The organism is Spectribacter hydrogenoxidans (assembly GCF_031846275.1).
Classification (GTDB): domain Bacteria; phylum Pseudomonadota; class Gammaproteobacteria; order Nevskiales; family Salinisphaeraceae; genus Spectribacter; species Spectribacter hydrogenoxidans.
This window is the reverse complement of sequence record NZ_JAVRIB010000008.1, coordinates 1-110,152: the sequence shown is the minus strand read 5'-3', so window position 1 is coordinate 110,152 and position 110,152 is coordinate 1. Positions and strand designations below refer to the sequence as shown.

The window sequence follows — 110,152 nt, the reverse complement described above, 5'->3', positions numbered from 1 at the left end:
AATTACCGGCACGCGCCGTGGGTTCGGGCATGCCCCGGCCCGCCAGTGCAGGCCGGCGGACGCGCCAGCGGTTGGATATCGGTCGCAGCGGGATCACCCGCTTGCGCGCAGTCACCAGATATGCCGGCGCCAGTGCCGAAACCAGCCAGTAGGCCGCCGTCGGCGGCAGCGCTATCCCCGAGCGCGGAAGATAGGGAAAGCCGGGTCCGAATCGCCGCATCTCGGTGATCTCGAAATCGAGCAGTTGCAACCAGTCGCGGACCCGTCCGAGAGCGACCAGCCGCCCGATGGCGGGATAGCCGCTGCCACGCCGCCGCAACCGCTGCCCCAGCGCCCAGGGGCCGAAGGGGTTGAAACCCAGCAGCACCACCTGGCCCCGATCGGACAGCACCCGGTTGACCTCGCGCAACAGTCGATGCGGATCGGGCGTGAGTTCCAGGCTGTGGGGCATCACCACGGCATCGAGACTGCCGCTGGCCAGCGGCAGGGTATGGCCGTCAAAACGAATGTCCGCGGGGGTATCGGGCTGGCTGTCGGCGACCCAGCGGCACAGCATCGGACAACTCTCCAGGACATCACCGGGCACGCCCCAGCGTCCGATCTGCAGAATGCGATAACCCGGTACGCGACGCAGGCAGGCCTGCAGCCGCTCGGCCTCAAGGGCAATCAGGTTCTGGAAGCGGCCGGCATCCAGCCAGGATCGGATGCTCGCCAGCGTCGTGTGTCGCAATTGATTTTACCTCGGCCGGTTGGCAACATCCCGAGTCATGCTAAACGTGTTCGCAATCCCGGCCCTGGCCGACAATTATATATGGGCCATCGCTGATGGCGACAGCCGCCAGGCGGTAATCGTGGATCCCGGCGAAGCCAACCCGGCGCGCGCCTGGCTGGCCGAACAGGGTCTCACCATGGCCGCCATCCTGATCACGCATCATCACCCCGATCATACCGCGGGGGTGGCCGCGCTGATCGACGAGGCTGAAGTACCCGTCTACGGCCCGGAAGAAGCCACCCGCGCCTGCACGATTACCCGACAGGTGAGTGATGGCGATCGCGTCAGCATCGACGAACTGGGCATCACGCTTGATGTGCTGGCAGTTCCGGGCCATACACTCGGCCATATCGTCTATACCGGCCATGGTTGGCTGTTCAGCGGCGATGCCCTTTTCCGCGGCGGCTGCGGTCGTCTGTTCGAGGGGGATGCGGGCATGATGCGTCCCGGGCTGGCACGCCTGCGGGAGCTGCCCGGCGACACCCAGGTATTCGGCGGTCACGAATACACGGTGAAGAATCTCACCTTCGCGGCGATGGTAGAACCGGACAACACCACCGCGCTCGGTGCTCTGGAGCAGGCTCGTGCCGACCGCGAACAGGATCGTCCGACGCTTCCTTCCACCCTGGCCGATGAACGGGCGATCAACCCCTTCATGCGCTGGGATCAACCCGATGTGATCGCCGCGGCGCAGGCGCGCGATCCCTCGGCCACCGGGCCTGACGCGGTATTCGCCGCGATTCGCGCCTGGAAAGACAGCGCCTGACGGTGCCGTCTTCCCGAACTCATTGATGACAACCCACGGCTGCACCCCGGTGCGACTCGCGGCACTCGGGCTGATGCTGCTGTCGCTTGTGCTCTCCGGATGCGCCTCCCGCCCGGCGCCCCCGGTCGTCAGCGTCACCCCCGAACCCATGGGACCGCCCGCCCCGGCGATCCGGCCAGTCGTCTACGACGATATCTGGGCGCGTATCCGTGAAGGCATGTCCCTGGGCGGGTATGAGCAGCGCCCCGAGGTCCGCGCATGGACCCAGTTCTACGCCGCCCGTACCCGGCACATCGAGGAGGCGGCGCAACGTGCCACCCCCTTCATCTGGCACATTGCCGAGGCGGTCGAGAGGCACGACATGCCCCTGGAAATCGCCCTGTTGCCGATCGTTGAAAGCGGCTTCGACCCACGTGCCAATTCGTATTCGAGCGCCGCCGGCCTGTGGCAGTTCATGCCCCTGACCGCCAGCCGCTTCGGATTGGAACGCAACTGGTGGTACGACGGCCGCCGGGATGTACTGTCAGCCACCAGCGCCGCCCTCGATTACCTGGGATTCCTGCACCGTCGGTTCGATGACTGGCTGCTGGCGCTGGCCGCGTATAACGCCGGTGAGGGCCGGGTGGGCCGGGCCGTGGCAAGGGCGGAGGCCGCCGGGCAGCCGGGGGATTTCTGGCACCTGGAACTGCCAGCCGAGACCGACGATTACGTACCCAAGCTGCTTGCGCTGCGGCGCCTGCTGCAGACACCGGGCGCGTTTGATCTGGCCCTGCCGGCGATTCCGGACCGCCCTCTGACCGAGGCGGTTCAGCTCGATGCGCAAATCGACTTCTCGGTCGCGGCCGAGATGATCGACATCCCCACGCAGACACTGGCGGACATCAACCCGGGGTTTCGCCGCTGGGCGACGCATCCGGAGGGCCCCCACCGATTGCTGGTGCCCAGCGAGCGATCCTGGCAGTTTCGCACCGCGCTGGCCCGCACCGATCCGGCACAACTGGTGACCTGGCATCGGCACCAGGTGCAGGCGGGGGAAGTCCTGGGTGGTATCGCAGCCCGTTATGGCACGACCGTCGCTATGATCCGCGAAGCCAACAATATGCGGGATTCGGTGATCCGGCCCGGCGAAGATCTGCGCGTTCCCGCGAAACCGGCGCAACGTTTGCAGACAGCGACAGAATCAGGTGGCTATCAGGTTAGCGGCGGAGACAGCCTCTGGCGCATCGCCCGTGACCGGGGCATGAGCGTGGACCATCTCCGGCACCTAAACGGCCTGTCGGCCAAGGCCGTGCTGCAACCCGGCCAGACACTGCGGCTGCACGACCCGAACGTCACACCGAGACCCGACTGGTCGCTGGTCGGCGCTCATGAGGTGGCGGCCAGCACTCCGCCGACAGAACAGGCCGGGGGCGCGGGTGAAACCCCGACGACCAGGTCCAACGCGGCGATGATCTACTATGATGTGCAACAGGGCGATTCGCTATGGTCGATCGCGCGCAGTTTCGAGGTCACCATCGCGGCGCTGCGGCGCTGGAATCGTCTGGAAGACAACCGGCTGCAGCCGGGCCAGCGCCTGCGCATACGCCTGGCCTCCACCATCTAGATCACGACCGGCCGCGGCGTCGGCTCATGCAGGAACGAATTTATGGGATTTCTCGACGGCAAGAAGGCATTCATCACCGGAGTGGCCAGCAACCGCTCCATCGCCTGGGGCATTGCGCGCGCCATGCATCGTGAAGGCGCGACCCTCGGGTTCTCCTATCAGGGCGAGAAACTCGGCCCCCGCGTGGAGAAACTGGCTGCCGAGCTGGACAGCAATTTCGTGGTGCCGCTGGATGTGTCCAGCGACGACGATATCGACAGCGCCGTGGCGTCCATCGAACAACGCTGGGGCCAGCTCGACATCCTGGTGCATGCCATCGGCTTCGCCCCGCGCGAGGCCCTGTCCGGCAGCTATCTCGACAGCGTTACCCGCGAAGCCTCATCGATTGCCCACGACATCAGCGCCTACAGTTTCGCGGCCCTGGCCCGGGCTGCCCGCCCGCTGCTCAGCGACCAGGCCGCGCTGCTGACCCTGACCTATCTGGGCGCCGAACGTGCTGTACCCGGGTACAACGTGATGGGCCCGGCCAAGGCCAGCCTCGAGGCCAACATGCGCTTCATCGCCGCCGACCTGGGCCATCGCGGCATCCGCGCCAACGCCATTTCCGCCGGCCCGATCAAGACGCTGGCGGCCGCCGGCATCAGCGGTTTCCGCACCATGCTGGGCCACGCGGCCGGCAATAGTCCGCTGGGGCGCAACGTCACCACCGAGGAAGTCGGCAACACCGCGGCGTTTCTGTGTTCCGACCTGGCGTCGGGGATAACCGGGGAAGTAGTCTACGTCGACGCTGGTTATCACATCATGGGCATGAATCCGGCGCACGAAGGCGCTGAATGATGCCGCCACTCCGACCGAGTTCCTAGAAAAACAGCGCGTACACCCAGGGCAGCAACAGGGCCGTCGCCAGCCCGTTGAGGCCGATCGCCAGACCGGCGAAGGCCGCTGCTGCCGCCGATTCCTGTACCGCCCTTGCGGTACCGATGCCGTGAGCGGCCGCCCCCAGGGCCAGACCCCGGGCGTGGGGGTCGCGCACGCGGATCAGATCCAGCAGCGGCGGCCCGACCATCGCCCCGAGAATGCCGGTCACGATCACCAGCACGGCGGTCAGCGATACCAGGCCGCCGCCGTACTCGGCCAGACTCATGGCAATCGGCGTGGTCACGGACTTGGGGGCCAGCGAGGCCAGCACTGCCGGCGTCGCGCCCGCGGCCCAGCCCACCAGCAGCGCACTGGTAATGGCGGTGGCCGACCCGCAGGTCAGCGCCATGGCAATGGCCCCGATCGACTGTCGCACCGCCCGCCACTGACGATAGATGGGCACCGCCAGCGCGACGGTTGCCGGCCCCAGCAGGAAATGCACGAACTGGGCGCCCTCGAAATAGGTCCGGTAATCGGTACCGCTGAGCTTGAGCAGGCCACCGAGCAGCAGCACGGCAATCAGCACCGGATTGCACCAGGTCCGGCGGCCACTGCGCTCGTAAAGCCACAGCCCCGCCTGATAGGCCAGCAGCGTGAACAGCAGCGCGCTGAGCGGACGCGCGGCAAGGTAGACCCAGAGCGATTGCAGATCCATGGCGTCAGTCCCGCTTGCGCATCAGGCGCTGCATGACCCAGCCGGTGACCAGCACGGTGGCCACGGTGCTCACCAGCAATGCGGCGGCAATGGGCTGCCACTGCGCCTGCAGCAACGCGAGGTGGGCCACGACTCCGACGCCGGCCGGCACGAACAGCAGCGCCAGGTGATTCAGCAACCCGTCGGCAACCCGGGCCAGATCCGGGGGCTCCTCGCCCCGCCACAGCAGGAACGCCAGCAGCAGGATCATGCCAATCACCGGTCCCGGGACCGGCAGTCCGGACGCTGTGGCAGCCAGCTCGCCCAGCCACTGACAGAGCAGTAGCATCGTGATCCAGTAAAGCATCGTGCGGGTCAGTCCGCGTCGCGCCGCCCGAAGTATCCGATGCCCAGCACCAGGCTGGCCGCCAGCAGGACCACCATGACCGCGAACAGCGGCCAGGGCCCGAAATGGTAGATCACAGGCAGGGCCAGCCCGGTGATCAGACCACCGCCGAAGAAGGGTTCGAATACCAGTTGCTTGTAACCGAAGGCCTCGTAGGCCGGCGAGCGTCCATCCGGATCGGCAATCTTCATCAGAATCAGCCCGGTGGCGGTCACGCCCATGGACTGCCCTAGATCCCCGATTCCCCGCTCGAACCAGTACTGCGGAATCATCCGCGGGGCGACCCAGATGAACATGCCGATATTCCAGGCCAGCCCCACACTGGCCAGCAACAGGAACGGTCCCAGGTTGGCGGCGATGACACTCAGCGACAGACTGGCAATTGCCGCGGCTATCAGCACATCCAGCGCCAGTCCCTGCAGCCGCAGCATGGTGGCGCGATCCAGCAGGTCACCATAACCGGCGCGATTGAGCCCGATCTGGACCAGTACGCCCCCGATCATCGCCAGCGGGAACAGCGGCACCGCGCCAAGCAGTGCCACGCCGTCCGGTCCGCCCCAGGTGATGGCCTCGATCCAGCGCAGAAGTGACAGCAGCCCGTAGCCGATCAGGATAGCTAGGCCGGCCAGACCGGCGTGCAGGGTCAAGGGTTCGATGGATTCCGGGCGCACTGTCATTTCGCCGGCGTACCGCGGCCGCTCGTGCGCGTCGACCAGCCCGCGGCGTTGCGCCAGCGGCATGGCCGCGACCGAGGCATCGTGTACCTCGGTGTGACCGCGCCGGATGCCCCAGTTCACCAGGATAATGCCCAGCGCCATGCCGCCGACCACGCCCACCGTGGCCATGCCGACCGCGAGATCCGCGCCGTCGCTGAATCCCAGTTCCGCAAACACCGGCTGCAGGCCGGCCGCGGTGCCATGACCGCCTTCGAAGCCGATCTCGATCAGGGCGCCCGCCATCACCGGCAGACCGAATACCGGCACCAGCACGGCGACCGCCAGCAGAATCCCCAGTACGTACTGCCCGGAGGCCAGACTCAGCCCGAAGGCCAGCTGCGGGCCGGCCAGATGCCACACCCGCCGCCAGCGCGGCAGCGGCACGCCGAGCAGGAGCGTGGCAAACACCACATTGATCATCAGTCCCGGGAGGCTCGACCAGACTCCCAGCACGTCGGCCGGAATCAGGCCGTCGGCAAGGGTGTGATCACCACCGAAAATCACGCCCGCGATCCCGCCGAGAATATCCGGGCCGAGCGCCAGGCCGATCGCGCCGCCGAGGATGGAGGCCGGCAGAAACAGGTTCTGACCGGCCCGCCAGTGCAGGCGCACCAGCTTGCCGGCCAGCAGCAGCAGTGCCAGGCCGATCAGTGCGGTACCGACCTGCCCGGGGGTCATCAGTTCAGGCGGTTTTCGTAGATTTCCACATCATAGTCCGCCCGGATCGCTCGGCGCATCACGGCATACTCGAGACCGGCCAGGCGCCCTTCGATGCGGCTGACCAGCGTTCCGCGGGTGGACTCGTCCAGGTTTTCGGGCACTCGCACGCCACTGACCGACACTACCGCTTGACCACCGTTGGCGAGTGAAACCAGCCGGCGAGAGACCTCACCGTCAGCCGGCTGCGGCAAGCTGAAGGCCGCTTCCCGGATGGCGCCGCTGACGGAACTCCCGCCATCGCGCGCGATCCAGCCGGGCGTCACCAGATCGCCGGGCAACTGTTCGGCCAGATCCGCCAGACTTCTGTCACCGCTTTCCAGTTGATCCAGCGCCTCCTGCGCGCGTTCCGCCGCCAGCCTGGCCGCGGCCTCGTCACGGATTCGTTCGCGAATCTGGTCACGGACCTCGGCCAGCGGCAGCCGTGCCGCCGGCTCGTTCTCGGCAACCCGCACCACCACCAGGCGGTCACCCGACAGCGAAATGGGGGTGCTGTTCAGTCCGTCCTTGAGGACCGCATCGGAAAAGGCAGCCTCGACCACCGCCTCGTTGCCGGCCAGCCCGGTTCCGCCGTCCGGCGTCACCCAGCCAGTCGTCTGGATCTCCAGATCCAGTTCTTTGGCAATGGTATCCAGCGACTGCGGGGCCTCGAACGCCAAGGCGTCCAGCTCCTCGCTCAACTGCTTGAAACGTTCCTGGCGCTCCTGCGAACGGTAGAGCGACAACAGTTCGTCCTGAACCTCGGCGTCGTCGAACGGCTTGACCTCGGCCGGATCCACCTCTTCCAGCTTGATCAGGTGCCAGCCGAACTCGGTCTTAACCGGATTGGAGATCGATCCGGGTTCGAGATCGAACAGTGCCTTCTCGAACGGGGCGACCATCGAGCCGCGGGTCACCCAGTCCAGGCTGCCCCCGTCCTCGGCCGTGCCCTGGTCATCCGAATGCTCGCTGGCGAGGTCCGCGAAATCGACGTCGCCCTGTTCCAGCTGGTCGGCCAGTGCCTGGATCTCGGCACGCGCGGCTTCGGCATCGGTGTCGCCATCCTCGCGAATCAGGATGTGCCGTGCCTTGCGACGCTCCGGCGATTTGAAGCGGGCTTCCTTCTCCTGCTCATAGAGCGTGCGCAGGAACTCGTCGTCCGGGGCCTCGGCCACCTCGAGTTCACTGCGATCCAGCGACACGTAGGCCAGTTTCACCCGCTGATCGCGCATGAAGGCATCCGGGTGATCACGGTAGTAGGCCTCGACCTCACCCTCCCCGATGCTGACCTCGTCGCGAAACGCGTCCGGTGAGAACGACAGATAGGACAGCTCGCGTTCCTGATTGCTCAGCCGGTGGGCCTGCTGCACCAGCGGATCGGTCACGAAACCGGTGGCCAGTACCGCCTCGCGCAACTGGCTGGACTGCAGATCGTGACGCAGCCCGGCCTCGAACGCGGCCGCGCTGATGCCGGCCTGCGACAGCAGCGCGCGATAGCGGTCCGGGGAAAAATTGCCATCCACCTGAAAGCGCTCATCCCCGCGCAGCGCCTGTAGCAGACCCTGATCGGTGACACGGAGCCGGTTGTCCTGGGCGTACTGCACCAGCAATTCCTGCTGGATCAGATTCTCCAGGACCGTACGCCGGAAGCGCTTGGGCTCGATCACGTTGTGATCGAAATTCTCGCCCATCAGCTGCTGCAGGCGCTGGTAGCGCTGATCGTAGGCCCGTTGCAGCTCGTACTTGGTGATGTCGGTGCCGCCGACCGTTGCCACCGCGGGATTGGCCGACTGGGTGAAGTAGGACCCCACCCCCCAGACACTGAATACCAGCGCAATCAGGCCGACGATGGCATAGGCGACCGGGCCGCTGGATTTATCACGAATACGTTGCAGCATAACGGTTCACATTCCTGGGAACGCCCCCTGCTGGGGTGGCGTCAAACGAAAAAGGGCGCCCCGTGGTGAAGCGCCCTTTCGGATCGGGCGCACCCTGGCAGAGGCGCCCGTCAACTGATGTCAGGATGGCGGAGCGGACGGGACTCGAACCCGCGACCCCCGGCGTGACAGGCCGGTATTCTAACCAACTGAACTACCGCTCCGCGAAATGGTGGGTGCTGACGGGTTCGAACCGCCGACATTCGCCTTGTAAGGGCGACGCTCTACCAGCTGAGCTAAGCACCCGTGGGTACCGCTCATATGGCGTTGAGCACCCGCGAGGTGCGCTAGTTTACGGCATCCTTGAGCGCCTTGCCAGCCTTGAAACCGGGCGTCTTGCCGGCCGGGATGTTGATGCTCTGCCCGGTCTTGGGATTGCGGCCCTGACGGGCGGCACGGGTGCGTACGGAGAACACGCCAAACCCGACCAGGGAAACCTTGTCTCCCTTCTTGAGCGCGTCGGTAATCGCATCGATGGTGGCGTCGACGGCCTTGGCGGCGTCTGCCTTGGAAAGGTCCGCGTCGGCGGCGACGGCATCGGTGAGTTCTGATTTATTCATGCTTGTCATCCCCTGTCGGTCGGAAGTCGGAAAACGAGAATGTCCACCCCCCGGAAATCTTGAAATGCCGATTCGGCAAATCCGCACACCCGGCGAGACCATAAAAACGGCTCCGCTGGCCTCACCGCTTCGGAGCAGGTGTTAACGCCAGCGACACCGTTTTATACCAAGGCCGTCTCAAGCCGGTCAACCGCCCGTCTGGTGGGCATTTTCGGCGGATGGTCCCGCTTGACAAGCCGGTCACGAAGCTCTAGTGCGCGCGGATCCCCCCGGCCTCGCCCGCAGACTTGCCATCTGCGGCCAAATCCGGTTCCGGCAGGGACTCGGGCATGCGGGTGAGCGCGATCTCCAGCACTTCGTCGATCCGGCGCACCGCACGAATATCCAGCTTGTTCTTGATATTCGCCGGTATCTCCGCGAGATCCTTGACGTTTTCCTCCGGGATCACGACCACCTGAATGCCGCCACGGTGGGCCGCCAGCAGCTTTTCCTTGAGGCCACCGATCGGCAACACGTCGCCACGCAGGGTGATTTCGCCGGTCATGGCGACTTCGGCACGGACCGGAATATCGGTCAGCGCGGACACCAGTGAGGTGCACATTCCGACGCCAGCAGAGGGCCCGTCCTTGGGCGTTGCGCCTTCGGGGACGTGCACATGCAGGTCCGACTTGGTCATGAAATCCTGCTCGATACCGAGCCTTGCCGCGCGGCGGCGCACAACGGTGAGGGCAGCCTGGATGGATTCCTGCATCACGTCGCCCAGGCTTCCGGTCAGCAGGGGCTTGCCCTTGCCGGGCACCACCGCCGCCTCGATAGTCAACAGTTCGCCGCCGACCTCGGTCCAGGCCAGGCCGGTGACCTGGCCCACCCGGTCGGTTTCCTCGGCCCGCCCGTAGCGGTACTTGGGCACGCCCAGATAGCGATCCAGATTGCGCTGGGTGACGCGTACCTGCGCACGCTTGGGCTCGCTGATCAGTTCCTTGACCACCTTGCGGCAGATCTTGGCGATGTCGCGTTCGAGATTGCGCACGCCAGCCTCGCGCGTGTAGCGCCGGACGATTTCCCGCAGCGCGTTGTCGGAGACGCGCAGTTCTCCGTCCCTGAGACCGGATTCCTCGATCTTCTTGGGCACCAGATACTTGGTGGCGATGTTGACCTTCTCGTCCTCGGTGTAACCCGACAGACGGATGACCTCCATCCGGTCGAGCAGGGCCGGCGGAATATTGAGGGTGTTCGCGGTGCAGATGAACATTACCTCGGACAGGTCATACTCGACCTCAAGGTAATGGTCGTTGAAGGTATTGTTCTGTTCCGGGTCCAGCACCTCGAGCAGCGCGGAGGCCGGATCACCGCGGAAATCCATCGCCATCTTGTCGATCTCGTCGAGCAGGAACAGCGGGTTCTTGACCCCCACCTTGGCCATGTTCTGCACGATCTTGCCCGGCAGCGAGCCAATGTAGGTACGCCGGTGACCGCGGATTTCGGCCTCGTCCCGGACCCCGCCCAGGCTCATACGCACGAACTTGCGATTGACCGCGCGGGCAATCGACCGGCCCAGCGAGGTCTTGCCCACGCCCGGGGGGCCCACGAAACAGAGAATCGGACCCTTGATCTTGCGCACCCGGCTTTGCACCGCCAGGTTCTCGACGATGCGTTCCTTGACGCGCTCCAGCCCGTAGTGATCCTCGTCAAGGATGTCCTGGGCATCGTCCAGTTTGATCTGGGTCTTGGTGCGCTTCTTCCAGGGTACGTCGACGATCCAGTCCAGGTAGTTGCGCACCACCGTGGCCTCGGCCGACATGGGCGACATGCTCTTGAGCTTGTTGAACTCGGTGGTCGCCTTCTTCTTGACCTCCTTGGGCATGCCCGCCTTCTCGATCTTCTCCTCGAGTTCGTCGAGATCATTGGGGGCATCGTCCAGGTCACCCAGTTCCTTCTGGATGGCCTTCATCTGTTCGTTGAGGTAGTACTCGCGCTGGCTCTTCTCCATCTGCTGCTTGACGCGGCCGCGTATGCGCTTTTCGATTTGCAGCACCTCGATCTCGGCCTCGACCTTGGCCAGCACGTGCTCGAGGCGTGCACCGGCGTCGTCGATTTCCAGCACGTCCTGCTTTTCGTCCAGCTTCAGATTGAGATGCGCGGCAATGGTGTCGGCCAGACGCCCGGCCGAGTCCATGCTCGACAGCGACGGCAGCAGTTCGGCCGGCACCTTCTTGTTGAGTTTGACGTAGCCCTCGAAGGTGGAGAGCGTCGAACGCATCAGCGCGTCGAGCTGGGCATCGTCCTCACGGTCGTCGGCGTCGCTCATGGCTGCGAAGTCGGCCACCATGTAGCCGTCCTCTTCGCCCAGATCCTCGACGCGGGCGCGTTCGCCGCCCTCGACCAGCACCTTGACGGTGCCGTCCGGCAGCTTCAGCAGCTGCAGGATGCTGGCCAGCGTGCCCACCCGGTAGATGTCGTCCGCGCCCGGGTCGTCCACGTCCGCGGCCTTCTGGGCCACCAGCAGGATGCGCTTGTCATCGGCCATCGCCGCTTCCAGCGCGCTGATGGACTTTTCGCGCCCCACGAACAAAGGAATCGCCATGTGGGGGAAAACCACCACATCGCGCAGGGGCAGAACCGGGGTGCGGGAAGAAGAATCGGCCATGATGCAGCCTCGAGAACGGGGGCGACTACCGACTGGTATCGGCAGCCGCCGTCAAAAACCTTGCCTTGAAGCTGCGGCCGGGCGGCCGCCTTTTCAAGCGCTCGGGCGGGTCGTATCGGCTGCGGCGCGGGCGGGGGCGGCGTTCTCGTAGACGATGTAGGGCTGAGCATCGCCCTTCACCACGGCCTCGTCCACCACGATCTTGGCCACGTTCTCCATCGAGGGCAGGTCGTACATGACATCCAGGAGAATGCCCTCCAGGATCGTGCGCAGACCGCGTGCGCCGGTCTTGCGTTCCATCGCCTTGGTGGCGATCGCCCGCAGCGCATCCTCGCGAATTTCCAGCTCGCAGTCCTCCATGTCGAACAGCTTGCCGTACTGCTTGACCAGGGCATTCTTGGGATCGCGCAGGATCGATACCAACGCCGCCTCGTCGAGCTCGTCGAGCGTGGCCACCACCGGCAGACGGCCGACGAATTCCGGGATCAGGCCGTACTTCACCAGATCCTCGGGTTCGACTCCGCGCAGCACCTTGCCAATCTCCTCGACCTGATCAACGCTCTTGACCGCCGCGGAGAACCCGATGCCGGAGCGACCGGCGCGGTTGGCGATCACCTTCTCCAGGCCGGCGAACGCACCGCCACAGATGAACAGCATGCCGCCGGTGTCCACCTGCAGGAACTCCTGCTGTGGATGCTTGCGCCCGCCCTGGGGCGGCACCGACGCGGTGGTGCCCTCGATCAGCTTGAGCAGTGCCTGCTGCACGCCCTCGCCCGACACGTCGCGGGTGATGGAGGGGTTTTCCGACTTGCGCGAGATCTTGTCGATCTCGTCGATGTAGACGATGCCGCGCTGCGCCTTGTCGACATCGTAGTCACACTTCTGCAGCAACTTCTGGATGATGTTTTCCACATCCTCGCCGACGTAGCCCGCTTCGGTGAGCGTGGTGGCATCGGCAATGGTGAACGGCACATCCAGCAGCCGGGCAAGGGTTTCGGCCAACAGGGTCTTGCCGCAGCCGGTGGGCCCGATCAGCAGAATATTGGATTTCTGCAGCTCGACGCCATCCTCGGCGGCGGCCGCATTGAGACGCTTGTAGTGATTGTAGACCGCCACCGCCAGCACCTTCTTGGCCGGCTCCTGGCCGATCACGTACTCGTCGAGAACGGCGTTGATTTCCTGCGGGGTGGGAAGGCCCTTGCGCGCCGGCTTGGCGGCGAGCTCCTCGCGCATGATGTCGTTGCAGAGCTCGACGCACTCATCACAGATGAATACCGAGGGACCGGCGATGAGCTTGCGGACTTCGTGCTCGCTCTTGCCACAGAACGAGCAGTAGAGGGTGCGCCCCTGGTTGTCATTGCCGCGTGCGTCGTCAGTCATGATGCGCCTCTCGAAAACGTTACCCCGATACTACAACACAGATACGGCCGTTAGTGGTCCGCCCGATGCCGGTCAGGCGTAACGGCGTGGATCGGGAGTCATTTATCGTCTCCGCCGGCCATCGCGGCACGCGAGGACATCACCCGGTCGACCAGCCCGTATTCGCGGGATTCCTCCCCGCTCATGAATCGGTCCCGCTCGGTGTCACTGGCGATCTTGTCCATCGGCTGGCCGGTGTGGTGTGCCAGGATCCGATTGAGCGACTCGCGGGCCCTCAGGATTTCCTTGGCGTGAATCTCGATATCCGTTGCCTGGCCCTGGAAACCACCCAGCGGCTGGTGGATCATCACTCGCGAATGCGGCAGGCAGTAGCGCTTACCTTCGGCCCCGGCAGCCAGCAGCACCGCGCCCATGCTGGCGGCCTGCCCCAGGCACATGGTGGACACATCCGGCTGGATGAACTGCATGGTGTCGTAGATCGACATCCCGGCGGTGACAACGCCGCCCGGCGAGTTGATGTAGAGCTGGATGTCCTTGTCCGGGTTGTCCGATTCCAGGAACAGTAGCTGCGCCACGATCAGGTTGGCCATGTGGTCGTCGATGCCGCCGACCACGAACACCACCCGCTCCTTGAGCAGGCGCGAGTAGATGTCGAAGGCACGTTCGCCGCGGGCGGTCTGTTCGACCACCATCGGCACCAGGCCGATGTCGCGGGTGCGCATATCGTCGCCGTCGTGACTCATGCATTAACTCCAGCGTTGCGTTAGGCGCCGGCGCCGCCGGCGCTTTCGGGGTTCATCAGCGCATCGAGGCTGCTCGCCTCCTCGGAGACCGTGGCCTGCCGGATCAGGTCGTCAACCACCTGCTCCTCCATGACCATGGCCTGAATACCCTGCATCATCTGCGGCTGCGAACGATAGTACTGCTTGACCTGCTCGGCTTCACCGTACTGCGCCGCAATCTCCTCGAGCTTGGCGTCGACCCGTTCGTTGTCGAGCTCGAGTTCCTTGGCCTTAATCACTTCCGCCAGCAGCAGCCCCAGGGACACCCGGCGCTTGGCGTCATCGCGCAGCATGTCGTCCGGAATCAGTTCCCGCAACTGCTCCGGATTCTCCTGCATCTGCGGCGGCATCCGGGAGACCGCCTCCTGACGCATCCGTTCCATTTCCTCGCCCACCATCGAGGCCGGCACCTCGATCGGATTGGCCTCGAGCAGACTGTTCATGACCTGGGTCTTGACACTCTTGGTGATCGCATCATCGGCCTGCTGGCGCAGCGACTCGCGCACCTTCTCGCGCAGGGCCGCTTCGCCGCCCTCCTCGATCCCCAGCTTGGCCAGGAACTCGTGATCCAGTTCGGGCCGGCGCGGTTCGGTGACCTGTTTGAGTTCCACCGAGAACTCGGCGGTCTTGCCGGCCAGGTCCTCGGCGCCGTAATCCTCCGGGAAGCTGACCGGCACCTCGAATTTCTCGCCGGCCTTGCGTCCCACCAGGGCCCGCTCCAGATCCGGCAGGAAGCGGCCTTCGCCGAGCGTGACCTCGATGTCCTCACCGGAACCGCCCTCGAAGGTCTCGCCATCGATGCGGCCCACGTAATCCACGGTCACCTGATCTCCGTCCAGGGACTCTCGTTCGACCGGCTCGAAGGTCTTGTGCTGGTCGCGTACCTGCTCGATGGTCTTGTCGATGTCGGCGTCGGTCACCTCCACGGTCGGACGCTTGACCGACAGCGTATCCAGCCCTTTGAGCTCGATCTCCGGATAGACGTCGAATTCGGCGGTGAAGACCAGACCCTCGGTCTGATCGCCCAGTTCCACCCGCGGCTGGCCGGCCGGCTTGAGGTCGACCTGGGCCAGCGCCTCCGGATAGGCTGACTGGATGATCTCGCTGGTCACCTCTTGGCGGGCGCTTTCGCCGTAGCGCTGATGGAGTACTTTGAGCGGGATCTTGCCCGGGCGGAATCCCGGCACCTTGGCGTGCTGTCCCACGCGCCGGACCTTCTCGTCCACCGCCTGCTCGACCCGATCCGAGGGAATCTGCACCCGGATGCGACGCTGCAATCCCTCGGCACTCTCAACACTGACTTCCATGAATGACCTCGTTGCGCTTGAACCCTGCCGAATTCGTCACCGAACCCGTCTGCCGCGGGCCACGGCCGCGCGAGCCGCACGGCCGAAGCGTGACAAAAATGGCTTTCCGGAATGCCCCAGCCGGGGCGGCCGACCGACGCGGGCGGGGACGTAAAATGGTGGGCCGTGAAGGACTCGAACCTTCAACCAATAGATTAAGAGTCTACTGCTCTACCAATTGAGCTAACGGCCCGGCTGTTTTTCAGCGCGGTATTGTATCTCGACCGGCGCCGGGAAGCACGTCCGTGCTTGCTTGGACCAGTTCTGCCGCATTCCTGTCGGCTGGGAGTGGCTTCAGCAGCGCCACCGGCCAGCCTGCCTCCCGTAGCGGATTGCCCGCCATGCAGATTCCCCCTCTCGGTCTCTCCCGGTGGGAGAGAAGCAAGGGGAACGGGCCGCTGCGGCAGCCCATGCTTTGATATGGGGTGGACGATGGGACTCGAACCCACGACGACCGGAATCACAATCCGGGGCTCTACCAACTGAGCTACGCCCACCATTGACTACACGCTTCCCTCGATGGCGCCCCGGGAGGGAATCGAACCCCCGACCCAGAGCTTAGAAGGCTCTTGCTCTATCCACTGAGCTACCGGGGCCTGAAGCCGAACCCGTGCCGGGAACACCGCCAAACACCGCGCCATCACGCACCCGGGTGGCCTGGAACCGTAACCGGCTCGATCCGATGGTCGGGGTAACAGGATTCGAACCTGTGACCTTCTGCTCCCAAAGCAGACGCGCTACCAGGCTGCGCTATACCCCGGACGCCGGGCATACTCTAAACCGGCCTATCAGCTTTCCTCCACAACCCGGCTTCTGGTCGACCGCCTTGCGGCCGCGAATCATAATCCCGCGGCCGGAGGCGGTCAATTTCGGCGCAACGCGTCAAGACGGAAACCCATCAGCCGGTCCGCCGCCAGGTCGTGCCTTGCGGACCATCTTCCAGCGTCACCCCCGCCGCCGCAAGCTCGTCCCGGATACGATCCGCCTCGGCGAAATCACGCTGCTCACGCGCTTCGCGCCGACGGGCGATGGCCTGCTCGATGTCCTCGGCATCGGGCCCGTCGGCCGCATCCTGCTGGAAGAATGCGGCGGAATCGGTCTGCAACAACCCGAGCGTGTCGCCCAGCTGCACCATCAGGGCAGCCAGAGACGCCGCCTGCCCGGCCTCGACGTCACGCAATCGATTGATCTCGCGGGCCAGATCGAAGAGCACCGCGATGGCGCCCGGGGTGTTGAAATCATCGGCCATGGCCGCGTGGAAGCGCGTCTCGAACTCGGTATCGGTGGCCGGTGTCGCTGGTGCATGACCGCGCAATGCCTGGTACAGGCGGGACAGGGCGGATGCCGCCGCGTCGAGCTGCGGCCCCGAGTAGGCCAGCGGGCTGCGATAGTGGCTGTTGAGGATGAAATAGCGCACCGTTTCCGCACGATGCACGGCCAGCACATCGCGAATGGTCAGGAAGTTGCCCAGCGACTTGGCCATCTTCTCGTCGTCGATGGTGACGAACCCGTTGTGCATCCAGTAGCGCACGAAGGGATGCCCGGTGGCCGCCTCACTCTGCGCGATTTCGTTCTCGTGATGCGGGAATTTCAGATCCATGCCGCCACCGTGGATATCAAAGGTGTCACCCAGGCAGTGAGTGGACATCGCCGAACACTCGATGTGCCAGCCGGGGCGGCCGCGGCCCCAGGGGGAGTCCCAGGCAGGTTCGCCCGGCTTGGCCGCTTTCCAGAGCACGAAATCCAGCGGATCATCCTTGGCCTCGTCCACCGCCACCCGTTCCCCGGCGCGCAGATCCGCCAGCCGTTTGCCCGACAATCGGCCGTAGGCCTCGAACCGGCTGACGTCGAAATACACGTCGCCATTGTCCGGCGCATAGCCGTAACCACCGGCCACCAGTCGCTCGATCATCGCGATGATCTCGCCGATATGGGCCGTTGCACGGGGTTCGGCATCGGGCGGGGCCAGCCCCAGTGCCTCGGTGTCCTCATGCATGGCTGTCGTATAGGTCCGGGCGATGCTGTCGGGATCGGTGCCGGTTTCGGCGGCCCGCTTGATGATCTTGTCATCGATATCGGTGACGTTTCGCACCATCGTCACCCGCCATCCCGTGGCGCGCAGATAGCGGGCCACCATGTCGAACACCACCATTGCCCGGGCATGCCCGAGGTGGCAGAAGTCGTAGACCGTCATGCCGCAGACGTACATGCGGACGTGACCTAGCTCCAGCGTTTCCAGCGGTTCCTTGCGGCCACTCAGGCTGTTGTGAATTCGCATCATCGTGCGCGGCTTCGGCAGGTTCGAGGGCGCGTAGTGTATACGCCCGCCCCGGTCCGGCTCATCCGTGGCTGGGGCCCGGCCTGTTTATGCCGATATAATGGCCAGTCATGGCAAAGCGACGATCACACCGCCGACCGCTGTTCCTGCTGATCTGCCTGGTGATCAGCGGCCTCAGCGCGCTGGCAGCCGCGCCGCGGGTGGATACCCTCTGCCTGCTGCAGCAGGGTCTGCACGCCGGCGATCCGGCTTTCAAGGGGTGGAGCTGCCTGCATCACGCCGCCGCCCGCGGGGCTACCGACGTGATCGACGAGATGCTGGCGTATGGCAGCGATATCGATGAGCGCACCGCCCAGGGCCTGACGCCTCTGGCGCTGGCGGCCCGGCAGGGCCAAATCGAGGCCGTGGAACGGCTGATTACGCACGATGCGGCGCTGGATTCAACCGACCGTGTCCGTGGTTTCACCCCGCTGCACGAGGCCGCCGAACACCAGCACGCGGCCGTGTTGCGGCGACTGCTGCAGGCAGGCGCCGATCCCGATACCCGGAATCAGTGGCAGCAGACGCCGCTGTGGCAGGCCGCCTGGCAGAACTGGCACGACAACACCCAGATTGCCCGGTTGCTGGTGGCGTTCGGCGCCGACATTGATCTGCCCGACGACAAGGGCCACACCCCCCTGCACATGGCCGCGCGCAGCGGTCATACGCCGCTGGTGGCCTACCTGCTGGAACAGGGCGCGGCGGTCGACTATCAAAGCGACCGCGGGCGCACACCCCTGTATCAGGCGGTGGTCGGCAATGCCCGCCCTGCCGCGCGGCTGTTGCTGCAGCACGGGGCCGACCCGGACGTGAGCATCGAGGGCTGGACACCGCTGCGGCTGGCCCTGCATGAACAGCGCTATCGGCTGGCCGACATCCTGGTCCAAGGCGGTGCCACCGGCTACGAACGCTACGCGGCGGCGGCCCGCATCGAACAGGGCCGGCAACTACTGGAGCAGACCCGCTTCGAGCAGGCCATCGTGGCATTCGACAAGGCCATCGCCATGGCGCCCGACCAGTCCGAGGGCTACTACGGCCGCGGCGTGGCCCTGGCCCGCAGCGGCCGCATGCAGGAGGCCGCTGACGAACTCCAGCGATCCCTGGGCATCAACCCGGATCACCCGGGCGCGCTGGAATGGCTGGGCGTCGCCCGGGCGGACCAGGGCGAACACGAACAGGCAATTACCCCGCTGCAGGCCCTCACACGCGCCCGGCCGGACTACGGCCGAGGGTGGCACCTGCTGGGCCGCAGCCTCGCTGCCCTGGGCGAAGCCGAACGGGCCGGTACGGCCGAAGCCACCGCCTGCCGGCTAGGCTATCAGCCGGCCTGTGACAACGGATAATCCCCGCGTTCGGTGACCAGCACCCACTGGGCCAAGTGCAACAGCACCAGGCGCAGTTGCCGGCTCTGTTCCCCAGTATCAAGCCCGTGGGCAATGTTCGCCCGCCGCAGCAGGTTGCGGGCCGCCTGCAGGCTGTCGCTCACGCCAACCCCGGGCAACAGCACCGCGCGCCGGCACAGGCGCGACCATTTCGCCTGCGTCCGGCCGTCCCGACCCATCATCAACCAGCGGCGGTCGAACCCGCGATACATGCCGGCATAACGGGCCAGACTATCCGCTGCGGTCCGGATTTCGAGCCCGGCGGCCGGCGCCGTGGCCCGTTCCACCCGGTGGCAGCCGAATTCGCGTACCAGCAACCGCCAGGCAAGCGACCGATGCAGGGGTTCCAGGGCTGCCCGCACCGTCGCGGGGGCGAGCCGGACACCCTCGGAGGCCAGCGCAAAGCGCGCGGCCAGGCGATCGTAGAACGGATTCGGCGCGCCATCCGGCCCGCCGGCGAAATAGACCTCGATTGCCGGGCCGTTGCGCGCGAGGATACGGGGGTCGATACCCGCCAGCTCCGGGGCGTCGGGCAACACCCGCGGGCTGGGCATGCCCGCCTGCAGCCAGGCGGCTACCCGCCCGCCGAACCAGCGCCGGGCGTGCATCAGGCGGCGGGCGTAGGCGGCCCGATGGGCGGGGTTGTGGCGTGTCTGCAGCCAGTCCAGATCGGCCAGCGCCGCCATCACGGCAGCGGTATCGAAGCTGGGGCAGGCGGTCACATGATGCCCGGAAGCGGGCCCCACCACGACGAAACCACCCAGCCGCGCCGGGCATGGCCGGCCGGTCTTCTCGGTCGCGTGTTCCCGTCCGGTGTGGCGCATCGCGAACCTCTCGCTGCCCAACCTGCGTTACCAACCCCGTCAGCTAGAAGACTAGCAGGCTCACGCCTACCGCGATGGTCACGACCTCGTACGCTCGCTTGACCAGCCGGTTGCCGCGGTCGATCGCCAGATGCGCACCGAGATACCCACCCAGCAGACTGCCGGCCAGCAACGCGGGCAGCCAGTGCCACTGCACTTCGGTCATCCAGCCCAGCGCCAGAGCCCCTACCGCGTTCCAGAACAGCCCGACCATCACCAGCGTGTAGGCAACCGCCCGTTGGTAATCGAAGCCGAACCAGCGCACCAGCAGCAGCGTCACGAACAGCCCGGTGCCCGAAGCCAGTCCGCCGTTGACCACCCCGATCAGGAACAGGCCGAGTCCGCCGACCAGCATGCCGGCCCGACCACGGTGCCGAGGCTGGAATTGCTGACCGAGGCCCGGCGAAATCAGCGAGTAGAAACCCAGCCCCAGCGTCAGCAGGCCCAGACCGATCTCGCCCGCCCGCTGGGGCATGACCACCGCCAGCCGCGAGCCCAGGAGCACCCCGGGTACCCCGAAGACCAGCATGAAGGCGGCAAAGCCCAGAGTCAGCCGGTTGTCCCGCCCGTGACGCAGCGTGGCGCCCAGCCCGAGGGCCACCGAGGCAATCTTGTGGGTAGCCAGCGCTACCGGAAACGGCAGGCCGAGGAAGATCAGCGCCGGAAACTGGATCAGGCCGGCCCCGCCCCCGGCCAGCGCCGAAAAGGTGTTGGCCAGCAGCGCAATGGCAAACAGCGCCAGCTGAAACAGCATGGCACGGCCTCAGCCGCCGGTCGGGAAATGGTCGTAGCCCGCGCCCTGCCAGGTGATGGCCGCGCCGTCCGACCCGACCAGGCGTAGGCCGGGTTCGGCCTCGACGCGGCCGATCAGCGCAAGCCCGTCCGGGCAGTCTGCCACCGCCGCGTTGGCAATGGCCTCCGGCAGGCACACGCAGAGTTCGTAATCGTCGCCGCCGCCCAGCTGAGCCGGCTCGCGGTCGGCGCCAGCCAGCCGATGGCGCAGGGCCGCGGATGCCGGCAGGGCCGCCGGATCGATCCACCCGCCCACGCCGCTGGCGCTAAGCAGGTGCGTGAGATCGGCCGCGAGCCCGTCGGACACATCCACGGCCGCGCTGGCGCGATCGCGCAGCCATCGGCCCGCTGCCAGCCGGGGTGCGGGCCGGGTCAGCCGTTCCCGCACATACCGGTCGTGTTCATCAACCGGAATACGAGCAGCCAGCCAGTCGGCCAGCCCCAGGGCAGCATCACCCGGGGTGCCGGTCACCGCGATCCGGTCGCCGGGCCGGGCGCCGTCACGGCGGAGGGCACGCCCGGCCGGCACCAGCCCGGCCGCCTGAATGCTGACGGTCAGCGGACCGCGGGTCAGATCCCCGCCCACCAGCGCCGCACCGCTGGCCTCGAGCAGCGGCGCGAAACCCGCCATGAAGCCGGTCAGCCAGTCCGGATCACGATCCGGCAGCACCAGGGCGACGGTGATCCAGGCCGGTTCGGCTCCCATCGCGGCCAGGTCACTCAGGTTGACGGCCAGTGACTTCCAGCCGATGTCGGCCGGCGGGGTATCAGCGGGAAAATGCCGGCCGCTGACCAGGGCATCGGTGGTCAGCACCAACTCATGACCGGGCGGCACCCGCATAACCGCTGCGTCGTCACCGGGACCAATCACGACATCATCGCGCCGGGTTCTGGCGCCCGCGGTCAGGCGCCGGATCAGGTCGAATTCGCTCATGCGGGTGCCGACCGCGCGGTGTGCTTCAACCGCGGGCGGCGGCCTCCGCCGGACGCAGCTCGCGCGCGCAGCGGTCCAGCACGCCGTTGACGTACCGGTGACCCGCCTCGGCCCCGAACTGCTTGGCCAGCTCCAGTGCTTCGTTGATCACCACGCGGTAGGGCACTTCCAGCCGCTGGCGCAGTTCGAACACGGCCAGCAGCAGCAGGCTGCGCTCGACCGGATCGAGATGCTCGGGCTGACGGTCAAGATAAGGCGCGATCAGCGCTTCAAGACCGTCCGGATCGGCCATGACGCCACTTACCAGTGTCCGGAAGTAGTCGCCGTCGGCGCCCTTGAGATGCCCCGCAGACTGGAATTGCCGGAACAGGTCACCACTGTCGGTGGGGACGACCAGCCACTGGTAGACCGCCTGCAGCGCCGCGCGGCGGGCCACGCGCCGGCTGCCGCGACGCGGTGCCGCCGGTTCGTCGGACGTGGCCGGCGCGGAATCACTCATCGATCTGGCGCAGGATACCGACCATTTCGACCGCGGCGCTGGCGGCCTCGATACCCTTGTTGTTGTCCTCGCCCGGTCGTGAACGTTCCTCGGCCTGCTCCATGGTATCCGCCGTGATCACGCCGAAGGTTACCGGGATGCTGTTTTCCACCGCCACCGCCGCCAGGCCTCGGGCGCATTCCCCGGCGACGAAATCGAAATGCGGGGTTTCACCACGGATGACCGCACCCAGCGCAATGACGGCGTCGTAATCACCGGAATCCGCCAGCCGGTCGCAGACCAGCGGGAGTTCGAAGGCACCGGGCACGCGGACCAGCGTGATGTCGGCGTCATCGACGCCGGCATCGCGCAGCACTTCGAGCGCACCTTCCACCAGCAGATCCACGATGGCGTCGTTCCAGCGGGTGGCCACGACGGCAAAGCGTGCGCCGCTGGCATCGAATTCAGCGTCGATGGTTTGCATGACTGTGTCCGGACGGATAGGTGACAGGCGCGATTATGTCACGCCGCGATGGTCAATCGTGGACGTACTCCACGACCTCCAGCCCGAAGCCGGAAATCGCATGCATGCGCATGGGCGCCGACAGCACCCGCATCCGCCGCACCCCGAGATCGGTGAGAATCTGCGCGCCGATACCGTAGGTGCGCAGCACCCGGCTGTCCTCGCCGTCACCGTTATCCAGGCTGTCGTCGATCTGTTCGGTCTGCCCCTCGAGCACGCGGATGCGCGAGATCAGTTCACGCGGCGTCTCGGGCTTGCGCAGCACCACTACCACGCCGCTGCCGGCGTCGGCGATCCGCGCCAGCGCATCGCGCAGCGGCCAGCCGAACTCGGGATGACGAACGCCCAGGACATCGGCCAGCGTGTTGCGCACATGCACCCGCACCAGCGTGGGCGCGTCCGGGTCGATATCCCCCTTGACCAGCGCCAGGTGCACAACCTTGTCGACTTCGTCCTCGTAGGAGAACAGCCGGAAGGGGCCGAACTCGGTATCGACCTCGGTTTCGGTAACGCGGGCCACGGTGCGCTCGTTGGCGATGCGGTAGCGGATCAGGTCGGCGATGGTGCCCAGCTTGATGTCGTGGGTGGCCGCGAACTGCTCGAGGTCCGGCAGGCGCGCCATGCTGCCGTCCTCGTTGAGGATTTCCACGATCACCGACGCCGGTTCCATGCCCGCCAGACGCGCCAGGTCACAACCCGCCTCGGTGTGGCCGGCCCGCGCGAGCACGCCGCCCGGCTGGGCCATCAGCGGGAAGATATGGCCCGGCTGCACCAGGTCGGCCGGCCGCGCATCGGCCTTGACCGCGGCGCGCACGGTCTGCGCCCGGTCGTGGGCGGAAATGCCGGTGGTTACGCCCTCGGTGGCTTCGATGGACAGCGTGAAGTTGGTGCGCCCGGGTTCGTCCCCGGTCGCCACCATCAGCGGCAGATTGAGCTGCTGGCAGCGCTGGCGGGTGAGCGTCAGGCAGATCAGCCCGCGTCCGTAGCGAGCCATGAAGTTGATGTCCTCGGGGCGCACGCATTCGGCGGCCAGAATCAGGTCCCCTTCGTTCTCACGATCCTCGTCGTCGAGCAGGATGACCATGCGGCCGGCCTGCATGTCCTTGATGATGTCTTCGATCGGCGAAAGCGCCATGTGCGGTCTCCTATCCCCTGACCTCGAGCAAGCGTTCCAGATAGCGCGCCACCTGGTCGATTTCCAGATTCACCCGGTCGCCCGGCGCGCGGTCGCCCAGATTCGTGCAATCCACCGTGTGGGGCACCAGATTCACGTCGAATACGTCACCGTCGATGCCATTCACGGTCAGGCTCACCCCGTCGACGGTGATCGAGCCCTTGCGCGCCAGATAGCGCGTCAGATCTGTCGGCGCCCGATACCACACACGCCAGGAGCGGGCATCGGCCTGCCGATCCAGCAGCGTCCCCATGCCATCGACATGGCCCGACACCAGATGTCCGCCCAGCGGGTCGCCGGCCCGCAGCGCGGGTTCCAGGTTGACCCGCGCGCCGACCGCTCGATCCCCGAGCGTGGTCAGGGCCAGGGTTTCACGCGACACGTCCGCCGAGAATCCGGTCGCCGAGAATCCGGTCGCGGTAAGACAGACACCGTCCACGGCAATACTGTCGCCCAGTCCAATCGTACCCAGGTCCACGCCGCGGGTATCGATGTGCAGGCGAACGTCACCGTCACGTATCTCCTGTTCCGCGATGCGTCCCACGCCGCGGATGATGCCGGTAAACATTTGTCTTCAGCCTCTCCCTGGGTCCGCGGTGTCGGCCGGTCGGGCTGTCACCCGCCAGTCGTCGCCAACGGCGCGCATGTCGACGATCGACAGCGCTCGCCGGTCGGCGAACCGGGTCAGCCCCGGCATTGCCAGCAGGGGCCGGCCGCCATCCCCGATAATAGACGGCGCAAGATACACCACCAGTTCGTCCACCAGGCCGGCATCCAGGAAGGCGCCGGCCAGCGTTGGCCCGGCCTCCACCAGCACATCGTTGATCTGCGCCTCGGCAAGCCCCGCCATCACGGCAGCCAGATCCAGCCCGCCGGTGCCGGCAGGTACCCGTTCCAGCGCGGCGCCCGCCACCGCCAGCGCATCCCACGCGGGGCCGGCGGGTGCCGCGGTGAATACCAGCGTGCGGCCCGGCAGCCCCAGCATGCGCGCCGTCACCGGCAGGCGCAGGCGAGTATCCAGCACCACCCGCAGCGGCTGACGCCAGTCCCCCGGCAGACGCACGTTGAGCGATGGGTCGTCGGCCAGCACGCTGTCGATGCCGGTCAGGACCACCCCGCTTTCGGCACGCAGGTGGTGCACATCGTCCCGGGCCGCCGGCCCGGTAATCCACTGACTCTGCCCGTCCGCCCCGGCGGTGCGGCCATCCAGGCTCGCCGCCAGCTTGAGCCGGACGCGCGGGCGTCGATACCGCATGCGGCAGACAAACCCCGGATTGAGCGCGGCACAGTCGTTCTCCAGGACCCCGCTCTCGGTGTCGATGCCCGCCGCCTGGAGCATGGCGAGCCCGTTGCCGGCCACCTGCGGATTGGGATCGATCATGCCGGCCACGACCCGCCGAACGCCCGCCTCGATCAGCACACCGGTGCAGGGAGCGGTCCGACCGTAGTGACTGCAGGGCTCGAGCGTGACGTAGGCGGTTGCACCGGCGGCCCCGCCAGCGCGGGCCCGGGCGTCTTCCAGCGCGTTGACTTCGGCATGGGCCTTGCCGGCCGCGGCATGCCAGCCTTCGCCGATGATCTCGCAGTCCCGCACCAGCACGCAGCCAACCCGGGGATTGGGCGGCGTGCCATGCCACCCGCGGCGGGCCAGCCCGATGGCCCGGGCCATGTACCGGGCGTCGTCCGCCGCCGTCACTTGCCGGAATCGGAGCCGATCAGCGACAGCTGCGCACGGGCGGCTTCCGGGCCCGGCGTCGCCTCCAGCCGCTCGATTTCCTCGCGAAAGGCGTTGACATCCTCGAACCGGCGGTAAACCGAGGCAAAACGCACGAATGCCACCTGATCAAGCTCCCGCAGCTCTTCCATCACCCAGTTACCCAGGCGCCGCGAGGGCACATCACGCTCGCCATCGGTCCTCAGCCGCTGGCGAATCCGGCTGACCGCGGCATCCACCGCCTCGGCGCTGACCGGCCGCTTGTAGAGGGCGCGATCAATACCCCGTCGCAGCTTGGCTTCGTCGAAGGGTTCCGGCGTGCCATCGTTCTTGGCGATGCGCGGCAATACCAGTTCCGCGTTCTCGAACGTAGTGAAGCGCGAGCCGCAATCCGGGCACTCCCGCCGACGGCGCACCTGGCTGCCCTCGGCCGCGAGGCGCGAGTCGACCACCCGGGTGGCTTCGGCGTTACAGAAGGGGCAGAGCACGAGGTGGGGCCGGGCAATCAGCCGGCGGCGGCCCGGTCCAAATGCGCCGGCTGCCGGTAGACCGGGAAGCGTGCGCAGAGTTCTTCGACCTTGCCGCGAACGCTGTCGATGGTGGCATCCACCCCGCCCTCGGTGGCCAGGGCGTCGACCACGTCGCAGATCCAGCCCGCCACGCTGCGCATTTCCGCCTCGCGAAAACCGCGGGTGGTCGAGGCCGGCGTGCCGATGCGCAGACCGCTGGTGACAAACGGCGAGCGCGGATCATCGGGTACCGCGTTCTTGTTCACCGTGATGTGCGCCCGGCCAAGTGCCTCTTCCGCATCCTTGCCGGTGATGTCGCGGCTGATCAGCGACAGCAAGGCCAGATGGTTGTCGGTGCCACCGGACACCACGTCAAGCCCGCGCTCGAGAAACACGTCGACCATGGCCCGGGCGTTGGCCACGGTCTGGGCCTGATCGGCACGGAAGGCATCACTCAGCGCTTCCTTGAACGCCACCGCCTTGCCGGCAATGACGTGCATCAGCGGACCACCCTGGGTGCCCGGAAATACCGCGGAATTCAGCCGCTTGTAGAGCTTCTCGTCGCCCTCGGCCGAGAGGATGATGCCGCCACGCGGCCCGCGCAGGGTCTTGTGGGTGGTAGAGGTCACCACGTGGGCATGAGGCACAGGACTGGGATATTCCCCGGCCGCAACCAGACCGGCCACATGGGCCATGTCGACCAGCAGATACGCGCCGACGCTGTCGGCGATGGCACGCATGCGCTGCCAGTCGATCTGCCGCGAATAAGCCGAGAACCCGGCGATCAGCATGGCCGGGCGGTGTTCGTCGGCCAGCGCCTGGACCTCGTCGTAATCGATCTGGCCGGAGACCGGATCGATACCGTACTGGACCGCGTTGTAGTGCTTGCCCGAGAAATTGGGGGCGGCGCCATGGGTTAGATGCCCGCCGTGGGCCAGGCTCATGCCCAGCACCGTATCGCCGGGCTTGACCAGCGCCATGAAGGCCGCGCCATTGGCCTGGGCCCCGGAGTGCGGCTGCACGTTGGCGTAATCGCAACCGAACAGTTCGCAGGCGCGCTGGATGGCCAGCGTCTCGGCCACGTCGACATGCTCACAACCGCCGTAGTAACGCTTGCCGGGGTAACCCTCGGCGTACTTGTTCGTCAACACCGATCCCTGAGCCTCCAAGACCCGCGGGCTGGTGTAGTTCTCGGAGGCGATCAGTTCGATATGCGATTCCTGACGCGACTGCTCGGCGGCAATGGCCGCGGCAAGCTCGTCATCGAAGCCGGCGATGGTCTGAGACGGATCGAACATGGAAAGGTGGGCTCCCCGTTCAAGTGAAGAAACCCGATATTGTACCGCAACATGCGGCCGGACCCCAGATATGGGGCTCGCGAGGGCCGGCGCTAGGCGGTGATTTCCAGCATCAGATCCAACGCCGCCTTGGCCTCGCGGGCCTCGTCGGCGGGTACCCGAATGCGGTTGACCACGTTGTCGTCCACCAGGTTCTCCATCACCCAGGCCAGATGCTGGGGGTCGGTACGGAACATGGTGGAACACATGCAGACCACCGGCGACATGAACTGCACCTTCACCCCTCTCGGGGCCATCTCGTTGTGCAGGCGATTGACCAGATTCAGTTCGGTGCCCACCAGCCAGTGGGTGCCGGGTTCACTGGCCCGCACGGTCTTCAGGATGGTTTCGGTGGAGCCGACCACGTCGGAGGCCTGACACACCTCGAAGGCGTTTTCCGGATGCGAGATGACCCGGCCCTCGGGGTGCTGCTCGCGGAACTTGGCGACATGATTGGGATGGAACATCTGGTGAACCGAACAAAAGCCCTTCCACAGAATGATCTTTGCCGCACGGATTTCGGCTTCCGTGAGGCCGCCCATGGGCTTGTCAAAATCCCAGGTCACCATGTCGTCCAGGCTCACGCCCATGGCATGAGCGGTGTTGCGGCCCAGATGCTGATCGGGGAAGAACAACACCTTCTCGCGCCGCGACCAGGACCAGTCCAGCACTCCGCGGGCGTTGCTGGAGGTGCACACGATGCCGCCGTGGCGACCGCAGAACGCCTTGAGGTCGGCCGCAGAATTGATGTAGGTGACCGGCGTGACCTGCTCGTCCGGGTCCAGCACTTCGCCCAGTTCGCGCCAGGCCCGTTCGACGTTGCGCAGGTTGGCCATGTCGGCCATCGAGCAGCCGGCCGCCATGTCCGGCAGGATCACCTGCTGTTCGGGGCGCGAGAGGATGTCAGCAACCTCGGCCATGAAGTGGACGCCGCAGAACACGATGTACTCGGCATCACACTCGGCCGCCTGCTTGGACAACTTGAGCGAATCGCCGGCGATATCCGCGTGCGCAAACACCTCGTCGCGCTGATAATGATGGCCCAGCACCACGCAGCGCGAGCCCAGCGCGGATTTGGCCGTCCGGATGCGCGCATCACAGGCCTGATCGTCCAGCTGGGCGAAATCCTGCAGGGCCAGAGCGTTAGCGGTCATCGTGGTCGTTCCTTCATGCGGTCAACCACCGAAAATATCACAGTCGCTGCCCCATCCGGTCCGGATGCGGCGACACCAGGAGCAAATGGGATACCATTCCCAGTGTGAGCGAGTCACCCCGAACCTGGATTGCCCACGCCTGCCACCGGCTGCTGCGCCCACTGGTGAGGGTACTGCTGCGCCACGGGGTCGCCTATGACGATTTCGCCGAAGTCACCAAGAGCGTCTACGTCGAGGTGGCACGGGAGAGTTTCACCCCGCCCGGCAAGCGGCCGACCGACGCCCGCACGGCGATCGTCACTGGGCTGACGCGCAAGGAGGTCAAGCGCCTGCGCGAGCAGACAGACCCCGTATACGCGGCCCGCGACTGGGGGGGCGCCAACCGGGCGACGCGGGTGCTGTCCGGCTGGCATCGCGACCCGGCGTTCACCGACGCCGCCGGCGAGCCGCGGCCACTGCCCCTGTCGGATACCGAAACCGGTTTTCCGGCCCTGGTGCGGCAATACAGCGGCGACATCCCGGTCAGCGCGATTCTTGCCGAGCTCGAACGGGTAGGCGCGGTTGCCCATCGAAACGGCAATCTGATCGCCCGGCGCCGCGCCTTCGTGCCGGAAGCCGGAGACCCGGAAAGTACGCGCATGCTGGGCACAGCCGTGCACGATCTGCTGAGCACCATCGAACACAACCTCGACCCGGACGGCAGCCAGCGGCCCCGTTTCCAGCGCAGCGTGTTCAACCCCCGGGTCGACATACGCGCCCTGCCCGTTTTCCATCGCCTGGTCAGCGAGCATGGTCAGCAACTGCTGGAAATCCTAGACGACTGGCTGGACCGCCACGAAATGCCGGACGACCACCGGCCGGCCACCCGCGTAGGTGTGGGCATCTACTACTTCCAGGACCCCGACGACTCCGAAGGTGACACATGACTGGGCATGGGCGAACAACAGCACGGCGCGCGAGCGGATTACTCCTGGCGCTGCTGATCACGGCCTGCGGGGGCGCGGGTGATGTGCTGCTGGCGGGGATCGAGGGCACCGGCGTCGTCACCGGCTTCGGCAGCGTGTTCGTGGACGGGGTCGAATTCACCACCGATGACGTCAGCGTCGAGATCAATGGCGAGCCCGGCAGTGAGAAGGGCCTGCGGGTGGGCGATGTGGTGACGGTTGTCGGCCGCCGCCCGGCCGATGGCACCGCCATCGCCGACCGCATCGTGTTTGATCGGGCCATCAGCGGGCCGGTGGAAGCGGCCGCGATCGCCAACGACAACGGGGCTATCCGGATTCTGGAACAGACCGTGCTGGTGGACGCGAACACCCGCTTCATCGGCACCGATGCCGACGCCCTGGCGCCTGGCAATCTGGTGGCCGTAAGCGGCCTGCGACTGGGCGACACGACCCTGCGGGCAACCTCGGTCGAGCAACTCGCCGACAACGGCATTCCTCGCAGCTTCGTGCCGGACACCACCGTGGTCGATGTGGAAGGCCGCGTCAGCAACCTGACCGGTTCGAGCTTCCAGCTCGGTGACCTGACAGTCATGCAGGATGGGGCCACTACTCTGGAAGCCGAAGCCCCACTGGAAAACGGCGCGCTGGTGGAAGTCACCGGCACCCGCGGCACCACCGACGACGGCCCTCTGATGGCTACCCGCGTGGAAGTGCGCAGCGAATCCACCGCGGATCGCAGCGGATCGGTCTTCGTCGAGGGCGTCATCACGGCGTTCAACAGCGCGGATGATTTCCGGGTCGACAACATCCCGGCCGCCGCCGGATCCGCCTCGCGGCGGGATAATGCAAGCGCCAGTCTCGAGGCGGGCCTGCGGGTATCACTGCGGGGCGAGTTCGTGGACGGGCGCCTGGTAGCCGATTCGGTGCAGGTGGAGCCGGTGCCCGACCGCCGCGTCACCGCCCGCGTTGCCAGCATCAACCGCGAATCGAACCGGCTGGCACTGCTGGGCATCGAGGCCGCTGTGCTGCCGGATACACTGTATGTCGACGAGCGCACGGGCGCTGATCGGGCGCTTCGCGTCGACAACCTCGCTTCCGGCGACAGCGTGCGTCTGGCCGGCTATGCGGACCGTGACGACGATTTTGTGGTCACGCGCCTGAGCCGGATCAGCGATCCGACGTCCGCCAGCATCCGCGGGCCGGTGGAAAGCCGAGACAGCAGCAGCGGCGAGTTGAGGGTAGGCGGCATCCGCGTTGCTACCGACACGGGCACCGAGTTCCTCGATGGTTCGGGTCGCGGAATCTCTCGGGATTCGTTCTTCGAACAGGCCCGACCCGGCGTAACGGTGACCGCCTCCGGGCCGGACAATGCGGGCGGCATCAATAACGCCTCCTCGGTGCAACTGCAGCCAGCTCAGGGTGAAGACGTCAGGCCGCAGTAGAAAAGGGCCGGATCGGGCAGTACCCGATCCGGCCCCCGGCCGTCGATAAACGCTCTACCACGGCATCAGTTGTCGTCGAAGTTAATCCCCGGACCACGCACCGGCAGGCCGTCTCCGATGAGGAAATCATCGGTTGAGACCGAAGCCGGTGCATCAAGGGTCACCGCAACAAAGCGCAGATCCGCAGGCTCTTCATCGTCACTCGGCGGATTGAATAAACCGCCGCCATTGCCGCCACCGCAGGCCGCCAGGCCCACCGTTGCAACACCGATGGCCAGCACCCAGCGCAGACGGCGGCTGAGGCCACCCACGCTGAACAGGCCGAGCAGCGCCAGCAACGTGCCGCCGGCGAACACCGGCATCTGCCAGCCGGCGTCCGCCATGCCGGACCCACTACCGGGCAGCGCGACCGTCACCACGTAGTTGGTGCCCTCGCCGGCCGCGAACGCCTGCCCCCCGGTGCCGAAGCTGACCCGGAAGGTGCCGTTGGCATTCACGTCCACGCTACCGACCGGCTCGTTACCGTCGTCGGCCAGCCCGTTGCCGTTGTCATCGACATACAGCTCGGCATCGACATTGGCAAAGTCCAGCGGCTGGGCCGGAATCCGGTCGACTTCCAGAATGCCGGACAGGCTGCCCGCGGTAATCGACTCGTCGCCGTTGTTGGTGACGCCGAAGGCCAGCACCGAGAACACCACCTGATCACCGGAATTCACGATGATCGGGCCAGTGTTGTTGTTGGACAAGCTCAGTACCGGATTGCCAGCCGCCTCGAACGCGCCCACATCGCAGTTGTCCCCGCTCGGGCGGGCTGCCCCGCGCTGGTCACCGGTCAACGGCGCGCAGGTGGCCGGCCCGCCATCAATGGCGGCACTGTCCATCTGCAGGGGATGAACACCGGTGGCCGTGATCGTCGGGCCACTGTCACCAATGCCGTCCAGCGGCCCGTCGAAACGCCCGCCGAACAACTGCAGGTCATCGATACCTGCCATGTCGGCAACCAGCGCATTCTCGGTCACGGCACCGGGGCCATCGACGTTGGCGCCCATGCCCTCGGCGCTGTTCTCGGCAATCAGGGTGCCGTCGTCAGCGTCGATCATCTGACCTTCACCCGGAGCCGACACGCCACCGCCATTGCCGGCGGTCATGTTGCGCGACACGGTAGTGAATTGCAGCGAAGTCATTCCGCTGCCCTCGCCGGGCTGCTGGAACACGCCACCACCGCCGCCCGCTTCCGGGTTCAGGGCCTGATTGTTAGACACCGTAGTGTTGGTCACGGTCATGGCGCCGGTGTTGAAATTCCACAGGCCGCCGCCCTCGCTGGCCACGTTGTAGCCCACCGAAGAATCGGCCACCGTCGTGGTGCCCGCGCCGGTGACGTGCAGACCGCCGCCATTGCCGGGGTTGGCGCCGGCATCGTTGCCCTGGGCCGCACTCAGTCCACCAAGAACCACACGGCTCAGGTTCACGATGGCATCCTTGCTCTCGATACCGCCGCCGGCGCGGTTGGCGATGTTGGACTCGATACGGGTGTCGAAAACGTTCACCGTACCGCCGGTATTGGCGAAGATGCCGCCGCCGGAGCCGGCGTCGCCGCTGGCTACATTATCGGCAATACGGGACAGGCGGATGTTGACGGTGCCGTTGCCCGAGCCGTCGCCATTATTGTTGAACACCGCACCGCCGCCGTTGGTGGCTTCATTACCCAGGGCGGAATTGCCCACCAGCGACGAGCCGCTGATGTTCATCACGCCGGTGTTGTTCCAAAGGCCGCCGCCCTCCGATGCGGCCTGGTTGCCACCGACAAAGGAATTGACCACGTCCACGTTGCCGTCGCCGGAGACGTGCAGACCGCCGCCGTTTCCGGGCATCGGGCCAGTAGTATTGCCGGACAGGTCCACCACGGTCAGCGTCACCTGCGTGCTGCCCACGGTTTCGATCCCGCCACCGGCGCGCTGGGCGCTATTACCGCTGATGCGGCTATTCTCGACGGTCAACGTGCCGCCGAAGTTATTGAGGATGCCGCCACCGGAACCGGAGCCTTCGGGAACCCTATTGCCGGTGATCACGGAGCTGGTCACGACAACCGACCCGCTACCGGCATCATCGCCGCCGGCATTGTTGAAGATGCCGCCACCGCCATCCTGGGCACCAGTACCGTTGGCCGTGTTGTTGCTCACGGTGGACCCATCGACGGTCATCGTGCCGGTGTTGTTCCAGAGGCCGCCGCCTTCCGTTGCCGCGGTGTTGTTGACGATTTCGGACATAATGATCTCGACATTGCCATTGCCGGTCACATGCAGGCCGCCGCCGTTGCCGCCACCGCCGCCGGCGGTGGTATTGGCGGTATTGCCGTCCAGCGATACTTGGTCGAGCGTGGTGGAGGTATTGGCACGCGTCTCGATCGCCCCGCCGGCACGATTGGCCATGTTGCCGATGAACGAGGACATTGAAACCGACAGCGTCGTGCCTTCGTTGGCGAAGATCGCGCCACCGGAGCTTACGTCGCCCATGGCCATGTTGTCGGCGAAGCTACTGTTCATGACGGTCAGCGACCCGGCGCCATTTTCGGCGAAGATCGCACCGCCACCCTGGCCGGTCGCATCTCCCGCATCAGCGGTACCGCCGGACGCGGTATTGCCGGTAAAAGTGGCGCCATCAACCGTCATCGAGCCCTGGTTGTTCCAGAGGGCACCACCCTCAACAGCCATATTGCCGTCGAATGCGCCTCCGTTGACCACAACACCCCCGACGCCGGTGACATGCAGCACACCGCCATTGCCCGGATTGCTGCCGGCATCGTTGCCGCTGAAGTCGACGTCGTTGAGCGTGACGGCAGTGGTAGCGCCGGACTCATCCTCGATCGCACCACCAGCCCGGTCCGCGGTGTTGTTGTTCATCGCACCGTTATTCACGGTCAGCACACCACCCGCGACGTTGAGAATCGCCCCGCCGGAACGGTCGCTGGCCGGCGCATTACCAGTAGCAGTCATGCCATTGACAAGCGTGAGGCTGTCGAGCGTCGTCATACCGGCGTTGGTAAAAATGCGGCTCTGGTTAACAGCGTCGATGGTGATCGGCCCGGTAATAGTCAGCGGGCTGGTCGCCACGTCGCCAAGATTGGGCAGCTGCGTGCCGTTGAGGGTGATCGTACCGCCGGCGATGCCCTCGGTGAACACGATGTTGTCGCCATTGAGAGTCTCCCCGGCGGCGCAACCGCTGGTCGGATCAAGCACGTTGGTATTGGCGCTGATGATCGCCTCGCGCAAGGTGCAAGAGGAGTCGTCCTGCACGGTGTCATCGAGACTATCGACCACGATTTCCGCGGCCAGTCCCGAGGTGGTAAACAGAAGCAGTCCGCCAGCCGCAGCGCCGCGCGCCCACCCCTTTCTGAGCCATTGATATCTTCTCAGATCACGCATTTCCCGACACTCCTTGTTCGATGACGCGTTGGGCGCGCCGCCCCGCCTACTGGGACTTTCATCCCAATGATTAGGGCTCGTTGTCCCAATGTTTGGAGGCAAAGTCAACTCTGATCCGGGCGGTGGCTAAAAAAAAGCGCCGTTCCGGGGAACGGCGCTCCGATACGCGCGACGATTCGCGTGCTGCGTCAGCTGTCTTGCGACGTCTGGCGCAACCGAATCCCGAGTTCCCGCAGCTGCCGGCTGTCGGCATCCCCGGGCGCGCCGGTGAGCAGGTCGGTGGCGGTCTGGGTCTTGGGGAAGGCGATCACTTCGCGGATGGAGTCCGCGCCGACCATGAGCATGACAAGACGGTCCAGGCCGAAGGCAATGCCGCCGTGCGGGGGCGCGCCATACTTCAGCGCTTCGAGCAGGAAGCCGAACTTCTCCTCGGCCTCCTCGGCACCGATGCCCAGCACCTCGAACACCCGGCTCTGCACCTGGGGGTTGTGGATACGGATGGAGCCGCCGCCGATCTCGGTGCCGTTGAGCACCAGATCATAGGCCCGCGACATCGCCTCGCCGGGCGCCTCGGCCATGGTGGCGGCATCGTCACCAACCGGCGCGGTGAAGGGGTGATGCAACGCCGCCCAGCGCTTTTCGCGGTCGTCCCACTCGAACATCGGCCAGTCGACCACCCACAGCGGCTTCCAGCCGGCCGCCACACGATCCAGGTCATGCCCCAGGCGCACCCGCAGCGCCCCCAGCGCGTCGTTGACCACGCCGGCCTTGTCGGCCCCGAAGAACAGCAGGTCCCCGTCGGCGGCGCCAGTGCGGCTCATGATGCCAGCCACGGCCTCGTCGGACAGGAATTTCAGAATCGGGGAGGCCAGGCCGTCACGGCCGCCGGCCGCGTCGTTGACCTTGACGTAGGCCAGGCCCCTGGCGCCGTAGCGGCCGACGAAATCGGTGTAATCGTCGATCTGCTTGCGGGTCAGCGCACCCCCGCCCGGTACCCGCAGCACTGCCACGCGGCCGCCGGCGTCGTTTGCCGGGCCGGAGAACACCTTGAATTCGGCATCGGCCACCAGATCGGCGATATCCACCAGTTCCAGGTCGATGCGAAGATCCGGCTTGTCGGACCCGAAACGGCGGATGGCCTCGGCGTAGGCCATGCGCGGGAACGGCTCGGGCAGTTCCTCGTCCAGCACCGCCCTGAAAAGCTCGCGGATCATGCCCTCATTGAGCTCGATGATGTCGGCCTCGTCCACGAAGGACATCTCGATATCTACCTGGGTGAATTCCGGCTGGCGGTCGGCGCGCAGGTCCTCATCGCGGAAGCAGCGGGCGATCTGGTAGTAGCGGTCCATGCCGCCCATCATCAGCAGCTGCTTGAACAGCTGCGGCGACTGCGGCAGGGCGAAGAACTGCCCCGGATGCGTACGGCTGGGAACAAGATAGTCACGCGCCCCCTCCGGGGTGGCCTTGGTCAGGATCGGCGTCTCCATATCCAGGAAGCCCCGCTCGTCCAGGTAGCGGCGCAGCACCCGCGTGGTCTGCGCCCGCATCTGCATGTGCCGCTGCATGCGGGGCTTGCGCAACTCGATGTAGCGATAGCGCAGGCGCGCCTCGTCGCCGACGCCGTCGGCATCATCCAGCTGGATCGGCGGCGTTTCCGACGCGTTGAGCACGGTCAGGTCGGTGCCCAGCACCTCGATCTGACCGGTGGCCAGCTTGGCGTTGAGCGTGCCCTCCGGACGACGGCGCACCCGGCCGGTGGCGCGAATGCAGTATTCCGGGCGCAGGCGCTCGGCCTCGGCGAACAGGTCGGCCCGGTCCGGATCGAACACCAGCTGCAGCAGGCCTTCACGATCGCGCAGATCGATGAAGATCACGCCGCCATGGTCCCGCCGGCGATGCACCCAGCCGCACACGGTGACCTCGCTGTCGATCAGGTTTTCGTCGACTTCGCCGCAGTAATGGGAACGCATGGGGTTTCGGGCTCCGCGCCAGTATCAAAGGCGCGCAATACTAAATGAAGCGGGCGTGGATGCCCACCGCCGGGCCCGTGGCTACCCGGGCGCCCGGTCGTCGGATGTCCGGAGGTCCGGAGCGGATTCCGGCGTCACCACACCCAGCGAAATCACCATCCTCAGGCCGTCCTCCACCGACATCTCCAGCTCGATGATGTCCTCCCGAGGCACCAGCACCACATAGCCCGAGGTGGGATTGGGCGCGGTGGGAATGAAGACAGTCAGCACTTCCTGCGAGGTTTTCGCCTGCACTTCGCCGATGGGGCTGCCGGTCTGGAACGCCAGCGTCCACATGCCGCGCCGCGGATACTCCACCATCAGCACCTGCCGGAACGACGACCCCTGATCGCCCAGTACCGTTTCCGCCAGCCGCTTGACTCCGGAATAAACCGTGCGCACGAACGGCACCCGGCCCAGCAGCGATTCCGCCCAGGCCACCAGGCGACGGCCGAAGAGGTTGGCCGCCAGCGCCCCGGTACCCAGTACCAGTAACAGGCTGAGCAGAATGCCCAGCCCCGGTATCGCGAAGCCGAGCAGCGCCTCGGGCCGCCAGGTGGGTGGCACCAGCAGGAGCGACCGGTCGAGAAATCCGACCAGCAGCTGCAGAACCAGGAGAGTGGCAACCAGCGGCAGCCAGACCAGCAAGCCGGCGATCAGCCACCGGCGCAGCATCAACCCGTGCCGGTGGACGCGCTGGTCTTGTCTTTCTTGTCGCTCTTGCCGGAAGACTCGGACTTGCTGGTTGACGAGGATTTGCTATCGCCCCCGCCGTCGGCCTTGCTGCTGTCGGACTTGCCGGAATCAGCCTTGTTCTCGGCGCCGGCGAGATTGCGCTTGCCGTCCTTCTTGAAGTCGGTCTCGTACCAGCCGCTGCCCGCAAGCCGGAAACCGGCGGCCGAGATCTTGCGCTTGAGCGACGGCTTCTCGCAGTCCGGACAATCCTTCAGCGCATCTTCCGCCATCCGCTGCAGACGCTCGATCTCGGCGCCGCAGGACTCACACACGTATTCGTAAATCGGCATGTTGCTTTCACCCAGGGGCGGGGATTCCCGCATCACCCGCTCAAACTAAGGCCAGTGACGGGAAAAGCAAGCCCTCGAATCAGACTGGTGACGGATTTCCCGCTGCGCGGCCGATGCCGTAGTAGGTAAAGCCCTCGCGCCGCAGGTACTCGGGCTCGTAGATATTGCGCCCGTCGACGATTACCGGCCGGGCCATCAGGGTCTTGAGCTCGTCGAAATCCGGACTACGGAAGATATGCCATTCGGTCACCACCACCAGGGCGTCCACGCCCTCGGCGGCGGCCAGGGCGTTGTCGCACAGGACCAGATCCGTGCGATCCCCGTAGAGCCGGCGCGCTTCACCCATGGCTTCCGGGTCGAACGCCCGCACCGAGGCACCGGCCGCCCACAGCGCTTCCATCAACGTCCGGCTGGGGGCCTCCCGCATGTCATCGGTATTGGGCTTGAATGCCAGGCCCCAGATACCGATGGTCCGCCCGGCGAGATCACCGAAATGCGCCTGCAACCGTTCGAACAGCACCCGTTTCTGACGCGTATTGACACCCTCGATGGCGTCCAGCAGCGCCGGCTGGTAGCCATGTTGTCTGGACGTGCTGCCCAGTGCCCGCACATCCTTGGGAAAGCAGGAACCGCCGAAGCCGCAGCCCGGGTAGATGAAGTGATACCCAATCCGGTGATCGGCGCCGATGGCGGTCCGCACCCGTTCGATATCCGCGCCCAGTCGGTCGGATATCTGGGCCAGTTCGTTCATCATGCTGACCTTGGCCGCCAGCATGATATTGGCGGCGTACTTGGTCAGTTCCGCCGAGCGGATGTCCATGACCATGCAGCGGTCGCGGCTGCGATTGTACGGTGCGTACAGCGCCCGTAAGTGGTCCGCCGCGCGCTCGTTGTCCACCCCGATCACCACCCGATCAGGCTTCATGAAGTCCTCGATCGCGGCCCCCTCCTTCAGGAACTCGGGGTTCGAGGCCACATCGAACTCCGGTGACACCGCTCGCGCCTCGAGTGCGGCGCGGATCGTTGCACGTACCTCGTCGGCCGTGCCTACCGGGACGGTGGATTTGGTGATGACCAGCCGGTATTCGGTCATGTGGCGCCCGATCGTGTCCGCCACCTGGCGCACGTACTGCAGGTCGGCGGCGCCGCTCTCATCCGAGGGCGTGCCCACCGCGATGAACTGGAGCTTGCCGTGTGCCACGCCCGCTGCCGCATCGGTGGTAAAGGACAGACGGCCAGCGTTCACGTTGCCTGCTACCAGCGCGTCCAGACCGGGTTCATAGATGGGAACTTCGCCATGCGACAGACGCGCGACCCGATCGGCGTCGACGTCCACACAGACGACATGGTTACCGGTTTCCGCCAAACAGGCGCCGGTCACCAGACCGACATATCCGGTTCCGAAGATCGTAATACGCAAGGGTAGTGTCCTTCAGGCTGGCGTGACGATTACAGACCTAACCGCCGGTGTCATCAGCATGAAAGACTAGCAGAGGGTTTATTGCGCCAGCATTACAGCTGGTGCCGACGCAAACAGGGGCAAGCCGCTCACCGAGGAATGTGGCGGGGCAGAAACCCGGTGCTTGCCGATGGCGTCCCCAAGGGTACGCGCAGGTTGCCTTGCGCTGCTGCGCTACAGCCAGCCCGTGACGCTCAAGGCGGGATAGTGCAGGCACTCGCCCCACCACCCCCGAATATGCTACCCCTACGCCGCGAACAACAACGCCAATCAGGGGAACCCATGCGTCACGCCATCACCGGGCTGCTACTCGCGGCCATCGCCTCGCCTGCCGTCGCGCAGTCCACGTTCCTGATGCCGGAGGTGCCGCGGTACTTCTACCTGCAGGGCGATTACGTCGAGGATGCCGAGCTGGAGGGGAATGTCGGGTCGACCGACGGGGACGGCTTCGGGGGCAGCCTGTGGGTGCCGACCAGCCAGATGTCGTTCGTGACGGTGGACTACCGCACGGTGGACAACGACCAGGGCGATCTGGACGAACTGGCGTTCGGCATCGGCCTGCATGGCGCGCTGACGCCGGCGCTCGATCTGTACGGCACCATCAACTATGACCGCCTCGAGCTGGACCTCGGCAGCCAGGACTTCGACGCCAACGGCTTCGGCGCCCGGGCCGGCCTGCGCGCGTTCCTCGCGGATGATCGGGTGGAGCTATTCGGCGAGGGCCAGTACAGCGACTACGGCGATGCCGACGTGGGCGGCGGTGCCGAGGTGGATGTGCAGGGCCAGTTCCTGACCGGCGGCATCGTCGTCAACATCACGCCGGCGGTGGCGCTGCATGCCGAGTACCGCACCGGCACCTACGAACTGGACTTTCAGGGCGCCACGGACGTGGACCGGGATGACGTGACGCTGGGGGTGCGGGTGTATCTCGATTAACCTAGACGACCCACTGCTGGAACCCGCTCGGGATATCGTACCCCGGCTTCTCGCGGATCACCCAAGCGGTATCGTTATCCAGCCGACAGGCCAGCATTGCATCGGGCCATGCCGAAATATCTATACCGCCAGTCCCCGCCGCCGGATCTCCGTCCCAACCCCCGTTCCCGCCCACATAGGCACGCCCTGAATCCATGTCGACAGCAATCCGGAGTGTGTCGCCTTGACCCAAACTACCGATATCGGCGACCTGGACATCTAAAGTCTTAACTACGCCATTGTAGTAGACGCCTATCGACTCGGCATCGCCGCCGGTAGTCGGGTCGCCCAGCCTCGGAGCGCCCGTGATATCCAGATTGCTGCTAGCCAGCCCGGCCAGATAAACAGAACCTGCCGCATTGGATTCTGCATGAATCTCCGCATACCATTTACCCGCCGATTTTGCCGCTTCCGAGCGTGCCGCCGCCGGCGTGTTCTGCGCGACAATGCGGAAACCGCCATTGGTCAGTTCGCCGTTACTCGTCTTATCGGTGGCACTCCAGATAACCGCACCATCAACGCCGCCTGATAAACTTCTGCCGTCGAGCACCCACTCATTAGTCGATCGCTTATATAGACACGCGCTGGTCCATTGGCCATCGATCTTGGAACCATCGGGTGCCCGCACCGTGACGCCGGCGGCAGCGGCTACCTCCACCAGCGCCACGTCGGTCTGGACCAAGATCACCTCGTATCCGACCGGCAGGGCGACCGATGCATTATCCGGGACCGTACAGGCCATCACACCGCCGCTACCGCACTCCAGGCGTCGCCCCATGTCACTTATACCTAAGGTGAAGTCCCCGCTCTTCATCGCGCGACTGCGCCCAGCGCCGCTCATCAAGCCCGCATCATCGATGATGACCGGCGATGCCTGAATCGTGGCGCCACCTGTTCCGTCGAAACGAGGCACCGAATTATCGGTCGACGATTCCGGACCCGTGACATTTCCGGAGGCCCCACTCTCTGCCCCCACCCCCTTGCTGATCACGCGCCAACTGGTGCCATCGGATGCCAGCCACATGAATTGATCCGCCGTGCCCAGCGTGAACAGTGTCGTGCCGCCGGCATTCTTCAGGATCAGACTGTTACCCTCCGCGTTACCCAGGTAAAACCCGAACTCGAGATGTTTCGCGCTGGCTGCAGATGGCAGCGTTGCTGATACATCACCCCCACTAGCGTCGACGACGTTCAGGACTCCGGCGTCACCGCCGGTCACGGTCCACGACGATGATTTCGCCAAATGCGGTACGCGCCGTCGCGAGAACGGCACGGCATCAACGTAGGCAGAGCCATTGAAGGCGATGGTCGTATCCTCATCATTCACCCACAGCCGCAGACCCTCGATGGGTGTGTACGCCTTCCAGCTGCCGCCGTAGTAGTGGGCGATGTCGTGCTCGCTGAAACCGTCCCAGTCCGCGCCGGTGGCGCTGCCGGTGATGATGTAGGTATCACCGGCCGACGGGCTGCCGGGCTGGGCGTCCGTGGTGCGCGACAGCACGCGGATGGTGCGGCCCTCGATCTGGCGCAGCGCCTCGTTGACGGTCGCGTAGGGGTCAACCTGGCCGTCGACCAGCTCTTTCAGGTCCAGTAGATCAGTGCTCATAGCGTTGCCTCGGCCACGTACCCGCGGCCCACGGTTGCGGAAATCTGATACAGGCGAACCAGCACCGACGACTGCGCGCTGCCGAAGTCGGTGGTCTGCTGGCTATCGGTGTACAGGTACTCGGTGGACTCGAAATCGGTGAGGAACGGCACGGTGTAGGTGTTCACCACCGCTTTCGTCGCGCTGTCCAGCACATCGATCTCAAACCTCACGAACTGCTCGTACAGCGGCGTGGTCTGCCAGCCACCGCCCAGGCGGGTGCGCCGGGTCCAGGTGATCAGCAGGTTGCCACCGTCGTCCCGCTGCCCGACCAGATGCGCCGGTGCCCAGGGCTTGAGTGCTACGCCCTGCGGCGTGTTCGGCTCGTTGTCGGCATTGGCGGCGTCGGTGCCGAACGTCACCCCGCGCAGCAGCTGCGACACGCCCACGGCATTGGTCACACCGGACACGCGGGAAAGCGCCGTATTGAGCAGCACGAAGCGATCGCCCAGTTGCGTGTCGCCGATGGCGTGTTCCGTGCCCAGACGCCCCTGCAGCAGATAGGTCAGCCGGTAGCGGGTGCGCTCGCCGCCCACGTCCAGGTCTTCCACGTCGCGGAAGCTCACGATATTCCACCGGCCGGGCGCGCCGATCGCGGCCACGTTGGCCGTGCCGTTGAGAAACGCCAGCTCGTTCGTGTCCGCCAGGTCCCCGGCAATCATCTCCACGTCGATGAAACCGCCCTCATCGATGATCGTGGATAGCGCGGCCGCCGGAGGCGCCACGATCTCGCCGACCGTGGCGCGGTCCGTAATCGTCACCAGGTTGGCAAACGTCTCGCCGCCATCGCTGGACCGCTGCACGACACACCCGCCCCAGCCGTCGGTATAGCCCCAGGCGGCGATGTAGTACCCGGCGCTGTCGTGGGCGTCATCCAGCGCCGGCAGGTCCAGCACCTGGATTTCAGTGGGGCCGGCAAGCGGGCCGAGCGTGCCGCCGCCCAGCACCGTGCCGGCCAGCGCCTCGCTGGTGTACTCGGCCGCTTCGTCGTCCACCACGCGCAGCTGCACCGCGCCCTGATAGGTCTTTTCCTCCACCCGCAGGCGGTAGATGACGCCATCCAGCGTCAGGGTGAACACGTCCGCCGGCTCCAGGCGATCGTACTGGCGCGGCAGACTCAGCTCGCGGCCCATGCGGGCGCGCCACTGCTCGTTGGCGACGATGTTCGCCGCCTGCGCGGCATGGGCGTCGGTGTCCGCCACGCTCATGTCCACGTCGACGACCTGGCGGGATTCCGTCACGAGCCGCTCGCTGGTCTGCTGTCCCGGCTGGTACGCGGCATTGAGCGAGGGGTAACGGATGCGCACCCGCTCCGGCAGCTCCAGGTCTTCCGTGCGTTCCTGCTGCAGCCGGGGCACCGGCTCGCTGGTCGACGCGCCCAGGTCATCGGCGTCCACGGTCATCACCGGGTCACTGCCACGGGGCACGCCTTTCAGCTTGCCGTCGCTTTCGATCCAGTCGAACCAACCCCAGGTGCGTAGGGCCTCGATGTATGACCGGGCAGTGCCACCCTGGATGGTGATGCCCCACAGCGCCTTGTCGCCGAACGCCGTGGTGTCGATCTGGCTGCTGGTGATCCCCGCCCGCTTGTGAATCAGCCGCAGGGCCTCGGCCAGGGTGATCGGGTTGGCGATGACGGCCTCGAGGTCGAACGAGCCTACCGCAGCGGATTGGACGCCGACCGGGTAACTCGACCCATAATCGTCGACAGCCGACACAAACCTGGCAGAAGCATTAGTCGCCGCAGTACGCCAAAAGGCCTCATTGTTCCTTGGGTCGTCCGCTCGAATGGTCGGATCTAAGGGATATTTTGTTACCGCGCCACCACTCGAGCTCTCAAACTGGTAATTTTGCAGCGTATAAAACGTCGCTTGAGTTGGCCCATTCTCGACTACATACGCTACATTAGGAAACACTTTCCCCGTTATTACGTCAATGCACCATTCTGGGGCCTCAGGTAATGGTTTCGTGTTCGGTCCGTCGCAGTTGCTGGCGGGATATTGAGGAACGCGATTGCACCGTACGTAATTGTTTAAACAGACAAAACTTGCCACATATGTGCTATCCGTAAATTCCGGGTGACCGGGCTCCACGCTGAATAACTCCCAATCAAGACCCCCGGGGAGCGCCTCCCTGGCGACGTCGCCCGAGCTGCCTGCCGGGTAGGACACCATTACCATGAAGCCTGGCCGTGGTGAGGTGGACGATGTGGTGTAGTTCGAGAACGCGATCGTGCCAAGAGCGATGCCGTACAAGGCATCTCGAGCATAACCATCACCTAGATCTACATCAGCAGCCGATACCGGCACATTCATATGCAGCCAGAGGCGATAGAGCTCTCCGGGGTGGCCGGTTTGCATCGCCCCATTCGGCGGCGGGTCACTTGACCAGCCGATGACATCAGGCTTCAGCGAGGCCTCATTCCCCACAGTGTCCGAAAGCGAATTTGATTCGCTTCCGGCATCGTATGGCTGAGACAGTAAATACTCATGCAAATTTCGTCCATTACGCGGGTCCGGACCGACCCCCCAAGGAAATAGCTGGCGACCCCGGACTTGCTCGTTCCAGAGCAAATCATCTCCACCCTCCAGCACCACCTCGAACTCATAGCTGCCGATCTGGTTGCCGGTGTCGGCCAGCGGCATGTCCTTGGCTACCATGTACGCCATGCCCCGGTAGGCCGGGACGTTGCCCGCGCCGTGCAGGGCTTCCAGGGTGGGGTCGGGTTCCTGGTCCGTGGCGCCGTCATAGAACGTCACGTAGTTCTCGAACACGTCGGACTTCGCCTGCGACACATAGTCCACGGCGCTGCCGATGTCCGCGAATCCGTCGACCTGATCTTCCGGCGTTTCTTCCTCGCCGGGCTCGACGCTGCGGTCATACACCAGCTTCTTGTTGCGCCAGACCCTCCGGACCTTGTACGCAAGCCCCTTTTCCGGCACCTCGGCGATGAACATCATGAAGGTGCCGAAATACTCGTACGTCGTGACACTCGGGCCGCCGCCACCCTTGCCGCCGCCTTCCTCCTTTTTGACCTCGCGGATGTCGTCGGCGTCCCACAGCTGGCCGGCCACGCGTTTGGTGCCCAGCACCATCGCCATCGGTTGGCCGTGGGCGGAGCTGGTGACGGTGGTTTCGGCGCGGGGGCCCTCGATGGACTGCGATTCGGGCGGGAACAGCAGGTTGCCCAGCACCCCGCCGGCCACGCCGCCGATGGGCCCGAACAGCGCCGCCCCGCCCAGGCTAAGCCCGATCCGTGCGACCTCAGCCATAGGTCACCCCCGGGTAGCGGTACACGGCGCTGACGTAGGTGCTCCAGGGCTTGAGCAGGCCGTGCCGCACGCAGCGCTTGAACGGCGCCGAGGCATGCACCACATGCCGCCCGGTCCATATCGCCAGATGCGAATCCAGAATGGCGGAGCCGTTGCCGCGCATCACCAGCACTTCGCCGGGCAGCAGTTCATCGCGCCGGCAGTCCTCGCTGTGGCCCAGCGTGCGCACGGGCAACATGCCGCTGCTGAGCATCACCATGCGCAGCCGGCCGGATGGGTCGCGGGGGTAGTTGCGCACATCGAAGTCCGGCGCGAACGCGCCCACCTCGCGGCCCACCAGGATGATCAGGCCCGCGCAGTCGATGGCGCGGCGCGTGCGGCCGAGGTGGCGGTACGGGGTGCCCTCCCACGCCAGTGCCGCGGTCACGATGGCGTCAGCTGATGGGCGGGTCGGGGTAGTCATAAAGCGTATCCGTACCGGGCAGGTAGGGCGCCCCGCGGAAATTGATGACGTTGTCGAAGGTGTCGCGGCAATCCTCGATCAGACGCTTGAAACAGTCCGGCCGGGCCTGGTACTGGTCGCCCGCGGCGAAGGGGAACGGGAACGGGGCCAGCAGCTCGAACCGCTCGCCGTCGAACGTGCGCACCTGGCGCTGATAGCCGGCGTTGTTGCCCGTGGTGAACTCCACCAGCCCGCCGGCGAAGTAGCCGGCCGATTGCGTCTGCGTGGTGTCGCTGAACGCGGTGCGGCCGTGCACCGTCTCCACCGCGCCGGCTTCCTGCAGGCCGTCCAGATCCACGCCGCACCACTCATCGCCCAGGCGGTTCACGCAGGTCGGCTGCGTCTTGTTGCCGATCACCTGCTGGAGCTTCTGCGCCAGCGATCGCACTTCGTAGATCACCTCGCCCTCGCTGGTCCAGCGGGGGTTGCCGAGGAAGCCGGTCAGCTTGATGTTGCGGCCCTTGAGGATGCGGAACGTGTCGCCCGCCTGCACCGACTCGGCCAACGCGCCGGCCAGCGTCACGGTCCCGCTACCGGCCGACGACACCTCCGACGTGGCCCCGGCATTGGCGCCGGTCAGCCACCGCACCTGCCAGCCGGTCACGCCGTCGATATCGGCATCGGTGGTAAAGCTGCTGTCGCCGCCGCCGGTTGCCACGCCATCGATCTCGACGGCGGTGTAATCCACCTCGAAGTTCTCGACCATCGCCCCGTCATACAGCCCGGCCTCGATGTCCGGCGCGGTGATGCCCGCCCCTTCCAGCCACGACTTCAGCTCCATGGTGTCCACCGCCAGCTCTGCGCTGCTGTTCGCTTCGCTGGGCGTGAACGAGGTGCTGGCCTGGTAGGTGACGCCGTCCACGGTCAGGTCACGCTCATGCGACGTGAAGGCCAGCACCGTGCCGTCCTGCCGGGTGACCTTCCAGCAGTCGGCCAGGGTGGTCACCCGCTGGGCGTAGTGGTCAGCCAGTGCCGGGGTCCAGCCCTTCATAGCCGGTCCACCACGCATTCCAGGCTGAACAAGTAGAAGATCGCCTCGCGCGGCGTGCTGCGGTAGGCGTCGAAGCGGTACTCGAATTCGTCCTGCGCGAAGCGCACCACCTGATCGAACTCGCCGGACCAGGCGAACACCGCCCCCGGCACGCTGGGCTCATCCTCGATCGTGCGCTCCGGGTTCGCCACCTCTTCCAGGGTGGTGGTTTCGTCCACCGTCAGCGTGTTGGCCGCGGCGCTATCGACGGTGAAGGTGTCGTTGTTCTCCCCCTGGAAGAACCCGGCGGTGGTCACCTCGGCCCCGGGCTGGAACACCGACAGATCCTCGCCGCTGGATGTGAACGCCCCGGCGCTGCTGACCTCGATGTCGGTGTTGCTAACCTGCACCTGGGCGCGGTTGATCGTGACGCTGGCGCCCGCGGATTCGTCCGTCAGCGCTTCATCGACGGTGATTTCCTGCGCGCTCACCACCGTGGCCACGGTGAAGGTGCCGTCGTTATCCGTGCTGCCGCTGATGGTGAACGTCTCGCCCGCCACCAGGTCGCCGAAGTTGCCGCTGCTGCGGGTGATGGTTTTCGTGCTGGCGGTGAAAGCGAAGTCGCTGCCGGTGTCGTCGAACTCGGCGCGCGTGATGGTGCGGGTGCTGGTGGCCCCTTCGTCCACCAGGGTGACGGCGTTGTCGTCTTCGTCCGTCACCGTGATCTTGTTCGCGCTGGTCGTGGCCACCTTGAACGCGCCGTTATTGGCGTCGTTGTAGAAGCCGGACACCTGCACGAAGTCGCCTACCTCGAAGGCGGACAGATCCGAGCCGATGCTGTTGAAGCTGCTGTCGGACGCGACGGCGGACAGATCCGTGATCTCGGCGTAGGACGTGCCCACGTCCAGCGACACGGTGCCGCCGATCGGGTCCAGCGTGTAGCCGTTGAACGCCACCGCACTGCCGCCGGGCAGCGTGCGCGTCATGCTGAACTCGGACGCAATCGGCAGGAAGATGTCGCGCGTGTAACTGCCGCCGTCGTCGCTGTAGGTCTTCGTCAGCTGGAAGGTCCGCTTGCTGCCGTCACCCGTGGCGAACGCTTCGTCGCTGGCGCGGTAGTCGCCCCACTCTTTCAGGCGGAACGAGTAAGCCCGGCCACGGCGCGCCTTGTGGAAGGCGATCAGGTAATCCAGCACCGCCTGCGTCACCTCCCGCTCGCCGGTCTGCCAGCTGCCCTTTTCCTGCGCCCAGGCGATGTTCCGGTATTCCTTGCCGCTCTTGACCGTGGTGATGTCGGTGGAAAACGCATGCCCGCCGCGCGCGCCGTAGTCGTAGCCCCGCTCCAGGCGCACGTCGTGGAAGTCGGGGTAATCCTCCGCGCTCATGCCTTACCCGTTCGCATGCGAACGCTCACAAGCTGCGCCGCCCGCGCTGCAGGCTCTGATGCGCCCGCCGGCCGCGCACGGCCCGGGATTCCACGGTGGTGTCCGGGTCGCGCGTGCGGATGATGTTTTCCACCGTGATCGGCTCACCGGCGCTGAACTGACCATTGGGCACCACCTGCCCGGTCATCTGCGGGATGAACAGCTCGGGCCCCCGCTCGCCCACGATGTGCGGCAGGCCGGCGCGGGCCGTGCCGCCATTGGCCAGGCCGGGAATCCCGGCGAACGCTGTCGACGTCGGCAGCAGGCTGGATACGCCCGACGCCTGCGCCCCGACGCCGCTGAAGTTGAAGCCGCCACCACCGCCGCCGAACAGGCCGCCCAGGAAGCCGGCGCCCTGCGACAGCAGCCCGCCGATGTCGCCCGTCTGGCCGAACTCGCTACCGAACACCGCGTCCGTGATCTGCGCCGCGGCGGCCTCCGCCGCCATGCGCTGCAGGGTGTCGGCAAAGCTGGCCAGCAGCCCGTCCAGCCCTTCCTCGAAGGGGCGGATCAGGAAGTCCGCCAGGCTGCTCTGGATCTCGCGCGCGGCCTCGGCAAAGAACTCGCTCATGCCCTCGGCGGTGTCCTCGCTCTGCTCCTTCAGGTCGAACAGCCGCCCGGCCAGTTCGCGCACCGCCTCGCGCTGTTCGTCCGTGGCGTCGCGGTTCAGCCGGCGCACCGCGATTTCCTGCGCGCGCTCCCGATTGCCCAGCTGGCTCAGCTCGATCTCTTCCTCGAGCGATTCCACCATGCCCTGATTGCTGCGCCGGGATTTCTCCATCGCCTGGATGCGATCGCGCAGCGCTTCCTCGGATTCGCGCCGGGCCTCGGCGGCTTCTTCGGCCGCCTCGGCGGCGGCGTCGTCACCATCATCACCGCCGCCGACGGGCGGCAGGCTCGGGATGCTCGGCGTTCTCGGGCTCTCCGGTTCCTCCGGCGCGTCGCCCTCCGCATCGATGCGCGCCTGGGCGGCGGCGGACGCTTCACTGGCCAGCCGCTGGCGCAGCTCCAGCAGGCGCCGCAGTTCATCCTCCAGCGCCTCGCGCTCGGCGCCGGCGGCGTCGCCCTGCCGGACCGCGCCCGGGCCGAAGCGGCCGGCGGCCAGGCCGGAACCACTGAAGTCGCCCTCAAGCCGCCGTTGCACTTCGGCGATGCGGTCATCCACCCGGTCGGCCGCGTTATCCGCGCCCACGTCAGCGCGGGCAAATGCCTCGCCGATGCCCTGCCCCGCTTCCGACAGCAGCGACGTCACCTGGAGCAACCAGCCGGACATCCGTGCCAGCCCGCCGATGATCACCTCCAGCCCCTGGATCACGTCATCGCTGCTCAGGATTTCGGCCAGGTCCTGGAATTCGTCCGCGTTGCCTGCCACCGCCTGGGTGAACTGCGCACTGAATATCTCCCGCAGCTTGCGGAATTCGCGGCTCGCGGCGGCGGCGCCATCCACCGCTGCCTCGCTAAGCACGGCATTAGCGTCTCGGGCTTCCTGCCGCAGCTTGTCGAACCCGTCTGCGCCATCCACCAGGAACGGCAGCAGCCGGCGGCCCAGGTCATCGCCGAAGATGCGCACGGCCGCGGCATTGCGCCGGGTGACATCCTCGATCTGGCTGATGCGGTCCACGAACAGCTCGAACAGCTGCACCGGATCCTTGCCGCGCAGGTCATCCACCGTGATGCCGATCAGAGCGAAGTCATCGATGAACGAGGCCATGCCACCCTGCGCATCCAGCGCTCGATCAGCCAGTGTGTTCAGCGCGTCCGATACGTCATTCGTATCCAGGCCGAATTGCCGGAACACGAAGTTAAGCTCTTGAACTTCCTCGACGCTCTCGCCAAGCGACAAAGCCGTGCGCTGCACTTCCTCCAGGTTCTGCACCACCTGCCCGGCGCCCCGGGCCAGCGCCCCGAATGCCGCCGCCCCGGCCAGCGCGCCCAGCACTCGGCGCACGCGATCGCCGCTGTCGCTGAATCGTTTCAGCCCGCGCTCGCTGCGGTCCACCTGCTGGTTCATGCCGCGCAGGCCCGTCTCGGCCTTGTCGCCGGCGGTGCCGAATTCGATCAGATCCCGCTCGGCGGAACGCAATTCCTCCCGAGCCCGCTGCAGGTCCGCACGGATCCGCAGCGCCAGGTCCAGGTTGTCCGCGCGGCCAGGCATGGGTCAGTCGTCCAGCAGCTCGCGCATCGCGCGCTGCGCCTGTTCCCCGCCGGCCATGCCCAGGTTGATGGCGTGCATCAGCTCGGCGCGTGCGTGCCGGCGGCGCCGGCGGTGGCACTCGGCGAACCGCCGGAGCTGGGGGAGGGTGTATCGCTCGGCGAGGTCGTGGAACGGTCCGTATCCGGCTTCGACAAGCTCGCAGAGGATGTCGACGGGGCTTGCCGCAGTGTCCGGCTGAGGCCCCGCGTCATCAGCCGCAACCGGAAAAAACTCTGGTTCACCTGCCAGACTGTCAACGCCAGGTTGTGGCCGTCGGCATCATGCAGATCGGCCAGCCAGTCCACATCCCGCCCGGTGCTGCGCGCCATCAGCCGCAGCCAGTCATCCGGGTGGCTGGCAATGAGGTCCAGGATGGACTGCAGCGTGGCATCCGCCGGCATCTCCGCCAGGGCGGTCAGCAGGCCTTCTGCCTCTTTCTGCGCTTTCAGGCTTTCCCCATAACGGAACCGGCGGACGGTAACCGTCTCGCCGGCCAGGGTGATGTCGGTGTCGGGCTGCAGGATGGCGGCGTCGCCATCCGTATCACGCGGATTCTCTTCGGCCATGGGCGCGGCCTCCGGGTTGTCGGGCCAACCGCGCGCCGGGCGATGGCACCCGGCGCGCGGGCGTCAGTTGAATCAGGCGGGCCGCCCGTTGATGTACACCTGCGACAGATTGCCCTTGGTATTGATGCCGCAGGCCAGGCTCATCGAGGCGATGGTGTCGCGGCTCTTCCAGGCCATGGCTCCGTTCGGGCGCACCGTCACGCTGGGCAGGTAAGCGTCGCGGTTGTCGCCTTCTGTGTTCGCAGCCACAAACCGGATGGCGCCCTCTTTCGCGCCCAGGTTGTCCGTGGCCACCTGGCTGAACTCCACGTCGCCCGGGGTGTAATCGACGCCGATTTCGTCGTCGTCGCTGATGGCCCCGCCGGGCACGATGTACAGCCGGCCGGTTTCCGCCTCCACGGTGTAGTCGTCATCCACCGTGGCCGAGGTGGCAGCGCCGTCCGGGTCGATGGTCACCGACACCGACGACACATCGCGCACACCCACCGGGTCGGTATCCGTCTGGCCCAGCTGATACCACTGGCCGGTCTTCGCCGTGATGCGCTCATCGGTGACGGCCGTATTGCCCTGGTCAATGCTGGTGGCTTCGCCGATCAGGAACAGCGCCAGGTTGTCGCTGCTGATGTTGCGGCAGGTGATGTTGGCCGTGCGGTTCACCTGGGTGGCGATGTCGCGGATTTTCTCCGCAATCGGCGCGTCACTTCCGAACACCTCCACCTGCGTGGACTGCACGTCGATCTCGAAGCCGGGCGTATCGCCCAGGTAGCGCTCGCCCGTGCGGTTGCCATCCGAATCGAACTTGTCGAGATACAGATAGCCCGCGCCGAGCACGATGTTATTGCTGGCCGGTTTCATTCGTCGTTACCTCCGCTGCTGTCCTGCTGTTCGGTGTCGCCGGCGCTGGGGCTACGGCGGCTGCTGGCGCCGCTGCGCGGCTTGATCTTCCCTTCCGCTTCCAGCGTCTCGCGCTGGTGCGGGAATACCTTGATGCTGGCGCCCTCGGGGTGATCCACGCCGCCGTGCCGGTGCGGTGCGATCAGCGTTACGGTTTCGCGCGGGCCGCGCCGGGGGCGTTCGGGTGTCGTCGGTTTCATCGCTGCTGCCTCACGTGGCTGTCGGGTCGCCCCAGGTCTCGAAATGGGCAACCGTCAGGAATAGATGCGCCTCGCAATGTCGCTGGCCGTCTTCGCGCTGGAACACCTGGCGGCCGGTGTAGGTCATGGAGGTGGGCACGTCGCCCAACTTCTCGAACTCGGGGCCGTTGGGCGCCAGGAACAACGCGCGCTTCATATCCGCCAGCAGCTGGTGGCCGGCTTTCAGCGGGTTGTCATCGTCCGCCGCCACGACGCCCTGCACGCGATACGTGCCGGTCTCCTTGTAGCGCGTGCCGTTGTCTTCCACCTCGAACGGGTCGTCGTCCTCGAGCACGCTGATGCCGGGGATGTCGTTCGGGTTCAGGAACAGGCGCCCCAGGTACACGCGCTCGCCCACGTTGAACGTGAAGTCGCCGCTGCCGTCGATCGCCTTGAGCCGATCGCGGATGGCTTCCAGCACCTGGAGGGCTACCGGGTCCATATCTTTTCTGTCCGATACTTGATCTCACGCTGGAGATCACGCGACATGAATTTCCGCGCCTCCCGTCTCGCCTTCCGGCGCACCACTGGATAGGCTTGATCGATAGACGGGCCAACCGGGAACTGCAATCCTTTTTTGCCCCCCTTTCGGCCCGATCCACGCTTGGAGGCCGGGGCATTCGATACGCGCGCTACGCCGGCGGTTGATTTGAATTTCCGAATCGCAATGATTTGACCGCCACCCTTGGGGCTCATGAAAAAAGCCCCTTCCAACTTCTTTCGGCCCGCCGGGGTCCCAGTTGCGAACGACACTCCGCCTTTGCCGCCACGTAGCGGTCGCGCGTTGAAGCGGTGCAGCGGCAACCCATTGCCTTTCGGACTTGGTTTTTTGGCTACGAGCTTCGCTTCTAGGCGCTGCTTGCTCGCCCTGTCGGCCACCAAGTCTTTCTTGATAATCGCGGAAGGCAACCCTAGCTGCGTCCGAAGGTCTTTGGCGGCGACGGTCCGGGCTCGCTTGAGAGTTCGGTTAAGGACACGAAGGACAGCCGGATAAAGCTGCCGCTCCATTTGCTCCAGCTTTCGCGTGACCTTGCGGGTATTGATCACTTCAACCTGCATCACGCACCACCACCGTCACCTTGTAGCCGTTGCGGATCGCCGGGCCGTCCACCAGCCAGGTGCTGGTGCCGTCCGTGATTTCCGTATCCCGCGTCGGCAGGCCCACATCCGCCACCGGCAGCGACACCACCGGGGCGATGTCCGCCGTGTACGCGCCCTCGCGCTGGATCTCGCCTTCCGCCCGGTAGTAGCCGCGGGTCGTAACCGCAGCGCCACCGGGCGGCGTCACCGTCATGGCCACGCCCATCAGTTCGACGGCCTGGTCCACCATGTCGGCGCGGGCTTCGTTCCAGCTCACGGGTCAGGCGCTTTAGTTGACGACCGCCGCCACCCGGCCCAGCTTGATGCTGGCCGTGGTATCGCCCGAGGCCGCGTCTGCCCAGCAGACCGCGCAGTCGCTCAGGTCGCCCGTGGCTTCCGTGATGCCGGTCGACACGGCGCCTTCCGAGGCGTCGTAGTCGATCGGGTCGCCCTGGTTGATGGCTGTGCCCGTGACCTTGGCCACCTCGAACACGCCTTCCGTGCCCAGCTCGCCGGTCTCGCCGTCGGGAATGTCTACCAGCGCCACCGCCAGCACACCGCCGACGGCCACCAGATCATTCACCGCCACGTCACTGCCGGTGCCGTTGGTCCAGGTAATGGTTTCCCCGTACCGCTTGAACTTCGTCGTCATGGCTTGCTCCTATCTGCATCGCTCACCGTTGCGATAGGGGCAGATTGCGGCCGGGGGCTGTCTCACTTACAGGCAAAAGTGAGACTTTCTACCGGCGGCATGAATGCCGCCCTACTGCCCGCCCGGTGTAGGGCCGGATTCATCCGGCCGGCCGGGTGCCGCCCACAAAAAAGGGCCCGCCGAAGCGGGCCCCTGATTGCCGCGTAACGGCGCCGGGCGGTCAGCCGCCGGCGTTGGTGTACCCGCCGCGGTAGTCGATGGCGCCGGCCTGGTGGGGCAGCTCCACTTTCCACGCCATGCCGCTGGTGCGGAAGTTTTCCTCTTCGGTGATGCGCGGTTCGCGCTGGCCGTTGAGGAACACCACTTCGATCACCGGGGCGATCAGCGGGTCCGCGAACATGTACCAGCGGGTGCCGGTGATGCGCGGGCTGCCGACCACGTCTTCGACCAGGTTGCGGGCCTTGTTGGCGCGCTGCAGCTTGTTGCTGGCGTCCGGGTCGAAGTTGGAGTTGACCACCACGCCGATGTCCCGGGCCACGCCGGTGCCGGCCACGGACACCCGGGGCTGGATGTCCAGCGGCTCGGCATCCTCGCCCGGGGCGGTCTGCGCGGCCATGGCGTCGGCGCCGGCCACCAGGGTTTCGACGCTGGGCGCCCCGCCGCTGCTGGCCTTGTTGCCCCGGCCAGTGGTGAACAGGTTGTTGCCGTCGGCCAGCTTGGGGCCGTCACCACCATTCATCGCCAGGAGCGCATACACCGTGCGATCGATGGTGCGCTGCCCGGTCATCCCCATGCCCATCGCCATGTCCTGGATGTAACCCAGGTCGTCGTTGACGATGGTTTCGATGCTGATGTTGATGATGTTGCCGCGGCGCTCAACGGCGATGGACTCGCGATCGGCGTCGGGCAGGTTCTTGTTCTGGTACTCGCCGGCCTCGTTCACCGTGCCGAGGTTACCCATCAGGCCAGGCACCAGCCGCCGCCATTCGCGGAAGTCGGATACGTCGCCGATCTTCGTGAACGCCGGGTAGCTCGGGGTGATGGACTGGAACCCCAGCAACACCAGCTTGTGCATGGTGTTCTCGAGGATGATCGGGAAGTCGCTACGGGTCTGCCCGGCGCCCAGCGGGCGGGTGGACAGCGCCTTGCCCACGAACTCTTCCGGGTTCTGCCCGCGCACGTTCACGCCGGCACGCTCCAGGCAGGCCCGGGCCACTTCGTGCAGACGCAGGCCGCGCCACGGGTTGCTGCCGTCATGGGCGAAGGGCGTGCCGTCGTCGTTCTTCGCGCCGGTGCGGGCGAGCAGCGCTTCGGACATGCCGCGGATCTGCTTGGCCTCCGAGCTTTCGCCCATCAGCAGGCTGCCGGCGTTGCCGTGCTGCGCACCGCCCAGCGGCTCGCTGCCCTCGCCGATCTTGCGCAGCAGCTTGTTCTGCGCCTCGGACACGGGCAGTTCAGTGTCGGCCATGCAGGTGCGCTCCAGCTCGGCCACGCCTTCGACGTGGGCAAACGGCTGGAAGATGGCGCTGATTTCCTCGCGCCGCTCCCGCTCGTCGGCCAGGGCCTGCTGGCGGGCCTCGGCGCGGATGGCGTCGGGGTCGCTCGGCTGGCCGCCGGCGCTGGGCTGGGCCGGGGTCGGCGCCGGGTCGGTGCCGGTGGCCTTGGGCTGGTCAGCCGGCGGCGTGTTGCCGGCGGCGTTCGGGTCGGTCTTGTTGGGCCGGTTGGCAGTGCGGCCCTTGGTGCTGGTCGTCATGGGTGCCTCCTTGGGCGTGAGGGCGGCCGCTGCCGCCGGTACTTGGAATCGGTCGTAAAGGGCCTGGAGGTCCAGGCCGGCATGCGCCGCCAGCGGCAGCGCGTCGGTCACGCGGGTGACGAAGCTCATTTCCTCGGCTTCCTCGGCGGTGTACCAGTGGTCTTCGCCGTCATAGAGCAGATCGCGGATTTCGTCTTCGCGGTCATTGCCCACCACGCGGGTGTAAGCGCTGACCATGGCGTCCGCGAACTTGTCCAGCAGGTCGGCGGTCTTGCGCATCTTCTTGGCGTTGCCGACGCTCAGGCCCCAGGGGGCGTGCATCATGAACAGCGCGTTTTCCGCCATGTCGATGGTGTCGCCGGCCATGGCGATCAGGCTGGCGATGGACACCGCCACGCCGTCGATCGACACGGTGATGTCCGCCGGGTGCCGCCGCAGCGCGTTATAGATGGCCGTGCCATCCGCCACGCTGCCGCCGTAGCTGTTGATGCGGACCAGGATTTCGTCCGCCTCGATGTCCTGCAGCTGCTGCACCAGCTCGCGGGCGGCCACCGTCTTGCCGAAGATCGACTCGCCGATATCGCCGTAGATCAGGATCTCGGCCGTGCCGTCTTCCAGCGCGGCGCGAACCTCGAACGGGTTAGGCGCGCTGGCGTCGGTTGTTGCTTTCTTCGTCATCGTCCTGCTCCGTGGTTGGGTCGTCGGCCGCAGCGTCCGGTTCGAGGCTCAGGCCCTCGCTTCCGGCGTCCCGGTTTTCCTCGCCCCACTGGCTGATCACGTCATCCCAGCTGCCGCCGCGCTCGCGGATAACCTGCTGCCGGCTCTTGAACTTGTTATCCACCAGAATCTTCAGCGCCTTGGCTTCCTTGACCGGATCAATCCAGGGCATGGGCGGCACCCGGAAGTCGGCATCGGCCAGGTGCTGCACGTCGATGTCGCGCGTCACGCGGATCTGGCCGGCCGCGGCGGCGGCGAACACGAACCGCTCCCAGATCGGCCGCACGAACTGCGCCACGAACTGGTCGGCCAGCACCGCGTAGGCGGCCCACTGCTCCACCAGTTCCTGCCGCTGGGCCGAATAGGTGCCGTCGTAATTGCGGGACACGCTGGAATAGCCCACGTCCGCGCCCGAGGCAGCGGCGCGCAGCATGGCGTTGCGGAAGTCGCTCACCTGGTCGCTGGGGCGCTTGGTATCGATCGTCCCGATTTCCTCGCCCGGCAGCAGGTCGTCGAAGATCATGCCGGGCGAGAACTTCATCTGGGGGCGGTTCTTTTCGGCATCCGTGGCCGGGCCTTCGTACAAGTCCGGCGTGCCCTTGCAGATATAGCCCGCCATGCTGGCGGCCACCTTCGCGGCGACCCGCTCGGATTCTTCGTAATCCTTCACGTCCATCAGCCGGGTGATGATCGAGGCGAAGATGCTCACGCCCCGCACCTGGCTGATGCGGTCGGCCATGTAGGGGTGCACGATGCGATCGGCCCCCACGCGTTTCAGCGCCGGGAACAGGCTGCCGAACACCAGCCCACCGTCGCCCGGGTGGCCCTTGTACACGTGGTACGCGACCTTCCGGCCCCAGGCGTTCAGCTCCACGCCCTGCCGGATTCGCTCGGACGGGTATTCGTAATCCAGCGGCACCAGATCGGCCTCGAGCATTTCCACCGAAAACGGCACCGCCGTGCCGTGATCCAGCCCCGGCACCCCGCCGGACAGCAACTGCCCGAACATCTCGCCATCGCGCAGCCAGGCGCGGCAGGCCAGCCGCTGCATGGAGGCGAAGCCGTGGCACCAGGTCACCTCGGGGCGCTTGCACCATTCGTGATGCAGGCCGCGCAGGTCGCGGGCCAGGTCGGTGTTGATGCTGCCGTCACGCATGCGGGGCGCGGGCTCGATACCGATGCCCTGCGCGCCCACGATGTTGCGGGTCATCACGCTGAGTACACCGCGCGCCAGATCGTGATTCCGTTCCAGATCCCGCGCGGACGATCGCAACTGCGCGGCGTCGCGCTGCACGTGCACGTCGCCGCTGGCGTGGTCGCGGATCAGCTTGCGGTTGCGGCTGGGCCGGGCGGCCTCATAGCGCCCCAGCGCCGCCCGCGCTTCCATGCGGCGCTTGCCGTACACCGGGGCAACGCTGGCGATGGCGCGATCCAGCCAGTTCAAGTCAGCACCCGCTGAAATCCGCCAGGGTGACGTTCAGACGGCTGCCGCCGGCGGCCTTGCGCTTTTCCGCCGACACCTGACTCTGCAGGCGCGTGATCGCCTTGCGCACCGTATCCAGGTCCGCCAGGGTCAGCTGGTCGCCATCGAACTGCACCGACTGGCCCTTGAGGATGCGGGCCTCGGCGTCGATGTAGGCATCCAGCCGCTGCTGCGTGGTCTGACTCATGCGGCGAGGTTCCCCCGCCGCCCTGTCTCATTTACAGGCAAAAGTGAGACTTTCTAGCCGGCGGCATGAATGCCGCCCTACCCCCTGCCCCTGTAGGGCCGGATTCATCCGGCCGACCAAAACAGAAAAGGCCCGCCGAAGCGGGCCAGGGTGCGCGAGTAGCCAACGGCCACTCGGAGGAGTCGGAGTCAGTCGCAGAAAAGTTTCTGCCGCAGCAGATAACCCTCTAGCGCCCATATTTTCCGCTTGGCGTCTTCGCGGGCGATCTTCTGACCAATCTCTTCGTCGAAATTTTGCGGACTTGCACACGCGGATTCGCCAAGCACAGTGAATCCATTCACCAGCGTTAGGCAGCAGACCGTCAATGTCGTGCCAGGGAATACGTGATAGGCCTCGCCTGTGATCACATCCTCGACCTGCTCCGGCGTCACCCGCGGCGCGTTGAGGCCCTTGTTCTTGATAGCGTCTTCTATTTCACTCATTTCACTTTCTCCTTCGTGGGTTTAGTCGACGCCTGCGTGTAGCGCGCAAGCGCATGTCATAGGTGGTCAGCACCCAGAATGACCCGCTCCAGTAGCGGAAAATCATCGGGTTTCGCCGACCTCGGCATTGGCCGCCCAGGCCCGCCAGGCGCGTTCCCGGGCCAGCAGTTCCAGAATCATGCGCCGCAGCGCGGTTTCGCCATCGGGATCCAGCGCGCTGCTGGCATCCGGGTCGCCGGGGACGATGAACGCGGGCAGCGGCAGGTCCGGCGGCGCGGTCAGCTCCGGCGGCGCGTCGGCCTTCACGGGCACCGGCACGTCCACGGTGACCGTGCGGGTCACAGTGCGAACGTCCGGCGTGCCGCAGCAGCCGGCCAGTGCGACCGCGCCCAGGAATGCGAGCGCCCGTATCGTGGGCGAGCCGGTCGACTCATGCGCGGGAGAATCGTTAGGACCACGCACGCCGGCTGCCGGTGTTACCAGGTACACCGCCGGCTGGTACCCCTGCCGCGAATCAGGAAACGGCAGGCATGTCGTTCGGGTTGTCACGGGGCCACCGCGTCCCGCAGCCAGCGGTTCATCACCCGGGGGCCGTGGCCCTCGGGCAGGTCGCGCTCGCGGGTGGCCGTTAGCATGCGAACAGACTCCACCGCGGCCAACGCGCTGGCCCGGTCGCGTTCGCGCTTGATGGATTCGATGCGCTGATTCTGTTCGCCGATGCGGTGCTGCAGCTCGGCGGCGCCCTGCTCGCAGGCGGCGATGGCGGCGCGGGCATCGGCGTATTGCGCCTGGGCGGCAGCGAGGTCGGCCTTGCTCTGCTGTAGCTGCCATGCCTGCCAGCCGATGGTGGCCAGCAGCCCCAGCACCAGCGCGCCGGCGCCGCCCAGCAGGTAGGGGCCGGCGGCGCTGCTGATCTTGCTGGCCAGCCAGGCGATCATGGCGCTACCGCTTGGCCGCCACGTCCGACCACGTCGCGGCCCCCACGTAGGCGCAGATCACTGCGCCCCACAGGCCGTAGGTCCAGGCGACGGTCGCGCCCAGCGGCGCCAGGGCTGCCGGCGCGCGTTGCGCCAGCCACAGCAGTGCGGCCGTTTCCACCAACGCCGCGGCAAAGGAATACAGCGCCAATCGCCGACGCCAGCGCCACCAGCGCTCGGGGTCCGGCGGCTGCGGCGCGGCGCTCATGCCAGCCCGACATAGGCCCGATAATGCTCGCGGGCCTGCGCCACGGTGCCCGCGCCTGCAAAGGTGTTGTAGTGGGCTTTCCAGTAGCCGGCCAGGCCGTCCAAGTCATCCGCGGCCGGCAGCGGCTTCGGCACGCGCAGGTAGTGGATGCGCGCCATGGCCGTCGCGTAGTACAGATTGCCGGTCATCTCCGTGGGGCGTGGATCCCCGTCATTCCAGGGCGCGCCGACCAGCCGCCACGTGTTCACCGCGTCATCCAGGTCGTGCCGATATTCCAGGTAGTTGCGCCAGATGTCGTCGTGCGTCGCGGGCTCCATCTGGTAGATGCCCAGCGCCGGGCCGCCGCCGACCTGATGCAGGTAATGACCGCCGGCGCTTTCGTGGGCGGCGGTCAGAATCAAAAGCTCCACCGCTTCGGGGCTGTACAGATGGAGGTAGGACAACACCGGCTCGATAACGTACTCGCGCAGCTGGTCCGCGTTGATGCCTGGGTTCATCAGAATGCCCCCACGCCGTAACCGCTGACGCCCGCCGCCAGAATCAGGGCCAGCCAGATCAGGTCGCGCATCCAGCCGCGGTCGACGGTCGCGCCCTGCAGCTCGCTGCCGATGATTTCCACCCGCTCCCGCATCTGGCGGTGCTGGGTCCACAGGTCGCCCACGTCTTTCTCCAGGCGCTGGTGCTCGGCCTTGCTCGCGGTGTTCTGCATGAACTGGTCGATGCGGCCGTGCAGCTTGGCCGTCTCGGCCGAGAAACTTTCGCGGAGCTGCCCGACCTCTCCCACCAGGTGCTCCACCTTGGCAATCAGCATTCCGTATTCACGCTGGTCCACGTCAGGATCCGTCGCCGTCATAGCCCATCCCAAAAAACCTCTGCGTCCACGGGCGGTGCCCTCGTACGGACTCAGCCTGCCGGGGGCGCTGTCTCACTTACAGGCAAAAGTGAGACTTTCCGCGTACGCTTGGGCCGCACCCGTGACCGGAGGCAGACCATGACCCGACGCACCACCGCGGCCCTGGCCGCTGCCCTCACCCTGATGGCCGGCGCCGCCGCGGCGCAGTCCGCCGAGCGCATCTTCCAGGGGGTGATTACCAGCGAGGGCAACGCCTGCCCGTCCGTCACGCGGATGCAGGCCATCGGCACAATCGAAGGCGGCGATGCCATGGTGGCCGTGGCCTGCTCCAACGGTGATAGCCACGTGGTGCGCATCGCCAATGACAACCAGGTCAGCTACATCGGAAGCTGCGGCACCCTGTCCGCCATGACCGACGCCGAGTGCTTCGCCCGCTAGGCCGGCGAGGTGTCACGCTGCCGCGCCTCGAACAGCGCCCGCGCCCGGGCCTCCACCTTGTCCGCCACCGCCTGCCCGTGATGCCCGCGGATGCGGTGCAGGCACTCGTTGCGATCCCGCCGAGAACGCATCCGCACAATGAGCCCCGCCAGGTTCTCCACGTAATCCGGCGGCGTCATGTCCACGCCCTGCATCGCCGGCCAGTCCAGTGCCACATTCGCCATGGCCTGGAGGATGGCCGCGGCGGTTGTCTCAGGGACAGGCGAAAGTGAGACTTTCCGCAGCGGCTAAGGGATGACGGTCACCGCGCCGTCATGCAGCAGGCTCACGGCGTGGCTCATGTACTTGCGGTTTTCGGGCGTATCGGGCTCCACGCCCAGCCGCAGAGACCAGGTGCCGATGCGGTCATCGAAGTAAACTTCGTAGACGTCATCCTCGCCGAACGTCCAGCCGTTCGGCAGCGTACCCATGCTGTCATCGGTGGTGATGTTGCCCGCCAGCGAGACCTTGTCGCCGACCTGAACCTCGACGCCTTCCCGGTCTCTGATTCCTGTTTCTTTCATCGCCAGGGCCTGTTTCTGCTCTTGCGACATCGCGATAAAAACCCGCTCCGCAGCCATTGTCGCCGCAATCGGATCAAGGCCCTCCCGCTCGAGGATTATGGATCCTGCTATAAGCATTTTCCGCCATGGCCTGTCATCTCGATCATACGCTTTCATGCCACACCCCCACTGAAAATGGCTCACGGCCGGCGTCCCTTCCGATAGCCGCCGACCGATGCCAGACCGGATCCGTCCCGGTCCCGGCCGCGGCGACATATAGAATCTGCCCGCTACCCTCATCCACCGGACACAGATGGCCCCAATCCTTCGCCCGCGGCCCGTGAATGAACAGCGTCCAGGTGCCCGGCTTCACCATCGAGATGCGGTGGAAGTCGCCAGCGCGGATGACGTTCGGCCGCCCGGGGAACATGCGGCGCTTGCGAATACAGGGCCCCAGGTACGGGTCCAGATACGCCACGCGCTCTTCCATGTAGCCGCCGCACAGCGGAATCGCCAGCGACCAGCCGAAGGGGTGATCGTGGTGGCCCTGCCCGTCCGGCGCGTGGAAGCGGTGCAGGTAGACGCGCCACTGGCCGAGGGCCAGCACGTGGTAGCGCTCCAGGTAGGGCTTGCCGCCGGGCTTGATCAGCCGGCAAGGCAGGAAGCCGGTCAGCCAGAATAGAAGGCGGTTGATCATGATTGGTCTCCCCGGTTGTGGGCGGGGCCGTTGCGCCTGTTCAGGATGCGATACAGGGTGGCCCGGCTGATGTCGTGCTTCTCGATGACGGCCTGGTGGTTGGTGCCGTCGAAGTCCCGCCGGACGGCGGCGTCGCGTTCTTCAATGGATCGGGTGAAATACAGGCGCTGGCCCTGCATGTCTTCCAGCAGGTGCGTATAGACCTGGTCCGCGATGGCGATGGCCAGCATTTCATCGAAGGCCGTGCGATCGCGAATGGTTCGGGCCATGTCGCGCTTGATGCGGGCGGCGTTGTCGGCACTGACGCTCATAGCTGCCATTCCTCTGATCCGAATCCGGTGGGGGCCTGGGGCTTGCGGGCGGCCGGTGGTTGCCGGCGGGCTGGCGCGCTGGGCGCACGGCTGGCGGCGGGTCTAACCGGCTGGTCCAGCAGGTCGCCTTGCCGCACGACCGATTCCAGCCGGGCCCATTGCTGGTCGGTGTAGGTGTGCACGCGCAGCCGCCGGGCGGCGTGCAGGGCGTAAACCTCACAGTCCAGCGCCTCGTTGCGGCGGCCGGGCATCAGCGTCCACTGCTCGCGGCCGCGCTGCGGGTGCTTGACCTCGCTGGTGATCTGCTCGAGGTAGTCACCCCGCACGGAGGCGTACCAATGCAGCCGGCCGGGGCCGTTGCCTTCCAGGCGCAGACGGGCGGCCAGCGTATCCTTGGCGCGCTCGACGCCGACGATGTAGGGCTTGACGCCCCAGCGCGCGGCCTTGCCGGCGGCGGTGGTGTCGATGCTGCGGCTGGGCTGGCTGAATATCTCCTTACCGCGCTGGCTGCTGCCCTTGATGGCCATGAACTTGCAGGCGCTCAGGCGGCGCTCGCGCACGTAGCGGTACACGGCCTCGGCGGTGATGCCGTCGCCGCTATCGATAGACACGGCGCTGACGTTGAGGCTGCCGCCGCCGGCGTTGCGAATCGGCCGGGCCAGCAGGTCGTCCAGCTTGTCCCACACGGGCGAGCGCCGGCCGTCGTCGGTCTGCGAAAACTCCAGCGGGTTGCCCTCGATTTCGTCCCAGTAGGCCAGCCAGGATTCCTCGCCCCGCCCCCAAACGCGGATCACCACGGCCAGACGGTTGTGCTGCACGTCCACGCCGGCGGTGGCGACCAGGCCGCCGGCGGGCACGGTCAGCTCCGCGTAGTCGTGGGCGCGCTCGGCCAGTTCTTCCAGCTCCGGCTGCTCGGAGCCCATGGCCCAGGGCTCGCCGAGGGTGTTATTCGTGAACGCGGTCAGCAGGCCGAACTCGCCGCGCTTGGCGGCGGCGTTGGCTTCCAGCCACTTGCGGGCCAGCAGCTCGAGCGTGGAGCCGGGGAACGGGCTGTAAAGCTCGTTCAGGTAGAAACCGGCGATGCCGTTGAAGGGCCGCGTGGCGGACCAGCCGCCGCCCTTGGATTCGGCCTCGGCCACCGCGCGGTTCTTTTCGGCATCCGACCAGGTGGCGCCGCATTCCTCGCACACATAGCAGGCAGTTTCCGGCCGGTAGGTGCCGTAAACCGGGTGCGACTCGAGCGCGTCATCCAGCCATTGCACCTGCTCCCATCGCAGGTACTGCAGGTGATCGCAGTGCGGGCACGGCACGTAGAACCGCCGGCCATCCGACTTGCCCATCTCGGCAGCAACGTGCGACAGCCCCTCGACCGTGGGCGTGCCGCCGATGATGACCTTGCGCCCGTGGAACGACTTGCTGCGCTCTTTCGCCAGGGCGATCGCCTCGCCCTGCCCGCGCACGTCGCGGCTGGCGTCGTCCGGTTCCTCCACCGCCACCACCCGCGCCGGCGTGGACTTCACGTTGCCCGGGCTGTTCGACCCGGCCAGCTGGATGAAGCCGCCGTCGAAGCCCTTGTAGTCCAGCGTGTTGTCGTGGTTCTTCGCCTTGAGGTTGATCTTGTCGGACAGCGCCGGCGTGGCCTTGATGGCCGGTTCCAGCTTCGTGCGCATGAACTTCTTGCCGTCGCCATCCTTGGCGAACAGGACCATGATCGGGCACGGGTCTTGGTCGATGTGATAACCCAGAAGATTTATCAGAAAGCCATCAGTCCAGCCGACCTGGGCCGACTTTTGGCACACGATCTCTTGCACGCCCGGGTCGCGGTAGGCGGCCAGAATGCCGCGCATGTATGGCGTCACCGATAGCCGGAAACGACCCGACAAATCCCCGCCGCTAGTTGCCATCATGCGATAGCGTTCCGCCCAGTCGCCCACGCCCAGCTTTACCGGCGGCAGGAACGCCGACATGGCCTGGCGGTAAACTGCCTGAGTCCGCGCCGAGAGTGGCAGGGCCTGCGGCACCGCTATGCCTCCGCCCCCAGGCGCTCGGCGGCTACCTCGGAAAACGTCCTCCCGTCACCTTCCAGCTTTGCCGTTTCGCCGGTGAACTCTTGCCACCGCGTAATCGCCATGTCGACGTATTCCGGCGAAAGCTCCACCGCATAGCAAATGCGGGCGGTCTGTTCGCACGCGATAATGGTGGTGCCAGATCCGCTGAACGGCTCATAAACCGCCTGACCCGGGCTGCTGTTGTTTTCAACAGGCCGGCGCATACATTCCACCGGCTTTTGTGTGCTGTGGCCCGTCTCCGATTTGTTGTGGCCGATCTGCCACAATGTTGACTGGTCGCGTGCCCCCCCCCCAGTGCCCGGTACGCCCCTTACGCACGGCGTACCAGCAGGGCTCATGCTGCCAATGGTAGTGGCCGCGGGAGATCGCAAAGCGAGACTTAGCCCAAATCACCTGGCATCGGATTTCAAAATCGCAAGCGTTAAGGCTGTCCTGAACCTCTCCCGCATAGCGTCCGGCATGCCAGACGTAGGCAACATCCCCGGGGAATAGCGCCCAGGCCTCTCGCCAGTCGCATCGGTCATCATTCTCGACTTTGCCAACAGCGCCAGCCCCGAGGGCTCTGTTACCCATGCCGTCCGATTTTCGGGCGGCCTGATTGCGCCAATCAGCGTCGTACGAGACCCCATACGGTGGGTCTGTAACCATCAAATGCGGGCACACTTCGCCGAGTAGACGGGTGACAACCTCCGCGCTGGTGCTGTCACCACAGATGATTCGATGCCGCCCGAGGCGCCAAAGATCTCCGCTAACCGTTACTGGGTCCACCGGACGCTCGGGAACCTGGTCTGCGGCTTCGTCGTCTTCACCGCCGGTTGGCTCTGGCGCCAACAGCTCCTCCAGCCGGTCTTCCTCAAACCCGAGCAGGCTTAGGTCATATTCCATATCCGCCAGATCGCCAACCTCCAGCTTCAGCAAATCCTCGTCCCACCCTGCGTTGAGGGCCAGCTGGTTGTCGGCCAGCACGTATGCGCGCTTCTGGGTCTCGGACAAGTGGCCGAGGCGAATGCACGGCACTTGCTTGACCCCGAGCTTCTGCGCCGCCAAAACACGGCCATGCCCCGCGATGATCCCGTCCTCAGCGTCGATAAGAACCGGGTTCGTGAACCCGTACTCCCGCATGCTGGCGGCAATCTGCGACACCTGGTCGGCGGAATGTGTGCGCGCGTTACGGGCGTATGGCACCAGCGCGTCGATCGGGATGTGCTCAAGTTGCTCAGGCTGCTTCATTGTTTTTCTCCATAGCGCCAGCTTCGGCCAGGGTCGTCAGTACCTGGTAAACCTCTCGCTCAATGACCGCGCGCCTTTCCTCGAAAGTCTCGCAGTCATCCAGCACCCGGGCTGTTTTCGACGGCAGGGCAAGCAAGCTGCTGCGTACCGACAAAACCAGCTGCCGCATCGCCGACTCCAGCTCTTCCGCCGGAATCAGCCGCTGTTCCATTTCGTCCGCTCGCAGCTTCGCCAGCCGCGCCTCGTGGAAGGCTTTGTGGTTCCGCGGATCACGCATGAGCGCCGGGTTGATGCCGCCCCCCTGCTGGCCCTGCCCTGCCGGCTGTTGCCGCTGCGCAGGTGCGCTGGAATCCGGCGGCGGGGTGTAACCCTTCACCTTTTCCTTGCCGTCGCGAGCCCGTAGCCAGGAGGCAACCTGCTCGACGTCATAGCGGTGGGCCTGGCCGCGCCCCCCAGCTTTAGCAATGGGGCACGGAGGCTCTTCCCGAACCCATTGCCGCACTGCGTCCGCCGACCATTCCCCGAGGCCCCGGGAGGCCAACGCCTCGACCAGCTTCCGCGCCGTTACCAAACCATCAGCCACGGCAACCACCTCCCGCCTTTAATGCCGAAACAGCACCCGGCGCCCTTAACCTGTGAACCCATCCCAGCCCCCGCATATCTGCAAAAAAACTGCGCCTCTGCGCACCCGCGTGGGAGGTGCCAGGGAGGACCCGCGGCATCTGCCGGCGGTTATCTGGTGTCACCCCTGGGGGTGACGGGGGTGACAGCAGGGGGTGACGGCGAATCCATTGGGGCGCGGGCGATTGCGGAACTGTCACCCCTGTCCCCCCCTTTTTTCTCGCGCATGAGGGGAAAACAGAGAAAGGGCGATAGTGGAATCGGTCTGCCCTCACACGCGTGCGCGCGCCCCTGCGCGCGAGGCAGGGGGTGACGCCGGTGACACGCCCGCCACGCAATGGATTGCACCCGGTGACAGCAGGGGGTGACAGGGGGTGACGGGGGTGACATCTAGCCGCGCGCATAATCGCCCTCCGGCCGCTGGTAGACGTACTGCCGTCGCCCATCCCGACGCCGCTGCACCCGCTCCCAGCCAGCACGCTTGAGGATCGCCCCGACCCGCTGCTGTTCCTGCGGCCCATGCCGGGCGCGATCGAGGCCCAGCCCCCAGGTCAGCAGGTCGTCCATGGTCGCCTGCTGCACCCCGTCCGCCGGCCTGGTATCGGGATAGCGCTCGTAATCCGCCTCGCCATCCAGCCACGCCAACAGCGGCTCGGCCCACGAATCGTGCCGGTAACGATCCTCGCGCTCTTCCTCGGCTGACGCCGGCAAATCCCACCAGGTCTCGCCCTGATCGAACCGATGCACGGCTTCCGCCCACAACTGTTCCCGCTGCAGCCTGAGCGCTTCCAGGTCCACCGAATGCACGCGCACCGGCATGAACCGCCGGGCGCCGGTCGGATCGCGCAGGTATTCATCCTCATTGGTCGACCCGACGAACACGCACTGCCGCGGATACTCCCGAGGCAACCGCCCATAGCTCGCGCGGTAGACGTCGACTGGCGTTGAAATCGCCTGCTTCACCCGGCTGACCTGCGCCTTGGAGAACGACTGCAGCTCCGCAATCTCCACGATCCAGCGCCCCTGCAGGATCTGGTAAAAGTCTTTCGCCTCCGGCGGCTCGCTCTGCACCACGAACCACTCCGGCCCGGCCAGCAGCTCGATCGCCGTGGACTTCCCCGCCCCCTGCGCGCCCTCCAGGATCAGCATCAGATCGGCCTTGCAGCCCGGCCGCATCACCCGCGCCACGGCCGAGATAAAGAAGTTGCGCGCCACCTTCCGCGTGTACTCGTTATCCTTCGCGTTGAAGATGTCCGGGAACATCGCATCGATGCGCGGCTCCCCGTCCCACGCCATCGCCTGCAGCCACGATCGAACCGGGTGCACCTTATTCCGGGCCGCCACCATGCTCACCGTCTCGTGCATCTGGTTAACGCCCACGTTCATCGCGTAGGTCTCCGGCGCGCCGAACCAGGCCGCCAGCTCCACCACCTCGGCATCGCTCACCTCGCGCGGGTTGCCACCGAAGGGCGGCTCCCGCGTCAGCTCCGCCTTGTTGGCGAACTCATCCAGCCGCAGCAGCCCCGCCATGCGGTCGTCGTGTTCCAGGATCAACTGCAGGTTGTGCAGCGTTGCCGTCGGCTTGCCGTCGCGGTTCGTATTCAACCGCCGCCGCCAGCCCACGTGATCCACCGCCTGGCGGATCGCCCGCTGCAGATACGCCCGCAGCGCCTTCAGCCCGCGTTCCGCCTGCATGTCGTTGAAGTCGCTACGGCCCGCCGGATTTTCGAACGCCGGCGCAATCGCCGCCCCACTCACTGCCTCGGCCGCGGCGCGAGCCTTCGTCGCGCCCGGGTTTCCGGCCGTTTCGTGGTCATCGTCACCGGCGATCACCAGCGTTCGCATGCGAACATCCGGCCGCTTGCGCAGCGCCTCGGCCACCGGCAGCAGGTTGCCCGCATCAAAGGCCACCGCCACCGGCAGCCCCGTCGCCTGATGAAGGCTGGCGCCCGTGGCGTAGCCCTCGCACACCAGCATCGCGCCGTTCTTGTCCGCCCGGCCGATGAAATGGCAGGCGCCCTGTTTCGGCGTGCCCGTCAGAAAGCGCTTCGCGCCATCCGGATCAATCCACTGCAACCCCACCAGCGCGTCATCGCTGGCCCGGCGCACCGGCACCACAATGCAGCCGCGGGCATAACGCACGCCGTGGCCCGCCACGCCCTTCGCGTCCAGATACTGGCTGGCGCCCTGCATCGGCAGCCCCGCCCATACCCTGGTTGCCCGCTGCGCCGCGGATTCGGCTTTCTCCCGCCGTTCCGCCTCTGCCGCTTTCTCCGCCTCCCGGCGCTTCGCCGCCAGGGCCTTGCGTTCGTCGTCATCCAGCCCCTTGCCATCGGGCTCGATCTTGATCTGCGCCCCGCTCTTCCAGTTGCCCGCCGCGCCATACAGCAGCGTGCGGCCATCCCGCGTGCGGTACTCCTGCACCAGATACCAGCCGCTGCGCTTGCGCCCCTTGTCAGGCTTCGGGTCCACCACCGGCACCCGGTGGAACGGCCCGCCAGGCGCCGGCCCAATCTCCAGCGCCTCCACCTGCAGGCCAATCGCCCGCAGCTGATCCAGCACCTTGTCCTGCATCAGCGGGCCACCTTTACCGCCGGCCGCGCCTCGCGCTCGGCAGCCGCCGCCACTGCCCGCGCCCTCACGCTGGCAATCGCCGCCGCCGCATCATCAATGCGCGTCATCAGGTCACTATCCGGCCCGAAATCCTCCGGGCCGATGTGCCCATCCGCCAGCGCCCGGGATAGCCCCTCGGTCAGCTCCCCCACTTCCTGCAGGATCCGCCCCACCGCCTCGCCATCCGCGCACGCCTCGGCCTCCGGCGCCCTCGCCGCCATGAACCCGTAGCGGCGCACCAGCACCCGCCGGCATTCCTCCGCAAAGGCCGGCGGCAGCGCCGCCGCCCACGCTTCTTCCAGGCAGGCCGGGAAATACCGCTCCCCGCTCACATAGCGTTGCACCCGCTTGCGCAACCGGCCCACCGCCTTCGCGTAATCCTGGTACGTCTCCGTCGTATCCGGCAGCTCCAGGTCGATCGCCTGTGCATGCGCCGGCACCCGCTGGTGATACTCAAACGCCAACGACACCGCGAAATCGTCCAGGGAAAGCCCCGACTCCGCCTGCGCCCGCTGCAGAAAGAACACCAGCACATCCGGCCGGCTCGGGTGAGTCAGTCCGAAACCGGACCTTTCGTAGTCCATAGCCATTAGGCAATCTCCAACGTGGGGCCAACAACAAACGGGGAATGACCATGGCCAACACCAACGGCCGGCCGGAAAACCCGGCCACCTTCACCGCCACCAGCCACGCGCTTTGCGCCTTCGCCGCGGCCACCGCCGCGCAACTGGACGGCGCGGAACTCGCCCGCCAGCTGAACGCCAGCGCCAGCGACCTCAGCCGCGACCACCCCTACGCCGCCCTGCTCTTGCAGCGGATGGCGAATGCGGCGGATCAAGCGGACATCCCCCATGGCTCTCGCGGGTAGAACTCCGGGCAAAACTCATGGCGCGTCAGGCCACGCCGCCGGGCGGCTTCAAGGCCAATGCGCGCCACCACGGCCTGCTCAAGCTGAATGGCCCGTATGGGCGGCAATCCGCGCAGCGTCCATTGATGCACCGCGCCCTGCGTTACGCCGCCCAGCCTCTTGCCAAGCGGCACATCGGCCAGGGCCCGGCCAGTGGCCGTCTGGCCCTCAAGCACATCAATCGCCTGCTTCAGGGCGGAAATCGGGTCGGGCGCTTCCATGGCCCGACAATAATAGCTCTGCTAGTAAGTTGCAATAGATGAGCTGTTTGGTTGCCAATAGACAGCCTATTAACCTTCGCGGCATGGCGCGCAAATACGAACTCAGCGAGGCAGACCGGGAAGCCCACAAACGCCTGCGCGCCCACTTTCAGCAGTGGAAGCACCGCCGCGAGCAGGCCGGCATGCCGGCATCGCAGGAAATCGCGGCGGAACTGATGGGGAGAACACAGGGGGCAATCAGCCACTACCTCAGGCCGTCCAACCCGGCGCCCATTGGCGCGGAAATCACCCTAGAATTCGCCAGGCTGTTCCAGGTTCACCCGGGAGAAATCCGGCCCGACCTACCCTATCCCGAGATCCGCGAAGAATCCGCGAGCTACGCTGCCGACATTGATGACCCGCGCATTAAAGCCCTGATCCAGTACTTCAAGGGCCTCACCACGGAACAGCAGGACGAAGTCATCCGTGATATTCAAGAAACGAAACAACGCAACGAATCGTTGTTGAAGCAGCTATTGAGCATCAGTAAAGACACCGGCTGACCCAGCCGCCATAAGACAGGGGGACCCTTATGGCTCTGACCAAATGCCGCGAATGCAGCGCGCAGATATCCCGCAGCACGTCCAAGTGCCCACAATGCGGCGCTCGCCGCACGACAGACCGCACGCTTTTCTGGACCGCACTCATTGGCATCGGCGTTTTCGCCTGGATGTTTCAGGCAGCCACAGAGCGCCCGACGCCAGCTCGCACCAGCACTAGCACGGCATCCAGCGAACCAGCACCCGATAACAAGCCGCCACCGAGCAAGCCTGGCGACCAATGGGTCGTCAACAGCAAGCAATCGCCCAAGGATGGCAGCACTAACGTCTTCGTTCGCACCGTGTCAGGCAAGCCCATCAAAGGCGTTCTCGGCAGCCCGAAATATCCGATGCTCTACATCGTCTGCCGGGAGAACACCACCAACGCCTACATCGACTGGGATCGTTTCATCACCACACGCGACACCAGGGTGAGCTGGCGCCTCGATGACAAACCGCTGCAGCGCGCCCGCTGGAACATGTCCACTAGCAACGAGGCCACGGGGCTCTGGTCAGGCGGGGCTTCCATCCCATTCGTGAAAACCCTTTTTACCGCCGACAGACTGCGCGCCTGGGTCACGCCTCATGGCGAGAACGAGATCATGGCCGACTTTGACCTGACCGCCCTGCGCGACAAGATCGAACCCCTCCGAAACGCCTGCCACTGGTAACCAGCTAGCAGCGCACCAGGTTGCCGGCGTGCATATGGCCGCCGATAAATAATAGTCAAGCTATTGACATTCTGAATACCTAAGCTATTCTCGGGCCAAACGGTCGGAGAACAGCATGGTTACAGCAGCCGACAATCCGGAACCCCGCTACACCCTCCAGGAAGCCGCCGACGCCCTCGGCTGGGGCGAGCGCGACCTGTTCCGCGAACTGCGCCGCCGCCGCATCCTGGACCAGCGCAACGTCCCCACGTGGCGCTACAAGGATGCCGGCCTGTTCCTCGAACACCGCGGCACCTTCCGCCACCCCACCGTCGGCACCCGCTTCTACTCGCGCCCGCTCATCACCCCGCGCGGCCTGCGCTGGCTCGAGCGCGTGCTGGCCGACGAAAAGGCGTCCGCATGAGCGCCCCCTACCACTGCCAATGCGGCCAGGCCATCGACGCCAGCACCAGCTGGCAGGGCCAGAGCTACAGCATCCACTGGTGGCACCCCGAAACCGGCGCGGAAATCGCCCGCTGCCCCCGGTGCCGCACCCACCTTTACACCGCGCTGCGCAAGGGCCATCTCCGCGATGCCCAGCCAGCGCCCACCACCACCCGCTGACAGGGAGAATCGCCATGACACTGGTATCCCGCACCCCGGACATCGCGTCCGACTACCTGCCCGACACCGAGGCCCAGCGCCGCCTGGAACAGCACCTGCGCAACGGCCACAACTTGCGCCGCTGGCGCGAACGCCTGGCCGAACAGGCCCGCGAAAACGAACGCCAGCGGCGTGCCCGCCTCCAGCGCATGCGCAAACGCTTCGTCGCCAAGCGCCGCGCCGCTGTTCGCATGCGAACGGTGATGTCATGAGCGGCCTCAAGCGAAACGACATCCAGCCATGCGCCCTCTGCCACAAGGGCCTGATGGCCGGCAACCAGATCGCGGGCTACCGCGTGAAGATCGACCACATGCTTTTCGACCCCGGCGCCATTCAACGCGCCCACGGGCTGGAAATGATGATGGGCGGCCACGTCGCGCTGGCCACGGCGCTAGGCCCGGATGAAGCACTGGCGCAGGAAGTCAGCTCATCCACAGCCCTGATCTGCCAGGCATGCGCCCTCGAAACGAGGGTTTCGCTTGCGGAGGTCTTCGAGCGCATGGGCACGGCGTCTGAATCGGGAGAAAGAAGCGATGACAACTGAAACCCCTGGCACCCGAATCCAGGCCAAACGCGAAGCCGCCGGCCTCACCCGCGCCCAACTCGGCGAGCACTGCCAATGGCACGACCAGGGCGGCCGCCGCGTCCGCCGCTACGAAACCGGCGAACGCACGCCCGACTGGCAGGACGCCCGCGCCCTGGCCGACGCCCTGGGCACCACCGTCGGCCACCTGATGTACGGCGAGGAAGAAACCACCCGCGTGGAACAACTCCCCGTCATCAGCATCAGCGGCCACCTGCGCAACCCCCGCAAACACTTTGACGACGACCAGCTCGCGCAGCTGGCCGACAGCATCCGCGAGCACGGCATCCTGCAACCCATCACCGTCGCCACCAGCGGCCCCAACTACGTCGTCATCTGCGGCGAACGCCGCCTGCGCGCCGCCCGCATGGCCGGCCTGGACGAAATCCCCGCCATCGTGCGCGACGACATCGGCCCCGAGCAGCATCACGCCCTGCAGATCGTCGAAAACCTGCAGCGCGTCAACCTCAGCCTGGGCGAAATCGTGGCCGGCGTGGACGCCCTCTGCCGCGACCACAGCCACGACGACGTCGCCCGCATGCTCGGCCGCAGCCGTTCATGGGTCAGCCGCCGCCACGGCATCGGCAACCTGAATGACAAGGTCCGCAAGGCCGTGCGCGACGGTGACATCAGCGACGTGGACGCCGCCCACCTGCTGGACCAGCTGCTAACGCTGGACTTCGGCTGGGCCATCAAGCTGCTGAACCGCTTTGATGCCAGCGTTGAAACCCTCGACGGCAAGCCAACGCGCGCCGAAATCCAGGAAGCCGTCGACACCGTCAAGGGCTGGCGCAACCAGGCCGGCAAAGACCGCAGCCCCGGCCCGGACACCGGCCGCAACCAGCACGAATCCGACGACGCCGCCCACCAGGGCGACACCAGCGGCGGCGACGGCCTACCCCCCGCCGTCACCGGCAACGAAGGCACCACCGGCCACCAGCGCCCGGAAACGCCCGCGGCCGACAAAGCCCAAGCCCGCCAGCAGGCCATCGACCAGCTGCACACCCTCGCCAACCAGAAACAGCGCGACATGCGCGCCCTGCCCGGCTGGGATGACCACATCGAAGTCACCCCCGATCTGGACATCAACCCCGACGCCGACGACCCCGACGGCTACGCCGTCACCGTCCGCTTACGCAATCAAATCGAACTCGACAACCTCTGCAACTTGCTCACGCATGAGTGGGTACCGCGGTATGGAACGACCCGCAAATGAGCGCCCCCGTCATCCTCGACCCCTGCTGCGGCAGCCGAATGATGTGGTTCGACAAAAAGCACCCGGCCGCCGTGTTCGGAGATTTGCGCAGCGAGACTCTGACTGTGACCGATCGCAGTCATGGAAAGCCGAACGGCAAGCGCACGCTTTTTATTACCCCGGATGTTCGCCTGGATTTCCGCGCGCTGCCCTATGTGGACGATTGGTTTTATCTGGTGGCATTCGATCCGCCTCACCTGGTTCGCGCAGGCCGAAGATCATGGCTCGCAGCGAAATATGGAACGCTCAGCCGGGATTGGCGCGCTGACATACGCGCCGGGTTTGCCGAGTGCTTCCGGGTTCTCCGTCCTAACGGGACTCTCGTTTTCAAGTGGAATGAAACACAGATCAAGGTGCGGGAGGTTCTAGAGCTATCCCCCTACCAACCGTTATTCGGCAACACAGCCGGTAAACGCAACGGAACTCACTGGCTGGTGTTCATGAAGCCTGCGGGGGCCGCAGGATGACCTACCCCTACCGCTGCAGCCGCGACACCTGCCGCCAACGCACCACGCTCGCGCGGCGCATCGAACACTACCTGCGGGACAAACCCTGCCCTGCCTGTGGCCACGCCACCCTGCACCTGGGCCGCTGGAAACAACGCGACCACCGCGCCAGCCGCTGCCACTGCCCCGGCTGGTGGTTCCCCCACCGTCGCGGCTCGCACGGCTGCCACCAATACACCTGCCGCCGCGACGCCGACTGGGAACACCTCAACGCCCAACTGGGCGCCATGCCCATCGCCGCCGATCCCGGCGCGCGCTGCCCTTTCTGACCGGAGCGAGGCCATGCCTGACGCCCACACCAGCCCCATCAACCTCGCCGTCGCCATCCTCACGCGCCGACGCCGCGCCATGACGCGCACCGAAATCTACCAGGCCGACGACGGCTGGGCCGACGAAAAGCAGGTGAGTAACGCCCTTTACAGGGCCCGCCAGACTGGCAAACTAGACCGCGACGACACTGGCCGCTGGCACCTGCCCGAACGCAAGCGCCCACCGGCCGACCAGACCTTGTCAGCTGGCGACAAATCGGCGGGAACTGTACCCCCGGTCTCCCCTGCCGAGCGTAGACCTCCCGCGGCCGCGGCGGGTGCCAGCACAGCGGCAGAATCCCCCACGTCAGCCGGCGACGACGGCAGCACCACCCCCAGCGCTGCCGAACCCCCAACGCCCGACGCCCCGGCGGGTGACGCCGGCACCGGGGCACCCGAACCCACCGATGACGGCCTGCCAGACGGCATCCGCCGCCTCATCGCCAGCCTGCCCGGCGAAGCGCTCGACGCCCCGCTGCGCCTGACCAGCGCCGACGCCACCGCCGCCCTCTGGTCCGACGGCCACCTCACCATCCGCGCCCCCGACGCCGGCGTGGAACTCACCCTGGCCCCGGACATCACCCGCACGCTTTGCCGGTATCTGGATCGGCTGGAGGGCAAGGCATGAAAGCCCTAACGATCTGTCAGCCATATGCGCACCTGATCGCTATAGACGAAAAGCGCGTTGAGAACAGAAGCTGGCCCACGCGCTACCGCGGCCCGCTGGCGATCCACGCCGGGAAAAGCCGGAAGATGCTGGCGCCGGATATCCACGCTCGGTATCCGGATATGGTGTTCGGCGCGGTAGTCGCGATTGCTGAACTAATCGACTGCCTGCCAGCCGATGAGATCGAAGACCGGCTACACGATCAGCGTTACCCGTTCCTCAAATGGCAGGCGCAACATATCGGCGGCCCGTGGTGTTGGGTGCTGTCGGATACCCAGCCGTTGGCCGAGCCCGATCCGTGTGGTGGATCGCTGGGGCTGTGGAACTGGACGCCAAGGCCGCAGTCATGACCGGCAACCGCCCCCAACTCCCGCTAAACCTCGGCCACGAACTGGTCATCGACCTGTTCGCCGGCGGCGGTGGCACAAGCATCGGCCTCGAGCAGGCCCTGGGCCGCCCGGTCGACATCGCCGTCAATCATGACCCCCAGGCGGTATCCATGCACCGGGCCAACCACCCGGACACCGAGCATTTCTGCGAGTCCGTGTTCAAGGTGAACCCGGTCCGCGTGACCCGCGGCCTGCCGGTCGGCCTGCTGTGGGCGAGCCCGGACTGCACGCACCACAGCAAGGCCAAGGGCGGCAAACCCGCCAGCAAGAAAATCCGCGGCCTCGCCTGGGTGGTGGTTAAGTGGGCCCGCCGCTGCCGGCCGCGCGTGATCATGCTGGAGAACGTCGAGGAATTTCAGGACTGGGGCCCGCTCGGCGAGGATGGCCGGCCCTGCAAGCGCCGCAAGGGCCAGCAGTTCGATGAATGGGTGCACCAGCTCGAACGCCTGGGCTACCGCGTCGAGTACAAGCTGCTACGCGCCTGCGACTACGGCGCGCCCACCATCCGGCGCCGCCTGTTCGTCGTGGCCCGCCGCGACGGCCGGCCCATCGCCTGGCCGCAGCCGACGCATGCCCCGGCCGACGACGCCCGAGTAAAGCGCAACCGGCTGCAGCCCTACCGCACGGCCGCCGAGTGCATCGACTGGAGCATCCCCGCGCCATCGATATTCACCCGCAAGCGGCCGCTGGCCGACAACACCCTGCGGCGGATCGCCAAGGGCGTGCAGCGGTTCGTGCTCGATGCGGCGGCGCCCTACATCGTGCGGATCGGCCAGACCGGCTGGCGAGGCGATGGCCAGCAATACCCGATCGACGATCCGCTGACCACGATCACGACGAAAGCCGAACACCTGATCTGCACGCCGTTCATTGCCAAGCACCGGGAGCACAGCACCGGAAGCGCCGCGGACGCGCCACTGCACACGATCACCGCCGGCGGGCACCAGGCCAAGCGGCCGGGCACCGGCAATGCCATGAGCCTGGCGGTGCCGTATTTCATCCCCCGCCACGGCGAGGCCGAAGGCCAGGCGCCGCGAACCCGCGACGTGAACCAGCCGATGCCCACCGTCACGGCCACGGCCAACGGCGCATCACTGGTCGCGGCGTTCATGGAACAGGCCAACACCGGCGTCGTCGGCCACGCGGCCACGAAGCCGGTCAGCACGATCGTCGGCAAAGGCAGCACCCAGCGGCTGGTGGCGGCGCATATCAGCCGGCAGTTCGGCGCCAGCATCGGGAGCGATGCGCAGACCCCTGTCGGAACGGTGACGGCTGGGGGCGGCGGCAAATCGGCACTGGTCGCCGCCCTGATGGCCCCGTACTACGGCAGCGGCAGCGGCGAAACCGGCCGGGACCTGCGCCAGCCCGCGCCCACGGCCACCACGAAAGACCGACTCCAGCTGGTGACCGTCGACATCGACGGCGAAACCTGGGTGCTGACCGACATCGGCATGCGTATGCTCCAGCCCCGCGAGCTGTACCGCGCCCAGGGCTTCCCCGAGAGCTACATCATCGACCGCGGCGCCGACGGCGAGGCTCTGCCCAAGCACGCCCAGGTGCGCATGTGCGGCAACAGCGTCTGCCCGCCGGTGGCGGCGGCGCTGGCGCAGGCCAACTTCGTGCATGAACTGGAGGCGGCGGCATGAACCGCCAAGCCCGCCGCCAATGGTCCGCCGAACTCAGCCGCGAGAACAAACGCTGGCCGCATGACCTGGTGGAAGTCCCACAGGACCAGTGGCCACCGTCCGCCAGCGCCGTCCGCATCCAGCCGCAACGCACCCTGCGCAGCCGTCACTTCCTGGTCCAGATATTCCCCGCGGAACCGGGCGCCACCCGGATCACCGTCAACCGCACCGAGATAGACCGGCGCGGCGGCTGGGCCGACGGCATCACCTGGGAGCAGCTGCAGGACATCAAGCGCCAGTGCGGGTACGCGGAGGCGCAGGCCGTGGAAATCTACCCGCCCGACTCCGCGGTGGTGCACGACGCGAACATGCGGCACCTCTGGATCCTCGATACACCCGTCGGCGTGACGCTGTAGCCATGGTGACCCTAACGCCGCCCCCGCGCCGAAACCACCGCCGCCAACTGCCGCCGGATGTAGCCCATCTCGCTCACCAGCGAATCCTGCATCCGGTCCAGCGTGGCCAGATCATCCCCGTGGTTCAGCAACCGATCGGCCTCCATGCCGAACGCCTGCACCATGCGCTCCAGGTTACGCCGGCGCGTGTTCACCCACGTCATGCGCTCGCGCTGACCGCCCTCGATCAGCTGCACCGCCGTGAAATCCCGCAGCCAGTTGCTGGCGTCATCGCCCATCGTCGTCACACCCTCGGGAACTGTTCGGGCATACAGTACCATCACGCGCGGGCGTGGATCTGACCATGCCCCGCCGGGACGACAACCCCGTCACCATGCTGCCCAGCCGGGGCGCACCCGACCCCAGGCTCGCGCGCGTTGTGTTACACGTGCTCAGCAACCACCAGCCCGGAGAATCGGATGGCGACAACCAAACGGGCGGCGCTGTACCTGCGGAGCACCAAAGACCGCAGCGACGCGTCCATCGCATCACAGAGGCGCGAACTCAACGAGTACGCCCGGCGCGAGAATCTGGAGGTCGTTGAAGAATTCGCCGACGCCGTCGAATCGGCCAAGGACGAAAACCGCCCCGCCTTCCAGCGCCTGCTGCAGCGCATCCGCGACAAGGATCGCGGCTGGTCCGTCCTGCTGGCCACCGACACCGCCCGCATCAGCCGCCGCACCGAATTCGCCCACGCCTTTCGCCATGAAGTGAAGCGCCGCGGCGTCGACATGCGCTATCTCACGCTGCCCGACACCGACCGCATCACCCAGATCATCGTCTACAGCACGCTGACGGCCATGGACGAAGTCCACAGCCTCATGAGCAAGATGAAGGGCCTGGCCGGCATGGCCGAAAACGTCAGCGCCGGCTGGCGCGCCGGCGGCCGCGCCCCCGTGGGCTACCAGCTCGAACACGTCGGCACCGGCACCATGCGCGAAGGCCGCGAAGTCACCAAGACCCGCCTGCGCCCCACCGCCGACCTGGAAAGCGTCGGCCTCTACCTGCGCAAACGCGCCCAGGGTGCCAGCCGGCGCGAAGCCATCGACGCCTCCGGCTTCAAGCGCGCCACCAGCACCCTGGTCGGCATCGAATGGAACGCCCTTACCTACGCCGGCGCCACCACCTGGAACGTCATGAGCGAACGCCTCGCGGATGGCGGCTACGAAGGCGGCCACCGCCGCAAGCCCCGCGACCAGTGGCGCATCCAGCACAACACCCACCCCGCCATCATCGAACGGGACGAAGCCGAAGCCCTGGTGTCATCCCTGGAAAACAGCGACATCGGCAAAGCCGTCTCCGCCGGCAAAACCGGCGGCAGCAAATACCTGCTCAGCGGCCTGCTGGTCGCCCCGGACGGCGCGCACTGGCAGGTCAACGCCACTTATTACAATCTCAAGCCTACCCGCCAGCGCCGCGGTCGCTACGTCAAACGCGAACACGTCGACAGCGCCGTCCTACAGCGCGCCGCCCACGACATGAGCAGCCCCGACTTCGTGCGCGCCCTCACCCGCGAAGCCCAGGCACAGGCCGGCACCGACGACCCCGCCAGCGATCTCCGCCAGGAAGTCGTCCGCATCAACGACCAGATCAGCCGCACCATGGATCTGGCCGCCAGCCTCAGCGACCCCGGCCCAGCGCTGCGCAAGGTGGACGAACTCGAAGTCCGCCGGCGCGACGCCGCTACACAGATCGACCGCATAGAGCGCGAACACAGCGCCCGCATGGCCCTGCGCAGCGTCACGGAAGAATCCATGCGCGCCACCCTGGACGGCCTATGGCAAGGCGCAGAGGAAAAGCCCACACACGCGCTCAAGGAGATGCTGCGCGCATTCGTGGAATCAGTGGAACTGGACCCGGAAACCCTCAACGCGCGCATGCAATACCGCATCGCGGTGGACGCCGCCGACCCCGAGGCTGGGGCCGGCGACTCCAAGGCATCTTTGGCGTCCCCAAGGGGATTCGAACCCCTGTTACCGCCGTGAAAGGGCGGTGTCCTAGGCCTCTAGACGATGGGGACGTATCGAGTCGTTATCGCTGCCGGAGACTGGTGGAGCCAGGGGGATTCGAACCCCCGACCTCAACACTGCCAGTGTTGCGCTCTCCCAACTGAGCTATGGCCCCGGGTCTCGTCAGCGGCCGCGAATTATAGGGGGCATGGCGCTCGGCCACAACCACTAATTGACGAATCCCTAGGTCAGCGCGGCTTTCAGGGCCGCCACGACTTCATCCTGCTCCGCTTCGGTCAGATAGGGATGCATGGGCAGGCTCATCACCCGCTCGGCCGCGGCATCGGCCACCGGCACGGGATCATCCGTGTACAGCGCCGGCTGCTGGTTGAGGGGGACCGGATAATGCACGGCAGTGGGCACACCTGCGTCCTTCAAGCGCGCCTGCACCGCGTCACGCTGATCGACCTGGACCGTGTACTGGGCGTAGACGCTGGTGTTGCCCGCGGCAAGATGCGGCGTCTGCACCAGATCGGCCAGTGCCGCCGAATAGCGGGCCCCGAGCTGCCCCCGAACCTGCACTTCATCCTCGAAGATTTCCATCTTCGCCAGCAGCACCGCCGCCTGCAGCGTGTCCAGCCGGCCGTTGATGCCCAGACGCGGGTGGTGATAGCGGCGGTCCTGCCCGTGATTGCGCAACTCCCGCATGCGCCGGTCGAGGTCGGGATCGGTGGTGAATGCCGCCCCGCCGTCGCCATAGCAGCCCAGGGGCTTGGCCGGGAAGAACGACGTGGCCGACAGGCTGGACAAGCCGCAGGAACGCCGGCCGTGGCGGGTGGCGCCGAAACTCTGGGCGCCGTCCTCGATTACCGGCAGCCCGTGTTTCTCGCCAATGCGGGTGAAAGCCTCCATGTCGGCGCACTGGCCGTAGAGACTCACCGGCACGACCGCCCGGGTTCGCGGCGTGATCGCGGCTTCAACCAGCGCGGGATCGAGATTGTAGGTAAGCGGGTCGATATCCACGAATACCGGCTTTGCACCGAGCAGCGCAATCATCTCCCCAGTGGCAATGAACGTGAACGGCGTGGTGATCACTTCATCGCCCGGCCCGATATCCAGCGCCATCATGGCTACCAGCAGCGCGTCAGTGCCGCTGGACATCGCCACGCAGTGCGGCACGCCGACGTAGTCGGCCAGGCGTTGTTCCAGGGCCTCGATCTCCGGCCCCATCACGTACTGACCGTGCTCGAGCACGGCGCGCATGCGCGCATCCACGTCCGCCTGAATCCGGCGGTACTGGGCCTGGAGATCAATGAATTGCATGAAATCGCTCGCTTGAACCAGTCATGCCGGCGGGTGGCCGGCCGGCGCGTAGTCTATCATCGCGCACCCGCGGATCGGCCTTGCGCCGAGCCGTTCAGTCCGCGCCGACCAGCGAGTTGCCATGCCCGTGCCTGCCGCCTTTGCCATCGTCGTGCTGGTGTGGTCCACCACGCCGCTGGCGGTGAAATGGAGCAGTGGCGGCGGCGTGACCTTTCTCGAGGGCGTGGCGCTGCGCATGGTGGCCGGCGCCCTGCTGGCCTCGCTCCTGATCCGTGCCTTTGGCCTGACCCGCGACTACTCCGCCGCCGCCTGCCGCATGTATGCCTCGGGCGCGCTAGGCTTTTTCGGCGCCATGGGGCTGCTCTACTGGGCGGCGCAGTTCCTGCCCTCGGGGCTGATCGCGGTGGTCTTCGGCGTGGCGCCACTGTTTGCGGGTCTGTTCGGTGCCCTGATGCTGGGTGAGCGCACGCTGACCCCGTTGCGGGTCGGCGCGCTGCTTGCCGCGATGGCCGGCCTCGCTATCCTCTACCGCGGTGAGATGGCGATCAACGCTGACGCTGCACCGGCCATTGCGGCGCTCGTGGTCGCCACCACGTTCTACGCGCTGAGCAGCGTGCTGGTGAAACGCCACAGCGTGGTGATGCATCCGCTTTCCCAGGTGGGCGGCGCGCTCTGGCTGACCGCCATCGGCTTTACCCTGGCCTGGGGAATTACCGATGGCCGGCTGCCAAGCGAGGCGGCCCCGCGCACGCTGGGCGCCATCGCCTATCTGAGCGTGTTCGGCTCGGTGCTGGGCTTCATGCTGTATTTCCACCTGCTGGCACGGCTGCCGGTTGCAACCGTGGCGCTGATCCCGCTGATGACCCCGCCCACCGCGCTGACTATCGGCTGGCTGATAGCCGACGAACCGCTCACCCGGCACGCCCTGCTCGGGGCAGCGCTGATCGTGACCGCCCTGGCCCTGTATCAATGGGGCGACGGGCTCTGGCGGCGGGCGTTCGCCCGTTAGAGGTTGTCCTCGCGCCCGTCGGCCACCGCCTCCAGCATGTCGTATAGCGGCACCCGAGCCTCGATGCCGCGCAGCAGCCAGTACATGCCGCTGAGCGTGCGCATCACGAACACCAGCTCCGGCGCCGGCCGGAACCGCCGCCAGTGGCGCAGGTCGGCGCGGACCTCCGTGCGCAGCCGCGTGATCACGCTACCTTCGGTAAAGTCGTAGAGTGGCCCGGCTTTCACCGCGTCGATTGCCGCATGATGGTGCCGGCGGTAGATGTCGGTGAACACATCGGGCTCATCGGCAAACGCCGCGGGATTGACGATACCCAGATCCGCCAGCCCGGCATGCACGCCGGCCCAGTCGTACGCCAGGCTCGCCGCCAGCACCCGCCGCATGCCGTCCGCCTCCACCTGCGCCACCCGTTTGATGCAGCCGAAGTCGTACACCGCCACCCGGCCATCCGCCGTCAGCCCGTAGTTGCCGGGATGCGGATCGGCATGCAACAGCCCGTGGGTAAAGACCTGCCGCGCCAGATTGGCCACCAGCGCCTCGCCCACCCGATCCCGCGCGGCCTGATCGGCGTCGCGCAGACCGTCCAGCCGCTCCGCCACGATCTCCTCCATGACCAGTACCGACTCGCCGCTGAGCGTATCCACCGGCGTGGGCAGCAGGAAGCCCGGCAGATCGAGAGCCCGCATCGCCATCAGGTTGGCGCGTTCAACGCGGTAGTCGGTTTCCTCCGCCAACCGGTCGCGAACCTCGGCCAGCACTTCGTCCAGACGCGAGGCGTCGATCGGCAGCAGCCGCGACCAGCGCAGCAGACGACCCAGATTGGCGACGTCCGCATCCACCGACCCGGCCACTTCCGGATAACGGATCTTGATGACCACCGCGCGGCCGCCCACCAGCCGGGCGCGATGCACCTGTCCGATGGAAGCCGCCGCCATTGCGGTCTGTTCGATCGAGGCCACCTGTGCCCATGCCTCCGGCCCCCAGGCCATCTCTAGCACCGTGCGCATCTGCGCGAACGGGCGCGGCTGCGCATCACGCTGCAGGCGGGCCAGTTGCTCGGTCAGCTCCGGCGGCAGCAGATCCTGATACTGGGCGGCTACCTGCCCCAATTTCATGGCCGCGCCCTTGAGATTGCCCAGGGTGTCGAACCAGTCGAGGCCGCTCTGGGTCCAGTACTGCGCTCGATCGTAGCCCGGCAGCACCCGCCGGGCGCCCCGCCCCAACGTGCGCAGGCCGGCGCCGAACAGCTTGCGCCGGCGGCTGCGCTGATCGCGCTTGTCATCGCTCATGCTGCCGCTCGCTGTAGCCAGGCCAGCAGTTGATCGCGTTGTGGCTGCGTCACGGCGGTACCGGGCAGAATTGTCCTGGGGCGAGGCTGACGGTCGAACCAGAACTCGCCGGAGCGCCCTGCCACCAGCGGACTGCTGGCAAGCCAGACCATGGTGTCCGCCCCCATTCGAGCATCCCGCAGACGCCCCTGTAGCCGACGGTTGAAGGCAGGCAGCGATTTCGCCACCCCCGGTGTTGCCGCCCAGCCGGGATGCATGACGTGGACATCCACCCCGGCAAACTCAGCGGACTGCGCCCAGTGCTCGGTCAGCGCCACCAGGCCCCGTTTGGCGCGGGCATACGCCTTCGCCCCGTCGAATTCGCCCTGCTCGAAATTCATGTCCTCCAGCGCCAGCGCCTGGGTGTACATCCCGCCGCTGGCCACATTCACTACCCGTGCCCCCGCCTGCCCGAGCACCGGCGCCAGCGCTTCGGTCAGCACGAAAGGTGACACCAGATTGATCGCCATGCTGCGCTCGATATCGTCCTCGGTGAGCACCCGCTCGGCGAACAGCGCCCCGGCGTTGTTGACCAGCACATCGATTGACGGCAGATCGCGCCGCAGGCGCCCGGCCAGGTCGCGCACCTGGGTCAGCGACAGCATGTCCGCCTGATACGTCCGGATCGTTTCCGGCTCGATGCCGGCAAAGTCCGCAATCGCCCGGCGGGCCGCCGCCAGCCGTTCGGCATCCCGGCCGGTGATGGTCACGCTGGCACCCAGCCGGGCCAGCGCCTGCGCCGCCGCCAGCCCGAGACCGCCGGTCGCACCCGTCACAACCACCATCCGCCCGTCCATGAAATCGCTCAACCCCTTGTCCGGCATCGCCCGATAGCCGCGCCGCGTGAACTGCACCATGGCGGGAAGCAGCGTCCGGTGCGCGAGCGCGCCCACCGGATGATCGGACGGTTCGGGCCCCGGCGACAGGGCAGTTCCGAGGCCCGCCACAGCCCGGCGGCCCATGCGATTGAACCAGGGACGCAACCAGCGCGCGATGTGGCGACCGGGGCCGAGAAAGCGAATCGCCGAGCGGTAATCGATAACGGTCTCGCCGCCATGAGCCGCCAATTCGATCGTGTCGGTGACGCAAAAACCCTCGCCCCGTCCGCTCAACACCAGCCGGCAGTCGGTCACGATCTCGGACAATTCATATGTCATCGGCACCGACCGCCCGGCACACGCCAGCGTCAGATTGAAGCGCGTGCCCACCCCGGGCGCCCCGGGTGTCACCTTGCGTGCACGCTCGACCCCAGGATCCCACTGCTCGCAGGTGGAAAAATCCACCAGGTACCGAAAGCAGTCGGCGACCGACCTCGGTACGGTCACGCGTTCTTGCAAGAGCATGGGCAGTGTCCCGTCAGGTTTGCACGCAATACGCCAACCGCGGCCGCAGGTATGCGCCCGCGCGTTGACGCTCATCCGAGCGCATCGTATATTGCGCGCCCGATCGGGCGGTTAGCTCAGCGGTAGAGCACTGCCTTCACACGGCAGGGGTCGCAAGTTCGAACCTTGCACCGCCCACCATTAAAAACAAGGGGTTAGGCGATTCGCCTAGCCCCTTTTTTCTTTCCGAAATGCAGCGTAAGTGCAATATAAAGTCGGCAGACGGGACCATGCCGCCATCCCTGCAGCCAGGCCGGCCGCGCTTCCGGTGGGCGCAAAAAAGCCCCGCACAGGGCGGGGCTCAGGTCGGCAGGAAACGGGAGTCTGGAGCGCCCTATACCGCAGCCGCTCAAGCTCACCGTCAGTGTCGTGCACCTCCTGATTCAGAAACAGGACGGTTTTCTCGATCTCAGCATCGGGGCCGCCCCGCGTGATCACCAGATGCACAAGGTGGTCCACCAGAACGCCGATGCGTTCATAGCGAAGATGCAGGACATCGTACTTATCGTCGGACCCTGCCAGATTCGTGTCGCTCAGTTCCTGCTCAGACATGGTTGGCCCCCTTCACGATTTGCGGGCGGTCGGGATGTTGCTGCTTTTCGGCCAGCACTTCGGCGTGACTGACCAGACCTCGAACCGTCTCAATAATCAGAAACTGACCCCATTCGTAATCGTCCAGGCGGGCGCCCTGCTCGCACTCCTGCGATGCTTGCAGCACCGTCAGCAGGGCACGGGCATTGCTCAGGGTGTCGCCGACCCCCCGGTCGCTGGTCATCCAGGCGGGGGCCTTGTCGATGAAGTCATCCGGGCTTATGGCTTTGGCTGGCATGGTCATTACCTCACGTTGTTAATACCAAAAGATCGCCCCAGGGGGCGGCCGGGTGGTGGTAACCGAACGTGAGAACGGCGCGCTTATTCCCGCTATGCGGTCTTGTATTCACGCCCACCCGGCCATTGAACCGGACACAAGAACGCCGCGATGTCGGCCGCGGCTATCCGCTCACGTCTTTGGGGTTACCAGCCCCGAGCCTTGACGTTGCCCGCTGGAGCCGGCCCCGTCAAGTTCACGGCCGCCCAATAGAAGGCCCGCCGCCGGCACATTGCGTTACCGGGGCGGGCCGCTGTCAGCCGCGCGGTTGTCTAGGCCGCCGCCGACACTCGCCGTGCAGCCGGGGAGAAAGGCTGCCGCGAACAGTCAAAGCCGCCATGCTCAACAACGGCCACTGACAAAAGCTATTCGGGTTCCGCCAGCACGCCGGCGAATTTCAGCGCCGCCGCGATCTGATCCTCGGGCAATCCGGATTCGCGGGCCGCTGCCAGGCCCTCGAGTACGCCGGTCAGGGCGCGGGCGCGGCCGCCGGCGTCATACGCCTGCAGGGGCCGCAGCGTGTCGATAGCGACCGTCGCCCCCAGCTTGGCGGTGGCTTCGTCCGCGATCAGCCGGGCGACTGGCTGCAGCTGCCATTGCGCGAGATGCCGCTGTGCTTCCCGCACCAGCGGGCCGGTGGTCTTGGGGTCCATCAGGGCGGGCAGCACGCCGAACGCATGACAGATGGCGCTCCGGGCCGCCTCGAGCGTTTCTGCAGTCATCGAGCGCGACAGGTCCGGGGACAGGTCGGACGGCTTCCAGTCGGTTACCGGTGTCGGGCCGCCGGCCGCGGTGACGTTCACGGACTCCCGCAGCAGTACCCGGCCGCGCTGGCCCCGGAAGCTCCGGGCGAGCCGGTCGTTATCGACCTCGGGGTTTTCCGGCATGGGGGTGATCTGACTGCCCAGGGGCGCGCACTGGAAGGTCTCCGTTAGCGCTTCCTCGACCGCGTGCAGCAGCTCCGCCGTCAGTTGCGCCCGGCGAAGGGGCGACACGCCAGCCCAGGGGGTGATCGCGTCGGCGCCTACCTTGACGTGGAATACCTCGCCGGCCAGGGCGGTAACGTGGCGCCCGCCTCCCGCCTCGCTGATCGTCAACTGGTACGCGGTGGGCTTGCCGTTGCTGGTGGTGACCTCCCAATCCGACGCGGGGATCAGCCGGTCTCGGATCAGGTACACGGCCTCGCCTCGCAGCCCCAGGGACCGGGCAGTGATGCCCAGGGTCTCCGGGGTCAGCAGGTCGGCGCCGATCACCTCGGCTTGGGCGAGTCCGCCTTCCCATAGGCTCACGCAGCCCTGCGCGGTGGCGGTGAGTTCCGCCAGGCCCCGCCGGCCCGTGATGAATGAATCCCGGGCATCCATGACTTGCGCGGTGTAGCCCGCCCCGCTGGCGCGGGTCTCGGGGGTGCGCTTAATCATCCGCATCAGCCGTTCAAGCATTATCGAAGCTCCCGGCATTCGGCCTCGAGGCGGCGCCCGGTACTGGTCTCCGGCACCACGTCCACGGACAGGCGCCGGCCGTTAAATCGGATCTCGTCACCGGGTTGCATGTCCATGTCCGGCGTCGTGGAGAAGCGCCACTGAATCACGCTGTACGAATACCGCGGGGTGCGCTTGAATTCGGCGGTGACCGGCGTTGCCCGGCCCCGGATGTCGGCCTGCTTGTTCCAGGTGTACTCGACGCCGCCGTACTCGTTGCGGGTTTCGGTACTGCGCCAGAGTTCGTACCCATCCTTGAACAGCCCCAGGGTCATCGGTAGGCCCTCAGCAGGTCGCCTGCGCCGCTGTGCTGGATCGCACGCGCTGCCCAGCCAGCCGACCGGGTGAAGCTGTAATCACCGTCCGTGGCCGTGGTGTGGCCCGGCACCGGGTCTTGCGTGACTTGATACAGGTACTCGGTCAGCCGTCGCACCGCTTCGTCCACGATGTCGGGCGGGTCGTCGGTGTCGCCGACCGTGGCCTGCACCTTGTACGCCTTGCCGTCCAGCTCGAAGCCGACCGGGGCATCGGTCAGGGTCACGGATTCGTAGGCTTGCCCGTTCCAGGCTTCGGCGCTGTCCACCGTGTAAGGCCGCAGGGGTGGCAGCCAGACGCCCGGCCCCTGCACTACCCAGGTCACGCTGCGCTCGTTCCAGCGGTAGGCGATCCACGCCTCGATGCGCTGCCAGACGGTCGCCGCCTCGATGGCGGTACTCGCCTCGCTGGACACGTCCGCCGGCAGGGACGGATAGCTCGACGGCTGGCCTTCGGTGACCGATAGCAGCTCGACCATTACCGCCACCGCCAGGCCGCCGGGATGGCCCGGCCGGCTTCCTGTGGGGCCTGCCAGCAGCGGGCCTCGACTTGCGCGGCCTCGAAGGCCGGACGGGTGACGATCGACAGTTCGTGCAGCTCGGCACGGGTCACGGTCCGCATCAGGCCCCCATCGTGGCGCTCAACGCGCTCGCCGCCAGTCGGCACGCGAAAGCCGGGGGAGATGCCTACGGCCAGGCCGGACCGGATCAGCGCCAGGGCATCGCGGCCGTGGCTGGTGTTGACCACCTCCGGGGACAGCCGTGCCTCGAAGCGCAGGGCGTCGTCGTCGGCGTGCAGTTCCAGGCCGCCCGAGTCCGTGGACGCTAGCGGGGTCTCGAATCGATGCTGCGCCAGCAGGTAGACGTTGCCGCGAGGCTCGAGGCTGCCGGGGGCGAATACCTCCGACCGCCCCTTGGCCAGTTCCGCCACCGCACCGTAGGGGAAGCGCCCGGACAGCCGGGCGCCCCCATCGGTTTCGGCGCGGACTTCAAGCGCGCCATGCGCGGCGCCGGTCAGCATTACTGCAGCCCGGTCAGGACTTCCAGCTGCGCGGTCCGGCTCACGCTGACATCCATCGTCACCAGGCCGGTCAGGCGCAGGCCCCCGGATGCCGCATCGCTGTAGGGGTCGCGGATCATGTCCACGGCGCCCCAGGTGGCCACGAAGATCGGGGATTGCCCGCCGGCGGTCGTGGTCAGCAGCGCGTTGCTCTCGACCGGCGAACCGACCGGGGCGGCGAGGCCGTTGCTGGTGAGATTGACGCTGCCAACCGTGCCGACCAGGCGGTCGTATTCGGTGATGCCCGAACCGTCATCGAAGATCACCGCGTCCATCGTGTCCCATACCTCGGGACGGATCAGCACGCGGACGCCGCCGGGGGAACCGGCCGCGTTGGCGGTCAGGAACCGGGTCACCGCGGCCCGGAAGGCCGACCAGCTCGCGGTCGCGTCGATCGCGGTTTCGGTGATGCCGTAGGTCGAAGCCCCGGCAACCACGCCCAGGGGCTCGCCGCTGCCGCCACTGCCCTGGAAAACCGCCTTGTCCATTTCCTGCATGATCGCCCCGCGCATGTCGCGCCGGACGGCTTCCTCGATGCCGGCGGCCTGCTTCATGGTGCGGCGGGTCAGCTGCATCTGGATGCCGAGCGTCTGATTCGGCTTCAGGCTGCGGTCGGTGGTGGCGTAGGCGGTCGGGCCTGCCACGTCGCCGGTCTCGCTCGAGGCCCAGCCGGCAGAGACGTTGGAAGTCGTCACCGGATACTCTTGCTGGCCGCTCGGCACGTTCACCATGCGGGCGCCCATCGCACCGGCCACCGATTCGGGGAAAAGCCGGTCGATGATCGGGCGAGTCGTCACCGGGTCCGGCGTGCCGGATGCCACGGTTTCACCGGCGCGAAGCTCCAGGGCCTCGTAGGGGATCGGGATGCCCCGGTAGCCGCCGGCGCTGCGGAGTTCCTGCACCACCTCGGCGGTGGCGCCATCCAGGGCGCGGCCTTCGTCCAGGTGGAGCGCGGCCTGCCGGACCTCGAACTGCCCCACCAAGGTGGACCATTCGCTGCCGGTGCGGGTCTCCAGCTCGGCGCCGGCCTCCCGGCGTTCGTCATCCTCGGCCACCAGGGCGGCCCGGTATCGGGATTCGTTCGACCGATACTCGCGGTCGAGTTCGTCCATCTGGCGGGTTTCGTCGTCACCCGGGGAATCTTTGGCGGCCAGCTCGGCCAGTTGCTGCCGGATTTCCGACTGCCGGCGAGCGATTTGCGCGGACTGCAGCATGATAGCTACCTCATATCGTGTACACGCACTCGATTGTCTAAGACTATTGCACTCATGTACAGCGGCTATCGCGTAGCAGTTCACGCCAGCGATCGCGCTCGGGGTCGGGTTCGGGCAGCCCGATGTCCCGGCGGGTCTTGCGGCTGTGGCAGCTCGGGCACAGCGTCTGCAGGTTTGCCAGGTCGAATGCCAGGGCGGGCGCATGGCGGACCGCCTGGATGTGATCGACCTCGAGGCGCCCTCGCCGGCCGCATTGCACGCAGCGCCAGCCGTCCCGGCGTAGCGCCTGGATTCGCAGCGCCGGCCAGCGTCGGGACTTCAGCACGGCACGGCTTGGGCGGCGGTCGCGTTTCATGTCCACACCGGTGCGCGTGCCGGCGCCACCGGCCGGGCCTTGCGCCTTGCGCCCTCCGCCACGGCCAAGATGGCAGCGGCCGCGGCATCGATCCGGCCCGTTGCCCTCGCCTTGGCCAGCTTCCGATTGCCGGCAACGTCGGACACCGTAACCGCGTCGGCGAAGGCGGAACGCAGTAGCAGCGATGGTGACGCGCTGACCTCGCCGTCGAACACGGCCCGGCGGAAGCGCTCGACATCCTCCGCGCCATCTCGGAAGCCCTGCCCCCGCCACACCATCGGCTCCCGCAGGTTGGCAGCGGTCATGGCTTCGGCGAATTCGGCCTGCCGATAGCGGTCCGCCGTGAAGCAGGTCACCGGCGACCCGTCGAGCGTGTCCATAATCTTCGTCAGGAAAGGGGCCGCCGGCACCACTCGTTCGCCCAGGGTCACCAGCTCGCCCCGGTCCTGCATCTCGACGTATCGATCCCGCACGCCATCGCGGGCGCCGCGATCGGCCAGGCTGGGGGTGCTGGGGAATGCGCCGAATGCTTCCAGGCGGCCGGTATTCGGCCAGTAGATCGCGACGGCCGACATCGATGCCGACCCGCCCAGGTCCACGCCGACCACGGCGCCACCTTCCCGCGGCGGCAGGTCGGTGACCTCCGCCGAAAGCCAGTCGTCCACACTCAGAAGCATGTCGCGGCGCTCGCCGCTGACGCGCTCGTTTCGGTTGTACAGGCGGAAGCTCGACAACGCGGAGCCGCCCCGGGCGATGGCCCGGTTGGCCTGTGCCTGGAGCCACGACACGGAACTGCCGATGCCGGCCTTGGCGCCCGGGTTGGCGATCAGCAGCGAATCCAGGTCATCGGCCGGCAAGCCCGGGGGTGGTCGGTGCTCCTGCACGAAGGTGCCGGGCGGGGGTTCGTCTATCCATTGCGAAAACGAATGCTGATCGTCGGACGCGCTGGTCGAGATAATCAGGGCCCGGCCGTTGCGCTTGCCGAGGCCCGACAGCAGTGTCGCTTCCAGATCCTCGCCCTTGTCCGGCGGCCAGTGCCCGCGCTCGTCCATCAGCACGAAGGTGGGCGCGCTGCCCAGGGCGTTCTTGCTGTCCGACGCGATCACCCGCAGCAGGTGTTCGCCACCGTCGCCGCTGTACTCGATCTCGAGCCGGGGGTTTCGCCGCAGCGTGAGTTCCGCCTGCAGCTCGTCCGGCAGGGACTGTGCGAAGCCGGCGGCGAAGTCGAACGCGACCCGGGCCTGATCCCGGGTCCGGGCCGCGATCAGTACCTCGCGGCGCGGCTGCCGGTCCCAGATGCCGAGCAAGGCCCCCAGCGCCAGGCCGGCGGACAAAGCGCTCTTGCCGTTGCCCCGCCCTACCGACAGAACCGCAACGGCGGTGCTACGCTTGAGCGAGCCCCGGATGAAGTCCCGCTGAAACTTCGCCAGCTTGATCGGCTTCCCGGCTTTCGGCCCTTCCGGCACCGTCAGCGACTGGATAAAGTCGATGGCCTTGCTCGCGTCGGTCATGTCAGGCCCGTGAGTGAGCGAGAAAAAGGGGGACGGCGGTCCCTCGGGCGCACGCGCTATCGGCCATTGGGACCAAACACGTCGATGCCATCTTCGGCCGCTTCCGTCAGCCGGGTTGTCATCGCCTCGATGGCGTGCTCTCTGTCATCCCGCGGCGGCTGGGTCTGGTCGCGCACGATCAGCCCGCACACGGTCGCCAGCTCGCTCGCCACCAGCGCGGGGTCGGGGTTGTCCCGCTCGATGCGCTCGATCATGTTCTGCAGTCGGGTGTGGTAATCCATGTCGTCTGCTCCGGGTTGCGGTAAAATATGGCTTGAACCGGCGGCCAGCTGGAGCCAGCCGCCGGCGCAGTCTTTCGGATGGTTCAAATGCCGGGCAACTGCTTCTCATCAAGGCCCGTGCTCGCTGGTAACTTTGCCATCAGGCCCGCCGCAATCCTTTTGCTGGCGGGCTTTTCTATGGATGGCCAGCAGCTACTACTGTCACTGTGGCTATCACTGTCACTATTGCTGTTGCTCATGTGCTGCCCGCTTCAATGGAGAGCAGCTCATCTACCCTTGAGTAGTGGGCGGCCTCGGGCCGTGGCTTGTGGGGGTTCGGCCCTTTCACCGTCACCACCCGGCCACGGATCAGGCAGCCGCGCAGACAATCCAGGCTTGGGCGGTCTGGCCTCACCGGGCTATTCACCAGGGTGGCCAGCTGGATGAATAGCTTGTGGGTCTTGCTCAGGGTGAATTGCCCGCCGCGCTTGGTCTTGCGCTTTATCGCCTTCACCCGGTAGGCCGCGTACAGCCGGGCGCCCTTGTGCTCTCCATCCGCTATCTGGAAGTGTGCGAACAGCTTGGCGGTGTTAAACATGAAGGCGAGTTCGTAGCGGTGGTAAGTCAGCAGGTACTCGCCCGGCGGTATCAGCGGCCAGCCCTCAACCTCGAATGAGTTCCGCTGCGCATCCAGACTGACGGCCGCTCCCATCAGGTGGACTCACCGGTTTGACGGTCGGACAGCGGACCTTGCAACGCCTGCTCCGTCCAGCCACCAGCCAGGAAAGCGTCGGCCGGCGCCATGCCCAGGATGATCGGGTCATCCAGCCGCAGGGTGGTCAGGGGGACGGCGCGGACGTGGGTGTCGCCCGCGACGTGGACGTGAGCCTCGAACGTACCCAGGTCGAAGCCCATCAGCTTTACCCGGGGCTCGGCATCATCTTCCCGGCGGTTGGCATCGCCGTTCTTGTGGAAGTCGAAGGGGGAGACAGCGGGGTAGCTCATGCTGCAGCCTCCCGCTCCTTACGCTCGACGAATTCCCTGTCTGCGGCCTCCGTCACATACCGATTGCCGCGGACCTTGTAGGTCTTGATCTCGCCGTCACGCAGAAGACGCCAGCCGGTGGTACGGGAGAAACCACGCAACTCGCACCATTTGGCGAACCCATAGCTTCTACCCGGATCGTATTGTTTCGTCATCGCTCGAACCGTTGCTGTGCATTGCAGTTCGAACGATAGGGAGCAGCACGAAAGCTAGCGGCGCTCGCTTTCCTTTTTCTTCAGGGCGGGAATTATCCCGGCCTCTCGCAGCCATTTGCGGACGGTCGGAGCCGTCGGCGAGTCGGATACGCTGCTCGTGATGATGCCGGTTATCTCGTGGGGCGGGTGTCGTTGTGCCAGACGCCGGCCGTGGCTCTGGATGGTCTCCTTGCGGATATCCTCGCGCTCCCGCGGCTGTCTCGCGTTGGCCCGGTTCTGGTGCCTGATCCTGTTCGCCCGGTATACCTGCTTAACCTCAAGCTGCAGCGACACGATCCGGCTTAGCGATCGGTGGCGGGATCGCCAGTCGTTCAGCAGCCCGAATCGCTGCAACTCGGATTCAATCAACTCGATGTTGGGGTGACCATTGGAGCGCGGGTCGTCGCGCGCCGCGGTCAACCAATTCTGTACGGTCTCCCTCGCACGATCCGGGAAGCTCGCCAGCATCGCGACTTGAAACTCCCAGTACCGAATCTCGACGCTCATACCAGCCTCGCCACCGCGTCGGCCTTGTGCTGTGGAGCAAGGTGCGCGTATCGCAACGTCATCTTGATATCGCCATGCCCGAGCAGCTCGCGGACCGTGTTCAGGTCCACGCCGCGCATGACCAGCCAGCTCGCAAACGTGTGCCGCATGTCATGCCACCGGAAGGCGGTTATTTCCGCATCCTGCAGCACGCCGGCCCACGCCTTGCGGACATTATCCAGGCGTGCACCATCGCGGCCAGTGAATACCAAGCCCTGCCCGCTGGTCTGCCGTCGCCAGCGCGTGAGCGCGTCCAGGGCTTCGGCGTTCAGGGGAACATGCCGGGTCCGGTTCTTCTTGCTGGTGGCGCCCCGGATGGTGATTTGCTCGAGGCGGAAGTCCACGTCATCCCACTGCAGGCCGAACAGTTCGCCACGGCGGGCGCCGGTATTCAGCGACAGCAGCACCAGCGGGGTCAGGTGATCGCCGTACCCATCCAACGGGATATCCGGCATGGGCTCATAGCCGCGATCTTGCCGCCACTGGTTGCCGCGGTTGCGACCCTCCCGTATTTCGTCGTCACGCGCCCGCAGCGCCGCTCTCAGCCGCTTGGCTTCATCGTCCGACAGGTAGCGCACCTTGCCGGATGAATCCGTGTCAGACAGCTTGAAGTCGGCCAGCGGGTGCGCGTCCAGGTACTTCGCCCGGACCGCGAAGCTCAGCGCCCCGCGCAGACAGGTGACATCCCGGTTGACCGTCGCAGGCGACGTGCCGCTATTCAGGCGACTGGTGCGGATGCGCTCGACCGCGTTGTCAGTGATCGCGGACAGGGACCGATCTGCCAGGGTGGAAAAGACGCGCAGCACGCGGTCGCAGATTTCATCGCCCCGCTTTCGATTCGCTCGAGCCCAGGGGCGGTACTCCCGCTCGATGAAGTTCCGCAGGGTGTCCGCCTTCGCCTTCCGTTTCTCGGCCGCCGGGTCTCCGCCTTCCGCAGCCTGCCCGAGAATGGCCTTGGCCTTTTCACGGGCCTGCGCTGGCGTCAGCACCGCGGCATTGCCGATGGTCAGCCGCTTGCCGCGGGCGTACTCGACCAGATAGCTCTTGCGGCCGGTCGGCTGTACGCGGCAGATGAACCCGGATAGGGTCGTGTCGCGGAGTTCGTACGCCTTGTCCTTGGCCTTCGCCGCCTGCACCGACTGGTGCGTTATCTTCGCCTTCATGTCCGGCTTAAGTGCAATGTAAGTGCACTTACAGACTACTCGCCGAAACACGCGGGAACAAGCGGAAACAGTAAAACACTGTTCCCGCTGTCTTTTTCCCGCTAACTCATTGATTCACAGAAGGCCCTAGACGCTTTCACACGGCAGGGGTCGCTGGTTCGAACCCAGCACCGCCCACCATCTCACTCTCCCGATTGGCCGATCAGGCCGCCAGATGCGCCCGGAACCAGTCGCGTTGCTGCGGCGCGGAGATGGCGAAGGCTTCGTCGACGTAGGCGTCGAAATGACCGCCCGGCAGCGTCACGAATTTCTTGGGCTGCAGCATCTTTTCGAACACGGACGCGGTCACGTCGAACGGGGTGAGCACGTCGCCAACCGCCGCGGCGACCATCACTGGCGTCGGGGTGATCAGCGGGGCGTAGAAGCCCGGCTCGTACGACGCGAACAGGTCCACCGACCGCAGAGTGCATTCGTTGCGCCAGTGCTTGGTGCGTTCCGGCGGAATCTGCAGGAAGAACTCGGTGGAATCGGCGGTCGGCAGCACGCAGGGGTCGCCTTCCTTCTCGGCCACCACCGGCACCATCGCCGGCGCCTCGCCGTTGTAGCGGGCCACGCGGTCGGCGTCGCAGTTGCGGCGCAGTTCGCGCAACAAGTCCGCGCGCACCAGGCGCGAGGCGTTGATGCCGCCGTGCACCAGCGGTACCTGTGAAACCACGCACTTCACCCGCCGGTCCATGGCCGCCACCATCAGCACGTGGCCGCCGCTGTAGCTGGAGCCCCAGATGCCGATGCGTTCGGCGTTGACGTCGTCGCGCTGGCTGGCCCAGGTGATGGCGTCGCGATAGTCCCGGACCTGCATCCAGGGGTCGATCTCGCCGCGCGGTTCGCCGCCGGATTCACCCAGGCAACGGTTGTCGTACACCAGCACGTTGAGGCCGGCCTCGGCGAATACTTCGGCGAAGCCGTCGAGATACATTTCCTTGGTGGCGGAAAAGCCGTGGGCCATCACCACCGTGGCGCCGTCGCCGTTACCCGGATACCACCAGCCCCGCAGGGTGACGCCGTCTTCCGTGTTGAATTCGATGTCCTGTCTCATCGCGATCTCTCCTCCGTTGATTATTGTGCCGCAGCCCTTCAATCAGCCGGCCGCCAGCATCGCCGGTGATACCGACAGTACCGGTTCGAAGCCGTTGGCCACGACCCGGGCATGGGCGTGCAGCCGCGGCATGACCTGGGCGGCATAGAACGTGGCGGTTGCCACCTTCTGTTCGTAGAACGGCCGATCGTCGCCGGCCTTATCAAGGGCATCGCTGGCCACCATTGCCTGCCGGGCCAGCAGCCAGCCACCGGTAACGGTGCCGACCAGCATCAGATAATCGAAGGCATTGGCGGTGGCCTGTTCACCGGACACCTTTCCGGCTTCCAGCAATGACTCGGTGGCGGCGCCGAGTGCCTCGATACCTTCCGACAGCGCCGTGCGAATCGTGCCCAGTTCAGCATGCGCCGCCAGCTCGTCGCGGGTGGCGCTCATGTCGGCAATCAGCGCCTGCATCGCCTCGCCCTGATCCCGCAACAGCTTTCGGCCGACCAGGTCGATCGCCTGGATGCCGTTGGTGCCTTCGTAGATCGGAATGATGCGGGCGTCGCGATAGTACTGGGCAGCGCCGGTTTCCTCGACGTAACCCATGCCGCCGTGTACCTGCACGCCCAGCGACGTGATCTCGATCGCCACTTCCGTGCACCAGGCCTTGACCACGGGGATCAGCAGATCCACCCGCGCTTGATGGCGGCGGCGATCCTCGGCCTCCGGCGCGCGGCCGGCCCGGTCCATGTCCGCGGCTGTCACGTAACACAGCGCCCGCATGGCGTCGATCTGGCTTTTCATCAACAACAGCATGCGGCGGACGTCGGCGTGATGGGCGATCGGCGCGCTGGCCGGAGCCTCGGGGTCGGCCGGCCGACCCTGCACGCGGTCGAACGCGTAGGCCCGGGCCCGCTGATAGGCGCGGTCGGACAGGCCCAAAGCCTGCACTCCCATCTTGTGGCGGGCCGCGTTCATCATCGTGAACATGCAGCGCAGACCCTGGTTTTCCGGACCGACCAGATAGCCCACGGCGCCATCGGCCTCGCCATAGACCATGGTGCAGGTAGGGCTGCCGTGAATGCCCAACTTGTGCTCGATGGAGGCCGCGCGCATGTCGTTGGCCGCACCCGGTTCGCCGTTGTCGTCAAGCAGATAGCGCGGCACCAGGAACAGGGAAATGCCCTTAACCCCGGCCGGCGCGTCCGGCAGCCGTGCCAGCACCAGATGAATGGTGTTGGCGGCCATGTCGTGCTCGCCCCAGGTGATGTAGATCTTCTGGCCGAACAGCCGGTAGCTGCCGTCGCCGGCCGGTTCGGCGCGGGTGCGGATGGTGGCCAGGTCTGAGCCGGATTGCGGCTCGGTCAGGTCCATGGTGCCGGTCCATTCGCCGCTGACCATCTTTTCCAGGTAGGCGGCGGTCAGCGCCTCGTCACCGTGGTTCTCCAGCAGCTTGATCGCACTGGCGCTGAGCAGCGGGCACAGGGCGAAGGCCATGTTGGCGGCATTCCAGATTTCGTGCGTGGCGCTGCCCATGAGCGTGGGCAGGCCCATGCCACCGGAATCCGGGGTGGCGGTCAGCCCGTTCCAGCCGCCGGCCACGAAATCGGCGTAGGCATCGGCAAAGCCGGGCGACGACAGCACGCCCTCGGGCGTCCAGCGGGCGCCGTCGCGGTCACCGGCCTGGTTGAGCGGCGCCAGGCACTCGCTGCCGAAGCGGCCGGCCTCATCCAATACCGAACTCAGCAGGTCCGGCGTGGCCTCCTCGTAGCCGGGCAGTTCAGCCAGCGAGGCCGCATCGGCCAGATGGGTCATCACGAACAGCATGTCCCGCACGGGTGCGTGGTAATCCGACATCAACAACTCTCCAGTTCCATGAAACAGCTCGTGGCACCGTTCGCCAGCATAGGCGGCGGAAGGCGCCTGCCTGCCACCCGTTAGGGCGGGTTTGCCCTGTTGCCAGTCAGCAAGTCGGGCAGCTCGCGCAGCGTTCGCGCGAGGGCGCCGCGATGATCCTCGACCACCCGCTCGGCGGCCAGACCCGCCTGCCGGCGGCCGGCCGGGTCCGCCAGTGCCTCGGCCGCCGCCGAGGCGAGGGAAGCCGCATCGGCAACCGAACAAAGCGCGTCTGCCTCGATCAGCCAGTCGGCCACCGTCTGCCAGCCGCCCAGATGCGGCCCGGTCATCATCGGCAGGCGCAACGCCGCCGGCTCCAGCAGATTATGCCCGCCGACGCCCGGTACCAGACTGCCGCCGACGAATGCCAGGTCAGCCGCCGCGTAGAAATGCGGTAGCTCGCCCAGCGTGTCGCCCAGCACCAACGCGGTATCCGCGTGCACCGCCTCGCCGCGACTGTGGCGGGCGTAAGCCAGGCCCTGCTCCTGCACCAACTCTGCCACGGCTTCGAAGCGCGGCGCATGCCGCGGCACCAGAATCAGCAACGCCTCCGGTAGAGACTGCCGCAGGATTGCGTGCGCTTCCAACACGATGGCTTCCTCGCCGGCATGGGTGCTCGCTGCTACCCAGACCGGCCGGTTCCCGGCCTGCCAGCGCTCGCGCAGAGCCTGTCCCCGGGCGAGGACGTCGTCCGGCAGCGGCAGATCGAATTTCAGGTTGCCGATCGTGCGGATCCGGCTTGCCGGCACGCCCAGCTCGGCAAACCGCTCGGCGTCGGTCTCGCTGGCCGCCGCGACGCGGTCGATGGCGGTGACGGCTTCCGCCATCAATCCGCGCAGCGGCCACCGGCGATAATGGCGGACGGAACGCTCGCTCAGCCGCGCGTTGGCCAGCATCACTGGTACCCGGCTCGCGCGGCAGGCGGCCAGCATGTTGGGCCAGAGTTCGGTTTCCACCACGATCGCCAACCGCGGCCGGTGGCGAGCCACGAATCGCCGCATGGCGCCGGGCAGATCAAAGGGCAGGAATCGCACCTCGGCGACATCGCCCAGCGTCTGCCGGGCCCGGGCGCAGCCGGAGGGGGTAAAGGTGGTGACCAGACGCGGCAGTTCGGGATGCCGCTCGGCCAGCCCCCGCACCAGGCCGGCGGCCACCTGGACCTCCCCGACCGATGCGGCATGCACCCAGATGGCGCCGGTGGCAGCCGGGCGGCCGAAAGCCAATCGCTGGCCCCAGCCGCGCCGATAACCGGGTTCGCGCAGACCGCGCCAGACAAAGCCGGCCAGCACCAGCGGCAGCAGCAGGATCAGCAGCAGACTGTAGACGTGGCGCCAGATCATGCCCGGGCGCCCGCGATCATCCGCCCCGGGCCACGCGCTCGACGATGCCGGAGGTGGAATGCCCCTCGACGAAGTCCAGCACCCGCACTTCCCCGCCGGCGGCTAGCACGGCATCAGCCCCGGCGATGTCCTCGGGGCGGTAATCCCCGCCCTTTACCAGCACATCCGGGAGTACACGCTCGATCAGCGCGGCAGGGGTGTCCTCGCCGAACGAGGTCACCCAGTCCACCGCCCCCAGACCACGCAGCACTTCCATGCGATCGGCCAGGGTGTTGATCGGTCGGCCATCGCCCTTGAGGCGCTGTACCGAGGCGTCGTCATTGACTGCCACCACCAGCCAGTCGCCCAGTTCACGGGCAGCCTCCAGATAGCGAACGTGTCCGGGATGCAGCAGGTCGAAACAGCCATTGGTCATCACCACCCGTTCGCCGTGGGCGCGGGCTTCCTCCACCCGCTGCTGTAGCTGCACAGCATCGAGCACGCCGGTGTCCTCGTCTGCGTGACGGGTGCGCGCGGCCCGGCGCAACTCGGCCCGGCTGACGGTGGCTGTACCCAGCTTCCCAACCACCACGCCCGCACCCAGATTGGCCAGATTGGCGGCGTCCGGAAGCGCCAGACCGGCGCCCAGACCGGCGCCGAGCAACGCAATCACGGTATCCCCCGCGCCAGTCACGTCGAACACCTCGCGGGCCAGCGCCGGCAGATGGATGTCGCCGTCAGCATGGAACAGCGTCATGCCGCGCTCGCTGCGGGTAACCAGCAGCGCGTCCAGCGCCAGCGATTCGCGCAGCGCCGCGGCGCGGGCGGCCAGATCCTCGTCGGAGGACGGTTCGCCGGTTACCGCCGACAGCTCGGCCAGATTCGGGGTGATCAGAGTAGCCTGCCGATAACGGGCCCAGTCGGTGCCCTTGGGGTCCACCAGCACCGGCCTGCCGGCCGCGCGAGCCGCGGCAATCAGCTCACCCACCCGGGCCAGCGTTCCCTTGCCGTAATCGGAACAGATCACCACGTCCCAGTCGGCCAGCGCCTGCTCGTAGCGGGTGCCCAGCTCGGTGATGTCCGCCGCTGCCTGCTCGGCAAAGCTTTCCTCGAAATCCAGCCGGATTAGCTGCTGATTACGGCTGACCACCCGCAGCTTGGCGATGGTCGGGCAGCAACGGCTGACCACCAGACTGCTCTGCACACCGGCGTCCGCCAGCATCCGCTCCACGCGCTGTCCGGGTTCGTCGTCGCCCACCACGCCGATCAGGTTCACCTGCGCGCCCACCGCGGCCAGGTTCAGCGCGACGTTCGCGGCCCCGCCCAGCCGGGCCTCTTCGCGCGCGATGCGCACCACCGGCACCGGCGCCTCCGGCGAGATCCGACCGGTATCGCCGTGCCAGTAGCGGTCGAGCATGATGTCGCCGATCACCAGCACCCGGGCCGGCTCGAAACTGGGAATTGTCTGCATGCCTGTCGCGTGGTTGAGGGTTGCGCGTGGCGGCGAATCCCGCATCATAGCCGCCCGGATATGCTGCCGGACCGACGCTGTCACGAATCCGTCCGGTCGAGGCGCATTGTAATCGCTCGCATCGCAACGCGCCCGCTGTTGGCAGGCAACTCGATGAAACATCAAGGATCACTGTTCGCCCCCCGCCACTGGCCGACCTGGTTCGGCATGGGGCTGGGCTGCCTGCTGGGCTGGCTGCCCTACCGGCTGCAGATGTGGCTGGGCCGGCGGCTGGGGGATCTGGCCTGGTGGATCGTGCCCTACCGCAGGCACGTGGCCGCCACCAACCTGGCGCTGAGTTTCCCGGAACTGGACGCCGACACCCGTCACGGGATACTGCGCGACCACTTTCGGTCCGTCGGCATGGGCGCCATGGAAACGCTGATCTGCTGGTGGGCACCGGCCGGCAAGATCGAGCGGCTGACCGATATGGAGGGCCTCCAGCACCTGGAGGCAGCTGCCGCACGGGGTCAGGGCCTGCTGCTGCTGTCCGCCCACTTCACGTCGCTGGAACTGGGCGTGCGTATGGCCCAGCTGTATCTGAAACGCCTGGGCATACGCACCACCGCCATGTATCGCCCGCCGCACAACCCGGTGGTCGACACAGTGATGCGCAAGCGCCGCGAACACCACATCGGCGGTGCCAGCATTCCCGACAGCGACGTGCGCGGGCTGCTGCGGGCGCTCAAGCGCGGCGATGCGGTCTGGTACGCGGCCGATCAGAAAGCCAGCAACCAGTTCAGCGCGGATCTGACGTTTTTCGGCCAGCCCGCCCGCACCAGCCTGGCCACCGGGCGCCTCGTGGCCCGGGGCAACGCCGTGGTGGTGCCGTTCTTTACCCTGCGGCGAGCCGACAACCGGGGCTATCGACTGCTGGTGCAGCCGCCGCTGGAAAACTTTCCCAGCGGCGACGACGAAGCCGATGCCCAGCGGCTGAACGACATGATCGAGGCGGCGGTACGCGAAGCACCGGCGCAGTACTTCTGGCTGCACCAGCGCTTCAAGCGCGAGGGGGTCGACCCTTACCGCAATCCGTCGAATTAGCCTAGACGAAAGCCAGCCATTCGGCGTGATCATCACGCCGGCCCATCACCTGATCGAAATAGCGGCTCTGCAGCTGCTCGGTGAGCGGCCCGCGCCTGCCGTTGCCGATCGACCGGTTGTCCAGTTCCCGGATGGGCATGACCTCGGCGGCGGTACCGGTGAAGAAGGCCTCGTCAGCCACATAGATCTCGTCCCGGGTCATGCGCTTTTCGCGGATGGGAATACCCATCTCCTGAGCGTAGGTCATGATCGTGCGGCGGGTGATGCCATCCAGTGCCGAACGCAGATCAGGCGTGATCAGCTCGCCATTGCTGACGATGAACACGTTCTCGCCACTGCCCTCGGCCACATAACCATCGGCATCGAGCAGCAGAGCCTCGTCGTAGCCGTCGGCCGAGACTTCGTTGACCGCCAGCATCGAGTTGAAATAGTGGCCGTTGGCCTTGGCCTTGCACATGGCCGAGTTGACGTGGTGCCGGGTGAACGACGAGGTCTTCACGCGGATGCCGTTGACCATGTTGTCCTCGCCCAGGTAGCTGCCCCAGGTCCAGGCGGCCACCATCACGTGGGCCTTCAGGCCATCCGCATGCAGCCCCATGCCTTCCGACCCGTAGAAGCACATGGGCCGGATGTAGGCCGAATCCAGACCGTTCTCGCGCACCACCTGTTTCTGGGCGGCGTTGAGGGTGTCCGCATCGAACGGCATCGGCATGTTGAGTATCTTGGCGGAACGAAACAGCCGCCCGGTGTGATCTTCCAGGCGGAAGATGGCCGGGCCGCGATCCGTGGCATAGGCGCGCACCCCTTCGAAGACGCCCATGCCGTAATGCAGCGTATGGGTAAGCACGTGCACCCTGGCCTCGCGCCAGGGGACCATTTCGCCATCCAGCCAGATCAGACCATCGCGGTCCGCCATCGTCGCCATGCCGTTCTCCGTCCGGTATTGCGCCGCCGCCCGGCGCCAAAAGTCCGCTATTTCACCACAGGGCCGCGGCCAGCCGCCAGCATTTCACGCCGGTGCACCGCCCGGCCGGGACAAAAGCCGCCCGCCCAGCTCGCCCAGCAGGTGAACCAGGTTGGTGCTGGTCCAGTAAAGCACCATACCCGCGGGAAAGGTATAGAACAGCAGCAGGAACAGAAGCGCCATGGCGGCCAGATTCCATTGCTTGCGCCGATGTGCCGCCGCGTCCATGCCGGCCATGCCGCTAAGGCTTGCGGCAGCCAGGTTGATCCCGGTCATCACGAACGGCAACAGGTTCAGGTAGCCGCCGAAGAACGGCAGCGAAAAGCCCAACGTCAGCGCATGATCAGGCCGGGCCAGATCCTCCACCCACAGAAATGCCGCGCCTTCCAGACCCGGGTGGTAGAGCAGCATGTCGAACACGCCAATGAACACCGGCAGCTGGATCAGCACTCCGAATAGACTCTTCACCGGATACCAGGGTGTCACCCCGTGCTCGCGGTGCAGAGCAATGACGGCCTCGGCCTGCCGTTCGCCTTTCATGTCCCGCTTGATGCGATCCAGCGCCGGGCGCATCGCCGCCTGGACCATATTGACCTGGCGCTGCCAGCGCGCTGCCAGCAGGGTCAGCGGCAGCATCAGCAGTTTCACGCACAGCGCCAGCAACACGATGGCCACGCCGTAGTTACCGGCCCAGTCCACCAGTACTTCCAGTAGCCAGTAGAGTCCCCGCGCCAGGGTGCGCAGCCAGTCCCAAAGACCGTTTATCCAGACCGCCTGAAGATCGCCCGGCTGGGCCGCGAGCACCTCCGGTTCGATGGGGCCGGCAAACAGGGTCAACCCGGCATCGCCGGCTGGCAGGGACAGGGTGAGCCGGCGGCCGCCGTCGGAAACCGCCCTAGTCGTCGCGGACCACGAACCCCCGGATTCCGGAACCCGGGCCATCAACCCCCAGAGGCGGTTGCGAATACCATTCCACTGCCCGGGCGGTGGCGTCCAGCGATCGCCGGCGGCGCGGTGGACGACGCGTTCTTCATCGAGCGACACCACCCGCACCGATTCGAACCAGCCGGTGAAACCCGCACTCGGTGAACGCGCCAATGACTCGCCGGTCTGCAGACGCAAGGCCAGCGCCGGGGCCTCGGCGGTAGGCCGGCCTGCCGGACCGTGACGACTCAGTGACCAGACCAGGCGCCGGCCGTCATCGCGCAACTCGAACCGCTGGCGCAACCGCACCCCGGATGCAAGGGGCGCGGATTCCAGCACCAGCGCCCGCGGCCCGGCGGCGGCGCCCGGTATCGGCTCGTAACGCAAGCGCCGAAGTCGTTGCGTAAGCGCCGGATATCCCGGTGCTACCAGCTGCAGCGCCGGCGTGCTGCCGGCAAAGGTGTGCGCGGGTCCGCCGCCGCCACAAGCGGTACGGCAAGCCTGCCAGCGCACCACCGCAGCACCCTCGGCGGCGATTTCCAGGCGAGCCTCGCGATCAGTGAGGGTATACACGGCCGCCTGGCCCGCGGCCGGCGCGCCTGACAGACACAATAGGGCCACGGCCAGCCAGCCACGCGTGCGAAGCCTCACCGGTAGAATCGACCCATTGCCTGCAGCGCCTGCTCGATCCGCGCGCGATCGACGCGAACGTCCTCGAGCACCCGGTAGTCGTCGCCGCGCACTTCCACATAGCCGCCCGGCTTGACCACCGTGACCCGGTCCGGCTGCACCACCGCGTATTCGCTGTAGCTGCCCGCTACCAACCAGTCCCACGGCTGACCCGCGAACAGATCACTGCCGACGCTGTAATCCGATGGCGCATTGCTGCATCCCAGCACTCCGGTGAGCAGGGTTGGCGGCACATCGACATGGGCAGTGCGGCGCTCGATGCGGGCAGGTTCCCGCCCCGGCCAGTGAACCACCAGTGGTACGTGCAACTGCGCATCGCTGAAGTTGGAGCCATAGCCGACATAGCCCAGGCCGTAGTCGTCGAACGACTGGCCGTGGTCGGCGGTCATCATCACTACCGTATCCCGGAGGCGGCCGCGCTGTTCCAGGTCGTCCAGCACCTCGCCCACCAGCGAATCCAGGAAATGCACCGAGGTCCGGTAATCCCCCCGCTTGCGGGCCAGCGCGGAATCCCCGTCGGCCTCGGCGATGTGCGGGTAGTCCGGCGGAAACTCCCGGCCGTTGAGAGAATCGTAGAAGAGAAAGCCGAAGAACGGGCGCTCGGAATGGCGCGCGTCCAGCCAGTTGAACCAGAGCTGGTTGAGCCGCCGGTCCTGCTCGTAATCAGGCGCCTGGGCCGGGTGCGGCTGGATAGTCAGATCGGCAAACGCCGTGCGATCAAGACCGGTGGGGTGCACCAGCGGCTTGCTGGAGAACAACCCGAAGTCGTAGCCGGCCACCTGCATTCGGTCGAACAGGACCGGACCCCGGTTCAGATTGTAGAAATCCTCCCAGTAGGTGCTCGGTAGGCCGTAGAAAAGCGAGAAAAGCCCCATGCGGGAAGAGTTGCCGCCGCTGAAGTGGTGGTCGAAGCGCAGGGCCCGGTCGCGCGCAAACGCCGACAACCGCGGCATCAGGCGGCGATTCAGGCTGTCCCCGCGCAGCGCATCGACCACCACCAGCAGCACATTGAGCGGTGGGTCATCACGATTACAAACCAGCACCTTCTCAGGGTAATCCAGCCGCTGGGAATGACGCGACACGGCAGCGGCCAGGGCCCCATCATTCTGGCGAGGGGCCACATGCATCAGATCGTGGCGTTCCAGGAACGATTTGGCGGTCACCGGCTCGTACAACGGCAGATAGGGGCTGAAGCTGGTCACCGGCACGAAGTACCGGGCATCGCCCCAGATGTGAATCACGTGGGCGGCGAGCAGGCAGCCGAACAATCCCGCCGCCAACAAGCCGCCGCCGCGCGGGCGACCGCGCGCCAGCGCCGCCCACAGCATCCGACCCAGCAGGAAGAACAGCAGCAGGAATATCAGCGCGTAGAACGCGCCGAAACCCCAAGTCTTCCAGCCCAGGATGGCCACGGTCAGCGCGTTGAAATGAAAACGATTCTCGGCGAACACCAGGGTGTCGAGCAGCAGCACGGCTAGCATCAGCGCAACCATCACCGTGGCCAGCGGGCGAATGATTGCGGGTCGCGGCCACAACAACACCAGCGGCACCACGATCAGCAGCCAGGGCAGCATCCCCAGCAGCGCGAAATGACCCACGACCGCGCAGACCATGTACACCGCGGTAATCACATCTGTTGGCCAGGGCGCGTAGAACAGGTAACGCAGCCCCAGCAACAGCATCAGCAACGTGTTGGCGGCGAATAGCCAGCCGGTCCAGCGCAGCAGCGCGGGGCGGGGACGATGGTCGGGGCTGAAGGGTCGGGCCGTCATGACTCAGGCGGCATGACCGGCACAGCGCTTGGCGATCGCGGCGATCTCGCGGGCGCCGGCTGCGGCGCTGCCACCGATATTGAACAAATGCGCCTCGCGCAGCCGCGCGACATGGGCCGCAAAACGCGCCGGTTCCGCCAGCAGTGCCCGGATGCAGGCGGGTGTATCCGCGACCTCGGCCGGCGCGATGACGGTCCCCAGCTGCTCGCGCAGGCTCACTTCCACCGGAGTCAGCCCCAGTGCCTGGTAGTCCGGATTCCGTACCCGGCGGGGCACGTCGACGTAGAGCACCGGTCGCGCCAGTCCCAGGCCGAATTCCAGCCCGATGCCGGACCAGTCCGTGATCAGCACATCGGCATCGAAAAGGGACTGGCTTTCGCCCATGCGATCCACGTAGCGCAGGCCCGGATGCTCGCCGAAACGGGCCAGCAGCGCAGCGATCACTTCCGGATGCCGCTTGCGGGATTCGTAGTGCGGGCGTAGCACCACCGTCATGTCGGCATCCAGCAGCGCGGCCAACAGCGACTGTCCACAAGCATTGAGGATGGAATCCTCGCCCCAGGTGGGGGCCAGCAATACGGTTGGCGGCTCGCCGGGCCGGTGAGGGCCGCGGCGCTCGCTTTCCTCGATCAGTTGATCCAGCCGATGGTAACCGTGCTCGATCAGCTGTTTGGGGGGCAGCCCCGCCTGGCTTTCCCGGGCGCGGATCTCGCGCACCTGATGCGGGCCGACGCACAACAGAGTGTCGTAGTGATCGTAGGCCGCCGGCGGATCCACCATGTGGGTGCTGGCCGGGCTGTGGAAGACGTAGACATAGTGTACCGGGTGGATGGAGCGCTTCAGTTCCAGATTGCCCAGATCCATCATCGTCAGGATCAGCACGTCGGCCCTGAGAAACTGGAACAGCCAGATGCGAACCAGGCTGGCGCCCACATGGATCACCCGCGTGCCCGGCGGCGCCTGGTCGAAGGCCGGATCGCGGGGATCGGAGGTGACATAACAGCACGGGCTGTCATGCGCGTCCGCCAGGCGCTCGACCAGCGGCCGCAGGTGATGCCAGTCCTGTCCGGATTCGGCATAGAACACGATCCGCCGTGCGCTCGCTGGCAGGCGCCGGAACGCACGCCAGCCCCGCCAATCCGCCCACAGACCCATACGGGTCAACGATCCCCGTCGTCGTCCGCGCGGGACTCGGAAGATTCAGCCGGCGCGCGCCCTCTCAAACGACGAAAGAAACCCACCAGCCGGTACCAGTAGGTCTTGATCGCCAGCACCAGCGAGGCGAACAGCCCCACGATCGCGGAAATGATCATGCTGCCGGTGCCGGGGTCGAGATAGGCGGACGCTGCCGGGGCGAAGCCCAGCGCGGTCATCGCGGTCACGATGCTCAGTGATTTGCCTGTCATGTTCCCTCCTGTGATTGCTGCCCGCTGCCCGTTCGGTCGGCCAGGATGCGTTCGAAAGCCGCGATCAGTCGCTGCATGTCGCCATCCTCGATCGCGCCCATGGTCGACACCCGGAACAGGATCTCCGCCAGACCGCCCTGCCCGGCATAGATCACGAACCCGGCCGCCTTGAGCTCATCGTGCAGCGTGGCGTAATCCAGACCCGGCGGCAGGTGGTAGCTGCGCAGTACCACCGAGGCGTCATCCGTGGGGATATACGGCATCACACCCTGCGCCGCCAATGCCGCGCGCAGCTGTTCGGCCAGCGCCCGGTAGCGCCGGTGCCGCGCCGGCCAGCCTCCCTGCTCCGCCAGTTCCGCCAGCGCCTCTTCCAGGGCGTAGAACGCCGGGATACCGGGGGTGAACGCGGTACCGCCGGCGTCCTGCGCCCGGGCGTGGCCGGCGAGATCCAGATACAGGCTGCGCCCCGGCGAGGGGGTCAGATCCAGCACCTGGCGCCGGGCGATCACGAATGCCGCGCCGGGCACGCCATGCAGACACTTGTTGCCGGTCGCCGCCACCGCGGCTACCGGCCAATCCTCGAAGCCGATCGCCTCGCCACCAAAACTGCTCACAGCGTCCACCAGCAGGTTTACACCATGCTGCCGGCACACCGCCCCCACTGCCGCCATATCGTTCAGACGCCCGGTCGTGGTTTCATGGTGTACGGCAGCAACCGCCACGGGTCCTTCAAGGCCGGCAAGGGCATCGTCGAGTGCGGTCAGGTCCGGCATCTGTTCCCAGGCCACATGCACGGGCGTCACATCGATACGGTGGGCACGTGCAATACGAGTCAGACGCTCGCCGTAGACGCCGTTCTCGAGCGTGATCAAACGGACATCCGGCGGTACGAGGCTGGACAGCATGGCTTCCACAGCCGCAGTGCCGGAGCCGGTGAGCAGCACGCTGCTCCAGCAGGCCGGGTCCAGTGCGTAAACGCCCAGCAGGCCGGTTCGCAGTCGCTGCTGGAGATCGCCGAACTCGGGCTCGCGGTGGCATAGGTCGGGCTGCGCAAGGGCTGCGCGCACCCGTTGGCTGAGCGTCACCGGACCGGGATTCAGCAGGATCATGACGGCGCCCCCATGTGTGCGGCCAGACGGCGGGCCACCTCCGCGGGGGTGATCATCGGCCGTGGCAGGCTATCGGGCACACCTGGCTTGAGCCGGAGATGGGCGAAACGCGGGCCATCGCTTCGGCCGTCGGCCAGCGCCCGATCCAGTACCTCGAGCGAATCGCCGGCAAGCGACAGGCCGTAGCCGCAGGCCCGCGCGACGGCAGCGAAGTCCACCCCGCCGGCCAGGGTAGCCTGGCCGCCGGTGGATTCGTGCAGGCCATTGTCCAGCACCAGATGCACCAGGTTATTGCCGCCGTAGACCGCAGCCCCGGCCAGATTGCCCAGCCGCATGAGCGCTGCCCCGTCTCCGTCGATGACCACCACGCGCCGATCGGGCCGGGCCAGGGCCAGCCCCAGCCCCAGTGACGAGGCACAGCCCATGGAGCCAACCATGTACAGCTGGTTGTCCCGGTCGGCCAACGCATACAACTCCCGGCCGGTATAACCGGTGGTGGCCAGCAGCAGGTCGGCGCCGTCCGTCGGCGTCAGTTCGATCAGTCGGGCCAGGGCATCGCGGCGGGTCGGACGGGCGTCATCCACCGGCGGCACATCCACCCGATGGCGATCGGCGTGGGCCCGAAAGGGCGGCCGACGGCCGCTGCCGGGGTGATCGGCCACGGTGTTCTTGCGCATTACCAGCGCGTAGGGTCGGCCAGTATCACGCAGGTGGCGGGTGGCCCGCGACAGCGCCGGGCCGATGTCATCCGCCTGTGCAGGGAAGGTTTCCCAGGGAATGTCCATCGCCTCGAGCAGATCGTGGGTGATCCGCCCCATCAGCTCGTGCTGGGGCTCGTCGGCTACCCCGGGTTCTCCGCGCCAGGTCACGATCAGCAGCATGGGCAGACGGAATACCCAGTTCAGCGATGTCAGCGGACTGACCGCGTTGCCCAGCCCCGAGTTCTGCATCATCGCCACGCCCCAGCCACCGCCCAACGCCACGCCGGCCATGGCGGCCACCGCGTCGCCCTCGTTGGGTGCGGACAGGTATTGCAGCCCCGGCGCATCGATCACGTAATTGATGAACGAGCGAAAAAACGAGCAGGGGACTCCCGCAAACCAGGCAAAACCGGCCTCCCGCGCGGGTTCGATGAACTGTTCCGCCCGGATCATGCGCGCCCGTCCCCCCGCTCGCCACGCGCAAAGGCATCGGCGCGCTGCAAATCCTCCAGATTGTTCACGTCCAGCCAGTGGCCGACAATGTACAGCACCCGCACCGGATGGCCCTCGGCAATAATGCGGTTGAGCAGGTCCGGCATGCCCTGAGCGGCGCCGTCGGGGGTCGCATCCAAGGCCCGATCCAGCCACTCGCAGCCCGGGCCCTGCACCCGCAGCATGCCGATCCATCGGCCGTCCGGGCGGCGCCCGTCCGGCACGCCTTCGCGCCCGACCTGTTCCAGCCATATTTCCGGCCGGTAGAGGCCACGATCGTCCGGGGCCGAGCAGAAGACCTCGTCCTGGGTCCCGTGTTCAGGGGTCGGTGCGGAATCCACCACCGCCACCAGGGGATCCTTCATGGCGAGCAGGTCGGTCAGGATGTAGTCACGGAACAGCAGATCGCCATACACGAGCAGGTTGTCGCGGCCCAGGCGGTCCCGTGCGCAGGCCAGCGATGACAGTTCGCCGCCGGTTTCGTAATCCCGGTTCACAACTACCTTGACGCCGGGGACCTCCACGCTGTCCGGACGGTACCCCGCCACGGTGGTGATATCGGTGATGCCGGCGCCGCGGAACCGCTCCACCAGATGCTGCAGCACCGGCTGACCGGCGACCGATACCATCACCTTGGGCCGATCCGAGGTCAGCCCTGCCAGCGCCTCGCCACGACTGGCGGCCAGTACCACCGCCCGTGTGGCACGCCCGGTCGGGGCGTACTGACGCTCGGCCTCCAGCAGTTCCTGGGCCCCCTGGAGGCGGAAGACTTCGGCCACCGGCGCCACTTGACCCTCGACATCGACCAGGCTCCGGGTCTGCTGGATGCGCGCGGCAGTGGCCTGCATCGCCGATACCGACGCGCGCAGCAGGTGATTGGCCCAGATCACGAGACTGATCCCGGCGCGGCGGAACACGTCCACGGGCGTGGCGTAATAGGTGGTGGGCACGATCACCAGGGGTGTGCGTGCGCCGAAGCGTTCGGCAAAGGTGAGAATCTCGTCCGGGTCGCTGCGCTTGCTGTGAATCAGGATGGCGTCCGCCCCAGCGTCGGCGTAAGCATGGGCCCGGGTGAGCGCCTCGTCCATGCCGCGGCCGGCAATCAGGGCCTCGACGCGCGCCACGAGGCAGAATTCGGGGTCGACCTGACTATCCTTGCCCGCGCGGATCTTGCCACAGAACTCGTCAATGTCCGCCAGCGGCT

The 110,152-nt window shown here is 66.5% G+C and carries 114 protein-coding genes, 9 tRNA genes and 2 pseudogenes (1 of these 125 cut by a window edge); 27 read left to right on the top strand and 98 right to left on the bottom strand.

The genetic code is table 11. The features are described from left to right. Positions 1-730 carry the 5' portion of a class I SAM-dependent methyltransferase gene (locus tag RM532_RS09260; protein WP_311653019.1) on the bottom strand. The gene continues 20 nt to the left of window position 1, outside the view, so 730 of the gene's 750 nt are visible here — the first part of the coding sequence; its start codon is at positions 728-730; its stop codon lies beyond the left edge, outside the window. 37 nt (positions 731-767) lie between these two features. On the opposite strand from RM532_RS09260, the gene gloB reads away from it, so the two are divergent. The 3 genes from gloB to RM532_RS09245 are packed head-to-tail and all read left to right on the top strand — an operon-like array spanning position 768 to position 3,978. Further along, positions 768-1,538: a hydroxyacylglutathione hydrolase gene (gloB, locus tag RM532_RS09255; RefSeq protein ID WP_349255295.1), complete on the top strand. Its 771-nt coding sequence runs from the start codon at positions 768-770 to the stop codon at positions 1,536-1,538. A 25-nt stretch (positions 1,539-1,563) separates the two neighbouring features. Next, positions 1,564-3,141 carry a LysM peptidoglycan-binding domain-containing protein gene (locus RM532_RS09250; RefSeq protein ID WP_311653016.1) on the top strand — a complete coding sequence of 526 codons (1,578 nt, stop codon included), beginning with the start codon at positions 1,564-1,566 and terminating at the stop codon, positions 3,139-3,141. A gap of 42 nt (positions 3,142-3,183) precedes the next feature. Continuing rightward, positions 3,184-3,978, top strand: coding sequence for an enoyl-ACP reductase FabI (locus tag RM532_RS09245; RefSeq protein WP_311653014.1), 795 nt, complete (start codon positions 3,184-3,186; stop codon positions 3,976-3,978). Between the two features lie 22 nt (positions 3,979-4,000). On the opposite strand, the gene RM532_RS09240 is transcribed toward RM532_RS09245, so the two are convergent. The 16 genes from RM532_RS09240 to cysS form a co-directional block, all read right to left on the bottom strand. Further along, positions 4,001-4,714, bottom strand: coding sequence for an LrgB family protein (locus RM532_RS09240; protein WP_311653012.1), 714 nt, complete (start codon positions 4,712-4,714; stop codon positions 4,001-4,003). Between the two features lie 4 nt (positions 4,715-4,718). Continuing rightward, positions 4,719-5,060, bottom strand: coding sequence for a CidA/LrgA family protein (locus RM532_RS09235; protein WP_311653010.1), 342 nt, complete (start codon positions 5,058-5,060; stop codon positions 4,719-4,721). An 8-nt stretch (positions 5,061-5,068) separates the two neighbouring features. After that, positions 5,069-6,493, bottom strand: a complete 1,425-nt coding sequence (locus RM532_RS09230; RefSeq protein WP_311653008.1) for a sodium/glutamate symporter — start codon at positions 6,491-6,493, stop codon at positions 5,069-5,071. After that, positions 6,493-8,409, bottom strand: coding sequence for a SurA N-terminal domain-containing protein (locus tag RM532_RS09225; protein ID WP_311653006.1), 1,917 nt, complete (start codon positions 8,407-8,409; stop codon positions 6,493-6,495). The genes RM532_RS09230 and RM532_RS09225 overlap by 1 nt, the downstream gene beginning before the upstream one ends. Positions 8,410-8,535: 126 nt before the next feature. After that, positions 8,536-8,612: transfer RNA gene (locus tag RM532_RS09220), tRNA-Asp, on the bottom strand. Positions 8,613-8,618: 6 nt separating this feature from the next. Then, a tRNA-Val gene (locus tag RM532_RS09215) sits at positions 8,619-8,694 on the bottom strand. Positions 8,695-8,735: 41 nt separating this feature from the next. Next, positions 8,736-9,008 carry an HU family DNA-binding protein gene (locus RM532_RS09210; protein WP_311653004.1) on the bottom strand — a complete coding sequence of 91 codons (273 nt, stop codon included), beginning with the start codon at positions 9,006-9,008 and terminating at the stop codon, positions 8,736-8,738. Between the two features lie 250 nt (positions 9,009-9,258). After that, on the bottom strand, positions 9,259-11,655 hold the full coding sequence (lon, locus tag RM532_RS09205) for an endopeptidase La (protein ID WP_311653002.1): 2,397 nt from the start codon (positions 11,653-11,655) through the stop codon (positions 9,259-9,261). A 93-nt stretch (positions 11,656-11,748) separates the two neighbouring features. Next, positions 11,749-13,035, bottom strand: coding sequence for an ATP-dependent Clp protease ATP-binding subunit ClpX (gene clpX / locus RM532_RS09200; RefSeq protein WP_311653000.1), 1,287 nt, complete (start codon positions 13,033-13,035; stop codon positions 11,749-11,751). Positions 13,036-13,133: 98 nt separating this feature from the next. Further along, complete coding sequence (gene clpP, locus RM532_RS09195) at positions 13,134-13,778, bottom strand: ATP-dependent Clp endopeptidase proteolytic subunit ClpP (protein WP_311652998.1); 645 nt, start codon at positions 13,776-13,778, stop codon at positions 13,134-13,136. Positions 13,779-13,798: 20 nt separating this feature from the next. Beyond that, on the bottom strand, positions 13,799-15,124 hold the full coding sequence (tig, locus tag RM532_RS09190) for a trigger factor (protein WP_311652997.1): 1,326 nt from the start codon (positions 15,122-15,124) through the stop codon (positions 13,799-13,801). A gap of 156 nt (positions 15,125-15,280) precedes the next feature. Beyond that, a tRNA-Lys gene (locus RM532_RS09185) sits at positions 15,281-15,356 on the bottom strand. A gap of 228 nt (positions 15,357-15,584) precedes the next feature. After that, positions 15,585-15,660 (bottom strand) — tRNA-His (locus RM532_RS09180). Positions 15,661-15,683: 23 nt separating this feature from the next. After that, positions 15,684-15,759 (bottom strand) — tRNA-Arg (locus RM532_RS09175). A gap of 87 nt (positions 15,760-15,846) precedes the next feature. Next, positions 15,847-15,923: transfer RNA gene (locus RM532_RS09170), tRNA-Pro, on the bottom strand. A 138-nt stretch (positions 15,924-16,061) separates the two neighbouring features. Continuing rightward, positions 16,062-17,444 (bottom strand): cysteine--tRNA ligase, encoded by a 1,383-nt coding sequence (gene cysS, locus RM532_RS09165; RefSeq protein WP_311652995.1) that lies wholly within the window; start codon positions 17,442-17,444, stop codon positions 16,062-16,064. Positions 17,445-17,551: 107 nt separating this feature from the next. Between cysS and RM532_RS09160 the strand changes: the two genes are divergently transcribed. Continuing rightward, a complete protein-coding gene (locus RM532_RS09160) occupies positions 17,552-18,823 on the top strand; it encodes an ankyrin repeat domain-containing protein (protein ID WP_311652993.1) in 1,272 nt (423 codons plus the stop codon). Here RM532_RS09160 and RM532_RS09155 read toward each other — a convergent pair. The 11 genes from RM532_RS09155 to nadA all read right to left on the bottom strand — a co-directional run bounded on the left by RM532_RS09155 (position 18,799) and on the right by nadA (position 28,340). Then, positions 18,799-19,686, bottom strand: coding sequence for a hypothetical protein (locus RM532_RS09155; protein WP_311652991.1), 888 nt, complete (start codon positions 19,684-19,686; stop codon positions 18,799-18,801). The genes RM532_RS09160 and RM532_RS09155 overlap by 25 nt on opposite strands. A gap of 43 nt (positions 19,687-19,729) precedes the next feature. Beyond that, positions 19,730-20,479, bottom strand: coding sequence for a sulfite exporter TauE/SafE family protein (locus RM532_RS09150; RefSeq protein ID WP_311652989.1), 750 nt, complete (start codon positions 20,477-20,479; stop codon positions 19,730-19,732). Positions 20,480-20,488: 9 nt separating this feature from the next. Beyond that, positions 20,489-21,451, bottom strand: coding sequence for a thiamine-phosphate kinase (gene thiL / locus RM532_RS09145; RefSeq protein WP_311652988.1), 963 nt, complete (start codon positions 21,449-21,451; stop codon positions 20,489-20,491). Between the two features lie 25 nt (positions 21,452-21,476). Further along, positions 21,477-21,950: a transcription antitermination factor NusB gene (nusB, locus tag RM532_RS09140; protein ID WP_311652986.1), complete on the bottom strand. Its 474-nt coding sequence runs from the start codon at positions 21,948-21,950 to the stop codon at positions 21,477-21,479. Beyond that, positions 21,943-22,413 carry a 6,7-dimethyl-8-ribityllumazine synthase gene (gene ribH, locus RM532_RS09135; protein WP_311652985.1) on the bottom strand — a complete coding sequence of 157 codons (471 nt, stop codon included), beginning with the start codon at positions 22,411-22,413 and terminating at the stop codon, positions 21,943-21,945. Before ribH ends, nusB begins: the two co-directional genes overlap by 8 nt. A gap of 52 nt (positions 22,414-22,465) precedes the next feature. Further along, complete coding sequence (gene ribBA, locus RM532_RS09130) at positions 22,466-23,587, bottom strand: bifunctional 3,4-dihydroxy-2-butanone-4-phosphate synthase/GTP cyclohydrolase II (RefSeq protein ID WP_311652984.1); 1,122 nt, start codon at positions 23,585-23,587, stop codon at positions 22,466-22,468. A gap of 10 nt (positions 23,588-23,597) precedes the next feature. Beyond that, on the bottom strand, positions 23,598-24,194 hold the full coding sequence (locus tag RM532_RS09125; RefSeq protein ID WP_311652982.1) for a riboflavin synthase: 597 nt from the start codon (positions 24,192-24,194) through the stop codon (positions 23,598-23,600). Positions 24,195-24,200: 6 nt separating this feature from the next. Further along, a complete protein-coding gene (gene ribD, locus RM532_RS09120; protein WP_311652981.1) occupies positions 24,201-25,322 on the bottom strand; it encodes a bifunctional diaminohydroxyphosphoribosylaminopyrimidine deaminase/5-amino-6-(5-phosphoribosylamino)uracil reductase RibD in 1,122 nt (373 codons plus the stop codon). Further along, positions 25,319-25,828 (bottom strand): transcriptional regulator NrdR, encoded by a 510-nt coding sequence (nrdR, locus tag RM532_RS09115; protein WP_311652980.1) that lies wholly within the window; start codon positions 25,826-25,828, stop codon positions 25,319-25,321. The genes ribD and nrdR overlap by 4 nt, the downstream gene beginning before the upstream one ends. A gap of 17 nt (positions 25,829-25,845) precedes the next feature. Continuing rightward, a complete protein-coding gene (gene glyA / locus RM532_RS09110) occupies positions 25,846-27,147 on the bottom strand; it encodes a serine hydroxymethyltransferase (RefSeq protein WP_311652978.1) in 1,302 nt (433 codons plus the stop codon). Between the two features lie 92 nt (positions 27,148-27,239). Next, entirely contained in the window at positions 27,240-28,340 is a 1,101-nt protein-coding gene (gene nadA, locus RM532_RS09105) for a quinolinate synthase NadA (protein ID WP_311652976.1), read from the bottom strand. 104 nt (positions 28,341-28,444) lie between these two features. Between nadA and RM532_RS09100 the strand changes: the two genes are divergently transcribed. Continuing rightward, entirely contained in the window at positions 28,445-29,266 is an 822-nt protein-coding gene (locus tag RM532_RS09100; RefSeq protein ID WP_311652975.1) for a DUF6502 family protein, read from the top strand. Further along, positions 29,263-30,726, top strand: coding sequence for a DUF5666 domain-containing protein (locus RM532_RS09095; protein ID WP_311652973.1), 1,464 nt, complete (start codon positions 29,263-29,265; stop codon positions 30,724-30,726). The genes RM532_RS09100 and RM532_RS09095 overlap by 4 nt, the downstream gene beginning before the upstream one ends. Before the next feature lie 65 nt (positions 30,727-30,791). Here RM532_RS09095 and RM532_RS09090 read toward each other — a convergent pair whose 3' ends face one another. The 5 genes from RM532_RS09090 to RM532_RS09070 all read right to left on the bottom strand — a co-directional run bounded on the left by RM532_RS09090 (position 30,792) and on the right by RM532_RS09070 (position 38,602). After that, positions 30,792-34,148 (bottom strand): choice-of-anchor Q domain-containing protein, encoded by a 3,357-nt coding sequence (locus tag RM532_RS09090; protein ID WP_311652972.1) that lies wholly within the window; start codon positions 34,146-34,148, stop codon positions 30,792-30,794. A 188-nt stretch (positions 34,149-34,336) separates the two neighbouring features. Then, positions 34,337-36,118, bottom strand: coding sequence for an aspartate--tRNA ligase (gene aspS / locus RM532_RS09085; protein WP_311652970.1), 1,782 nt, complete (start codon positions 36,116-36,118; stop codon positions 34,337-34,339). Positions 36,119-36,199: 81 nt separating this feature from the next. Beyond that, the gene (locus RM532_RS09080) at positions 36,200-36,832 is read right to left on the bottom strand and encodes a DUF502 domain-containing protein (protein ID WP_311652969.1); all 633 of its coding nucleotides are present in this window, start codon (positions 36,830-36,832) and stop codon (positions 36,200-36,202) included. Further along, on the bottom strand, positions 36,832-37,182 hold the full coding sequence (locus tag RM532_RS09075; RefSeq protein ID WP_311652968.1) for an FmdB family zinc ribbon protein: 351 nt from the start codon (positions 37,180-37,182) through the stop codon (positions 36,832-36,834). Before RM532_RS09075 ends, RM532_RS09080 begins: the two co-directional genes overlap by 1 nt. A gap of 79 nt (positions 37,183-37,261) precedes the next feature. Then, the gene (locus RM532_RS09070; RefSeq protein ID WP_311652967.1) at positions 37,262-38,602 is read right to left on the bottom strand and encodes a UDP-glucose dehydrogenase family protein; all 1,341 of its coding nucleotides are present in this window, start codon (positions 38,600-38,602) and stop codon (positions 37,262-37,264) included. A gap of 321 nt (positions 38,603-38,923) precedes the next feature. Here RM532_RS09070 and RM532_RS09065 point away from each other — a divergent pair, with 321 nt between their 5' ends. Further along, complete coding sequence (locus RM532_RS09065; RefSeq protein WP_311652966.1) at positions 38,924-39,577, top strand: hypothetical protein; 654 nt, start codon at positions 38,924-38,926, stop codon at positions 39,575-39,577. Position 39,578: 1 nt separating this feature from the next. Here the strand turns inward: RM532_RS09065 and RM532_RS09060 are convergent, their stop codons facing one another. The 22 genes from RM532_RS09060 to RM532_RS08955 form a co-directional block, all read right to left on the bottom strand. Beyond that, positions 39,579-41,222, bottom strand: a complete 1,644-nt coding sequence (locus tag RM532_RS09060) for a DUF2793 domain-containing protein (protein WP_311652965.1) — start codon at positions 41,220-41,222, stop codon at positions 39,579-39,581. Further along, on the bottom strand, positions 41,219-44,362 hold the full coding sequence (locus RM532_RS09055) for a phage tail protein (RefSeq protein ID WP_311652964.1): 3,144 nt from the start codon (positions 44,360-44,362) through the stop codon (positions 41,219-41,221). The genes RM532_RS09060 and RM532_RS09055 overlap by 4 nt, the downstream gene beginning before the upstream one ends. A 163-nt stretch (positions 44,363-44,525) precedes the next feature. Then, on the bottom strand, positions 44,526-44,996 hold the full coding sequence (locus RM532_RS09050; RefSeq protein WP_311652963.1) for an NlpC/P60 family protein: 471 nt from the start codon (positions 44,994-44,996) through the stop codon (positions 44,526-44,528). Then, entirely contained in the window at positions 44,968-46,026 is a 1,059-nt protein-coding gene (locus RM532_RS09045; protein ID WP_311652961.1) for a DUF2163 domain-containing protein, read from the bottom strand. The genes RM532_RS09050 and RM532_RS09045 overlap by 29 nt, the downstream gene beginning before the upstream one ends. Continuing rightward, entirely contained in the window at positions 46,023-47,390 is a 1,368-nt protein-coding gene (locus tag RM532_RS09040; RefSeq protein ID WP_311652960.1) for a DUF2460 domain-containing protein, read from the bottom strand. Before RM532_RS09040 ends, RM532_RS09045 begins: the two co-directional genes overlap by 4 nt. 25 nt (positions 47,391-47,415) lie before the next feature. Continuing rightward, positions 47,416-49,584 (bottom strand): hypothetical protein, encoded by a 2,169-nt coding sequence (locus RM532_RS09035; RefSeq protein WP_311652959.1) that lies wholly within the window; start codon positions 49,582-49,584, stop codon positions 47,416-47,418. Positions 49,585-49,661: 77 nt separating this feature from the next. Continuing rightward, positions 49,662-50,189, bottom strand: coding sequence for a DUF6631 family protein (locus tag RM532_RS09030; protein WP_311652958.1), 528 nt, complete (start codon positions 50,187-50,189; stop codon positions 49,662-49,664). 72 nt (positions 50,190-50,261) lie between these two features. Continuing rightward, positions 50,262-51,044 (bottom strand): phage tail tube protein, encoded by a 783-nt coding sequence (locus tag RM532_RS09025; RefSeq protein ID WP_311652956.1) that lies wholly within the window; start codon positions 51,042-51,044, stop codon positions 50,262-50,264. Next, positions 51,041-51,283, bottom strand: a complete 243-nt coding sequence (locus tag RM532_RS09020; RefSeq protein WP_311652954.1) for a DUF7210 family protein — start codon at positions 51,281-51,283, stop codon at positions 51,041-51,043. The genes RM532_RS09025 and RM532_RS09020 overlap by 4 nt, the downstream gene beginning before the upstream one ends. Before the next feature lie 10 nt (positions 51,284-51,293). Further along, a complete protein-coding gene (locus RM532_RS09015) occupies positions 51,294-51,764 on the bottom strand; it encodes a hypothetical protein (protein ID WP_311652953.1) in 471 nt (156 codons plus the stop codon). Further along, positions 51,752-52,381: a phage tail protein gene (locus RM532_RS09010; RefSeq protein WP_311652951.1), complete on the bottom strand. Its 630-nt coding sequence runs from the start codon at positions 52,379-52,381 to the stop codon at positions 51,752-51,754. Before RM532_RS09010 ends, RM532_RS09015 begins: the two co-directional genes overlap by 13 nt. Beyond that, positions 52,371-52,679: a head-tail joining protein gene (locus RM532_RS09005; protein WP_311652950.1), complete on the bottom strand. Its 309-nt coding sequence runs from the start codon at positions 52,677-52,679 to the stop codon at positions 52,371-52,373. The genes RM532_RS09010 and RM532_RS09005 overlap by 11 nt, the downstream gene beginning before the upstream one ends. A gap of 12 nt (positions 52,680-52,691) precedes the next feature. Further along, positions 52,692-53,054, bottom strand: coding sequence for a DUF2190 family protein (locus RM532_RS09000; protein WP_311652949.1), 363 nt, complete (start codon positions 53,052-53,054; stop codon positions 52,692-52,694). 220 nt (positions 53,055-53,274) lie between these two features. Next, positions 53,275-55,485: a ClpP-like prohead protease/major capsid protein fusion protein gene (locus tag RM532_RS08995; protein WP_311652948.1), complete on the bottom strand. Its 2,211-nt coding sequence runs from the start codon at positions 55,483-55,485 to the stop codon at positions 53,275-53,277. Beyond that, positions 55,448-56,968 carry a phage portal protein gene (locus RM532_RS08990; protein WP_311652946.1) on the bottom strand — a complete coding sequence of 507 codons (1,521 nt, stop codon included), beginning with the start codon at positions 56,966-56,968 and terminating at the stop codon, positions 55,448-55,450. Before RM532_RS08990 ends, RM532_RS08995 begins: the two co-directional genes overlap by 38 nt. A gap of 1 nt (position 56,969) precedes the next feature. Continuing rightward, on the bottom strand, positions 56,970-57,194 hold the full coding sequence (locus RM532_RS08985) for a hypothetical protein (RefSeq protein ID WP_311652945.1): 225 nt from the start codon (positions 57,192-57,194) through the stop codon (positions 56,970-56,972). A gap of 188 nt (positions 57,195-57,382) precedes the next feature. Then, entirely contained in the window at positions 57,383-57,676 is a 294-nt protein-coding gene (locus tag RM532_RS08980) for a Gp49 family protein (protein WP_311652944.1), read from the bottom strand. Between the two features lie 102 nt (positions 57,677-57,778). Further along, complete coding sequence (locus tag RM532_RS08975) at positions 57,779-58,225, bottom strand: hypothetical protein (protein WP_311652943.1); 447 nt, start codon at positions 58,223-58,225, stop codon at positions 57,779-57,781. Continuing rightward, complete coding sequence (locus RM532_RS08970) at positions 58,222-58,614, bottom strand: hypothetical protein (protein WP_311652942.1); 393 nt, start codon at positions 58,612-58,614, stop codon at positions 58,222-58,224. The genes RM532_RS08975 and RM532_RS08970 overlap by 4 nt, the downstream gene beginning before the upstream one ends. A 4-nt stretch (positions 58,615-58,618) precedes the next feature. Further along, complete coding sequence (locus tag RM532_RS08965) at positions 58,619-58,861, bottom strand: hypothetical protein (RefSeq protein WP_311652940.1); 243 nt, start codon at positions 58,859-58,861, stop codon at positions 58,619-58,621. Beyond that, positions 58,858-59,358 carry a hypothetical protein gene (locus tag RM532_RS08960; protein WP_311652939.1) on the bottom strand — a complete coding sequence of 167 codons (501 nt, stop codon included), beginning with the start codon at positions 59,356-59,358 and terminating at the stop codon, positions 58,858-58,860. The genes RM532_RS08965 and RM532_RS08960 overlap by 4 nt, the downstream gene beginning before the upstream one ends. Continuing rightward, positions 59,358-59,693, bottom strand: a complete 336-nt coding sequence (locus RM532_RS08955) for a hypothetical protein (RefSeq protein ID WP_311652938.1) — start codon at positions 59,691-59,693, stop codon at positions 59,358-59,360. The genes RM532_RS08960 and RM532_RS08955 overlap by 1 nt, the downstream gene beginning before the upstream one ends. Before the next feature lie 159 nt (positions 59,694-59,852). Here RM532_RS08955 and RM532_RS08950 point away from each other — a divergent pair, with 159 nt between their 5' ends. Then, a complete protein-coding gene (locus tag RM532_RS08950; RefSeq protein ID WP_311652937.1) occupies positions 59,853-60,152 on the top strand; it encodes a hypothetical protein in 300 nt (99 codons plus the stop codon). Here the strand turns inward: RM532_RS08950 and RM532_RS08945 are convergent. From RM532_RS08945 to RM532_RS08900, 9 genes and pseudogenes are all read right to left on the bottom strand, one after another. After that, complete coding sequence (locus RM532_RS08945; protein ID WP_311652935.1) at positions 60,149-60,376, bottom strand: hypothetical protein; 228 nt, start codon at positions 60,374-60,376, stop codon at positions 60,149-60,151. The two genes, RM532_RS08950 and RM532_RS08945, sit on opposite strands and share 4 nt — an antisense overlap. A gap of 63 nt (positions 60,377-60,439) precedes the next feature. Further along, a complete protein-coding gene (locus tag RM532_RS08940) occupies positions 60,440-60,871 on the bottom strand; it encodes a hypothetical protein (protein WP_311652934.1) in 432 nt (143 codons plus the stop codon). Then, positions 60,858-61,391, bottom strand: a complete 534-nt coding sequence (locus RM532_RS08935) for a hypothetical protein (protein ID WP_311652933.1) — start codon at positions 61,389-61,391, stop codon at positions 60,858-60,860. Before RM532_RS08935 ends, RM532_RS08940 begins: the two co-directional genes overlap by 14 nt. Then, a complete protein-coding gene (locus tag RM532_RS08930; protein ID WP_311652932.1) occupies positions 61,388-61,702 on the bottom strand; it encodes a Mor transcription activator family protein in 315 nt (104 codons plus the stop codon). The genes RM532_RS08935 and RM532_RS08930 overlap by 4 nt, the downstream gene beginning before the upstream one ends. After that, positions 61,699-63,669 (bottom strand): phage terminase large subunit family protein, encoded by a 1,971-nt coding sequence (locus RM532_RS08925; RefSeq protein ID WP_311652931.1) that lies wholly within the window; start codon positions 63,667-63,669, stop codon positions 61,699-61,701. The genes RM532_RS08930 and RM532_RS08925 overlap by 4 nt, the downstream gene beginning before the upstream one ends. 56 nt (positions 63,670-63,725) lie before the next feature. Further along, positions 63,726-65,001 (bottom strand): annotated as a pseudogene (locus RM532_RS08915) (site-specific DNA-methyltransferase). Further along, the gene (locus RM532_RS08910; protein WP_311652928.1) at positions 64,988-65,584 is read right to left on the bottom strand and encodes a hypothetical protein; all 597 of its coding nucleotides are present in this window, start codon (positions 65,582-65,584) and stop codon (positions 64,988-64,990) included. The pseudogene RM532_RS08915 and the gene RM532_RS08910 overlap by 14 nt, the downstream one beginning before the upstream one ends. Positions 65,585-66,012: 428 nt before the next feature. After that, entirely contained in the window at positions 66,013-68,196 is a 2,184-nt protein-coding gene (locus RM532_RS08905; protein WP_311652927.1) for a VapE domain-containing protein, read from the bottom strand. After that, positions 68,196-68,825: a hypothetical protein gene (locus RM532_RS08900; RefSeq protein ID WP_311652926.1), complete on the bottom strand. Its 630-nt coding sequence runs from the start codon at positions 68,823-68,825 to the stop codon at positions 68,196-68,198. Before RM532_RS08900 ends, RM532_RS08905 begins: the two co-directional genes overlap by 1 nt. Positions 68,826-68,869: 44 nt before the next feature. On the opposite strand from RM532_RS08900, the gene RM532_RS08895 reads away from it, so the two are divergent. The 15 genes from RM532_RS08895 (at position 68,870) to RM532_RS08825 (ending at position 77,003) form a co-directional block, all read left to right on the top strand. Further along, on the top strand, positions 68,870-69,103 hold the full coding sequence (locus RM532_RS08895) for a hypothetical protein (protein WP_311652925.1): 234 nt from the start codon (positions 68,870-68,872) through the stop codon (positions 69,101-69,103). 17 nt (positions 69,104-69,120) lie between these two features. Next, on the top strand, positions 69,121-69,405 hold the full coding sequence (locus RM532_RS08890; protein WP_311652924.1) for a hypothetical protein: 285 nt from the start codon (positions 69,121-69,123) through the stop codon (positions 69,403-69,405). Between the two features lie 41 nt (positions 69,406-69,446). Then, positions 69,447-69,905: a helix-turn-helix transcriptional regulator gene (locus RM532_RS08885; RefSeq protein WP_311652923.1), complete on the top strand. Its 459-nt coding sequence runs from the start codon at positions 69,447-69,449 to the stop codon at positions 69,903-69,905. Between the two features lie 29 nt (positions 69,906-69,934). After that, positions 69,935-70,612: a type VI secretion system-associated protein TagO gene (locus RM532_RS08880; protein ID WP_311652922.1), complete on the top strand. Its 678-nt coding sequence runs from the start codon at positions 69,935-69,937 to the stop codon at positions 70,610-70,612. Positions 70,613-70,727: 115 nt separating this feature from the next. Continuing rightward, entirely contained in the window at positions 70,728-71,015 is a 288-nt protein-coding gene (locus RM532_RS08875) for a phage antirepressor KilAC domain-containing protein (protein WP_311652921.1), read from the top strand. After that, on the top strand, positions 71,012-71,215 hold the full coding sequence (locus RM532_RS08870; RefSeq protein WP_311652920.1) for a hypothetical protein: 204 nt from the start codon (positions 71,012-71,014) through the stop codon (positions 71,213-71,215). The genes RM532_RS08875 and RM532_RS08870 overlap by 4 nt, the downstream gene beginning before the upstream one ends. A 14-nt stretch (positions 71,216-71,229) precedes the next feature. Continuing rightward, a complete protein-coding gene (locus tag RM532_RS08865; RefSeq protein WP_311652919.1) occupies positions 71,230-71,466 on the top strand; it encodes a hypothetical protein in 237 nt (78 codons plus the stop codon). Further along, on the top strand, positions 71,463-71,798 hold the full coding sequence (locus tag RM532_RS08860) for a hypothetical protein (protein ID WP_311652918.1): 336 nt from the start codon (positions 71,463-71,465) through the stop codon (positions 71,796-71,798). Before RM532_RS08865 ends, RM532_RS08860 begins: the two co-directional genes overlap by 4 nt. Further along, entirely contained in the window at positions 71,788-73,053 is a 1,266-nt protein-coding gene (locus RM532_RS08855; protein WP_311652917.1) for a ParB/RepB/Spo0J family partition protein, read from the top strand. Before RM532_RS08860 ends, RM532_RS08855 begins: the two co-directional genes overlap by 11 nt. Then, positions 73,050-73,559, top strand: a complete 510-nt coding sequence (locus tag RM532_RS08850; protein WP_311652916.1) for a class I SAM-dependent methyltransferase — start codon at positions 73,050-73,052, stop codon at positions 73,557-73,559. Before RM532_RS08855 ends, RM532_RS08850 begins: the two co-directional genes overlap by 4 nt. After that, a complete protein-coding gene (locus tag RM532_RS08845) occupies positions 73,556-73,867 on the top strand; it encodes a hypothetical protein (protein ID WP_311652915.1) in 312 nt (103 codons plus the stop codon). Before RM532_RS08850 ends, RM532_RS08845 begins: the two co-directional genes overlap by 4 nt. Positions 73,868-73,880: 13 nt before the next feature. Further along, positions 73,881-74,534, top strand: coding sequence for a hypothetical protein (locus tag RM532_RS08840; protein ID WP_311652914.1), 654 nt, complete (start codon positions 73,881-73,883; stop codon positions 74,532-74,534). Then, positions 74,531-74,923, top strand: coding sequence for an ASCH domain-containing protein (locus RM532_RS08835; RefSeq protein WP_311652913.1), 393 nt, complete (start codon positions 74,531-74,533; stop codon positions 74,921-74,923). Before RM532_RS08840 ends, RM532_RS08835 begins: the two co-directional genes overlap by 4 nt. After that, positions 74,872-76,608 (top strand): DNA cytosine methyltransferase, encoded by a 1,737-nt coding sequence (locus tag RM532_RS08830; RefSeq protein WP_311652911.1) that lies wholly within the window; start codon positions 74,872-74,874, stop codon positions 76,606-76,608. Before RM532_RS08835 ends, RM532_RS08830 begins: the two co-directional genes overlap by 52 nt. Beyond that, a complete protein-coding gene (locus RM532_RS08825; protein ID WP_311652910.1) occupies positions 76,605-77,003 on the top strand; it encodes a DUF7694 domain-containing protein in 399 nt (132 codons plus the stop codon). The genes RM532_RS08830 and RM532_RS08825 overlap by 4 nt, the downstream gene beginning before the upstream one ends. A gap of 11 nt (positions 77,004-77,014) precedes the next feature. Here RM532_RS08825 and RM532_RS08820 read toward each other — a convergent pair whose 3' ends face one another. Beyond that, positions 77,015-77,281, bottom strand: coding sequence for a hypothetical protein (locus tag RM532_RS08820; RefSeq protein ID WP_311652909.1), 267 nt, complete (start codon positions 77,279-77,281; stop codon positions 77,015-77,017). A gap of 180 nt (positions 77,282-77,461) precedes the next feature. Between RM532_RS08820 and RM532_RS16055 the strand changes: the two are divergent. Continuing rightward, positions 77,462-77,854: pseudogene (locus RM532_RS16055) on the top strand (recombinase family protein); the annotation flags it as partial. A 645-nt stretch (positions 77,855-78,499) separates the two neighbouring features. Here RM532_RS16055 and RM532_RS08810 read toward each other — a convergent pair. The 4 genes from RM532_RS08810 to RM532_RS08795 all read right to left on the bottom strand — a co-directional run bounded on the left by RM532_RS08810 (position 78,500) and on the right by RM532_RS08795 (position 80,314). Beyond that, positions 78,500-78,757 carry a hypothetical protein gene (locus RM532_RS08810; RefSeq protein WP_311652907.1) on the bottom strand — a complete coding sequence of 86 codons (258 nt, stop codon included), beginning with the start codon at positions 78,755-78,757 and terminating at the stop codon, positions 78,500-78,502. 229 nt (positions 78,758-78,986) lie between these two features. Further along, positions 78,987-79,062 (bottom strand) — tRNA-Glu (locus tag RM532_RS08805). 28 nt (positions 79,063-79,090) lie between these two features. After that, a tRNA-Ala gene (locus RM532_RS08800) sits at positions 79,091-79,166 on the bottom strand. 68 nt (positions 79,167-79,234) lie between these two features. Continuing rightward, a complete protein-coding gene (locus RM532_RS08795) occupies positions 79,235-80,314 on the bottom strand; it encodes a DegT/DnrJ/EryC1/StrS family aminotransferase (RefSeq protein WP_311652906.1) in 1,080 nt (359 codons plus the stop codon). Positions 80,315-80,435: 121 nt separating this feature from the next. Here RM532_RS08795 and RM532_RS08790 point away from each other — a divergent pair, with 121 nt between their 5' ends. Further along, positions 80,436-81,323 (top strand): DMT family transporter, encoded by an 888-nt coding sequence (locus RM532_RS08790; protein WP_311652904.1) that lies wholly within the window; start codon positions 80,436-80,438, stop codon positions 81,321-81,323. Here the strand turns inward: RM532_RS08790 and RM532_RS08785 are convergent. Both RM532_RS08785 and RM532_RS08780 read right to left on the bottom strand, forming a co-directional pair. Beyond that, complete coding sequence (locus RM532_RS08785; RefSeq protein WP_311652903.1) at positions 81,320-82,612, bottom strand: ABC1 kinase family protein; 1,293 nt, start codon at positions 82,610-82,612, stop codon at positions 81,320-81,322. The genes RM532_RS08790 and RM532_RS08785 overlap by 4 nt on opposite strands. Further along, positions 82,609-83,994, bottom strand: coding sequence for an SDR family NAD(P)-dependent oxidoreductase (locus tag RM532_RS08780; RefSeq protein WP_311652902.1), 1,386 nt, complete (start codon positions 83,992-83,994; stop codon positions 82,609-82,611). The genes RM532_RS08785 and RM532_RS08780 overlap by 4 nt, the downstream gene beginning before the upstream one ends. A gap of 105 nt (positions 83,995-84,099) precedes the next feature. On the opposite strand from RM532_RS08780, the gene RM532_RS08775 reads away from it, so the two are divergent. Then, positions 84,100-84,174: transfer RNA gene (locus RM532_RS08775), tRNA-Val, on the top strand. A 27-nt stretch (positions 84,175-84,201) separates the two neighbouring features. On the opposite strand, the gene RM532_RS08770 is transcribed toward RM532_RS08775, so the two are convergent. The 19 genes from RM532_RS08770 to hldE form a co-directional block, all read right to left on the bottom strand. Further along, complete coding sequence (locus tag RM532_RS08770; RefSeq protein WP_311652901.1) at positions 84,202-84,585, bottom strand: hypothetical protein; 384 nt, start codon at positions 84,583-84,585, stop codon at positions 84,202-84,204. After that, positions 84,578-84,862, bottom strand: a complete 285-nt coding sequence (locus RM532_RS08765) for a hypothetical protein (protein WP_311652900.1) — start codon at positions 84,860-84,862, stop codon at positions 84,578-84,580. Before RM532_RS08765 ends, RM532_RS08770 begins: the two co-directional genes overlap by 8 nt. A gap of 404 nt (positions 84,863-85,266) precedes the next feature. Continuing rightward, a complete protein-coding gene (locus tag RM532_RS08760) occupies positions 85,267-86,340 on the bottom strand; it encodes a phage portal protein (RefSeq protein ID WP_311652899.1) in 1,074 nt (357 codons plus the stop codon). Next, complete coding sequence (locus RM532_RS08755; RefSeq protein ID WP_311652898.1) at positions 86,340-86,654, bottom strand: phage head completion protein; 315 nt, start codon at positions 86,652-86,654, stop codon at positions 86,340-86,342. The genes RM532_RS08760 and RM532_RS08755 overlap by 1 nt, the downstream gene beginning before the upstream one ends. Next, positions 86,651-87,172, bottom strand: coding sequence for a hypothetical protein (locus tag RM532_RS08750; protein ID WP_311652897.1), 522 nt, complete (start codon positions 87,170-87,172; stop codon positions 86,651-86,653). The genes RM532_RS08755 and RM532_RS08750 overlap by 4 nt, the downstream gene beginning before the upstream one ends. Beyond that, a complete protein-coding gene (locus RM532_RS08745; protein WP_311652895.1) occupies positions 87,172-87,714 on the bottom strand; it encodes an HK97 family phage prohead protease in 543 nt (180 codons plus the stop codon). Before RM532_RS08745 ends, RM532_RS08750 begins: the two co-directional genes overlap by 1 nt. Next, positions 87,714-88,967, bottom strand: coding sequence for a phage major capsid protein (locus RM532_RS08740; protein ID WP_311652894.1), 1,254 nt, complete (start codon positions 88,965-88,967; stop codon positions 87,714-87,716). The genes RM532_RS08745 and RM532_RS08740 overlap by 1 nt, the downstream gene beginning before the upstream one ends. A 52-nt stretch (positions 88,968-89,019) precedes the next feature. Continuing rightward, positions 89,020-89,322: an HNH endonuclease gene (locus RM532_RS08735; RefSeq protein WP_311652892.1), complete on the bottom strand. Its 303-nt coding sequence runs from the start codon at positions 89,320-89,322 to the stop codon at positions 89,020-89,022. Beyond that, complete coding sequence (locus RM532_RS08730; RefSeq protein WP_311652891.1) at positions 89,319-90,833, bottom strand: terminase TerL endonuclease subunit; 1,515 nt, start codon at positions 90,831-90,833, stop codon at positions 89,319-89,321. The genes RM532_RS08735 and RM532_RS08730 overlap by 4 nt, the downstream gene beginning before the upstream one ends. 56 nt (positions 90,834-90,889) lie before the next feature. Then, positions 90,890-91,114: a hypothetical protein gene (locus RM532_RS08725; protein ID WP_311652890.1), complete on the bottom strand. Its 225-nt coding sequence runs from the start codon at positions 91,112-91,114 to the stop codon at positions 90,890-90,892. 235 nt (positions 91,115-91,349) lie between these two features. Further along, positions 91,350-91,805, bottom strand: coding sequence for a hypothetical protein (locus RM532_RS08720; RefSeq protein WP_311652888.1), 456 nt, complete (start codon positions 91,803-91,805; stop codon positions 91,350-91,352). Continuing rightward, positions 91,805-92,098, bottom strand: a complete 294-nt coding sequence (locus tag RM532_RS08715; RefSeq protein ID WP_311652887.1) for a hypothetical protein — start codon at positions 92,096-92,098, stop codon at positions 91,805-91,807. Before RM532_RS08715 ends, RM532_RS08720 begins: the two co-directional genes overlap by 1 nt. Continuing rightward, entirely contained in the window at positions 92,095-92,292 is a 198-nt protein-coding gene (locus tag RM532_RS08710; RefSeq protein WP_311652886.1) for a hypothetical protein, read from the bottom strand. Before RM532_RS08710 ends, RM532_RS08715 begins: the two co-directional genes overlap by 4 nt. Positions 92,293-92,346: 54 nt before the next feature. Continuing rightward, the gene (locus RM532_RS08705; RefSeq protein ID WP_311652885.1) at positions 92,347-92,838 is read right to left on the bottom strand and encodes a hypothetical protein; all 492 of its coding nucleotides are present in this window, start codon (positions 92,836-92,838) and stop codon (positions 92,347-92,349) included. After that, positions 92,835-94,040, bottom strand: coding sequence for a site-specific integrase (locus tag RM532_RS08700; protein ID WP_311652884.1), 1,206 nt, complete (start codon positions 94,038-94,040; stop codon positions 92,835-92,837). Before RM532_RS08700 ends, RM532_RS08705 begins: the two co-directional genes overlap by 4 nt. A 202-nt stretch (positions 94,041-94,242) precedes the next feature. Continuing rightward, complete coding sequence (locus RM532_RS08695) at positions 94,243-95,136, bottom strand: alpha/beta hydrolase (RefSeq protein WP_311652883.1); 894 nt, start codon at positions 95,134-95,136, stop codon at positions 94,243-94,245. Positions 95,137-95,178: 42 nt separating this feature from the next. After that, a complete protein-coding gene (locus RM532_RS08690) occupies positions 95,179-96,978 on the bottom strand; it encodes an acyl-CoA dehydrogenase (protein ID WP_311652882.1) in 1,800 nt (599 codons plus the stop codon). An 80-nt stretch (positions 96,979-97,058) separates the two neighbouring features. Then, positions 97,059-98,357, bottom strand: coding sequence for a lipid IV(A) 3-deoxy-D-manno-octulosonic acid transferase (waaA, locus tag RM532_RS08685; protein WP_311652881.1), 1,299 nt, complete (start codon positions 98,355-98,357; stop codon positions 97,059-97,061). A gap of 16 nt (positions 98,358-98,373) precedes the next feature. After that, positions 98,374-99,807, bottom strand: coding sequence for a bifunctional D-glycero-beta-D-manno-heptose-7-phosphate kinase/D-glycero-beta-D-manno-heptose 1-phosphate adenylyltransferase HldE (gene hldE, locus RM532_RS08680; RefSeq protein ID WP_311652880.1), 1,434 nt, complete (start codon positions 99,805-99,807; stop codon positions 98,374-98,376). Between the two features lie 153 nt (positions 99,808-99,960). On the opposite strand from hldE, the gene RM532_RS08675 reads away from it, so the two are divergent. Continuing rightward, positions 99,961-100,890 (top strand): lysophospholipid acyltransferase family protein, encoded by a 930-nt coding sequence (locus RM532_RS08675; RefSeq protein ID WP_311652879.1) that lies wholly within the window; start codon positions 99,961-99,963, stop codon positions 100,888-100,890. Position 100,891: 1 nt separating this feature from the next. Here the strand turns inward: RM532_RS08675 and RM532_RS08670 are convergent, their stop codons facing one another. From RM532_RS08670 to RM532_RS08635, 8 genes are all read right to left on the bottom strand, one after another. After that, positions 100,892-101,815, bottom strand: a complete 924-nt coding sequence (locus RM532_RS08670) for a branched-chain amino acid transaminase (protein WP_311652878.1) — start codon at positions 101,813-101,815, stop codon at positions 100,892-100,894. 84 nt (positions 101,816-101,899) lie between these two features. Beyond that, positions 101,900-103,429 (bottom strand): YidC/Oxa1 family membrane protein insertase, encoded by a 1,530-nt coding sequence (locus RM532_RS08665; protein ID WP_311652877.1) that lies wholly within the window; start codon positions 103,427-103,429, stop codon positions 101,900-101,902. Further along, positions 103,426-105,240, bottom strand: a complete 1,815-nt coding sequence (locus RM532_RS08660; RefSeq protein ID WP_311652876.1) for a DUF3413 domain-containing protein — start codon at positions 105,238-105,240, stop codon at positions 103,426-103,428. The genes RM532_RS08665 and RM532_RS08660 overlap by 4 nt, the downstream gene beginning before the upstream one ends. 3 nt (positions 105,241-105,243) lie before the next feature. Continuing rightward, positions 105,244-106,395: a CDP-glycerol glycerophosphotransferase family protein gene (locus RM532_RS08655; protein ID WP_311652875.1), complete on the bottom strand. Its 1,152-nt coding sequence runs from the start codon at positions 106,393-106,395 to the stop codon at positions 105,244-105,246. Positions 106,396-106,400: 5 nt separating this feature from the next. Further along, the gene (locus RM532_RS08650) at positions 106,401-106,646 is read right to left on the bottom strand and encodes a hypothetical protein (protein WP_311652874.1); all 246 of its coding nucleotides are present in this window, start codon (positions 106,644-106,646) and stop codon (positions 106,401-106,403) included. Beyond that, the gene (locus RM532_RS08645) at positions 106,643-107,755 is read right to left on the bottom strand and encodes a 2-aminoethylphosphonate aminotransferase (protein ID WP_311652873.1); all 1,113 of its coding nucleotides are present in this window, start codon (positions 107,753-107,755) and stop codon (positions 106,643-106,645) included. The genes RM532_RS08650 and RM532_RS08645 overlap by 4 nt, the downstream gene beginning before the upstream one ends. Further along, positions 107,752-108,909 carry a phosphonopyruvate decarboxylase gene (gene aepY / locus RM532_RS08640; protein ID WP_311652872.1) on the bottom strand — a complete coding sequence of 386 codons (1,158 nt, stop codon included), beginning with the start codon at positions 108,907-108,909 and terminating at the stop codon, positions 107,752-107,754. The genes RM532_RS08645 and aepY overlap by 4 nt, the downstream gene beginning before the upstream one ends. Beyond that, positions 108,906-110,152 (bottom strand): isocitrate lyase/phosphoenolpyruvate mutase family protein (locus tag RM532_RS08635; RefSeq protein WP_311652871.1); only part of this gene is annotated, 1,247 nt, incomplete at its 5' end. The genes RM532_RS08635 and aepY, both read right to left, overlap by 4 nt.

Bases quoted from the DNA above. Each gene is read 5' to 3' on its own strand.
- gloB (WP_349255295.1), top strand. From the start codon at position 768: ATGCTAAACGTGTTCGCAATCCCGGCCCTGGCCGACAATTATATATGG.
- RM532_RS09250 (WP_311653016.1), top strand. From the start codon at position 1,564: ATGACAACCCACGGCTGCACCCCGGTGCGACTCGCGGCACTCGGGCTG.
- RM532_RS09245 (WP_311653014.1), top strand. From the start codon at position 3,184: ATGGGATTTCTCGACGGCAAGAAGGCATTCATCACCGGAGTGGCCAGC.
- RM532_RS09240 (WP_311653012.1), bottom strand. From the start codon at position 4,714: ATGGATCTGCAATCGCTCTGGGTCTACCTTGCCGCGCGTCCGCTCAGC.
- RM532_RS09235 (WP_311653010.1), bottom strand. From the start codon at position 5,060: ATGCTTTACTGGATCACGATGCTACTGCTCTGTCAGTGGCTGGGCGAG.
- RM532_RS09230 (WP_311653008.1), bottom strand. From the start codon at position 6,493: ATGACCCCCGGGCAGGTCGGTACCGCACTGATCGGCCTGGCACTGCTG.
- RM532_RS09225 (WP_311653006.1), bottom strand. From the start codon at position 8,409: ATGCTGCAACGTATTCGTGATAAATCCAGCGGCCCGGTCGCCTATGCC.
- RM532_RS09210 (WP_311653004.1), bottom strand. From the start codon at position 9,008: ATGAATAAATCAGAACTCACCGATGCCGTCGCCGCCGACGCGGACCTT.
- lon (WP_311653002.1), bottom strand. From the start codon at position 11,655: ATGGCCGATTCTTCTTCCCGCACCCCGGTTCTGCCCCTGCGCGATGTG.
- clpX (WP_311653000.1), bottom strand. From the start codon at position 13,035: ATGACTGACGACGCACGCGGCAATGACAACCAGGGGCGCACCCTCTAC.
- clpP (WP_311652998.1), bottom strand. From the start codon at position 13,778: ATGAGTCACGACGGCGACGATATGCGCACCCGCGACATCGGCCTGGTG.
- tig (WP_311652997.1), bottom strand. From the start codon at position 15,124: ATGGAAGTCAGTGTTGAGAGTGCCGAGGGATTGCAGCGTCGCATCCGG.
- cysS (WP_311652995.1), bottom strand. From the start codon at position 17,444: ATGATGCGAATTCACAACAGCCTGAGTGGCCGCAAGGAACCGCTGGAA.
- RM532_RS09160 (WP_311652993.1), top strand. From the start codon at position 17,552: ATGGCAAAGCGACGATCACACCGCCGACCGCTGTTCCTGCTGATCTGC.
- RM532_RS09155 (WP_311652991.1), bottom strand. From the start codon at position 19,686: ATGCGCCACACCGGACGGGAACACGCGACCGAGAAGACCGGCCGGCCA.
- RM532_RS09150 (WP_311652989.1), bottom strand. From the start codon at position 20,479: ATGCTGTTTCAGCTGGCGCTGTTTGCCATTGCGCTGCTGGCCAACACC.
- thiL (WP_311652988.1), bottom strand. From the start codon at position 21,451: ATGAGCGAATTCGACCTGATCCGGCGCCTGACCGCGGGCGCCAGAACC.
- nusB (WP_311652986.1), bottom strand. From the start codon at position 21,950: ATGAGTGATTCCGCGCCGGCCACGTCCGACGAACCGGCGGCACCGCGT.
- ribH (WP_311652985.1), bottom strand. From the start codon at position 22,413: ATGCAAACCATCGACGCTGAATTCGATGCCAGCGGCGCACGCTTTGCC.
- ribBA (WP_311652984.1), bottom strand. From the start codon at position 23,587: ATGGCGCTTTCGCCGATCGAAGACATCATCAAGGACATGCAGGCCGGC.
- RM532_RS09125 (WP_311652982.1), bottom strand. From the start codon at position 24,194: ATGTTTACCGGCATCATCCGCGGCGTGGGACGCATCGCGGAACAGGAG.
- glyA (WP_311652978.1), bottom strand. From the start codon at position 27,147: ATGTTCGATCCGTCTCAGACCATCGCCGGCTTCGATGACGAGCTTGCC.
- nadA (WP_311652976.1), bottom strand. From the start codon at position 28,340: ATGACCGCTAACGCTCTGGCCCTGCAGGATTTCGCCCAGCTGGACGAT.
- RM532_RS09095 (WP_311652973.1), top strand. From the start codon at position 29,263: ATGACTGGGCATGGGCGAACAACAGCACGGCGCGCGAGCGGATTACTC.
- RM532_RS09090 (WP_311652972.1), bottom strand. From the start codon at position 34,148: ATGCGTGATCTGAGAAGATATCAATGGCTCAGAAAGGGGTGGGCGCGC.
- aspS (WP_311652970.1), bottom strand. From the start codon at position 36,118: ATGCGTTCCCATTACTGCGGCGAAGTCGACGAAAACCTGATCGACAGC.
- RM532_RS09080 (WP_311652969.1), bottom strand. From the start codon at position 36,832: ATGCTGCGCCGGTGGCTGATCGCCGGCTTGCTGGTCTGGCTGCCGCTG.
- RM532_RS09075 (WP_311652968.1), bottom strand. From the start codon at position 37,182: ATGCCGATTTACGAATACGTGTGTGAGTCCTGCGGCGCCGAGATCGAG.
- RM532_RS09065 (WP_311652966.1), top strand. From the start codon at position 38,924: ATGCGTCACGCCATCACCGGGCTGCTACTCGCGGCCATCGCCTCGCCT.
- RM532_RS09060 (WP_311652965.1), bottom strand. From the start codon at position 41,222: ATGAGCACTGATCTACTGGACCTGAAAGAGCTGGTCGACGGCCAGGTT.
- RM532_RS09055 (WP_311652964.1), bottom strand. From the start codon at position 44,362: ATGGCGATGGTGCTGGGCACCAAACGCGTGGCCGGCCAGCTGTGGGAC.
- RM532_RS09050 (WP_311652963.1), bottom strand. From the start codon at position 44,996: ATGACTACCCCGACCCGCCCATCAGCTGACGCCATCGTGACCGCGGCA.
- RM532_RS09045 (WP_311652961.1), bottom strand. From the start codon at position 46,026: ATGAAGGGCTGGACCCCGGCACTGGCTGACCACTACGCCCAGCGGGTG.
- RM532_RS09040 (WP_311652960.1), bottom strand. From the start codon at position 47,390: ATGAGCGCGGAGGATTACCCCGACTTCCACGACGTGCGCCTGGAGCGG.
- RM532_RS09035 (WP_311652959.1), bottom strand. From the start codon at position 49,584: ATGCCTGGCCGCGCGGACAACCTGGACCTGGCGCTGCGGATCCGTGCG.
- RM532_RS09030 (WP_311652958.1), bottom strand. From the start codon at position 50,189: ATGGCCGAAGAGAATCCGCGTGATACGGATGGCGACGCCGCCATCCTG.
- RM532_RS09025 (WP_311652956.1), bottom strand. From the start codon at position 51,044: ATGAAACCGGCCAGCAATAACATCGTGCTCGGCGCGGGCTATCTGTAT.
- RM532_RS09020 (WP_311652954.1), bottom strand. From the start codon at position 51,283: ATGAAACCGACGACACCCGAACGCCCCCGGCGCGGCCCGCGCGAAACC.
- RM532_RS09015 (WP_311652953.1), bottom strand. From the start codon at position 51,764: ATGGACCCGGTAGCCCTCCAGGTGCTGGAAGCCATCCGCGATCGGCTC.
- RM532_RS09010 (WP_311652951.1), bottom strand. From the start codon at position 52,381: ATGCAGGTTGAAGTGATCAATACCCGCAAGGTCACGCGAAAGCTGGAG.
- RM532_RS09000 (WP_311652949.1), bottom strand. From the start codon at position 53,054: ATGACGACGAAGTTCAAGCGGTACGGGGAAACCATTACCTGGACCAAC.
- RM532_RS08995 (WP_311652948.1), bottom strand. From the start codon at position 55,485: ATGACGAAGAAAGCAACAACCGACGCCAGCGCGCCTAACCCGTTCGAG.
- RM532_RS08985 (WP_311652945.1), bottom strand. From the start codon at position 57,194: ATGAGTCAGACCACGCAGCAGCGGCTGGATGCCTACATCGACGCCGAG.
- RM532_RS08980 (WP_311652944.1), bottom strand. From the start codon at position 57,676: ATGAGTGAAATAGAAGACGCTATCAAGAACAAGGGCCTCAACGCGCCG.
- RM532_RS08970 (WP_311652942.1), bottom strand. From the start codon at position 58,614: ATGATCGCCTGGCTGGCCAGCAAGATCAGCAGCGCCGCCGGCCCCTAC.
- RM532_RS08965 (WP_311652940.1), bottom strand. From the start codon at position 58,861: ATGAGCGCCGCGCCGCAGCCGCCGGACCCCGAGCGCTGGTGGCGCTGG.
- RM532_RS08960 (WP_311652939.1), bottom strand. From the start codon at position 59,358: ATGAACCCAGGCATCAACGCGGACCAGCTGCGCGAGTACGTTATCGAG.
- RM532_RS08950 (WP_311652937.1), top strand. From the start codon at position 59,853: ATGACCCGACGCACCACCGCGGCCCTGGCCGCTGCCCTCACCCTGATG.
- RM532_RS08945 (WP_311652935.1), bottom strand. From the start codon at position 60,376: ATGGCGAATGTGGCACTGGACTGGCCGGCGATGCAGGGCGTGGACATG.
- RM532_RS08940 (WP_311652934.1), bottom strand. From the start codon at position 60,871: ATGAAAGCGTATGATCGAGATGACAGGCCATGGCGGAAAATGCTTATA.
- RM532_RS08935 (WP_311652933.1), bottom strand. From the start codon at position 61,391: ATGATCAACCGCCTTCTATTCTGGCTGACCGGCTTCCTGCCTTGCCGG.
- RM532_RS08930 (WP_311652932.1), bottom strand. From the start codon at position 61,702: ATGAGCGTCAGTGCCGACAACGCCGCCCGCATCAAGCGCGACATGGCC.
- RM532_RS08925 (WP_311652931.1), bottom strand. From the start codon at position 63,669: ATGTCGGCGTTCCTGCCGCCGGTAAAGCTGGGCGTGGGCGACTGGGCG.
- RM532_RS08905 (WP_311652927.1), bottom strand. From the start codon at position 68,196: ATGCAGGACAAGGTGCTGGATCAGCTGCGGGCGATTGGCCTGCAGGTG.
- RM532_RS08900 (WP_311652926.1), bottom strand. From the start codon at position 68,825: ATGGCTATGGACTACGAAAGGTCCGGTTTCGGACTGACTCACCCGAGC.
- RM532_RS08895 (WP_311652925.1), top strand. From the start codon at position 68,870: ATGGCCAACACCAACGGCCGGCCGGAAAACCCGGCCACCTTCACCGCC.
- RM532_RS08890 (WP_311652924.1), top strand. From the start codon at position 69,121: ATGGCGCGTCAGGCCACGCCGCCGGGCGGCTTCAAGGCCAATGCGCGC.
- RM532_RS08885 (WP_311652923.1), top strand. From the start codon at position 69,447: ATGGCGCGCAAATACGAACTCAGCGAGGCAGACCGGGAAGCCCACAAA.
- RM532_RS08880 (WP_311652922.1), top strand. From the start codon at position 69,935: ATGGCTCTGACCAAATGCCGCGAATGCAGCGCGCAGATATCCCGCAGC.
- RM532_RS08875 (WP_311652921.1), top strand. From the start codon at position 70,728: ATGGTTACAGCAGCCGACAATCCGGAACCCCGCTACACCCTCCAGGAA.
- RM532_RS08870 (WP_311652920.1), top strand. From the start codon at position 71,012: ATGAGCGCCCCCTACCACTGCCAATGCGGCCAGGCCATCGACGCCAGC.
- RM532_RS08865 (WP_311652919.1), top strand. From the start codon at position 71,230: ATGACACTGGTATCCCGCACCCCGGACATCGCGTCCGACTACCTGCCC.
- RM532_RS08860 (WP_311652918.1), top strand. From the start codon at position 71,463: ATGAGCGGCCTCAAGCGAAACGACATCCAGCCATGCGCCCTCTGCCAC.
- RM532_RS08855 (WP_311652917.1), top strand. From the start codon at position 71,788: ATGACAACTGAAACCCCTGGCACCCGAATCCAGGCCAAACGCGAAGCC.
- RM532_RS08850 (WP_311652916.1), top strand. From the start codon at position 73,050: ATGAGCGCCCCCGTCATCCTCGACCCCTGCTGCGGCAGCCGAATGATG.
- RM532_RS08845 (WP_311652915.1), top strand. From the start codon at position 73,556: ATGACCTACCCCTACCGCTGCAGCCGCGACACCTGCCGCCAACGCACC.
- RM532_RS08840 (WP_311652914.1), top strand. From the start codon at position 73,881: ATGCCTGACGCCCACACCAGCCCCATCAACCTCGCCGTCGCCATCCTC.
- RM532_RS08835 (WP_311652913.1), top strand. From the start codon at position 74,531: ATGAAAGCCCTAACGATCTGTCAGCCATATGCGCACCTGATCGCTATA.
- RM532_RS08825 (WP_311652910.1), top strand. From the start codon at position 76,605: ATGAACCGCCAAGCCCGCCGCCAATGGTCCGCCGAACTCAGCCGCGAG.
- RM532_RS08820 (WP_311652909.1), bottom strand. From the start codon at position 77,281: ATGGGCGATGACGCCAGCAACTGGCTGCGGGATTTCACGGCGGTGCAG.
- RM532_RS08795 (WP_311652906.1), bottom strand. From the start codon at position 80,314: ATGCAATTCATTGATCTCCAGGCCCAGTACCGCCGGATTCAGGCGGAC.
- RM532_RS08790 (WP_311652904.1), top strand. From the start codon at position 80,436: ATGCCCGTGCCTGCCGCCTTTGCCATCGTCGTGCTGGTGTGGTCCACC.
- RM532_RS08785 (WP_311652903.1), bottom strand. From the start codon at position 82,612: ATGAGCGATGACAAGCGCGATCAGCGCAGCCGCCGGCGCAAGCTGTTC.
- RM532_RS08780 (WP_311652902.1), bottom strand. From the start codon at position 83,994: ATGCTCTTGCAAGAACGCGTGACCGTACCGAGGTCGGTCGCCGACTGC.
- RM532_RS08770 (WP_311652901.1), bottom strand. From the start codon at position 84,585: ATGTCTGAGCAGGAACTGAGCGACACGAATCTGGCAGGGTCCGACGAT.
- RM532_RS08765 (WP_311652900.1), bottom strand. From the start codon at position 84,862: ATGCCAGCCAAAGCCATAAGCCCGGATGACTTCATCGACAAGGCCCCC.
- RM532_RS08760 (WP_311652899.1), bottom strand. From the start codon at position 86,340: ATGCTTGAACGGCTGATGCGGATGATTAAGCGCACCCCCGAGACCCGC.
- RM532_RS08755 (WP_311652898.1), bottom strand. From the start codon at position 86,654: ATGACCCTGGGGCTGTTCAAGGATGGGTACGAACTCTGGCGCAGTACC.
- RM532_RS08750 (WP_311652897.1), bottom strand. From the start codon at position 87,172: ATGGTCGAGCTGCTATCGGTCACCGAAGGCCAGCCGTCGAGCTATCCG.
- RM532_RS08745 (WP_311652895.1), bottom strand. From the start codon at position 87,714: ATGCTGACCGGCGCCGCGCATGGCGCGCTTGAAGTCCGCGCCGAAACC.
- RM532_RS08740 (WP_311652894.1), bottom strand. From the start codon at position 88,967: ATGCTGCAGTCCGCGCAAATCGCTCGCCGGCAGTCGGAAATCCGGCAG.
- RM532_RS08735 (WP_311652892.1), bottom strand. From the start codon at position 89,322: ATGAAACGCGACCGCCGCCCAAGCCGTGCCGTGCTGAAGTCCCGACGC.
- RM532_RS08730 (WP_311652891.1), bottom strand. From the start codon at position 90,833: ATGACCGACGCGAGCAAGGCCATCGACTTTATCCAGTCGCTGACGGTG.
- RM532_RS08725 (WP_311652890.1), bottom strand. From the start codon at position 91,114: ATGGATTACCACACCCGACTGCAGAACATGATCGAGCGCATCGAGCGG.
- RM532_RS08720 (WP_311652888.1), bottom strand. From the start codon at position 91,805: ATGGGAGCGGCCGTCAGTCTGGATGCGCAGCGGAACTCATTCGAGGTT.
- RM532_RS08715 (WP_311652887.1), bottom strand. From the start codon at position 92,098: ATGAGCTACCCCGCTGTCTCCCCCTTCGACTTCCACAAGAACGGCGAT.
- RM532_RS08710 (WP_311652886.1), bottom strand. From the start codon at position 92,292: ATGACGAAACAATACGATCCGGGTAGAAGCTATGGGTTCGCCAAATGG.
- RM532_RS08705 (WP_311652885.1), bottom strand. From the start codon at position 92,838: ATGAGCGTCGAGATTCGGTACTGGGAGTTTCAAGTCGCGATGCTGGCG.
- RM532_RS08700 (WP_311652884.1), bottom strand. From the start codon at position 94,040: ATGAAGGCGAAGATAACGCACCAGTCGGTGCAGGCGGCGAAGGCCAAG.
- RM532_RS08695 (WP_311652883.1), bottom strand. From the start codon at position 95,136: ATGAGACAGGACATCGAATTCAACACGGAAGACGGCGTCACCCTGCGG.
- RM532_RS08690 (WP_311652882.1), bottom strand. From the start codon at position 96,978: ATGTCGGATTACCACGCACCCGTGCGGGACATGCTGTTCGTGATGACC.
- waaA (WP_311652881.1), bottom strand. From the start codon at position 98,357: ATGATCTGGCGCCACGTCTACAGTCTGCTGCTGATCCTGCTGCTGCCG.
- hldE (WP_311652880.1), bottom strand. From the start codon at position 99,807: ATGCAGACAATTCCCAGTTTCGAGCCGGCCCGGGTGCTGGTGATCGGC.
- RM532_RS08675 (WP_311652879.1), top strand. From the start codon at position 99,961: ATGAAACATCAAGGATCACTGTTCGCCCCCCGCCACTGGCCGACCTGG.
- RM532_RS08670 (WP_311652878.1), bottom strand. From the start codon at position 101,815: ATGGCGACGATGGCGGACCGCGATGGTCTGATCTGGCTGGATGGCGAA.
- RM532_RS08660 (WP_311652876.1), bottom strand. From the start codon at position 105,240: ATGACGGCCCGACCCTTCAGCCCCGACCATCGTCCCCGCCCCGCGCTG.
- RM532_RS08655 (WP_311652875.1), bottom strand. From the start codon at position 106,395: ATGGGTCTGTGGGCGGATTGGCGGGGCTGGCGTGCGTTCCGGCGCCTG.
- RM532_RS08650 (WP_311652874.1), bottom strand. From the start codon at position 106,646: ATGACAGGCAAATCACTGAGCATCGTGACCGCGATGACCGCGCTGGGC.
- RM532_RS08645 (WP_311652873.1), bottom strand. From the start codon at position 107,755: ATGATCCTGCTGAATCCCGGTCCGGTGACGCTCAGCCAACGGGTGCGC.
- aepY (WP_311652872.1), bottom strand. From the start codon at position 108,909: ATGATCCGGGCGGAACAGTTCATCGAACCCGCGCGGGAGGCCGGTTTT.